The 113,349-nt window shown below is 61.6% G+C and carries 106 protein-coding genes and 7 pseudogenes (2 of these 113 running past the window's edge); 44 read left to right on the plus strand and 69 right to left on the minus strand.

The features are described from left to right. On the minus strand, positions 1-428 hold the 5' portion of the coding sequence (locus DLM46_RS13710; protein WP_115101308.1) for a sugar ABC transporter ATP-binding protein. It extends 1,093 nt beyond the left edge of the window; 428 of the gene's 1,521 nt are visible here — the first part of the coding sequence; its start codon is at positions 426-428; its stop codon lies beyond the left edge, outside the window. Then, positions 425-1,474 carry a sugar ABC transporter substrate-binding protein gene (locus DLM46_RS13715; protein ID WP_165847974.1) on the minus strand — a complete coding sequence of 350 codons (1,050 nt, stop codon included), beginning with the start codon at positions 1,472-1,474 and terminating at the stop codon, positions 425-427. The genes DLM46_RS13710 and DLM46_RS13715 overlap by 4 nt, the downstream gene beginning before the upstream one ends. 294 nt (positions 1,475-1,768) lie before the next feature. Here DLM46_RS13715 and DLM46_RS13720 point away from each other — a divergent pair, with 294 nt between their 5' ends. Continuing rightward, positions 1,769-2,551: an IclR family transcriptional regulator gene (locus DLM46_RS13720; protein WP_115101309.1), complete on the plus strand. Its 783-nt coding sequence runs from the start codon at positions 1,769-1,771 to the stop codon at positions 2,549-2,551. Between the two features lie 99 nt (positions 2,552-2,650). After that, positions 2,651-3,196, plus strand: a complete 546-nt coding sequence (locus DLM46_RS13725) for a hypothetical protein (protein ID WP_115101522.1) — start codon at positions 2,651-2,653, stop codon at positions 3,194-3,196. A gap of 32 nt (positions 3,197-3,228) precedes the next feature. On the opposite strand, the gene DLM46_RS13730 is transcribed toward DLM46_RS13725, so the two are convergent. The 8 genes and pseudogenes from DLM46_RS13730 to DLM46_RS13770 all read right to left on the minus strand — a co-directional run bounded on the left by DLM46_RS13730 (position 3,229) and on the right by DLM46_RS13770 (position 13,458). After that, positions 3,229-5,703, minus strand: a complete 2,475-nt coding sequence (locus tag DLM46_RS13730; protein ID WP_115101523.1) for a bifunctional acetate--CoA ligase family protein/GNAT family N-acetyltransferase — start codon at positions 5,701-5,703, stop codon at positions 3,229-3,231. A gap of 515 nt (positions 5,704-6,218) precedes the next feature. Continuing rightward, on the minus strand, positions 6,219-7,820 hold the full coding sequence (locus DLM46_RS13735) for a peptide chain release factor 3 (RefSeq protein ID WP_115101310.1): 1,602 nt from the start codon (positions 7,818-7,820) through the stop codon (positions 6,219-6,221). A 294-nt stretch (positions 7,821-8,114) separates the two neighbouring features. Beyond that, positions 8,115-8,440: pseudogene (locus DLM46_RS13740) on the minus strand (MFS transporter); the annotation flags it as partial. Between the two features lie 725 nt (positions 8,441-9,165). After that, entirely contained in the window at positions 9,166-9,459 is a 294-nt protein-coding gene (locus DLM46_RS13750; protein WP_115101312.1) for an H-NS histone family protein, read from the minus strand. Positions 9,460-9,577: 118 nt separating this feature from the next. Further along, entirely contained in the window at positions 9,578-10,777 is a 1,200-nt protein-coding gene (locus tag DLM46_RS13755; RefSeq protein ID WP_115101313.1) for a serine hydrolase domain-containing protein, read from the minus strand. Positions 10,778-10,907: 130 nt separating this feature from the next. After that, a complete protein-coding gene (locus DLM46_RS13760) occupies positions 10,908-11,111 on the minus strand; it encodes a hypothetical protein (protein ID WP_115101314.1) in 204 nt (67 codons plus the stop codon). Positions 11,112-11,650: 539 nt separating this feature from the next. Then, positions 11,651-11,911, minus strand: coding sequence for a hypothetical protein (locus DLM46_RS13765; protein WP_115101524.1), 261 nt, complete (start codon positions 11,909-11,911; stop codon positions 11,651-11,653). 53 nt (positions 11,912-11,964) lie between these two features. Then, positions 11,965-13,458, minus strand: coding sequence for a sigma-54 interaction domain-containing protein (locus DLM46_RS13770; protein WP_115101315.1), 1,494 nt, complete (start codon positions 13,456-13,458; stop codon positions 11,965-11,967). Between the two features lie 310 nt (positions 13,459-13,768). Here DLM46_RS13770 and DLM46_RS13775 point away from each other — a divergent pair, with 310 nt between their 5' ends. Continuing rightward, a complete protein-coding gene (locus DLM46_RS13775) occupies positions 13,769-15,169 on the plus strand; it encodes a GntP family permease (RefSeq protein WP_115101316.1) in 1,401 nt (466 codons plus the stop codon). Between the two features lie 241 nt (positions 15,170-15,410). Here DLM46_RS13775 and DLM46_RS13780 read toward each other — a convergent pair whose 3' ends face one another. The 4 genes from DLM46_RS13780 to DLM46_RS13800 all read right to left on the minus strand — a co-directional run bounded on the left by DLM46_RS13780 (position 15,411) and on the right by DLM46_RS13800 (position 17,713). Further along, the gene (locus DLM46_RS13780) at positions 15,411-15,683 is read right to left on the minus strand and encodes a hypothetical protein (RefSeq protein WP_012432609.1); all 273 of its coding nucleotides are present in this window, start codon (positions 15,681-15,683) and stop codon (positions 15,411-15,413) included. A 142-nt stretch (positions 15,684-15,825) separates the two neighbouring features. Further along, complete coding sequence (locus tag DLM46_RS13785) at positions 15,826-16,467, minus strand: DUF429 domain-containing protein (protein WP_115101317.1); 642 nt, start codon at positions 16,465-16,467, stop codon at positions 15,826-15,828. Positions 16,468-16,973: 506 nt separating this feature from the next. Next, the gene (locus tag DLM46_RS13795) at positions 16,974-17,240 is read right to left on the minus strand and encodes a DUF1488 family protein (protein WP_115101318.1); all 267 of its coding nucleotides are present in this window, start codon (positions 17,238-17,240) and stop codon (positions 16,974-16,976) included. A gap of 233 nt (positions 17,241-17,473) precedes the next feature. Continuing rightward, on the minus strand, positions 17,474-17,713 hold the full coding sequence (locus DLM46_RS13800) for a DUF2442 domain-containing protein (protein WP_115101319.1): 240 nt from the start codon (positions 17,711-17,713) through the stop codon (positions 17,474-17,476). A 1,636-nt stretch (positions 17,714-19,349) separates the two neighbouring features. Between DLM46_RS13800 and DLM46_RS13810 the strand changes: the two genes are divergently transcribed. Then, positions 19,350-20,048, plus strand: coding sequence for an SDR family NAD(P)-dependent oxidoreductase (locus tag DLM46_RS13810; protein WP_115101321.1), 699 nt, complete (start codon positions 19,350-19,352; stop codon positions 20,046-20,048). A gap of 97 nt (positions 20,049-20,145) precedes the next feature. Here DLM46_RS13810 and DLM46_RS13815 read toward each other — a convergent pair whose 3' ends face one another. After that, entirely contained in the window at positions 20,146-20,574 is a 429-nt protein-coding gene (locus tag DLM46_RS13815; RefSeq protein WP_115101322.1) for a VOC family protein, read from the minus strand. A 598-nt stretch (positions 20,575-21,172) separates the two neighbouring features. On the opposite strand from DLM46_RS13815, the gene DLM46_RS40270 reads away from it, so the two are divergent. Then, on the plus strand, positions 21,173-21,439 hold the full coding sequence (locus tag DLM46_RS40270) for a hypothetical protein (protein ID WP_115101525.1): 267 nt from the start codon (positions 21,173-21,175) through the stop codon (positions 21,437-21,439). A 463-nt stretch (positions 21,440-21,902) separates the two neighbouring features. Beyond that, positions 21,903-22,112 carry a hypothetical protein gene (locus DLM46_RS13825; protein ID WP_115101323.1) on the plus strand — a complete coding sequence of 70 codons (210 nt, stop codon included), beginning with the start codon at positions 21,903-21,905 and terminating at the stop codon, positions 22,110-22,112. A 212-nt stretch (positions 22,113-22,324) separates the two neighbouring features. Here the strand turns inward: DLM46_RS13825 and DLM46_RS13830 are convergent, their stop codons facing one another. After that, a complete protein-coding gene (locus tag DLM46_RS13830) occupies positions 22,325-22,978 on the minus strand; it encodes a hypothetical protein (RefSeq protein ID WP_133300334.1) in 654 nt (217 codons plus the stop codon). A gap of 1,157 nt (positions 22,979-24,135) precedes the next feature. Here DLM46_RS13830 and DLM46_RS13840 point away from each other — a divergent pair. Beyond that, a complete protein-coding gene (locus DLM46_RS13840; protein WP_115101526.1) occupies positions 24,136-24,420 on the plus strand; it encodes a hypothetical protein in 285 nt (94 codons plus the stop codon). Positions 24,421-24,698: 278 nt separating this feature from the next. On the opposite strand, the gene DLM46_RS13845 is transcribed toward DLM46_RS13840, so the two are convergent. The 3 genes from DLM46_RS13845 to ligD form a co-directional block, all read right to left on the minus strand. After that, positions 24,699-25,538, minus strand: a complete 840-nt coding sequence (locus DLM46_RS13845) for a tetratricopeptide repeat protein (protein ID WP_425273989.1) — start codon at positions 25,536-25,538, stop codon at positions 24,699-24,701. Then, positions 25,535-26,449, minus strand: a complete 915-nt coding sequence (ku, locus tag DLM46_RS13850; RefSeq protein WP_115101327.1) for a non-homologous end joining protein Ku — start codon at positions 26,447-26,449, stop codon at positions 25,535-25,537. Before ku ends, DLM46_RS13845 begins: the two co-directional genes overlap by 4 nt. 126 nt (positions 26,450-26,575) lie before the next feature. Next, positions 26,576-29,086, minus strand: a complete 2,511-nt coding sequence (gene ligD / locus DLM46_RS13855; protein WP_115101328.1) for a DNA ligase D — start codon at positions 29,084-29,086, stop codon at positions 26,576-26,578. A gap of 451 nt (positions 29,087-29,537) precedes the next feature. On the opposite strand from ligD, the gene phaP reads away from it, so the two are divergent. Next, a complete protein-coding gene (gene phaP / locus DLM46_RS13860; protein WP_115101527.1) occupies positions 29,538-30,110 on the plus strand; it encodes a TIGR01841 family phasin in 573 nt (190 codons plus the stop codon). 112 nt (positions 30,111-30,222) lie between these two features. Here phaP and DLM46_RS13865 read toward each other — a convergent pair whose 3' ends face one another. Next, positions 30,223-31,293 carry a porin gene (locus DLM46_RS13865; protein ID WP_115101329.1) on the minus strand — a complete coding sequence of 357 codons (1,071 nt, stop codon included), beginning with the start codon at positions 31,291-31,293 and terminating at the stop codon, positions 30,223-30,225. A gap of 213 nt (positions 31,294-31,506) precedes the next feature. Continuing rightward, positions 31,507-32,793: an MFS transporter gene (locus DLM46_RS13870; RefSeq protein WP_244306194.1), complete on the minus strand. Its 1,287-nt coding sequence runs from the start codon at positions 32,791-32,793 to the stop codon at positions 31,507-31,509. A gap of 411 nt (positions 32,794-33,204) precedes the next feature. Here DLM46_RS13870 and DLM46_RS13875 point away from each other — a divergent pair, with 411 nt between their 5' ends. Beyond that, the gene (locus tag DLM46_RS13875) at positions 33,205-33,684 is read left to right on the plus strand and encodes a MarR family winged helix-turn-helix transcriptional regulator (protein ID WP_115101331.1); all 480 of its coding nucleotides are present in this window, start codon (positions 33,205-33,207) and stop codon (positions 33,682-33,684) included. A 47-nt stretch (positions 33,685-33,731) separates the two neighbouring features. Here the strand turns inward: DLM46_RS13875 and DLM46_RS13880 are convergent, their stop codons facing one another. The 6 genes from DLM46_RS13880 to DLM46_RS13905 all read right to left on the minus strand — a co-directional run bounded on the left by DLM46_RS13880 (position 33,732) and on the right by DLM46_RS13905 (position 41,404). Beyond that, positions 33,732-35,894: an acetate--CoA ligase family protein gene (locus tag DLM46_RS13880; protein ID WP_165847980.1), complete on the minus strand. Its 2,163-nt coding sequence runs from the start codon at positions 35,892-35,894 to the stop codon at positions 33,732-33,734. Positions 35,895-35,918: 24 nt separating this feature from the next. Next, positions 35,919-36,755: a p-hydroxycinnamoyl CoA hydratase/lyase gene (locus tag DLM46_RS13885; RefSeq protein ID WP_115101333.1), complete on the minus strand. Its 837-nt coding sequence runs from the start codon at positions 36,753-36,755 to the stop codon at positions 35,919-35,921. A 68-nt stretch (positions 36,756-36,823) separates the two neighbouring features. Next, a complete protein-coding gene (locus tag DLM46_RS13890) occupies positions 36,824-38,296 on the minus strand; it encodes a benzaldehyde dehydrogenase (RefSeq protein WP_115101334.1) in 1,473 nt (490 codons plus the stop codon). A gap of 36 nt (positions 38,297-38,332) precedes the next feature. Beyond that, positions 38,333-39,100 (minus strand): coniferyl-alcohol dehydrogenase, encoded by a 768-nt coding sequence (locus DLM46_RS13895; RefSeq protein WP_115101335.1) that lies wholly within the window; start codon positions 39,098-39,100, stop codon positions 38,333-38,335. Positions 39,101-39,362: 262 nt separating this feature from the next. After that, positions 39,363-40,328 (minus strand): PDR/VanB family oxidoreductase, encoded by a 966-nt coding sequence (locus tag DLM46_RS13900; RefSeq protein ID WP_115101528.1) that lies wholly within the window; start codon positions 40,326-40,328, stop codon positions 39,363-39,365. Then, a complete protein-coding gene (locus DLM46_RS13905) occupies positions 40,325-41,404 on the minus strand; it encodes an aromatic ring-hydroxylating oxygenase subunit alpha (protein ID WP_115101336.1) in 1,080 nt (359 codons plus the stop codon). The genes DLM46_RS13900 and DLM46_RS13905 overlap by 4 nt, the downstream gene beginning before the upstream one ends. A 195-nt stretch (positions 41,405-41,599) precedes the next feature. Between DLM46_RS13905 and DLM46_RS13910 the strand changes: the two genes are divergently transcribed. Further along, positions 41,600-42,076 (plus strand): MarR family winged helix-turn-helix transcriptional regulator, encoded by a 477-nt coding sequence (locus DLM46_RS13910; RefSeq protein WP_115101337.1) that lies wholly within the window; start codon positions 41,600-41,602, stop codon positions 42,074-42,076. A 98-nt stretch (positions 42,077-42,174) separates the two neighbouring features. Here the strand turns inward: DLM46_RS13910 and DLM46_RS40275 are convergent. After that, a pseudogene (locus DLM46_RS40275) lies at positions 42,175-42,336 on the minus strand (IS6 family transposase); the annotation flags it as partial. Between DLM46_RS40275 and DLM46_RS13920 the strand changes: the two are divergent. Continuing rightward, positions 42,317-42,901, plus strand: a pseudogene (locus DLM46_RS13920) (outer membrane protein OmpK); the annotation flags it as partial. The pseudogenes DLM46_RS40275 and DLM46_RS13920 overlap by 20 nt on opposite strands. Before the next feature lie 92 nt (positions 42,902-42,993). Here DLM46_RS13920 and DLM46_RS13925 read toward each other — a convergent pair. The 4 genes from DLM46_RS13925 to DLM46_RS13940 all read right to left on the minus strand — a co-directional run bounded on the left by DLM46_RS13925 (position 42,994) and on the right by DLM46_RS13940 (position 46,791). Further along, positions 42,994-43,698, minus strand: coding sequence for a substrate-binding domain-containing protein (locus DLM46_RS13925; protein WP_115101338.1), 705 nt, complete (start codon positions 43,696-43,698; stop codon positions 42,994-42,996). Positions 43,699-43,709: 11 nt separating this feature from the next. Then, positions 43,710-44,393: a 4-carboxy-4-hydroxy-2-oxoadipate aldolase/oxaloacetate decarboxylase gene (ligK, locus tag DLM46_RS13930; protein WP_115101339.1), complete on the minus strand. Its 684-nt coding sequence runs from the start codon at positions 44,391-44,393 to the stop codon at positions 43,710-43,712. A 2-nt stretch (positions 44,394-44,395) separates the two neighbouring features. Continuing rightward, positions 44,396-45,421 carry an amidohydrolase family protein gene (locus DLM46_RS13935; protein WP_115101340.1) on the minus strand — a complete coding sequence of 342 codons (1,026 nt, stop codon included), beginning with the start codon at positions 45,419-45,421 and terminating at the stop codon, positions 44,396-44,398. 71 nt (positions 45,422-45,492) lie between these two features. Then, a complete protein-coding gene (locus tag DLM46_RS13940; RefSeq protein ID WP_115101341.1) occupies positions 45,493-46,791 on the minus strand; it encodes a gallate dioxygenase in 1,299 nt (432 codons plus the stop codon). A gap of 217 nt (positions 46,792-47,008) precedes the next feature. Between DLM46_RS13940 and DLM46_RS41250 the strand changes: the two genes are divergently transcribed. Together DLM46_RS41250 and DLM46_RS41255 are read left to right on the plus strand one after the other, a co-directional pair. Then, positions 47,009-47,359: a GNAT family N-acetyltransferase gene (locus DLM46_RS41250; protein WP_425273990.1), complete on the plus strand. Its 351-nt coding sequence runs from the start codon at positions 47,009-47,011 to the stop codon at positions 47,357-47,359. Next, a complete protein-coding gene (locus tag DLM46_RS41255) occupies positions 47,302-47,526 on the plus strand; it encodes a GNAT family N-acetyltransferase (protein WP_425273991.1) in 225 nt (74 codons plus the stop codon). The genes DLM46_RS41250 and DLM46_RS41255 overlap by 58 nt, the downstream gene beginning before the upstream one ends. Before the next feature lie 287 nt (positions 47,527-47,813). Here DLM46_RS41255 and DLM46_RS13950 read toward each other — a convergent pair whose 3' ends face one another. From DLM46_RS13950 to DLM46_RS13970, 5 genes are all read right to left on the minus strand, one after another. Further along, positions 47,814-49,565 (minus strand): methyl-accepting chemotaxis protein, encoded by a 1,752-nt coding sequence (locus tag DLM46_RS13950; RefSeq protein WP_115101342.1) that lies wholly within the window; start codon positions 49,563-49,565, stop codon positions 47,814-47,816. Positions 49,566-49,875: 310 nt separating this feature from the next. Further along, positions 49,876-50,901, minus strand: a complete 1,026-nt coding sequence (locus DLM46_RS13955; protein WP_115101343.1) for an Ldh family oxidoreductase — start codon at positions 50,899-50,901, stop codon at positions 49,876-49,878. Further along, positions 50,894-52,486, minus strand: a complete 1,593-nt coding sequence (locus DLM46_RS13960; protein WP_115101344.1) for an aldehyde dehydrogenase (NADP(+)) — start codon at positions 52,484-52,486, stop codon at positions 50,894-50,896. The genes DLM46_RS13955 and DLM46_RS13960 overlap by 8 nt, the downstream gene beginning before the upstream one ends. Positions 52,487-52,570: 84 nt before the next feature. Beyond that, the gene (locus tag DLM46_RS13965) at positions 52,571-54,196 is read right to left on the minus strand and encodes an APC family permease (RefSeq protein ID WP_115101345.1); all 1,626 of its coding nucleotides are present in this window, start codon (positions 54,194-54,196) and stop codon (positions 52,571-52,573) included. Between the two features lie 112 nt (positions 54,197-54,308). Continuing rightward, positions 54,309-55,229 carry a dihydrodipicolinate synthase family protein gene (locus tag DLM46_RS13970; protein ID WP_115101346.1) on the minus strand — a complete coding sequence of 307 codons (921 nt, stop codon included), beginning with the start codon at positions 55,227-55,229 and terminating at the stop codon, positions 54,309-54,311. Positions 55,230-55,367: 138 nt separating this feature from the next. On the opposite strand from DLM46_RS13970, the pseudogene DLM46_RS41260 reads away from it, so the two are divergent. After that, a pseudogene (locus tag DLM46_RS41260) lies at positions 55,368-55,547 on the plus strand (hypothetical protein); the annotation flags it as partial. On the opposite strand, the pseudogene DLM46_RS13975 reads toward DLM46_RS41260, so the two are convergent. Both DLM46_RS13975 and DLM46_RS13980 read right to left on the minus strand, forming a co-directional pair. Continuing rightward, positions 55,513-55,815: pseudogene (locus DLM46_RS13975) on the minus strand (diguanylate cyclase domain-containing protein); the annotation flags it as partial. The pseudogenes DLM46_RS41260 and DLM46_RS13975 overlap by 35 nt on opposite strands. A 72-nt stretch (positions 55,816-55,887) precedes the next feature. Next, entirely contained in the window at positions 55,888-56,169 is a 282-nt protein-coding gene (locus tag DLM46_RS13980; RefSeq protein WP_115101348.1) for a hypothetical protein, read from the minus strand. 160 nt (positions 56,170-56,329) lie between these two features. Here DLM46_RS13980 and DLM46_RS39040 point away from each other — a divergent pair, with 160 nt between their 5' ends. The 7 genes from DLM46_RS39040 to DLM46_RS14010 all read left to right on the plus strand — a co-directional run bounded on the left by DLM46_RS39040 (position 56,330) and on the right by DLM46_RS14010 (position 63,486). Next, positions 56,330-56,524: a hypothetical protein gene (locus DLM46_RS39040; RefSeq protein ID WP_133300335.1), complete on the plus strand. Its 195-nt coding sequence runs from the start codon at positions 56,330-56,332 to the stop codon at positions 56,522-56,524. A gap of 49 nt (positions 56,525-56,573) precedes the next feature. After that, on the plus strand, positions 56,574-56,975 hold the full coding sequence (locus tag DLM46_RS13985) for a RidA family protein (RefSeq protein WP_115101349.1): 402 nt from the start codon (positions 56,574-56,576) through the stop codon (positions 56,973-56,975). A 714-nt stretch (positions 56,976-57,689) separates the two neighbouring features. Further along, positions 57,690-58,229, plus strand: a complete 540-nt coding sequence (locus tag DLM46_RS13990; protein ID WP_425273992.1) for a DinB family protein — start codon at positions 57,690-57,692, stop codon at positions 58,227-58,229. A gap of 311 nt (positions 58,230-58,540) precedes the next feature. Beyond that, positions 58,541-58,792, plus strand: a complete 252-nt coding sequence (locus DLM46_RS13995) for a hypothetical protein (RefSeq protein WP_007178686.1) — start codon at positions 58,541-58,543, stop codon at positions 58,790-58,792. Positions 58,793-59,183: 391 nt separating this feature from the next. Then, the gene (locus DLM46_RS14000; RefSeq protein ID WP_115101351.1) at positions 59,184-60,176 is read left to right on the plus strand and encodes a DedA family protein/thiosulfate sulfurtransferase GlpE; all 993 of its coding nucleotides are present in this window, start codon (positions 59,184-59,186) and stop codon (positions 60,174-60,176) included. Positions 60,177-60,263: 87 nt separating this feature from the next. Beyond that, a complete protein-coding gene (locus DLM46_RS14005; protein WP_115101352.1) occupies positions 60,264-61,976 on the plus strand; it encodes an FAD-dependent oxidoreductase in 1,713 nt (570 codons plus the stop codon). Positions 61,977-62,262: 286 nt separating this feature from the next. Next, entirely contained in the window at positions 62,263-63,486 is a 1,224-nt protein-coding gene (locus tag DLM46_RS14010; protein ID WP_115101353.1) for a winged helix-turn-helix domain-containing protein, read from the plus strand. Between the two features lie 22 nt (positions 63,487-63,508). Here the strand turns inward: DLM46_RS14010 and DLM46_RS14015 are convergent, their stop codons facing one another. The 4 genes from DLM46_RS14015 to DLM46_RS14030 all read right to left on the minus strand — a co-directional run bounded on the left by DLM46_RS14015 (position 63,509) and on the right by DLM46_RS14030 (position 67,901). Then, entirely contained in the window at positions 63,509-64,108 is a 600-nt protein-coding gene (locus tag DLM46_RS14015) for a LysE family translocator (RefSeq protein ID WP_115101354.1), read from the minus strand. 135 nt (positions 64,109-64,243) lie between these two features. Next, the gene (locus DLM46_RS14020; protein WP_115101355.1) at positions 64,244-64,507 is read right to left on the minus strand and encodes a hypothetical protein; all 264 of its coding nucleotides are present in this window, start codon (positions 64,505-64,507) and stop codon (positions 64,244-64,246) included. 111 nt (positions 64,508-64,618) lie between these two features. Then, positions 64,619-66,802 carry an NHL repeat-containing protein gene (locus DLM46_RS14025; RefSeq protein WP_115101356.1) on the minus strand — a complete coding sequence of 728 codons (2,184 nt, stop codon included), beginning with the start codon at positions 66,800-66,802 and terminating at the stop codon, positions 64,619-64,621. A gap of 229 nt (positions 66,803-67,031) precedes the next feature. Then, positions 67,032-67,901: a LysR family transcriptional regulator gene (locus DLM46_RS14030; protein WP_115101529.1), complete on the minus strand. Its 870-nt coding sequence runs from the start codon at positions 67,899-67,901 to the stop codon at positions 67,032-67,034. Positions 67,902-68,026: 125 nt separating this feature from the next. Between DLM46_RS14030 and DLM46_RS14035 the strand changes: the two genes are divergently transcribed. Continuing rightward, entirely contained in the window at positions 68,027-69,442 is a 1,416-nt protein-coding gene (locus DLM46_RS14035) for an MFS transporter (RefSeq protein WP_115101357.1), read from the plus strand. Between the two features lie 11 nt (positions 69,443-69,453). On the opposite strand, the gene DLM46_RS14040 is transcribed toward DLM46_RS14035, so the two are convergent. Then, positions 69,454-70,353 carry a DMT family transporter gene (locus tag DLM46_RS14040; RefSeq protein ID WP_115101358.1) on the minus strand — a complete coding sequence of 300 codons (900 nt, stop codon included), beginning with the start codon at positions 70,351-70,353 and terminating at the stop codon, positions 69,454-69,456. Positions 70,354-70,542: 189 nt separating this feature from the next. Between DLM46_RS14040 and DLM46_RS14045 the strand changes: the two genes are divergently transcribed. Then, positions 70,543-71,436, plus strand: coding sequence for a helix-turn-helix domain-containing protein (locus DLM46_RS14045; protein WP_115101359.1), 894 nt, complete (start codon positions 70,543-70,545; stop codon positions 71,434-71,436). A gap of 134 nt (positions 71,437-71,570) precedes the next feature. Here the strand turns inward: DLM46_RS14045 and DLM46_RS14050 are convergent, their stop codons facing one another. The 5 genes from DLM46_RS14050 to DLM46_RS14070 all read right to left on the minus strand — a co-directional run bounded on the left by DLM46_RS14050 (position 71,571) and on the right by DLM46_RS14070 (position 74,578). Then, positions 71,571-72,485 (minus strand): patatin-like phospholipase family protein, encoded by a 915-nt coding sequence (locus DLM46_RS14050; protein ID WP_115101360.1) that lies wholly within the window; start codon positions 72,483-72,485, stop codon positions 71,571-71,573. A 196-nt stretch (positions 72,486-72,681) separates the two neighbouring features. Further along, the gene (locus tag DLM46_RS14055) at positions 72,682-72,975 is read right to left on the minus strand and encodes a hypothetical protein (RefSeq protein ID WP_115101361.1); all 294 of its coding nucleotides are present in this window, start codon (positions 72,973-72,975) and stop codon (positions 72,682-72,684) included. 290 nt (positions 72,976-73,265) lie between these two features. Continuing rightward, complete coding sequence (locus DLM46_RS14060; RefSeq protein WP_115101362.1) at positions 73,266-73,574, minus strand: type II toxin-antitoxin system RelE/ParE family toxin; 309 nt, start codon at positions 73,572-73,574, stop codon at positions 73,266-73,268. Continuing rightward, positions 73,571-73,852, minus strand: a complete 282-nt coding sequence (locus tag DLM46_RS14065; RefSeq protein WP_279635187.1) for a YlcI/YnfO family protein — start codon at positions 73,850-73,852, stop codon at positions 73,571-73,573. Before DLM46_RS14065 ends, DLM46_RS14060 begins: the two co-directional genes overlap by 4 nt. 87 nt (positions 73,853-73,939) lie before the next feature. Further along, positions 73,940-74,578 carry an HD domain-containing protein gene (locus DLM46_RS14070; RefSeq protein WP_115101363.1) on the minus strand — a complete coding sequence of 213 codons (639 nt, stop codon included), beginning with the start codon at positions 74,576-74,578 and terminating at the stop codon, positions 73,940-73,942. Positions 74,579-74,815: 237 nt separating this feature from the next. Here DLM46_RS14070 and DLM46_RS14075 point away from each other — a divergent pair, with 237 nt between their 5' ends. Continuing rightward, positions 74,816-75,775, plus strand: coding sequence for a GlxA family transcriptional regulator (locus DLM46_RS14075; RefSeq protein WP_115101531.1), 960 nt, complete (start codon positions 74,816-74,818; stop codon positions 75,773-75,775). 85 nt (positions 75,776-75,860) lie between these two features. Continuing rightward, entirely contained in the window at positions 75,861-76,619 is a 759-nt protein-coding gene (locus DLM46_RS14080) for an SDR family oxidoreductase (protein ID WP_115101364.1), read from the plus strand. A 514-nt stretch (positions 76,620-77,133) separates the two neighbouring features. On the opposite strand, the gene DLM46_RS14085 is transcribed toward DLM46_RS14080, so the two are convergent. The 6 genes from DLM46_RS14085 to DLM46_RS14110 all read right to left on the minus strand — a co-directional run bounded on the left by DLM46_RS14085 (position 77,134) and on the right by DLM46_RS14110 (position 83,344). Then, a complete protein-coding gene (locus tag DLM46_RS14085; protein ID WP_030102299.1) occupies positions 77,134-77,499 on the minus strand; it encodes a response regulator in 366 nt (121 codons plus the stop codon). Positions 77,500-77,520: 21 nt separating this feature from the next. Further along, the gene (locus DLM46_RS14090) at positions 77,521-78,492 is read right to left on the minus strand and encodes a chemotaxis protein CheX (protein WP_115101365.1); all 972 of its coding nucleotides are present in this window, start codon (positions 78,490-78,492) and stop codon (positions 77,521-77,523) included. A gap of 37 nt (positions 78,493-78,529) precedes the next feature. Further along, positions 78,530-79,069, minus strand: a complete 540-nt coding sequence (locus DLM46_RS14095) for a hypothetical protein (RefSeq protein WP_115101366.1) — start codon at positions 79,067-79,069, stop codon at positions 78,530-78,532. Beyond that, complete coding sequence (locus DLM46_RS40920; RefSeq protein ID WP_279635188.1) at positions 79,066-79,800, minus strand: methyl-accepting chemotaxis protein; 735 nt, start codon at positions 79,798-79,800, stop codon at positions 79,066-79,068. Before DLM46_RS40920 ends, DLM46_RS14095 begins: the two co-directional genes overlap by 4 nt. 30 nt (positions 79,801-79,830) lie before the next feature. Beyond that, complete coding sequence (locus DLM46_RS14105; RefSeq protein WP_115101368.1) at positions 79,831-82,218, minus strand: HAMP domain-containing protein; 2,388 nt, start codon at positions 82,216-82,218, stop codon at positions 79,831-79,833. A 427-nt stretch (positions 82,219-82,645) separates the two neighbouring features. Further along, positions 82,646-83,344, minus strand: a complete 699-nt coding sequence (locus DLM46_RS14110; RefSeq protein WP_115101369.1) for a DNA alkylation repair protein — start codon at positions 83,342-83,344, stop codon at positions 82,646-82,648. Positions 83,345-83,467: 123 nt separating this feature from the next. Here DLM46_RS14110 and DLM46_RS14115 point away from each other — a divergent pair. Then, a pseudogene (locus DLM46_RS14115) lies at positions 83,468-83,869 on the plus strand (sensor histidine kinase); the annotation flags it as partial. 6 nt (positions 83,870-83,875) lie between these two features. Here the strand turns inward: DLM46_RS14115 and DLM46_RS14120 are convergent. Continuing rightward, positions 83,876-84,058 carry a hypothetical protein gene (locus tag DLM46_RS14120; RefSeq protein ID WP_115101370.1) on the minus strand — a complete coding sequence of 61 codons (183 nt, stop codon included), beginning with the start codon at positions 84,056-84,058 and terminating at the stop codon, positions 83,876-83,878. Positions 84,059-84,295: 237 nt separating this feature from the next. Here DLM46_RS14120 and DLM46_RS39045 point away from each other — a divergent pair, with 237 nt between their 5' ends. Both DLM46_RS39045 and DLM46_RS14125 read left to right on the plus strand, forming a co-directional pair. Continuing rightward, positions 84,296-84,478, plus strand: a complete 183-nt coding sequence (locus DLM46_RS39045; RefSeq protein WP_133300336.1) for a hypothetical protein — start codon at positions 84,296-84,298, stop codon at positions 84,476-84,478. 370 nt (positions 84,479-84,848) lie between these two features. Further along, positions 84,849-85,652 (plus strand): YkgJ family cysteine cluster protein, encoded by an 804-nt coding sequence (locus tag DLM46_RS14125; RefSeq protein WP_115101371.1) that lies wholly within the window; start codon positions 84,849-84,851, stop codon positions 85,650-85,652. 87 nt (positions 85,653-85,739) lie between these two features. Here DLM46_RS14125 and DLM46_RS14130 read toward each other — a convergent pair whose 3' ends face one another. The 3 genes from DLM46_RS14130 to DLM46_RS14140 form a co-directional block, all read right to left on the minus strand. Then, complete coding sequence (locus tag DLM46_RS14130) at positions 85,740-86,258, minus strand: hypothetical protein (RefSeq protein ID WP_115101372.1); 519 nt, start codon at positions 86,256-86,258, stop codon at positions 85,740-85,742. A 214-nt stretch (positions 86,259-86,472) separates the two neighbouring features. Then, positions 86,473-86,952 carry a nuclear transport factor 2 family protein gene (locus DLM46_RS14135; protein ID WP_115101373.1) on the minus strand — a complete coding sequence of 160 codons (480 nt, stop codon included), beginning with the start codon at positions 86,950-86,952 and terminating at the stop codon, positions 86,473-86,475. Positions 86,953-86,965: 13 nt separating this feature from the next. Further along, positions 86,966-87,622, minus strand: coding sequence for a TetR/AcrR family transcriptional regulator (locus tag DLM46_RS14140; protein ID WP_115101374.1), 657 nt, complete (start codon positions 87,620-87,622; stop codon positions 86,966-86,968). A 120-nt stretch (positions 87,623-87,742) separates the two neighbouring features. Here DLM46_RS14140 and DLM46_RS14145 point away from each other — a divergent pair, with 120 nt between their 5' ends. Beyond that, complete coding sequence (locus tag DLM46_RS14145) at positions 87,743-88,393, plus strand: YceI family protein (protein ID WP_115101375.1); 651 nt, start codon at positions 87,743-87,745, stop codon at positions 88,391-88,393. Positions 88,394-88,462: 69 nt separating this feature from the next. On the opposite strand, the gene tdh is transcribed toward DLM46_RS14145, so the two are convergent. Both tdh and DLM46_RS14155 read right to left on the minus strand, forming a co-directional pair. After that, positions 88,463-89,494 carry an L-threonine 3-dehydrogenase gene (tdh, locus tag DLM46_RS14150; RefSeq protein ID WP_115101532.1) on the minus strand — a complete coding sequence of 344 codons (1,032 nt, stop codon included), beginning with the start codon at positions 89,492-89,494 and terminating at the stop codon, positions 88,463-88,465. A gap of 13 nt (positions 89,495-89,507) precedes the next feature. Continuing rightward, positions 89,508-90,707: a glycine C-acetyltransferase gene (locus DLM46_RS14155; protein WP_115101376.1), complete on the minus strand. Its 1,200-nt coding sequence runs from the start codon at positions 90,705-90,707 to the stop codon at positions 89,508-89,510. Positions 90,708-90,866: 159 nt separating this feature from the next. On the opposite strand from DLM46_RS14155, the gene DLM46_RS14160 reads away from it, so the two are divergent. From DLM46_RS14160 to DLM46_RS14170, 3 genes are all read left to right on the plus strand, one after another. Further along, complete coding sequence (locus tag DLM46_RS14160) at positions 90,867-91,505, plus strand: helix-turn-helix domain-containing protein (protein ID WP_115101377.1); 639 nt, start codon at positions 90,867-90,869, stop codon at positions 91,503-91,505. 105 nt (positions 91,506-91,610) lie between these two features. Beyond that, the gene (locus tag DLM46_RS14165) at positions 91,611-92,009 is read left to right on the plus strand and encodes a DUF2471 family protein (RefSeq protein WP_115101378.1); all 399 of its coding nucleotides are present in this window, start codon (positions 91,611-91,613) and stop codon (positions 92,007-92,009) included. 56 nt (positions 92,010-92,065) lie between these two features. Further along, entirely contained in the window at positions 92,066-93,148 is a 1,083-nt protein-coding gene (locus DLM46_RS14170) for a tyrosine-type recombinase/integrase (protein WP_115101379.1), read from the plus strand. A gap of 73 nt (positions 93,149-93,221) precedes the next feature. On the opposite strand, the gene DLM46_RS14175 is transcribed toward DLM46_RS14170, so the two are convergent. Then, the gene (locus tag DLM46_RS14175) at positions 93,222-94,427 is read right to left on the minus strand and encodes a DNA-binding protein (protein ID WP_115101380.1); all 1,206 of its coding nucleotides are present in this window, start codon (positions 94,425-94,427) and stop codon (positions 93,222-93,224) included. A gap of 2,155 nt (positions 94,428-96,582) precedes the next feature. Here DLM46_RS14175 and DLM46_RS14180 point away from each other — a divergent pair. Continuing rightward, positions 96,583-97,932, plus strand: a complete 1,350-nt coding sequence (locus DLM46_RS14180) for a replication initiation protein (RefSeq protein ID WP_115101381.1) — start codon at positions 96,583-96,585, stop codon at positions 97,930-97,932. 52 nt (positions 97,933-97,984) lie between these two features. Here the strand turns inward: DLM46_RS14180 and DLM46_RS14185 are convergent, their stop codons facing one another. Together DLM46_RS14185 and parA are read right to left on the minus strand one after the other, a co-directional pair. Then, positions 97,985-99,040: a ParB/RepB/Spo0J family partition protein gene (locus tag DLM46_RS14185; protein WP_115101382.1), complete on the minus strand. Its 1,056-nt coding sequence runs from the start codon at positions 99,038-99,040 to the stop codon at positions 97,985-97,987. A 24-nt stretch (positions 99,041-99,064) separates the two neighbouring features. Then, positions 99,065-99,727, minus strand: coding sequence for a ParA family partition ATPase (parA, locus tag DLM46_RS14190; protein WP_115101383.1), 663 nt, complete (start codon positions 99,725-99,727; stop codon positions 99,065-99,067). A gap of 175 nt (positions 99,728-99,902) precedes the next feature. On the opposite strand from parA, the gene DLM46_RS39050 reads away from it, so the two are divergent. Further along, positions 99,903-100,208 (plus strand): hypothetical protein, encoded by a 306-nt coding sequence (locus DLM46_RS39050; protein WP_133300337.1) that lies wholly within the window; start codon positions 99,903-99,905, stop codon positions 100,206-100,208. 775 nt (positions 100,209-100,983) lie between these two features. Then, positions 100,984-101,343 carry an arsenate reductase (glutaredoxin) gene (gene arsC / locus DLM46_RS14200; protein ID WP_115101385.1) on the plus strand — a complete coding sequence of 120 codons (360 nt, stop codon included), beginning with the start codon at positions 100,984-100,986 and terminating at the stop codon, positions 101,341-101,343. An 18-nt stretch (positions 101,344-101,361) separates the two neighbouring features. Here arsC and DLM46_RS14205 read toward each other — a convergent pair whose 3' ends face one another. Then, positions 101,362-102,345, minus strand: a complete 984-nt coding sequence (locus tag DLM46_RS14205; RefSeq protein WP_115101386.1) for a sulfonate ABC transporter substrate-binding protein — start codon at positions 102,343-102,345, stop codon at positions 101,362-101,364. 296 nt (positions 102,346-102,641) lie between these two features. Between DLM46_RS14205 and DLM46_RS14210 the strand changes: the two are divergent. Both DLM46_RS14210 and DLM46_RS14215 read left to right on the plus strand, forming a co-directional pair. After that, positions 102,642-102,888: pseudogene (locus DLM46_RS14210) on the plus strand (GntT/GntP/DsdX family permease); the annotation flags it as partial. A 165-nt stretch (positions 102,889-103,053) separates the two neighbouring features. After that, entirely contained in the window at positions 103,054-103,344 is a 291-nt protein-coding gene (locus DLM46_RS14215) for a DUF1272 domain-containing protein (protein WP_115101387.1), read from the plus strand. 58 nt (positions 103,345-103,402) lie between these two features. Here the strand turns inward: DLM46_RS14215 and DLM46_RS14220 are convergent, their stop codons facing one another. Beyond that, entirely contained in the window at positions 103,403-103,606 is a 204-nt protein-coding gene (locus tag DLM46_RS14220; RefSeq protein ID WP_115101388.1) for a zf-HC2 domain-containing protein, read from the minus strand. Then, positions 103,593-104,201, minus strand: coding sequence for an RNA polymerase factor sigma-70 (locus tag DLM46_RS14225; RefSeq protein ID WP_115101389.1), 609 nt, complete (start codon positions 104,199-104,201; stop codon positions 103,593-103,595). The genes DLM46_RS14220 and DLM46_RS14225 overlap by 14 nt, the downstream gene beginning before the upstream one ends. Positions 104,202-104,664: 463 nt before the next feature. Here DLM46_RS14225 and DLM46_RS40925 point away from each other — a divergent pair, with 463 nt between their 5' ends. Continuing rightward, on the plus strand, positions 104,665-104,796 hold the full coding sequence (locus DLM46_RS40925) for a hypothetical protein (protein WP_279635189.1): 132 nt from the start codon (positions 104,665-104,667) through the stop codon (positions 104,794-104,796). A 384-nt stretch (positions 104,797-105,180) separates the two neighbouring features. Further along, the gene (locus DLM46_RS14230) at positions 105,181-105,735 is read left to right on the plus strand and encodes an NADPH-dependent FMN reductase (RefSeq protein WP_115101533.1); all 555 of its coding nucleotides are present in this window, start codon (positions 105,181-105,183) and stop codon (positions 105,733-105,735) included. A gap of 87 nt (positions 105,736-105,822) precedes the next feature. On the opposite strand, the gene DLM46_RS14235 is transcribed toward DLM46_RS14230, so the two are convergent. Both DLM46_RS14235 and DLM46_RS14240 read right to left on the minus strand, forming a co-directional pair. Beyond that, positions 105,823-106,770 (minus strand): hypothetical protein, encoded by a 948-nt coding sequence (locus DLM46_RS14235; protein ID WP_115101390.1) that lies wholly within the window; start codon positions 106,768-106,770, stop codon positions 105,823-105,825. Between the two features lie 208 nt (positions 106,771-106,978). After that, positions 106,979-109,261 carry a hybrid sensor histidine kinase/response regulator gene (locus DLM46_RS14240; protein ID WP_115101391.1) on the minus strand — a complete coding sequence of 761 codons (2,283 nt, stop codon included), beginning with the start codon at positions 109,259-109,261 and terminating at the stop codon, positions 106,979-106,981. A 692-nt stretch (positions 109,262-109,953) separates the two neighbouring features. On the opposite strand from DLM46_RS14240, the gene DLM46_RS14245 reads away from it, so the two are divergent. The 5 genes from DLM46_RS14245 to hpnE all read left to right on the plus strand — a co-directional run. Continuing rightward, positions 109,954-110,322, plus strand: coding sequence for a response regulator (locus DLM46_RS14245; RefSeq protein WP_115101392.1), 369 nt, complete (start codon positions 109,954-109,956; stop codon positions 110,320-110,322). Further along, positions 110,315-110,938, plus strand: coding sequence for a chemotaxis protein CheC (locus tag DLM46_RS14250; protein ID WP_115101393.1), 624 nt, complete (start codon positions 110,315-110,317; stop codon positions 110,936-110,938). Before DLM46_RS14245 ends, DLM46_RS14250 begins: the two co-directional genes overlap by 8 nt. Continuing rightward, positions 110,935-111,873: a sensor domain-containing diguanylate cyclase gene (locus DLM46_RS14255; protein WP_115101394.1), complete on the plus strand. Its 939-nt coding sequence runs from the start codon at positions 110,935-110,937 to the stop codon at positions 111,871-111,873. Before DLM46_RS14250 ends, DLM46_RS14255 begins: the two co-directional genes overlap by 4 nt. 257 nt (positions 111,874-112,130) lie before the next feature. Beyond that, positions 112,131-112,979: a presqualene diphosphate synthase HpnD gene (gene hpnD / locus DLM46_RS14260; protein WP_115101395.1), complete on the plus strand. Its 849-nt coding sequence runs from the start codon at positions 112,131-112,133 to the stop codon at positions 112,977-112,979. A 4-nt stretch (positions 112,980-112,983) separates the two neighbouring features. Further along, positions 112,984-113,349, plus strand: partial view of a hydroxysqualene dehydroxylase HpnE gene (gene hpnE, locus DLM46_RS14265; protein WP_115101396.1) — the 5' end (the start) only. Its footprint extends 918 nt past the window's final position; 366 of the gene's 1,284 nt are visible here — the first part of the coding sequence; the start codon lies at positions 112,984-112,986; its stop codon lies off the right edge, out of view.

Raw genomic sequence — 113,349 nt, forward strand, 5'->3', positions numbered from 1 at the left:
CGGGCGTCTTCGCGCACGTCGATCTTCCAGTGGTCGAGCAAAGCGCGGGCGTCGCGGCGCATTGCGGGCCAATCGATCACACCGTGCCGCGACGGTTGCCGGTTGATGAACAGGTTCTCCGCGACGGTGAGATCGCGGATGATGGTCGAGTGCTGATAGACGCACGCAACGCGTTCGCGCCACGCGTCGCGGTCCGCGATCGACGGCGCAGCCGCGCCGCTGAACCGCACCTCGCCCGTGTCGGGCTTGCGCAGGCCGGTGAGGATCGACACCAGCGTCGATTTGCCCGCACCGTTGCGCCCGACGAGCGCGTGAGACTCGCCGGGCATCACGCGGATGCTCACGTCTTTCAGCGCGGCCGTGGAGCCGAAGCGTTTGGTAATCTCCAACGCTTCGACGACCGGCACGGATGGCGTGAGCTCGCTCATTTAACCGTGTTTCCCCACAACGCCTTATCGTCGACGTTCGACCTGGTCACGAGCGGCGCGGGCAGCTGGTCTTCGAGAACGCCCGGCGCCAACTGGATGATGTTGCTGCCGTGATCGGTCGGGCCCGGTTTGAAGGTTTGTCCGGCGAGCGCCGCCTTGATATAGAACAGGCCGTACTTTGCATACGAATCGGCGGGCTGCGAAACAGTGGCGTCGATATCGCCGCGGCGGATCGCATCGAACTCCTGCGGAATGCCGTCGTTGCTGACGATCACGACGTGTTTCGCGTCGCCGGCGGGAAACAGCATCTGTTTGCGGCGCAGCGTTTGCAGCGTCGGCGACAGATAGACGCCGCCCGCCTGCATGTAAATGCCCTTCACGTCCGGATTCGCTGTCAGCAGGCTGTCGAGCGCGGTGGCCGCCACGTCGCCCTTCCAGCTCGCCGGAATTTCCAGCAGCGCCAAACCCGGATAGCCCTTCAGACACGCGCGAAACGCTTCAGACCGGTCGCGCCCGTTCACCGACGCCAGATCGCCCATGATCTGCACGACCTTGCCGGACTTCACATGCTCGCCGATGTATTTGCACGCCTTCTCGCCATATGCGCGATTGTCGGCGCGCACCACCATCGCGACTTTGCCTTGCGTCGGCGCGACGTCGACCGCGACGACCGGCACGTTCCTGGCCGCCGCGCCTTCCAATGCACGGCTGATCGCTGCCGAATCCAGCGGGCCGACCACGATGCCCCTGGCGCCGAGATTCAGCAGGTTGTTCATGTCGGTAATCTGCTGGACCGGATCGCCGTTCGAATTGACCGGCGCAAGGATGTCGACGCCCATGTCCTTCGCGTACTTGGGCAGATAGTTGTTGTACGACTGCCAGAACGGCGACGTGAGGAGCGGCAGATCGAGGCCGATCTTGCCGGCCTCGGCGGCTTGCGCAGCGCTGCTGATGACCAAACCGGCGGCGCAAGCGCCCGCCGCTGCGGCAAATAAAGAACTCCGGAACCAACGGCGAGCCGTGAACGGCCTCTTGGCGAACGACATGGTTGTGTCTCCTGATATGCGTTGTTGAACTGCGTGATCCGGTCATGCTGAATGACGGGCACTGCGTCCTGCGCTTTCTTGTCGTGTCGGTTTATTGGTGTGCGCTAATTCACCAATGAACGTATTATTCATATACGGACTTTTTGAAGTCAAGGAATGTGTGCCGCGCTCACCGTCCGTGTTTTCCCTGGCTACGCGTGGCGACGCGTCCAGCCGTGTATTTGGGTTCGGGCGTTTTATTCGAACTACACTCACGCCCAGATAACGAAAACTGCACACGGAGCGACACTCACGATGGATGCGGAAGACAGAGACGACGACCGTTACCGCGCGCCCGCGCTCGACAAGGGCCTCGACATCCTCGAACTGCTCGCCGAGCAGAAAGGGGGACTGACGCGCGCCGAAATCACCAAGCTGCTGGGGCGCAACGCGAGCGAGATGTATCGGATGCTGGAGCGGCTGGTCGCGCGGCAGTATGTCGTGCGCTCGGAGGCGGGCGATCGTTATTCGCTGAGTCTCAAGCTGTATGCGCTCGCGCACCGGCATCCGCCGATGAACCGGCTGATTTCCGAAGCGTTGCCGCTGATGCAGCGCTTTGCCGACACTGCCGAGCAATCCTGTCACCTCGCGGTGTACGACCGCGGCAATTTGCTGGTGATCGCGCAAGTGGACGGACCGGGCACGTGGGGCATTTCGGTGCGGCTCGGCTCGCGCGTCGGCTTGATCGATACGGGTTCGGGGCGCGTGATGCTGGCCTTCCAGACCCCGGAGCAACGCGAACAGATGCTGGCCGAACACACCAAGGTGAAAGGCGAAGTCACCATCGATCGCGAGGCGCTGGAACAGGCCTGTGAACGGACTCGCGCGGCGGGGTTTTCGCAGAAGGACAGTCAGCAGACTGTTGGCGTGACGGACGTCACTTTCCCGATCCTCGGGCCCTCCGGCCAGGCGATTGCGGCGCTCACGTGCCCGTACCTGCGACGCATCGACGAATACGTCGCGCCGACGCTGGACGCGGCCACGAATCTGCTGAGCGAGACGGTGCAGGCGTTGTCGATGTTTCGGGAGGACCGCTGAAGCGCTTCGGAACAAAGCGGGCCGGCACATGGTTTAGAATGGCGACCCTCTCAAAAATGACGCCGCATGGGTTTCCTCATGCGCGCCCTCGATCAAGCCATGGCGAAACTTCTGACCGATTCCGAATTCCAGCGTTTTTCCGAACTCCAGCAGAAGCAGTCGAGCTTCACGATTACGCCCGAAGAAGCCGACGAACTGCGCGACATCGTCGCCCACGCGCAGAAACGGCGCGACGACCGCGCCGCGGCGATGCAAAGCATCGAATCTTTCATTCAGCAGTTCGACATCAGCCCGGACGAGCTGTTTTCGCCCGAGCAGATCGGCGAAGCCGCGCGCACCTACGGTCTGATTCCGGCGGCGAAGAAGGAACGCGTGCTGCCGCCGTCGTTCACGTTCAACGGCAAGCCGTATCAATGGACGACGCGCGCGCTGCCGGACGATATTCGCGTGCCGCTGTTCGACAAGTTCAAGGCGGGTGAGTCGGTGAAGTCGTTTATTGCGACGCCGAAGGATGCGAACCGTTGCGCGGCGACCATCGCGCGTCTGGAACGCGAGACCGGTGCCGTGTACGCCGATGCGTGGCTGGAAGAGCTGGCCGTGAGCCGCACGCAGGTCGACGAAGCCGCGGCGAAGCTGCCGGCTTGAGGCTCGTACTCGCCAGACCTTGACGAACCCGATCACCCCGGCGCGGGTTCGTCCAGCGCCATCCTGAAGCCGACCACGCCCGGATCTTCCGTCGGCGTCATCGTGAACCCGCTGGACCTGGCCAGCGCGATCATCGGACCGTTTTCGCGCAACGCCTCGCCAACCAGCCAATGAATGCCGCGCGCCCGCGCGTACCTGATGATCCGGTCCACCAGCAACTGTCCGAGCCGCCGGCCCTTCTGGTCCGAGCGCACCGCGACTGCAAATTCGGCCGTTTCGTTGTCGGGATCGGCCACCGCGCGCACCACGCCCAGCGTCCGCGTGAGCCCCTCGTCGCTCGCTACCGTCGCGATCAGCGCCATTTCGCGGTCGTAGTCGATCTGCGTCATGCGCGCGAGCTGCGAATGGTCGAAGTTGCCGACCGCGCCGAAGAACCGCAGGCGCAAATCCTCGGGCGTCATCGCCTCGACGAAATCGTGATGCGCGGCTTCGTCTTCCGGACGGATCGGCCGCACGGTGATGCGAATACCCTGCCAGTCGAGCGTCTCTTCGAAGCGACGCGGATACGGCACGATCGCGAGGCGGCTGCGCGTCGGCGCAACGCTCAGCGTTGGCTCGACCACCGCTACGTGGTCGCGGAATACCCGCAAAGTCAGCGACAGACCGACGATCTGCTTGACGTCGCAGACCGCTTGCGAGAGCGCCGTCAATGCGGCCAACGCCGGCTCTGGATCGATCAGCCGCGCGTAGCGCGAGTGCAAGACGATGTCGCGCGACAGCATCGGATTGAACGGCGGCAAGCCGTAGACGCGCAGCGGCTCGGACACGCCATCCGCCGACGGCGCAGTGAAGCAGAAAACGGGGCCAAAGTTGTCGTCGTCGTGAAGCTCGACGGCGATGTCGACGACGGGTTTCTGCGACTGCGCAGTGGCTTGTTCCGCGCAGTCCGCTGTTTGCGGTTCTGGTTGCGGTTCTGTTTGCGCTGCTGCGGATCGTTGCGTCGTTCCTTTCGCCGTTGCTGGCGTTTGCGTTGGTTCCTGCGTCTCGCCACGCAGCCCGAAGCGCTCAAGAAACGCCGCCGCCGCTTCGCCGGTTAGTTGGTGCTCACCTGCGGCTATCGCGGCGCACGCTTGCGCCTGGGCGGCGTCGATGGCTTCGGGAATCTGCGCCGGCAAACCCTCAGGCGTCTGCATCAGCAATTCGCGCCCCATCCGGTAATCGACCAGCCGGGCGAACGCGCGCGCAAGGCGCTGCGGCGTCGTATGAACCGGAATGCCTTGCGCATGCAGCGCGTCGCGCGTCGCCGCGTCCACACCGCCGAAGAAACACGCGAGCAAACCACGATGCGCGAAGCGCTGATTCGCGATCAACGCCTGCGCAACCTCGCCGACCGGCGCGCCATGCGTCGACGCGTGGACCACGAAGGCCGTGCCGGTACTTCGATGGCCGGCGAGCAGCTCCAGCGCGGTGCCGAAATGCTCCGGACGGGCATCGTCGCCGAGTTGCAGCGGGTTGCCGCCGACCGCGTGCGGCAAGGCTCGCTTTAAAGCATCGGCGGCTTCGGCGGGCCACGGCGCGAGCGTGCCGCCGGCCGCGGCGAACGCGTCGCAGGCCAGCGTCGCGAGGCCGCTGTCGCTGGTGATCAGCGTCGCCGTGGCGCCGGCTGCGACGCGGCCCACGCCGAGCGTTTCGATTTCGTCGAGCAGATCGTCGAGCGAATCCACGCGCACCATGCCCGCGCGACGGAACGCGGCGGTGTACAGCGCGTCGGCGGGATCGGCGCGGCCCGAGCGCAACGCCAGCACCGGCTTGTTGCGCGCCGCCGCGCGAGCCGCCGACATGAACTTGCGCGCCGCGCGCACCGTGTCCAGTTCGAGCAGGATGGCACGCGTGCCGGGGTCGCTCGCCAGGTAGTCGAGCACGTCGCCGGCGTCCACGTCGGCCTCGCCGCCCAGCGCCACCACGTGCGAAAAACCCAGTCCGCGCGCGTGCGCCCAGCCGAGCACGGCATTGGTCAGCGCATTCGACTGCGAGACCCACGCGACGCCGCCCGCCTTCACCGTGCATGACGGCGCGCCGAAATGCGCGCGCAGCGCCGGCGACACCACGCCCAGACTGCCAGGTCCGACGATCCGCAGCAGATGCGGCCGCGCCGCCGACAATGCATGCCGCAGCGCGAGCCGGTCGTCATCGGTACGCACTTCGCCGACGATGATCGCCGCGCGCGTGCCCAACCCGCCGAGCTTATGGATGATGCCAGGCCAGGTATCGGGCGGCGTGCAGATCAACGCGACGGTAGGCGCCTGCGGCAGATCGCCGGCATCGCCGGTCACCGCGCGGCCGCCGAGCGTGCCGTATTTTGGATTGACCGGCCAGATGGGGCCGTTGAAGCCGCCGTCCAGCACGCGCGCCCACACCATCGCGCCGGTGCTGCCCGGCCGCTCGGAAGCGCCGATCACGGCGACGGATTCGGGTCGGAACAAGGCGTCGAGATTGCGAACGGTCACGGGCGCTCCGCAGATTGAAGAAGGCGCGTCGGCGGTGAGGCACGCGTCTTCGTCAGGATAGGCGAAGTCGCGGGCTTGCGCGGCGCTTCTGAACGGGCCGCTTGACGCACACGACATTCCGCTTGATGAACGCCAACGCGCATCGGAATTTTTTTAGCGCATTCAGGCAAAATGTCGGACCGAAAGGCGACAATCCTGGAGATGCCACCGGCACGAACATAAATTCCGCGATCGAGGCACGACACCAGCCGGCCTGCAGCGGATGATCCAAAGAGACAGAAGGTGATTCTCGCGCAGCTTTCCAATATCGAGGTGGCCGGGCCTTCGGGTATTGGCTGGATATCCCGCAGCGGCATGTGGGACTCGAACATGTACAGGCGTTTGCGGAGTGGCTGCGGGGAGAGATTGTGAAGATGGGATGAAGTAGCGCCCTGCCGGGCGCACAACGAAAAAAGCCGCGTCATCGACGCGGCTGTTCTTTCACTTCGTCCTGCACGTCTCGCTCGAAACGCGACCTACATCACCCTCTTGAACGGCGCGCCCGAATGCTCGCGCAACTCATTGAAGACGATCTTCGGCCACGCCTTCTGCGCGACTTCGATTTCCGACACATGCGACGCCAGATACGTCGGCGCATCCGACGCGTCGAGCGCGATCCGCGCGGCATACGAATCGGTGAAACGGCGCAGTTCGGCCGCGTCGTCGCAAGTCACCCAGCGCGACATCCGGTAACGCGCCGGCGCCATCCGCACATCGACCTTGTATTCCGTCGACAAGCGGTGCGACACCACTTCGAACTGAAGTTGACCCACCGCGCCGAGAATCATCAAGCCGCCAACTTCCGGACGGAACACCTGGATCGCGCCTTCCTCGCCGAGCTGCTTGAGCGCTTCGCCGAGCTGCTTGGCGCGCATCGGATCGACCACTTCCACTGTCTGAAAGATTTCCGGCGCGAAGAACGGCAAGCCGACGAATTGCAATTGCTCGCCTTCGGTCAGCGTATCGCCGAGACTCAACGTACCGTGATTCGGAATACCGATGATGTCGCCCGGATACGCCTCGCTGACCGTCTCGCGACGCTGCGACAGGAACGTCACCACGTTATTGGCGCGGAACGTCTTGTTCGAGCGCGTCACCTTCACGGCCATGCCGCGCTCGAAACGACCCGAGCACACCCGGATGAACGCCACGCGGTCGCGGTGCGCCAGATCCATGTTCGCCTGCACCTTGAACACGACGCCGGTGAACTTCGGCTCGTCCGGCATCACCGGACGCTGCACCGTCATGCGCATCGACGGCGGCGGCGCCAGATCGACCAGCGCGTCGAGAATTTCCTTCACGCCGAAGTTGTTGATCGCCGAACCGAACAGCACCGGCGATTGCTGCCCCGCCAGGAATTGCTCGCGATCGAAATCGGGCGTCGCGCCGGTGATCAGATCGATCTCGTCCTTCGCGCGCACCCAGCTATGGCCGAAACGGCGTTCGCCTTCCTCGTCGCCGAGCGCCTGCAGCGTTTCGACCGCGCCGCCCGCCGTATCCTGCCCGGCGCGGAACACGCGCACCTGATCGCGCTGGATATCGTAGACGCCCTGAAATTCCTTGCCCATACCGATCGGCCACGTAAACGGCACAGCGGCGACGCCCAGATGCTGTTCGATTTCGTCGAGCAGTTCGAGCGGCTCGCGCACTTCTCGGTCAAGCTTGTTGATGAAGGTGACGATCGGCGTCTTGCGGCTGCGGCAGACTTCGAGCAGCTTCAGCGTTTGCGCTTCGACGCCGTTCGCGCCGTCGATCACCATCACTGCGGCGTCGACCGCGGTCAGCACGCGATAGGTATCTTCGGAGAAGTCTTCGTGGCCCGGCGTGTCGAGCAGATTGATCACGGCGTCGCCGTACTCGAACTGCATCACCGAGCTGGCCACCGAAATGCCGCGCTGCTTTTCGATCTCCATCCAGTCGGACGTCGCGTAGCGATTGCTCTTGCGGCCCTTGACGGTACCGGCGATCTGGATTGCGCCCGAAAACAGCAGCAGCTTTTCAGTGAGCGTGGTCTTGCCCGCGTCCGGGTGGGAAATGACCGCGAACGTGCGGCGGCGTTTGAGTTCGGAGACTGACATCGGGTCTGGCGGTCAAGGATAGGGGTTCGGGCGGTCTGCGGCGGCTTGTGGCTACCGGTCTGCCACGCCTTGCGCGGCAGCGTCGAGCTGCGGAAGTTGGGCCGGGACCCGCGTCACATGGCAACCTCGCCGCGTCGGAAACGGGTCACGAACGAGCGTTCGACAATACGGGAATCGCCAGCGCAGAACAGCGCAAGGTGCGAATGATACACGTCATGGGGACGACCCGCCGGAAAAGGCGGCGGGCCGGGTCATGGGTAGAAGGGGGCAAACTACGCGCCGCTAGCCTGGTTGCATACCGAGCACGTTAGCCGCCACATAACCGACGGTCCACACTCGCTGAACGACCCCAGCAGTGTCCCGCGATGTTTGCGCGGCGAAAATTCCACGAGGATCGCATGCCCGACCGCAAAATCGCCGCCCATGCCGAAGCCGATCAACACCCGCAGCAGACACAGCTCGAACGGCGAACTCACGTAGAACTGTGCAAACGCCGCCGCGGTGATAATCAGGAAGCTCAGCAGAAAGATCTTCTGTCGTCCCAGGCGATCCGACAGCCAGCCAAATACGAGGCTGCCGACAAAGATGCCCATCAGCGCGGAGCTGCCGATCATGCCCAGTCGATCAGCACGGTCGGCTCATAGAACGTGCCGCCGAGTGCGTGCGGTTTGCCGCCCGTCAAAACCCTTCGCCGATAAAAAGTTGTTTGTCCGTCGATACGCTCATGGTCTTTCCGTCGGGGTTGAGTGGATGACCGATTGTGCTGTTCGGCGTCCGCGACCATGAATCGATGATTTTTGATGCGGGGTATGAGGCGAACTCAACTCCGGGTCTGTCCCGAGCGGTTCGATCCGAGCGCACGGAAGAAGGCGAACGACGTAAAGGTGAGAGTTTTCGGGAACCGCGATCGTCGACCTCGAATCGCGGCGAAAGGTGATCGCGCCAGACGTTGCTCACGCACCGGGAGTGCGCAAGTCAAACCGATCGCGCATGTCATGGAAGATGCGCCGCAAGAAGTCGTAGCCGGCGCGCGAGATTCTTCGCAGGGCCCGGAAATGCCCGCCAGCAAAGGCTGACGCGGCTTACGCGGAAGGTTTAGGAGGCGCTGCCACCGGCGTGGTCGAGTGCTTGCGTCGAGTGTGAAAAACGCCGACGCCAGGCTCACCGAACAAACCAGGCCCGACGCAAGGGGCAAGGCAAAACCGTGCGTCGCGACCGAGGCTCACGCGAAAGGTGAGCGTTTTCGGGACTACTGTTGCGGTGCGAAAAAAAGTACGCGCAGATTCACTTTGGCAAACAACCGTGTTGCGAGCGAACGCGCCATGCCGCCATGCGATGGGGGACCTCAGGACGCTTCGATCAGGAAGCGCTCGCGATTCTTGCCCGCCAGCCAGCTGGGCGAGCGGCCACGACCGCTCCATGTCTCGCCGGTTTTGGGATTGCGATACTTGGCCACCGCGGCCGGTTTGCGCCCCGCCGCGCGCTTGCTCGAAAAGCCCAGTTCTTCCGCGGTCAGGTCGTATTCGGCGACTTTTTGCTTGATGTCGGCGATCGCCTGTGCGACTTCCTTTTCACGTGCCAGCGCGACTTCTTTGTGGAGTTTTTCGAGCTGGGCAGTCAACTGCTTGTACGAGGCCATGACGGTGCTCCAATCGGTTTGACTAACTGCAGTGTGACCCTATCAGACGAAAAAAGCACCGGATAGGGACCCGCTGCCCCCACCCATCAAGGCCGCGAACTGGGTGGAACCGGCACACTCAGTCGTCAATTGCATCGTAAGCGCGGCGTTCGAAATCGACCGACATCGGGAACGGTTCAACTGCGCGGCGCTGGATCAGCATCAGGCCGATCAGGTTCTCCACCGGATCGGCGAACCAACTGGTGCCAAACGCGCCCGGCCAGCCGAACGAACCCATCGAGCGATAGCCGAGCGGCAACTGCTGCGCCGGATCGTCGACGACGGACAATCCGAGCCCAAAGCCCTGGCCGGCCCATAGAACCTGCCCGAAGGCCGGCACGCGGCGCTGGTCGCGGCTGAGAAAATTCGAGCGCATCAAATCGACCGAGCGATGCGACAGCAAACGCGTCGCGCCGACGCGTCCGCGCCCGAGCAGCAGTTGGGCGAACTGCAAATAGTCTTGCGCCGTCGATACGAGCCCGCCGCCGCCGCTCTGAAACCGTGCGGGATTCGCCCAACGGCTCGCCGCCGGATGATCCTCGACCACGCGCCGCCGCGTGCCCTGCTCGACGCCGTACGCCGTGGCGAGCCTCGCGAGCTGCGCGTCAGGCACCCAGAAGGCCGTATCGCGCATGCCGAGCGGTTCGAAGATCCGCGTCCGGAAGAACTCGCCGAGCGGCATCCCGCTCACGCGCTCGATCAATACGCCGAGCACGTCGGTGGCGATGCCGTAATGCCAGCGCGAGCCAGGCTGGAACATCAGCGGCAAGCCGGCGGCGCGAGCCAGCCAGGCGTTGGCGTCCGCACGTGCTTCAAGACCGTTGAAAGCCGCCGCGTACGCGTCGGCAAGCGGCCCGGTAGCGGTGAAGTGATAAGCGAAACCGGCGCGATGCGTGAGCAGATCGAGCACGGTCAGCGGCGCTCGGACGGCATCCGTTTCGTCGAGCGGGCCGGCGGGGTCGCGCAGCACGCGCGGCGCGGCTAGCTCAGGCAACCATAGTGAGATAGGCGTGTCGAGCGCGAGTCGGTCCTCTTCGACCAACATCAGGATCGCTGCACTGGTGACCGGCTTGGTCATCGACGCGATGCGAAACAATGTGTCGCGCTCCATCGGCAACTGTCCGGCTTCGTCGCGCCAGCCGAGCGGCTCGAGGTAGCCGATTTCACCGCGGCGCCAGACCAGGGAAACGACACCCGCCACTTCGCCCCGTTCCACATAGCCTTGCATGGCCTTCGTAAGCGCCGTCAGGCGGGCCGCTGAAAGTCCAGCTGGTTGCATGATCGTCCCGAATCGATGGATGCGCGTTCGCCCAGCTCGCCGGGTTTGCCCCGGCGCGCCACGTCCCGTCAACTTGCGACGAACGTTACCAGATTGGAGGACACCGGCGTCATCCGCCCGCCGCGCGCGGTCAGGCCTTCTGCCTTGCCTCCAGCGCCAGAAGCGCGGCATTGAGCCTTTTGACGCGGCTAGCCTGCGCCGGCACCAGCGCCGCGCCGGACACAGAGTCGATCCGGTTGCGCCAATAGGACAACGGAATACGGTCCTCTGCGGAAATGTGCGAGATTATGTGTTCAAGATGTTCAATATCTTTTTCGAGTTGGTGGTGATCCATTTCTATCCCCGGAATTTCTATATCAAATCAATCGCTTAGCATAAAGCGCGCCGCAATCGAGCCGCTTCATTGTTAAAGATGGAACATCTTCAACAACCATCCATTCCAACCACCACAAAATCGGTAGAACACGCGTGCCGCGTTAATCTGCCAGTCGCCGAGACGAGGATACTGCGACTAATATTCACGTTCCGTTGGGTGCCGCACCGACTCGGCGTGTCTGCAAAACCGAATGCCCTTGAGCGCCTTCTATTCGGGCTGGGCGGCGAAAGAAATAATGCGGCGGCGAGGTCCATTAAAAATCCGTTGCGCATCATGGACCATCCGCGAATGCACATTACATACAGATCTTTATGACGGTATTGTGCTTACCAGTAAGCACTGGCTAGCTGAATAGCCCAGACCAGGCAGAAATCCGCGCACAAATGGCTGCAATGGCTGGAATGACTTGAATGGCGGCGTCCGCCGTCGTGGCCATTCGGCGGACTCAATAGAGGAAGGTGTAAAACAGGCCGCGCCGGCCGAAGGCTAGCGCGTCGTCATTTCGCCCGGCAGGCGTAGATCAGGCTGAGCGTGCCGTTGCTGGTGGACTGGCGCACCACGTCGAAAGCGCCGCCGCAACTGGCGCGCGCCTGTTGCACGCAGGAGTCGGAGCCATTTGGGCATTGCACCAGCGTGGTGATGCGGCCGTCCGACAGGAACAGCGGCGCGCTGCTGCTGCAACCGCTCAGCACGGCGATTCCGGCTGCGCCCAGCGCCACACAAGCCCGGCGTGCAAAAGAGGAAAGACTGCGTTTCATTGAAACCCCGATCGCTTCTTGTTTTTCGATCACGCGATTGTGCCACGCTCGAATTACGCTGCGTCAGTCGATGTCTTCACCTCGATGCCGTAGGCCGCGATCTTTTTGTAGAGCGTCGCGCGGCCCATGCCGATCTGCGCTGCCGTCTCGATCACGCGTCCGCCGTTGGCCTGCAACGCGTCGCTCAGGAAGCGTTTCTCGAACGCCGCCATCGCGTCGCTCCACAACGGCCGCTCGGGCGCGGCGGCGGTTTCAGCCGAGGCGCGTGCGTGCGCCGTCGGATCGGGCTCGTGCGGATGATGCAAACCCCCATGAGTCGGACCGATGAACGGCGCCAACGCCCGCGCATCGATGCGCTCGCTATCGGACAGCATCACGGCACGCTCCAGCGTATTGCGCAACTCCCGCACATTGCCGGGCCACCCGTACGAACATAGCAGCCGCAACGCGTCGTCCTGCAATTCGAAGTGACTGCCTCCGCGCGCTTGCGTCGACAGATCCTCGAGCATCGCGTAGGCCAACGCCTCGATATCGGACAGACGCTCGCGAAGCGCCGGCGCCTGGATCGTCAGCACGTTCAGGCGATAGAACAGGTCCGCGCGAAAGCGGCCGGCCGCAACCAGCGCAGGCAAATCGGCCGAGGTCGCCGCAATGATCCGCACGTCCGCGCGCACGATCCGGTTCGAGCCGAGCGGCTCGAACTCCTTGTCCTGCAGCACGCGCAGCAGCTTGCCTTGCAAGGGCAGCGGCATGTCGCCGATTTCGTCGAGAAACAGCGTGCCGCCGTTCGCAAGCTCGAACTTGCCGACGCGGCCCTTGCGGTCTGCGCCGGTGTACGCGCCGGCCGCCGCGCCGAAGAATTCGACTTCGAGCAACGGGTCCGGAATGGCCGCGACGTTGACAGTGACGAGCGGCTGATTCGCCCGCGCCGACCCGGCGTGGATCGCGTGCGCCAGCAGTTCCTTGCCGGTGCCGGTTTCGCCGAGCAGCAGCACCGGCGAATCGACCTGCGCCGCCCGGCGCGCCTGGCGCTTCACTTCGAGACTGGCCGCACAGGTGCCGACGAAACTGCCGAACGTGTATTTCGCCCGCCGCGCCTGCGCCAGCGACTGGCGCGTCGCGATCAGTTCCTCCTGTACCCGCGAGTAGTGGGAAAAGAGTGGGGTCAGCGCTTTCAGTTCATCGAACAATGCGAAGCCGACTGCGCCGACCGTTTCGCCCGCATCGTCTTTCAGCGGCAGTCGCGTGACGACGAGCGGTTCGCGGTCCGTTTCGAGAATGTCGAGCAAAATCGGTTTGCCGGTTTTCACCACCTCGCGCATCAGGCTGTTGGGAATCACCGCTTCGCAGTCGCGGCCGATGGCCTGCTGCGGATCCGAAAAGCCGAAACGCGCCGCATAGCGCTTGTTGATCCACACGACGCGCGCGTCGGCATCGACGATAAAAGTGCCTTCGCTGAAATTTTCGAAAGTACGGAAAAGCGAATCCATCGCTCGGCGCAGCACGTCGCCGTAAGTGGCGGGAAGGCCCGCCCAGTCGTTCATCATGGTGTCGCTGTCTCCCGCTATCGTCTTTTTTATGTTTGTCTCGTTTGGTAGACAAGTTTATCTCAACGGAGAGATCGCCAGCAATCCCGTCACATAAGGGATTTACCTGGCGCAGCCTATGTTCAGCTGATTTCACGTCCCGATTTCGAGACGTTTGGGTACAATCAGCCGCACCACGTTTCGAGCGGCGGACTGCCAGATCCATCGGCGGGCCGCCGCGGCGCGTGTGGCACGGAACCTGCATCTGCGGCGCCGGGCCGCCGCGCCGTCGGGACGGCGTACACGTAGAACAACCAAGCATGGAGACGCAATGTCCTTTGTCATCGTCCTCGCCGCACTGGCGTTTCTGATGTTTGCCGCGTATCGCGGCTACAGTGTCATTCTGTTCGCACCGATCGCCGCTCTCGGCGCGGTGCTGCTGACCGAACCGGCCGCCGTCGCGCCGGTGTTCTCCGGCATCTTCATGGAGAAGATGGTCGGCTTTGTGAAGCTCTACTTCCCGGTATTTCTGTTGGGCGCCGTGTTCGGCAAGGTGATCGAACTGTCCGGTTTCTCGGAATCGATCGTGGCCGCCGCGATTCGCTATATCGGCCGTTCGCGCGCCAATGCGGTGATCGTCGCGGTGTGCGCGCTGCTTACCTACGGTGGGGTGTCGCTGTTCGTGGTGGTGTTCGCGGTGTATCCGTTCGCCGCCGAACTGTATCGCCAGAGCAATATTCCGAAGCGCCTGATGCCGGGCGCGATCGCGCTAGGCGCGTTCTCGTTCACGATGGATTCGCTGCCGGGCACGCCGCAGATCCAGAACATCATCCCGACCACGTTCTTCAAGACGACCTCATGGGCCGCGCCGGCGCTCGGCGTGATCGGCTCGCTGTTCATCATCGCGGTTGGGCTGACGTATCTGGAATGGCGCCGCCGCACGGCAATGGCGACCGGCGAGGGCTACGGCACGGAACTCGTCAACGAACCGGAGCGCGTCGAATCCGAGCAACTGCCCCATCCGCTGCTGGCGGTCGCGCCGCTGGTTCTGGTCGGCGTGGCGAACTTCCTGCTGACACGCTGGATTCCCAATTGGTACGGCGCGTCGTACACCGTCGCACCGGACATCCTGCCGGGCGTCCATGCGCCGGTCACGGCGACGATCAAAAGCGTGGTGGCGATCTGGGCCGTCGAAGGGTCGCTGCTGCTCGGCATCATCCTCGTCGTGCTGACGGCATTCGGCCGCGTGAGCGATCGCTTCGCGATCGGCACCAAGGCCGCGGTGGCGGGCGCGCTGCTGGCTTCGTTGAACACTGCGTCGGAATATGGTTTCGGCGGTGTGATCGCGGCACTGCCGGGCTTTCTGGTGGTCAGCGACGCGTTGAAGAGCATCCCGAATCCGCTCGTCAACGCTGCCGTCTCGGTGAGCTCGCTGGCGGGCATCACGGGTTCGGCATCGGGCGGCATGAGCATCGCGCTCGCGGCGATGTCCGACGTGTTCATCAAGGGCGCGGAAGCCGCGCATATCCCGATGGAAGTGCTGCATCGGGTCGTCTCGATGGCGAGCGGCGGCATGGATACGCTGCCGCACAACGGCGCGGTGATTACGCTGCTGGCGGTGACGGGGTTGACGCACCGTCAGTCGTATCGCGACATTTTCGCGGTGACGGTCATCAAGACACTCGCGGTGTTCTTTGTGATCACGGTTTATTACGCGACGGGGCTGGTTTAACTTCGCGCAGCACGTCATGGTTTGAGAGTGCGACCATAGATTTCAAAAAATCGGTTTTTATGGTCGCCAATTCGCAGTAGCTCTACTCAGAGTCGGAAATCGCCTTGATTGCGCCGCGGCACAATAAAATTCAAGGCGAGGAATCTCTGCGACGGGGCGTCGCAAGGTAGACCATTCGAGGTAAGCGCATCATTAGTGCCCACGCCATCAAAAACGAACAACGAATCGATGTCTTTCGCGGTTAGTCCCCAAACGGGTTGCCGGTGTCTTTCACTTCGGTATTGAGGTTGTATTCCGCACGCACGGCCTTGAGCACGCCCTCGATGTCGCGCTCGAAGCCGACCGCGTTGCCGAAGTGAGTCATGTTCCAGTTGCAACCTGTCTTGTCAGGCTCTTGCAACTGCGGCCGCGGCACACGAATCTTCACGCCATCCTCGACGATTTCCTGCAGTCGATGGATTCGCCGGTTGACCTCCTGCTGTAGCTGCGAAGCATTGAGCGTCTTGCGTATCATCCAGGTCTCCTTACCGCGATTAAATTGCGGTCGTTTGTTAGCGAACTCCAAATTTGTGCCCTTCGTACTCAAGCGACACTCGGCGGCTATTCCGCATCAGGCGTGCCAGTTCAATCGCGAGAAAGGTCTGACTTGACTTCTTCTACTTTGACCGCACGAAGCGAGGGACCACAATGTATCCCCCTGGCTCATCGCCATACACATCGACTCTTCCCTCAAGAAGATAATTTGCCGTCAACGCGCACAGCGCCGCATCAACGTCGTCGATAGACCTTAGTGACGTTATTTCAATTTTCTCACGTTGGAGGATTTCCCGGCGCTGAGTTCCCTTGTTCTTCGCAGATGCGAATTCCTTCCCAAAGAAAGCACAGGTTATTGCGTGGGGAAACGTCTCAAAGCACAGCCGGCCCCCAATTTCTCCACCATTTTTGAAAACAGGAAAGTGTGGGCTGAATGCGTCATATACCCGCTCGCCGTTGAACATCCATCCGTAGAATCCACTTTTACTCGCCATGGCCAGTTCACGAGTCGGGGTGGCAAACGAAAAGATTCGTTGCCGTGCAAGCGCTTTCTCAGCTTGCCTTCCGGCCTCGCCAATCCGCCACCGACAGGGGGCATCAATACCTACCGCGGCCACCTCAAATTGGAGGCACTGTTCGAGCATGTACTCCGGCGCCTCCTGGCTGAGTTTGCACACAATCTGGGTGCCGCGCAGGATAACCAGATGATTTCCTTTCTGGTCACCTCCAATATCGATTCCAGCTACCGCTCGTCCGGAGCTCATAGTGCAATTGCCCTTTTACCGCAGGGGAGGAACGCAGAATAGACCGGTGCGCTGTCGTCGTTGAACAGCATGATCACCGTCAGGCGATTTTCTCCGCGCCGTACCCATCGTGGGGTCCTTCCGATTTGGTGAAATCCAAGCGTGAAGGCACTCGCGCCCTTTCGAGATTGCGCAAGCGTTGCGTCAATGCTGACCGGCGTTAAGCAGCATCCAAATCTGCCGCGTCGGCGGCCCAGCGAGAATTCGCCCAAACACCCCGCGTCACCGAACGCAGCTGTAGTGCTCTTCTGCTCGCGCGTCTTTCACCGCGCCGGCAGCGTTAAGCGTGAGGTCCTGGTGCGGAAGCTCTGCCGCCGAATTACCGTACAGGTCTGCGCATCGCGCGCAAGGTTGAATCCAAAGGTCCATTCGTCGGTTGCCGATAATTGGCAGACAATTTCGGTTGCGCGAGGAGCGATGCCGCTCGATCTACCCACCTTAACCACGCCGACACTTGTCCGGACGCGCTATTTCCTCGGGTCGAAGTCGTCGACGGTCAGCACGATACGCTCGCCTGGTCGAGCGCGGGCCTTACGTTCCGCCAAAGCCACGATGCGCCTGCGACCTTCGGAGAAGGCCTTGAGAACGCGCGCATCGGTTGCTCCGGGTTGCACCCAGAAATGCTGCTCGAGTGTCTCGCGCGTGACGATGCACGCGACGTCGCGACCACAGAGTGATAACGCAAAAACGACACCGTCTGTTGAAACACTGGGTTCAAGTTCAAGGGCTTCCACGATAGGTGCTCGAAAGAATGTTTCCACATGTCGCCTTATAGTACGGGCGAGATGGCAGAAATTTCAACAAAACCTGAACGGCGCTCGTCGCGCTTGCCCAATATCGAGCGTTGCGGTAGCGAGGTGGGATGCAGACATCGCCCTGCCGGAAAACACAAACCGGCAAGTCGAGAACGGAGAAATCGCGGCGCCGTGTTTGACGGATAACGTCGGATACTCTGCAGGTAAGGCCGCTAGTGTTGCGTGCTGTCTCGCGAGGACTGAAACAAAGCGGTGATGTTCATCTCTTCGTCCAGTTCCGGCCAGTACAACTGCTGGCGGTCCAAAGAGATTGCAAAATGCCCGCGCTCCGCTGTTGTAGCTGCCCGCAGGACAGGGAACCGGTCCAGTGGAAACTGGACAGCCCGACCATCAGCCAGGTCGAGAAACAGGTGCCTGCTGTCGAAATGCACACTTACCACCCCGCAGTCCATGGCCGTCTCCTGAATGAGAGCAACTTAAAGATAGGCCCCCGCAGGGCGCCATACAAGAAAGAATGCTGGGAAGCAGGACTGCGTCCGGGTCGAGAGTGAGGTGATGCGTCTCTTGATTTTCAACGCGATGTCTCCGGTCAGCGGTTTGCCAGGTCTGAGCGTCGAAGTTACGGCAAGGAACTTGCCTTTCGGATAGCCGCGGGCGACGTGCGATAGCAATTGCCGACCGTTTGCCGCCTGACGCGTTCGGGCGAGCTTGTAACGGTCGGCTACCCCGGAATCTCTCACCCCCTGTCTTTATTGCCCGCCATACTGCTGGTTTATCTTGTCGAGTTCACCCGACTGGCGCGCGCGCAGATATTCCTGACTGACCTGGGCCCGGGTTTTGCCCATTGACATGCCTGACTCGCTGGTCGTGGCAGGGGCACCTCCAACAGACTCTGTCGAGGACACAGCGGGACTGGTGGCCGGCGTTGCAGGCGACATATCCTGAGCCTGAACGTACCCGAATGCGAGGGCGGCGACACTAACTGCTGCGAATCTGAGTGGTTTCATATCTATGTACTCCATGTAATGTGGTTCGTTCTCTCGAACCAGGCAAGAGCGGCCGTTCCAGATAATGTCGACGCGACCTCGCGGACGACCCATACGTGCGGGTCCAATTAGTTACCTTGGTAAATATCGCAGGATAGTCCAACCGTATACGGCGTCCCGTTTAGGCGAGCGAATCCAAAGCCAGTTTCTGGCACGCGCTGTGCAAGATACCGAACTTATAAAATGGCTATGTGGGCAATAACGCGAGGCTGGTACCGGGCGGAGCAGAACGGTGCGCAATAAGTGCGCTGGTGACTGGACGTCGTGAATCCGCTAGCCAATGAAGACCATGCTGCAGTTCTGTTATAGGCCGCTGAGGCAGTGATTAACAGGACAATCGCGAAGCGGCAAATCCAGAGCGGCGCACGGCCTCATAAAAGAACACCACAATTTTCATTGCGCGAAAGCCGCGCATTGCCCGCGCCCATGACAGCTGTTGAGCCATCTCATGAAGCGTCTTCTCCGCGATCACAAGATAGTGAGGTTACCCCGCCGATGTATTGAATTCGGCGGATGGGACCACACGAACAAAACCCTGACACCAATCAAGCTTGCCGAACCGCTAACAAGACCTCATACCCGTACTTTGTCATGGATGATGGACAGCCTGGCGGCAGCGGCTGAAGCCGGCACACTAGACGTAGACCGATACCTCCAGCAACTGTTTGCAGGCAACGATGATGTACGCGCCTTCCGAATCATCTTGCGAGATGCGGGTCAGGACAGGTGGTTGCAGGACCGCCATTTCAATGCCCTCAAAAAACTTGGCTGCTCAGAAATGGAGCGGTCACTTACGCTGGAACCACTACTTTCTTCGACCCTGCGGAGTGAGTATGTCGAGTTCGCAGTAGCCCGATTCGCCGGCCGAACCAAGAATGCAGGCGAGCCCTCGTGGCCGCCTCAAACACTCCGATAACAGAAATCAGCCAACACCAACGCGGTTTGCGACGACCGCCTACAATCATCGAGGTGTAGAGCGTGAATGGGGACACACGGCACAGCATAGGCCGCCGCGCCGGTCCCCGCTGAATCCGGAGGAAGCATGAGTCGAACTGAGACTGCCCTGATTGTGGGTGCGGGAAAGGGATTGAGTGCCTCCCTTGCGCGGCTGTTTGCAGCAGAGGGTATGCAGGTTGCGCTCGCTGCCCGCGACACCAGCAAGCTCGCGGACCTCGTCGACGAGACGGGCGCTCTGGCGTTAAGTTGCAACGCCAGTCAAGCGGACGAGGTCGACGCACTCTTTGAAAAGGTAGAGCAAGCGTTCGGCGCTCCCGACCTCGTTGTCTACAACGCGAGTGGCCGCTATCGCGCTGCGGTCGAAGACATCGACGCAGAGAAACTTGAGGATGCGCTTAAAGTGACCGCCGTCGGTGGCTTTCTCGTAGCCCAGGCCGCAGCCGTTCGAATGCTGGCGCGCGGCAACGGCACCATCCTCCTGACCGGCGCTACAGCGAGTGTGAAGGGGCTACCTGGTTCGACGCCATTTGCGATGGGCAAATTCGCGTTGCGAGGGATGGCCCAATGTATGGCGCGAGAACTCGCCCCAAGGAATATTCACGTTGCCCACTTTGTCATCGACGGTGGTATCGCCAGTAGTTGGGCGCAACCGGACGATGGGAGCACTGACGATAAATGGTTGGACCCTGACGCGATAGCACAGGAGTATCTCCATATTCATCGTCAGCAGCGCAGCGCCTGGACATGGGAGGTCGAACTTCGCCCTTGGGTTGAAAAATTTTGATGAGCATGTCGACCGAACAATAAGGTGATGAGACTTATGGGTTGGTGCCATCGTCGCCGTCAAGAGGTACTCCACTCAACCGGGCAGACGGTTGACGTTAATTTGCTGCTCGCATCGAAGGCGTGAAGGTGATACCGACCAGGAATCCTTCCGGTGAGATGAAACGACTGACCGTCTGGCCCCAAGGTTCTTTCCTGCTCTTGACGAGCATCCGATATCCTTGCAATTCAAGTTCCGCCGTTGCCTGCTCGACACTATCAACATCGAACTCAAGCCAGGCTTGTGGAACAGGAATGTCGTCGGGCCAGGAGTCTTTGCCAAAACACGACTGGGCCGCCTGCGAGAGTGGCCACAGGGCAAAACTTCTGGCGCCGTCCAGCGCCTCCGTATGAAGGTAACCGCCGCTTTCCTCTTTGAAGGGAATGCCGAGGTTCTCCCTGTAAAGCTTGTGGCTTGCCTCAGCATCACGGACGATTGGACCAAAGCCCGCGATGAACAGAATTCTGATGTTGCCGATTCGTTCCATGACCTTTCCCCTTCCAACAATGCACACCGTTCCGGACAAACGTTAACTCATCTTTCCTCTGTCCGCACGCGGGTCACGTAACGATTGAACTCAACACGACCTCGCTCATCACCGCCGCTGACGAGGGGCTATCGGTGACGAACCAATTGTTTGTTGGAATCGAGAACTGAAAAAACGGCGATTGCACTCTAAACGCAGTCAGTGCATTCACTGGTACGTTCTCGTCGTCAACGGAGGCCTCCAGCGTTGGAGTTCAACGAACATTCAATGCAGCGTCTGGACGCAGTGCAGCGGTGACCGGCTCTGCCACATTTGCGCTGCAGCGAACGGTTATCGATGTTTCGCACGCCTGGCGACACAGGCGAATTGCAGGTGTTGGCTTTGCGACGGCAACCATGATTCATGGTGTTAGCCGGGACCCAACACTGCGCCATTCCTGCCACGCTCCGCCTACCGGGTCCCGCCGGTGCAACGCAATGAAGCCCTTGTGCCACAAGCGAGACGAGCGAGCGGTGATTGAATGGGCATACTCATTGCTCAATAGCCTCAGCCCGCTTCTTGCGCAGCGCTCTGACTGCATATTTCAATGGAGGCAAACGTGCTGGCGACGAAACCATGTACTGCAACCTGCGTTATTGACGGCATCGCCGTCACGCTCACATTCTTCCCTGACACGGGTGTCTTGCGAATTACCGACACCACTGGTGTACGCCTAAGGGAGACAAGGTGGGCCGCCTCATGGCATAGCCTTGTCGTGACATTCCGCGAACTCAGCGAAACACCAGTAGATGACCCTGAGTCCCTCTTCCGTTGTCAGGACCGCGGCTCCGGGCGCATCGAAGAATCGATGGCCGCGTTTTGCTGAATGTGGGACAGTACGCAGCACCGAGCCGCGCCTCTCCCTCGCCATCCTTGTACTTCGATGTAGGCGACGCATTCTTCGGGTGTCGAGATGGCGAACCGGATGGCGTTGCCCATGTGGCGAGCAGAGTGACGGAAAGCGCCAGAGCGCCGGTGCGCAAGGCCCATGCAATTAAAGTTGCGACCAAATCGGCATTCTCCAGCGACCTGCAAAGTCCTACGAGCTTGTCGACAGCAGACCGCACACATCGCTCACCAGCGGTAACTCTTTACCCTGCGATTCTCACGGAAAGCGGACTAGGCGACTTGGGTGTGTCCCGTGCAGAGCCAGTGAACGTCGGGATTGAAGACGGCGGCGACCTTCGGGTGCCTAACGGGTCCCTCCGGCGACACAGGACGGCCACAGGGAAAGCGGTGAGCCAGGTCCGTGCGCATGAGCCGTATCGGCTGAAGATAGGAATTCCAACATGAAACTTGACGACGCCACTTTCCGGCAACTGCGCCGTCTCGCTCCGGTCGTCGACGACTTGCTCAGCACAGGAGAGGTAGAACATGCGGACCAGGCCGTAAATCTTGCGGCACTGGCGCAACTCTGCTCGCACCTGTTTGACGCGTATCAGCGTCACTACCCAGATGAGACGGCGCAGGCGCGCCTCGACGCTATCGGGTCGCAGTAGCGCAAGCCGTCCTGGTCGTAAGGTCCGTTCGTTAATCGACACCGGAATCAGCAGACGCGCTACTTTTGCCCCTGAGCACCAGGCAGCCTGCGCGGCACGATAAACGAAAGTCAAGTACCTCTTTTTTGCCAGCCAGCCCGACCACCCTTCAACCTGAGCTGGGGCAGTGCAAGGATTCAGACTGGCGCAAGGATTCACGACGCGCTCACCAATCACTCGTGCGCGCTGCGAATAGACATGCTGCCAACCACAGACCGGGACGAATCATTGCTGCAGCTTATGCGAAAGCAGGCGGAGTCTCCGGCCGGTCCCAATTTGAATCCAGCCGCCGGTACCGGTATCACATCGGCCGCAATGGTGAACGTCACGGTATCGACCCCGAAGAAGGCGCCTCTACCGTCGTGAATCTGGACCGTGGCAATCGGGTTGCCCGAGGAGGTGACGGACACCAACGTATTAACGGCATTGGCGGGCGCAATCGCCTGCCCAACCAGGGCACCCGAAGCGTCATAGGCGTAGATGCCGACATTGACTCCGACGCCCTCCGAGAGGTAGGCCGACACAGATTGAACGTTGCCAGTGATGGCGGGGTTCAAGGTGAACGTCATCAGGCCAAGTGGCGAGTAGACGATGTTCGGCGGGGTGTTGGCAGGCCAAGGGTTAGCTGCGGCAGCTAAAGCTGCGGCAGCAAAAGCGGTCGCGCCGGAAACCAGCACCCCAAGATTCTCGTACTGGTTTGTAACAGCGGTTCCCGTTTGAAACTCATCGAAAGTCAGCGTGATTGTCGTAGCCAGCGCGCTCGACGCTGCACCCAGCCCCATCAAAAGCGACAGCGCACCCAGTAGGGAAAAAAGAGCTCTGCGCACGGCAGTACTCCTGCGTGGAAAATGGTTTCGGCGGGGTAACAACCGGCTTAGCACGGCGTGCCGTGTCACCCGCCTCTCCCGATGGACCAAAGGACAAGCAAACGCACAGGCGTGCTGCCTCTGCGCTTCGGGAGCCGTAGAGACAAGCGCAAGCGTACGCCGGAGATGGCGCGCTGCAGGGCGCTACTGACGGGGTATCGAGAGTGTGTGCTGGAAGCAAGTGTCCATAATCGCCGCTTAGTCTTAGTTCACTACACCGCCCCCGGACACAGCAAGGCCCACGACGAAGTGAGCAGTAATCCTATTTATCCGTCAATAAACGATAGCCAGGCATTTGAAGGATTTCAATCTGCTACTGGGAAACCACTATGCTTAAATTGGCAACGAAAATGTGGCTGAAATTTCATACGATTTAAGGAAGCCGTGGCGTCCCGTTTACTTCGTTTGAGCCATGGTAGGTCGGAGTGTGCGTTGCGTTTCATTAGAATATTAAGGCTCATAACGCGCCCGTGCTTATCTCTCGGTGGACCGCAATGCCGAACGTTATTCGCCGATATCTGCTCGCGTCGAGCTTGTTACTGGTCTTCAGTGTACCGCTTTCGCTGGCGAGCAGCCGTTTAACCAGGCCCGGTTCGACAGACTGAACGCCGACAGGAAGCCAAGCATAGCCTCCCCAACGGGCTCCGATACCGCAGAACATTCGGGCTTCCGTTGCGCCATCGCAATATCGCTTCGTTTTCGCCAGCATGTCCCATCCAATAGCCTGTGTCTTCCGTATATGCGTTCAGGGAAGTGCAATCGCGTGCTGCGTTTTCATGAAACCCGCGAGGAAACGCACGACGATTTTTGCGACTACTGCGTTGCCGTTGGCAGTATCCAATGCCTTCGTCGCCGTTGAGACCGTGACGGTAGGTGGTCGCGATGTAAGCGAATGCGACTTCAGCAAGACCAGGAGCACACACCCAGTGCCGACGCTGTCATTTTCCACACTCAACCACGACAAAACCACATGAGTGGGTGCGGATACCACGCAGGTCCGGCATCCGCCGGCCCAGCCAGCTGGATGCGCTCTGCCGCAGCGCGACCAGGCTGTCATCAGCGGCTTATATAAGCTCGCAGCGACCCCAATTCCTGCCGAGCTCGCAAGGAGAAATGTCATGCGCAAGCCGACGCTAAAACTCATGCTTGGTTGTACCGCTGCTATTTCAGTCGTTGTGTGTAGTACGACGTTCGCACAAGGTGGAGGAAATGGACAGGGCGGAATCGGTGCGGGCAATGCCCACGGGGCCGCAACGGCAGGGATGACCTACCACGGGGACCCCGTTACGAGTCCGCTGGATACGATGCAGGGAAAAGCAACGAAAAAAATGGCCCCGCACGAAACCAATGTGCACTCGATGCCACCCGATGACGCCATGAGTCCGGCGAAAACCGGGCAGTGAGGGCGCTCGCGCTTCGCGTCAGGGGTTACTCGACCTGATGAAGCGCGAGTAGCGAATCACACTTATGTCACGCACCTTATGTTCGATTTCCGGCTCTGGACCGTCGCTGTCAGGCCCTGTTCCCCCGCAGAACGGGGTCTTTTCTCATCGGCGGAGCAAGATCGCGCCGTTTGCCGGTGTCGGGTTGTACGTTTCGAAGTCTGCCGGTTTTCGCATGACGGGGCGCTTTTCAACAGCCTGCCAGGCGCACAAGAATGTGCGTGGCAACGACTCGTCATTCAGGTCGTCAGCCGACGATAAGCACTCAGATGGCGCACCAGGCCTTGCTTGTCGCCACGCGTCTCAAGAAGTATCGCCAAGTTGTGATGTGCGTCAGCGTAGGCGGGATTAAGTTCGAGACACCGTTCGTAGCTGCGCTCAGCTTCGTCGAATCGACCCAGCCCCTCGAGCGCGACCGCTCGGTTGAAATGCAGCACTGCGTCTTCCGGAAAATGGGATAGCGCGTCGTCAAACACACGCAGCGCGTCCTCGCAACGCTTCTCGTCCTCACACAGTAAAGCGCCCAAGTCAACATAGGCGGCGTAGAACGGTTCGGGCGAGAACTCTATTGCTTGCCGGTATGCCCGCTCCGCGCCTTTTACATCTGACTTCCTAAACTGCTCGCCAAGGTCGTACCATTCCTCGGCTTGGATAGCAGCATCCTTCCGCCATGGTGATGTGTCGAGGACAACGACATTTCCCTTTATTTCCGCAACCTCAAAGTCAAGCAGGAGCTGCCCCGTGGCAGCGTCCCACTGCGACGGCCCGGTTTTCACGACGACCTCGTTTCCGACCGCTGAGACGCGAATACCTGAGAGTGGCAATTCGTCCGGCAGCTCATCCCGCAGTCGCGAGAGGGCTTGGACAATCTTGCGCGGAGGTATTTTCGCGGAGCGTAGCTGCAATGCGGTTCGCAGCAGAACGACATGCTGGAAGGTGAATCGGAGTTCGTTGCGCGGCCCGCGCGACGGCGTCACGAACCCCGCGGCAATCAGACCGGAGACAACGCGCCGGGACACGCCCAGCATTGCCTGCAGCTTGGTTAGCGTAATTTCTTGCGCGGTGCCTGGTGGCGTCACTTGCGAGCTCGGACCTTTGCCGTGGTCTCGGTGGACGCCTTGGGCGCACGAGCCGCAGGCTTCCGAACTTTCGGCACTGCGGCACTTTCCGCGACGGTCTCTGCGCGCTTGGGCGCGGCCGTGGCTTTCGCCTTTGCGCCCCCCTTAAGACTGGCACGCAAGGCCTCCATGAGGTCAATAACCTCGCCGCTTGACGCCACCTCTTCCGACTCGGCCGAGACGACTTCCTTGCCTTCAATCTTTCTGTCGATGGCCGCAAGGATGCGCTTTTTCTCTTCGTCCTCGTAGGCGGACGGGTCGTAGCTATCCTCAGCACCCTGCTCGATGATTTGCAACGCCAGCTTGAGTTCAGCAGCCGACACTTGAACATGTTCGACGTTCAAGTCCTTCAGTGACCGCACCTCGTCCGCAAAAAGCAACTGTTGAAAAACCAGCCCGTCTTCGTTCGGCCGCACCTGAACGATTCGTGTCTTGCCCTTGAAAGCCCACTTGGCTAGTGCGCATCGACCGCTTTCGGCCAGCGCCTGCTGGAGCAGACTGTACGGCTTTCCGCCTCGTTTGTCGGGTGCAATGTAGTACGCCTTCTCGTAGTAGACCGGGTCAACCGCTTTCTCTGGTATGAAAGCCAGTATCTCGACTACATGAGTAGCGGCTTCTTCGAGCGCCTTGAGTTCGTCACCGGTGAATACGACGTATTTGTCCTTCTCGAACTCGTAGCCCTTCTTCATCGAAGAGCGCTCGACAACCGCGCCTGTCGACTCCGAGATGTACTGCTGTTTCACGCGGGAGCCATCGGGAGCAAGCAGGTTGAATTTGACATCGGAGGCACTTTCCGTCGCAGGATAAAGCTTGACTGGGATGGAAACGAGCCCAAAGGACAGGGATAACGAGGCGATGGAACGAGCGGGCATGGACTTCTCCTCGCGGAAGGCCGGTTTCAGCTAGCCGGCCAATCAATGCATGTGCCCCCATCGGGGCGTCGGGTTTCCAGCTGGCAATCGGAACGTCCCGCATTCCTACGCTGGCCACCAGTCGAATCATTGTAGACGCTTCATAGCTGATGCCAACGACTGCCTCGTTGACCAGTAATCCGCCCACGGGTCTTGGGTCTGGAAGCTCAGGTACTCGCGCGCCGTCAGCACGGTCCACTGCGCTCCACTCTTCATGGCGGAAAGCTGGTCCCACGACACCGGCATCGAGACCCCCATGCCCGGCCGAGCGCGGGCGGAAAAGGCTGCGACAGTTGTCTGGCCCATTCCATTGCGCAGGTAGTCGACAAATACCTTGCCGACGCGATGGGAAGGCCCCGGTGTTGCCGAAAATCGCTCGGGAATGGTCTTGGCGAGATGTCGGACAAATGCGCGCGAGAACCCCTTCACGGCGTCGTAATCTTGCTTGGGCATCAGGGGCACAGCGATGTGTAACCCTTTGCCGCCGCTCGTCTTGAGCCACGCCTTGAGCCCCAGCTCGGATAGGAGCGTGTGCACCAGGAGCGCTGCTTCCTGCATCTGCCCCCATTTCAGTTCTTCGCCAGGGTCCAGGTCGAAGATGACCCGGTCGGGCCTATCGAGACTTTGCACCGTCGAGTTCCAGGTGTGAAACTCGACAACATTCATCTGTGCCGCCGACAGGAGTGCATCAAGCGTGTCGACTGTCAGCAAGGTCCGGTGCCCCGCCCACAGATTCGGGTCGTGCTCCTTCAGACCTGGCATCCTCGTCGTCTCCGCATGCTTCTGGAAGAACATTTCCTGGTTGATGCCGGCGGGAGCGCGCAGCATCGCCAACGGACGGTCCTTCAAGTGGGGCAGCAACCACTGCGCGACACTCTCGTAATAGCGGACCAGGTCAAGCTTGGTGACGCCGGTCGTTGGGTCAATCACTCTGTCCGGGTGGGTGACCTTGATTTGTGGCGCAGGCATGGACACTACCGTCGTGGCGGCTTCGCGGGTGATGTCGCCAGGAGGCTTGTCGAAGCGCAACCCTTTGAAGGAAGCCTGTCGCACATGACCGTGAGGGGTCCACTCGGCGAAGGCAACCTCCACGACCAGCACCGGCTGCACCCAATGCTCGCTGCCCGACGCGCGTCTAGACCACCGCCGCCGCTCGGCCGGATCGACCTCAAAAGGCGCAGAAGGTACTTCAAGGGAACTCAGGCGGGTCCACAGCTCCCGGGCGGTCCTGGCATCCCATCCGGTGCCTACGCTGCCCGCATCGCAGAGCTGCCCTGCATCGCGGTATCCCAGGAGTAGGCTACCGACCTCCTCGGACGCACCACCGCGACTCGTAAAGCCGCATATCACGAACTCCTGGCGCAACCTGCATTTGGCCTTGAACCATGTCTGCGTTCTTCCGGAAACGTACAGCGCGTCGCGTCGTTTGAACACGAGACCTTCAAGCCCCAATTCTCCGGCTGCTTTGAATAGCTCCGCCGGCGGTGCGTCAAAATCCTCGCTATAGCGTATTCGCTCGCCCGCATCTTCGATGAGCTGCGCAAGCCGCGCGCGCCGGGACCACAACGGCACCTTGCGCAGGTCCTGCCCGTCCAGGTAAATCACGTCGAACACAAAGTAGACGATGCTTTCGCCGAGACTTCCATCGATAGCACTCTGCAATGCGTTGAAGTCAGGGATTCCGTCCCTGAGCACAACGATTTCGCCATCGAGCCACGCACTCGCGAGGTCGAGTTTTTCGACCTCCGCAACGAGATTCTTCAGTTTTTTCGTCCAGTCATGTCCCCCACTGGTGAAAAGTCGCACGCACCCCTTGTCGAAACGCGCGAGTATTCGGTAGCCGTCAAACTTGGTCTCGACTATCCAGTCGCCCCCTGTCGGCAGGGATGTTGCCAAAGTGGCGAGTTGCGGCTTGATGTGCTCCGGGATGGGGGCCGCCGTGGCGTACGTGAGGTCGATTTTCGAATCAGCGCCCCGCGACAGTTGGGAGGTTTTGGGTTCGCGCTCCTCCACGGGTCCCAAGGGTTTCTTCATGACGCTGTCAGGGAGCGCCTTGATTACATCGTAGTGTGCAAGCGGTTGCGCCCACGCGTCACGCTTCTTAAAGAGCATCCACTGGTCCTGCCTGTCCTCCAGATTTGCAATGCGCACGAGTTCCCACATGCCGGCGAGCTTTTCGCCGTGGAGTCGAAAAACGAGTTTGCCGGCCTTCATTCCCTCGCGCGGGTCGCCGACCGGGTCCCAGGTTCCACGGTCCCACACGAGAACAGTACCGGCGCCGTACTGCTTGGGCGGGATAGTGCCTTCAAAGCTCGCATAATCGAGCGGATGGTCCTCCACGTGAATCGCTAATCTTTTTTCCTTGGGGTCGTAGCTTGGTCCCTTTGGAACGGCCCACGACAGCAAGACTCCGTCGAGTTCGAGCCGAAAGTCATAGTGCAGCCGGCCGGACCAATGTTTTTGCACAACAAAGACCCGGCCCTGCTCGTCAGTTGACGAGTCACCTGCCGATGGCGCGGGTTCAGGTGTGACGTGAAAATCACGTTTTTTTCGGTAGCGGGACAGCGGTGGCGGTGTCCGGTCAGGGGCGGAGGGCATGGCATCAGTTTAGGACTATCTGCCGCGCTCTTGCGTTGCACTGCCCCTCCTGGGTTTGGGGCTCGCCGGACTCACAATGAACGCAAGCGAGCCGCCGGAACCGCGCTCAAGCGAGAGGATGCCCACGATACCAATTGAATGGTATCGCGCACCTGCTTAAAAGCAGGTTATTCGACAACAGTTGCACAATAGACGACCGAAGGAGCGAGCGAGTCCCGTGTCATGTCAATGTCAAACTTTGGTTGTCTCAGCACGCTCGCGACGTTGGAATCAGCCGAAACACGCTCTAGCCACCTGCGACGTTACCTGCTCGGGTCTATGTAGGCGCTCCGGAAAATGGACCGATGCGAAGCTGTCCGCCGAGACAGCTTCTTCCTGACGACGCGTTTCATCAATTGGTCACTGTCGACGAACATGCTAAGCGCTGGACATGTGTCTTCAGGAGATGAACATGAGCGAATTTCAAGGACAAGTTTTCGCGGCCCAGCAAGCAAACCTCCACTTCTGTTTCGGTGTGGCCAGCAAGATGCTTGAAGGCGGAGAAAGTCTCATCCGACTGAACCTGGATGCGGCAAAATCGACGTTGTCCGACTGGCACCAACGCGTGCAAGACGGGTTGACGAAAACGGATGGAGAGAACGCTTCATATTTACAAAATGCGGTGGCGCTGCCTCCAACGGAAAAAGTCTTGAAGTACGAGCGTCAGATTGCCGAGATTGCATCGACCACGCAAACGCAATTGGCAGAGGTTATCGATACCCAGTACCAGGAGATCAGTCGCGAGTTTCAGCGCTTCGTCGAGAAAGTGACGCAGAACGCCCCGGTCAGTTCCGAGGCAGCAATCGCATTTCTGAAGCAGATTATTTCGCTCGCCAATATCGCCCATGACAGCGTACGCAAAGCCGCGAAGCAGACGGTTGATTTTGCGCAGAGTAGCGTGAACGCCGCAACGGCAACGGCAACGGAGATAGCTGAACCGGCTGACGACGAAGTCGAAGGTGCCGCGAAGGCAGCGAAGCATTGACTCGCCGAAGCGCCGCCCGGAGTTGCCGGACGGCGCGGCGTTAGTGCGCGCCTGAGCAACAGGGAAATTCGCATACGATCTCTCCGTTAGCCGATCGATGAATTCACCGGGTTCAGAATCGCGTCTGCAACCCGACCCGGCCAATGGCCTGCGATGCACCGCTCGACGCCTCCATCACGTCATTAATCTGCGCCGTGGCGCCATGATTCGCTCGCTGGTAGACACCAGCCACGTAGACACTGGTTCGTTTCGAAAGGATGTAGGTGAGCATCGCGGTGACCTGGTGCGCGTGGTTGTTGTCGACGACCTGGTTACCTTTCATGTACATGTACGCCCCGCTTAGCGCCAAATCAGGCGCCATCGCCCACAAACCGCCCAGTTCTGCCTGCCAGACGGACGCGCCGTTGAGCTCGTTACGCACCGCCGTGTACAGCGCGGTCACCGTGACGGAGTCCATCCGGTAGTGCGCGCCCAAACCCCAGTTGCGCACGCTGTCCTGCACACCCGATGCAGTCGTCTTCACCTGCGTATAGGCTGCGTTCGCACCGAAGGCACCGTTCGCATAGTTGATGCCCGCGCTCATGCTGCTATTAGAGCCGAACGATCCGGCTACACCGCCAAAACCATACATCGCGCCTGCGGAGAAACCGCCGAAATCTGCGCTCTTGTACTTAACCGAATTGTTGAGGCTCACGCCCGCCATGCGGTCCCAATCAAACGCGCCGGTCGGATTGTTCGGCAGCGCGAGTTTCGCGAACGGTCCGTTCCGGAAATCGTAGATGCCTTGAGCAGAGATCGCAGCATCGTTGAAAAACAACGAGTCAAACATGAAGTCGTACTGATTGCCGAGGGTCAGCTGGCCGAGGCGGCTGTCGTCGAGGCCCACGAAAGCCTCGCGGCTAAAGAGACTTCCGCCAGGCATGAACGAGCCCGAGTTCAACTGGAACTGATTGGTGAGCTTGAACAGTGCGCGTGTCCCTCCCCCAAGGTCCTCCTTGCCGCTGAACATCAGCAGGTTCGGCACGGCGATGCCGTCGTCGAATTTGAGCACGTGGCTGCCGGCCTGGTTGCTTACGTAAGACACGCCCGCATCCAGCAGACCGCTGATGGTGACACTGCTTTGCGCGTCGGCGTGGCATGCAAACAGCAGAATTGGGGTGACGCAGAGGGCGCTGGACTTCATTGACTGTCTCCTGATGTGATATGGGTTCGCGACATGACGTCGCCGCCGGTTTGTGTGCGTGATGACAAATGGCTCGTGGATTGCGGGGCACGCGCTGGCAGCATGGCTGCTGCAGGTGGTGCGAAATCGAATCCGCTCAGATCCGTGCGCATCAGTACGGCTGCTGCGTGACGCCCTACTCAATCCAATGGAATGGACCGACGTTGAACGGTGTCAGGCAATATCCCGCGGCACGTTGATCGTGGGCACCGATGCTGGCGCGACACGTCTGCGCGGTGAGGTTTCGACCAGGAACAGCGACACCACGCCGCCCGCAATGAGCCCGCCGAGCGCAAAATTCAGCGTGGATGGCAGGCCAAAATGCTGGGCCACGAAACCGGCGATCGCCGGCGCAAGGCCGCCACCAAAGATCTCGCCCGCGCCCGAGACAAAGCCGACCGACGACGCGATCAGACCGGCGGGCGCCGCTTCTGTCGCGATTGGGCCGCTGAGCAGGCCGAGCAGGCCCAGCGCGAACACCGAAACCCCGAACAGCAGGATGAACAGCAACTGAGGTTCGGCTCCTGTCTGGGCAAACAGGTACAGAAGCACGGCCGCGCCGACAAATGCGATGAGCGCCGCGTTACGCCGCCCAATGAAATCCGACACGCCCGCCACGCCGAACGAACCGACGAAGCCACCGAAGCCGATCGCCGAAACAACGAAACCCATCTTTTGCGTGTCGAGATGCAGCACCTCGACGAGATAGGTCGGCACCATCGCGCTAACAACGAAGATGCCAGCCATCGCGCACAGGATCGCGAGCGTCGCAACCCATACGTTGCGACTGCCGAAAAGCGCAGTCCAGCGTGGGCGTGCCGTGCCCGCTTTGGGCTCAGGCATCTCGCTGCGCGGCCTGTCCCGCAGCGTGCGCGCGATCAGCACGGCGACTATAAGGCCAGGCACCGAGGAGATCATGAATACCCAGTGCCAGGACGGCACGACTCGCAGCAACTGGGTCGCGAGGATCGGCGCGAAGCCAAGGCCTAACAGTGAGAACATGCTGAGCTGCAGCCCCTGGTTGAAACCGCGCCGCGACGGCAGCGACGCCTCACCGGTGGCCGCAACGCTGGCGGGCGTGAACGCGCCTTCGGCCACGCCCATCACCGCGCGGATCAGCATCAAGCTCGCGAAGCCGGTGGCGAGACCCGAGAGGCTCGACAGCAGCGAGAACGCAACCATCGTGACGACGAGGATCTTCTTGCGACCGATGCGGTCCGATACCGGCCCCATTGCCATCGCCCAGATTCCCCATGCAACACTCAGGATGCCGATAAGACTGCCGAGCTGCTGAAAGTTCAGGTTCAGCTCGCGCATCATGTGCGGAAACAACGGTGCGACGATCCAGCGGTCCAGTCCGACCAGGCCGAAGCCGAGCCCAAGCAGAACGAGTGTTTTTATTTCGTATACCGAATCATGATTCCGACTATTTTCCATGTCGGTGCGTAACGGGGAATGCATGAAGTGTCTCCTGTCGATGTGCGCTGATTATTGGTTATCAGACATATTTGTTATATATGATAAATATAATTTCGGAAAACGCAAGAATCCCGATTTAGGGGAAAACGCTGAATCGCCAGGACAAGCCGCCACGCGACGCAGCGTATCCGCAGGCGACAGCGCGCGAAAGTTACGCGACTTGCAACGAGCGGTCGTGACTGCAGGCACCGCGCGATATACTGCAGCCCGCTAACCGGCCACAACGCCCCTGCCGCATGGAATACGCACGCCAGCCCTCTGCTGCCCTTGTCGTCGCGCTGATCACGGCTCTGGCTCTGTTGATCGAAAGCTGGCCAATTTTGTTTGGGGCAGGATTTCCTTACCCGCGTGTTATGATCCGCGGTGCTCGTTTACACGTATCGGCTCACTGCCATGGCGACTAGATCCGTTTCCAATAACACCAATCTCAACGGTGATCTCTCCGATCAGGTCGACCAGTCCGAACTGCTGAATCTTCTCGGGTACAACGTCAGGCGCGCCTATCTCGTCGTCCAGGCGCATTTCGACGAGCAAATGGAAAAACTCGGGCTGCGCCAGGCCGATTTCGCAGTGATCTCCACGCTGCGGCATAACCCAGGAATCAATCAGAAGGCGTTGGCCGAAGCGCTAGCCATCGCGCCGCCCAACCTGGCGACGTTGCTGGACCGGCTCGAATCGTCCGGACTGCTGACGCGGCAACGCAGCGCCGATGACAAGCGCATCCAGCAGGTTTCGTTGACGCAGCAAGGCACGAAGCTCCATGCACAAGCATCAAAGGCTGCCCAAAAGGCAGACGATGCGGCCGTTTCCAAGCTCACCGTCGAAGAACGGAAACAGTTGAAGTCGCATCTGTCGAAAATCTTCGCGGATTGAGCGAGCCGACGACTGGGGCGGTAATACACCCCAGCCGGACCCGAACATCAGCGGTCTGTTCGATGATTCGTCTCGAGCAGCATCAGCGCGTCGAGTGCGAGCACGCCCTGCCCTTGAGGGTAGACAACGACAGGATTCAGATCGACCTCCCGAATGCCCGGCTCGGCTTGCAGCAATGCCCCCAGCCGCACTACCACATTCGCGAGCGCCCCGATGTCCAGCGCAGGCGCGCCGCGATAACCGTGCAGTAACGGTGCGCTCTTGAGTCGGTCGATCTCGCGCATCACCGCCTCCTTCGGCAGGTCGTGCGGCAACAGCCGGACGTCGCGCGTCAACTCGGCTGTCACCCCGCCAAAGCCGACCAGGATGACTGGACCCCACTGCAGATCGTGGCGTGCGCCGACAATCATCTCGACTCCGCGCTCACCCATCGCCTCGACCAATACACCTTCGAGCGCGGCGCACGGAGCATGCCGCTTTACATTGTCGTGCAGTCGTACCCACGCCGCTTCGAGCGCCCGCGCCTCGCTCACGCCAAGCACTACGCCGCCGACGTCGCTCTTGTGGCTCAACTCAGCCGCCTGAATCTTCAGCGCGACCGGATAGCCGATTCGTTCCGCGATCTTCCTTGCAGCACCGAGGCTGGTCGCAAGCTCGCCGAGTGCGAACGGAATACCGAGCGGCGCGAGGATCTGTTTCGCACGGTATTCAGGCACGACGCAGGATTGTCGCGGCACGTCGACAGCGATCGGCTCGAATGCGGCTTTGGCGAAATCTCGGGTGCCGAGCTCGCTGAGCCGCGCGACAGCCCGAAAGGCACGTTCCGTGCTCGGGAAATACGGGATGCCCAATTCGCGCATCTGATCGATGTACTCGGATGGCACGACGGCGCCCTCGTCCAGCCCCGCACAGATCACCGGTTTGTGCGGACGCAGTTCGCGCACTGCGCGCAATACCGAGGGCATCTTGATCGCGCAGGTCACCGGGTCCGTCTGGATCAGGCCAATCACCACAGCCGAGAAGCGATCATCGTCGAATAACGCTGACAAGGTGCGGTAATAGAGTTCAGGATCCACCAACCCCTGAGCGGTCAGATCGAGTGGATTGCTGACCGCCACGAACGGCGGCATCGCCGCGCGCAGCGCCGGCGAATCGTCGCCATCGATGACTGGCAGTTCGAGACCGAGGTCCTCACAGATATCCAGGCATAACGCCTTGAATGCACCCGACTCGCCAAGCACCGCGGCGCCGCGTGTAGGCAGACGCGCGCAGCGCAAACCAATCTCCGCGATATCGCCCAGTTCCTCGAGCGTCTGCGCGATCACGATGCCCGCGCGTTCGACCTTGGTCCGCATGAGCGAATAGTCGCCCGCCATCGCCCCCGTATGCGTGGCCGCCGACGCGCGCGCCGCAGCGCTCCTGCCTGGATGCAGCAGGACCAGCAACTTGCCAGCCCGGCGGGCATTGCAGGCGAACTCGAGCAAGCGGCCCGGCTGCCGGAACTGCTCGGCGATGATAGCGATGACACGCGTGCCGGGATCGTCCAGCAGGAACTGCAGGTAATCCTCGAGGTGACTCGCTGCCTCGTTACCAGTCGAGACCGCATACGACAACGGAAGATCGCGGCTCGCCAGCGTCGTATTGAGCACCGCCATCATCGCTCCGCTCTGGGACAGAATCCCGATCGCGGGCTGGCTACGGTTGCGGCTCGCCTGCTCCGCACTAACGTCAGTTTCGATAAACGTCAGCGGCACGCGTTCGAGATAGTTGATGCAGCCCAGACAATTGGGCCCTTCAACGAGCATGCCCGATTGCGCGGCGATCCTCGCGATCTCCTGCTGCTGCGCGATCCCCTCCGGGCCCGCTTCGGCAAAGCCAGCCGAAAAGACCACGACTGCCCCTACGTTGCGCGCGGCGAGCTGACGTACCGCGTCCAGCACTGCTGCCTGCGGAATGGCCAGCACGGCGACATCAATGCCGTCGGGCAACTGTTCGATCGATTTCACGCACGGCCGGCCGTTAATCTCGTCGCGCTTCGGATTGACCAGGAAAATCTGGCCCGGATAGTCGTTGCGCTCGAGGTTGGCCAGCACCGATGCGCCGAGCGCGCCCTGCGTCGGCGAAGCGCCGACGATGGCAATCGACGCCGGCCGCAGCAGGCGCGCTACGGCCTGGCCGGTCGCCGCGGGCCGCGCTTCGGATTGGGTCATATTCATGTCGGCTGGTTCCTGGGTTCAGCTGCGCTGCCGCGTCAGATCATAAGTGCCGAGACCGGGCTTGTAAGCCTTGTCGTCGAGGAACTGCCTGAGCCCCTCCTTGCGGCCGTCATCGTCGAAGCTGTTGGCCGCTTCCTGCGCACGCACAAGAAAATCCTCGGCGTTGTCGTAAGTCATCTCGCGGACCCGGCGGACCGCGTCCTTGGTCGCCTTCAAGGCAACCGGATTCTTCTTCAGCAGCGCCTGCGCAACTTCGACCACGCGCGCGCGTAGTTGCCCGGCAGGCACCGCCTCGTTGACGAGGCCCCATTGCTCGGCCTTGCGGCCGTCGATGTTCTCGCCCAGCATCGCGTGATACATCGCGCGGCGGAACGACAGCAGTTCGACGGCGACCTTCGATGCGCCTCCGCCTGGCAGAATGCCCCAGTTGATTTCTGAAAGGCCGAAGCGTGCTTCCTCGGCGCAAAATGCCAGATCACACGCGAACAGCGGACCGTAGCCGCCGCCGAAACACCAGCCGTTGATCATCGCGATCGTGGGCTTCTGATACCAGCGCAGACGCCGCCACCAGCCGTAACTTTCGCGCTGGGCCTTGCGCGTTCCACCCAGACCGTGGGTTTCCGTGTCACGGAAGTACTCCTGAAGATCCATGCCGGCCGTCCAGGCCGCGCCTTCGCCGGTCAGCACAAGCACGCCCACGTCCGGATGAAATTCCAGTTCGTCGAGCACCTGCATCATGCGCCGGTTCAGCGCCGGACTCATCGCATTACGCTTTTCAGGGCGGTTGAACTTCACCCATGCCACGCCATCCTCAATGCTGAAGACGACCGTTTGTTCCTCCGCTTGACTGCTCATTGCGACACCTTGATAAAAGAATAAAGATTGGCCGGAGCGCCCGCGCATGGGCGCTCCGCTGTGGACTCTTAGAACGGATACTGCGGCACGGCGTCCTTGACCGTTACCCATTGCCAGTGCGTGTACTGCTCCCAGTCGGCGGGACCGCCCACGCTGGTGCCGTTGCCCGAGGCGCCGGTACCGCCGAACGGGTTAATGACCTCGTCGGCGACGGTCTGGTCGTTGATATGCAACAGGCCCGTATGCAGCCGCTCGCCGATCGCCATGGCGCGCCCGACCGACGCCGAAATCACGCCTGCCGATAAGCCGTATTCGGTACGGTTGGCTAGTTCTGCCGCCTCCTCGTCGGTATCGAATGGAATCACGCTGGCCACAGGCCCGAAAATCTCTTCGTCGAAGGCGCGCATGCCCGGCGCGACGTTGGACAATACCGTCGGCGCATAGAACAGACCCTCATGCGTGCCGCCGGCCTCGACCACCGCGCCGGCCGCAACCGACGCATTGACGATGTCGACGACATTCTGCAACTGCCTCTGATCGATGATCGGACCGAGCGCCACCTGCGCGACAGCCGGATCACCCACCGGCAAGTGGCGCGCCTTGTCAGCAAGACGCCGAGTCAGTTCACCCGCGATACTGCGGTGCGCCAGCACGCGGCCGGTTGCCATGCAGATCTGCCCTTGGTGAAACCAAGCGCCGAATGCAATCGCCGAAGCGGCCTTGTCGAGATCGGCGTCGCCCAGGACGATCAGCGAATTCTTGCCGCCCAGTTCCAGCGAAACCTTCTTCAAGTGGCGGCCCGCCAGTTCGCCGATCTTGCGACCGGCAGCCGTCGAGCCGGTGAACGCGAGCATCGGCACGCCAGGCGCCTCAACCAGCGCCTGCCCAACATCCGCGCCGCCGGGCAGCACGTGCAGCAAGCCCTTCGGCAGGCCCGCAGCGGCCAGCACTTCGGCGATCACGAAGCCCCCGGCATAGGGCGTACGCGGATCCGGCTTGAGAATCGCGGCGTTGCCGACCGCGAGTGCTGGCGCGACCGAGCGCAGCGACAGCACCAGCGGGAAATTGAAAGGCGAGATCACACCGATCACGCCCAGTGGCAGCTGGCGTGCGATGCTGAGCCGGCCCGGCGTGCCTGGCAGGACCCGGCCGTTGGCCTCCAGCGGCATCGCCGCGGCACGCTGCAGCAGCACGATCGCTTCCCGTACCTCGTGCTCGCCCTTGGCCAGGATGCCGCCGGTTTCACGGGCGATCAGCGCGGCTGCAGCCGGCGCCTGCTCCTGTAGAAGCGCGGCCGCACGATGAAATACCGCGGCGCGCTCGCGCGGCGGCGTAGCGGCCCATGCGCGCTGCGCCGCACGCGCCGCGCGCACGGCGACCGCGACGTCCTCCGGCGTAGCCTTGCCGACCTGATGCAGCAGCTGGCCCGAAGCTGGCTCGACGACTTCCAGCACGCCGGGCACCTCTACCCAGTCGCCGTTGAAGATCGTGCCTCGCCACGTATCGGCACAGGCAAGGGTAAAAGCGGACGGATTGCTCATGACGGATGTCTCCCGAAGTTATTGGATGAAGCGTGTTCAAATTGCCGTGGAGGCCAGCCCGCCGTCGACGGGCAAATTGACTCCGTTGATCCAGCGCGCGGAGTCGGACGCCAGAAACACGATGGCCTCGGCTACCTCGTCGGCATACGCGGGGCGCTTCATTTTCGCGGCATCGGCCTCGACGCGTTCGGGTCCGAGCATCGTGACGAAATCGCCAAGAATCGGTGTGAAGACCGGACCGGGAGCGACGCTGTTGACTCGCACCGAGTGCCGCGCGAACCAGTCTTGCGAACGGCGCGCGCTCCATACGATCAATGCCTCCTTGAAATACTGGTAGCAGGTGGCCTGAGGCACGGGATGCTCGCCGAGCCACCGCGACCCGGCCTCGAAACCAGCGGTATCGGCCAGTTCGCGGTGCAGGGCCAGCCGCTGCGGCCACTCCGCGCCAAGAATCGACGCGACATTGATCACGCTACCGCCCGGCGCGATGCGTGGCAGCAAGGCTTCGCTGAGATGGCGCAAGCCCAGGTAGTTGACGCGCGCGACGGTATCCACGGGCGCCGTGCCCGGAACGCCAGCAATATTGGCCAGCGCATCGATATGCGCGGGCAATTGGGCGGCAAGCGCATCAATGGCGGCTGGATCGCCGAGATCGGCCTGGTGGAACGCATCGAGTGTCATGTTGACAGGCTGTCGATCCACGCCGATCACGCGCGCGCCGTGAAACCTCGCTAGCCTGGCTGTCTCCGCGCCAATACCGGACGCCACGCCGGTGACGATCAGGGTTTTGCCGTACAGGTTCATTGAAGTTGTCTCCTTCGTTCTGGTCGAATGCCGATTATTGTTGTACACCATAATAGTTACATACCATAACTATTTTTTCAACCGACGTTGTTCCGTGAGATGCGGACGCTGGATCATCCCGGTCGAGCGGCAACAGTTGCGGGGCAGCGGCGCGGACGGACGGCAAAGCCAGCCTGTCTCGTGAAACGATCGGCTCGGCGACGACGCGAGGGTCGTGCCATGAAAAGTGCGCGCGCCGTGACAGCGCGCTGTCCGCGAGGTCCTATAGGTCGAGCACCAGGAGAGTGGATTTGGAGCGTGAGCAGCATGGCAGGAAATACTCGCCGTGCGCCTTCTCCTCGACGGTCAAGTAGCTATCCCGATGATCGGGCTGCCCTTCGAGCACACGCGTCATGCATGTGCCGCAGACGCCCTGCTCGCAAGATGTCAGTACTTCGACGCCGTGCCTGGCGAGTGCTTCGACGACTGTGCATCCCGGCGGCACGTCGATCGACGCACCGCTGCTCGCGATCCGCACCTGGAATGCCTGCTCCTCTGCGGCATTCGAAACTGTGCCGGAGAAAAACTCGTAGTGCAGACGGTGCTCGACCCAGCCTTGCGCGCGCGCCTCGGCCAGCACCGCCTCCATGAAGCCGCGAGGGCCGCATACGTAGAGATGCGTATCCGCCACCGCCGCGGCGATCACCCCGGCGAGATCGAATGCCTGATCGATGCCGGCGTCATCGAAATGGAACTGCACGCGGTCGCAAAACGTGGAGCCGGCCAGCCGTTCGGCGAACGCGGTGCGATCGCGCGAGCGCGTGCAGTAGTGCATGTCGAACGCCGCACCAGCCGAAGACAGGTGCTCGGCCATGGACAGGATCGGCGTCACGCCGATTCCGCCCGCCAGCAGCAGGTGCCGGGGCGCTTGCGAATCGACCGGAAAATGGTTGCGCGGAACGCCGATGCGAATCAGGTCGCCCTCATGTACGCGGTCGTGGATCGACATCGATCCTCCGCGCCCGTTCTCGTCACGCAGCACCGCGATTTCATACCGATCGTCCCGTTCCGGGCTGCCGCACAACGAATATTGACGCACGAGTCCGCCGGGAAGATGCACGTCGATATGGGCGCCAGCGCTGAACCTGGGCAGCGGCGCACGGTCCGGAAGCATCAATTCAAAGCCACAGATGCCGCGCGCCTCGTTCCATTTGCGCACGACCTCGACCGTCAATGTCGCATCGCTCACGAGGCCTCCTTCGCGCACACGATCGGCACGACCGGACGTCCGGCCAGCTTCGCGCGCTCCTCAGCCAGCAGACGGTCGATGACCTTGCGGGACAACACGCCGCCCGCATCGATGTTGAGCTTCAGCAGTTGGCGATCAGGCCACGCCAGCAGGTTCTGCTGCTGCCGCTCCAGCATCTCGAGGTCTTCGGCGAAGATCTTCCCTTGACCTTCACGGATCCGAGCGGTCAGATCCGCGTCGTCCGGCCGGAAATTGCGCGCCATCCCCCAGAAATACCAGATCGACGTCTCCGTCTCCGGGGTAATGAAATCGACGACAATCGACGACGCCTTACGCTCGGCAGGCGCGTCGTAACCTCCATGCCCGGCATGCGCAACGCCAACTTCGATCATGACGTGGCTCGGCGGCGTGAATCGGCAGATCTGCCAGCGATCAACCGGCACGTCGTCGGCGAGCCCGTTGCCGCGCAGCGCCATCTTCCAGAACGGTGGGGCACCTACGTCGTGCATGAAACGGCTCGTGACGACTTCGTCGCCCCGGCCGACGGTCTTGGGAGGTGCCTCGTCGATTTCCTTCTGGCCGATACTGCTCGCATGAACGTACGTTTCGTGCGTGAGGTCCATCAGGTTGTCGATCATGAGCCGGTAGTCACAGCGGATGTGATACAGCCCGCCGCCATACGCCCAAGCCGGGTCCTCCGCCCACGGCAGATGATGGAGCTTTGCCGGATCCGCCGTCGACGCGTCGCCGGGCCATACCCATATGAACCCGTACCGTTCGAGGACCGCATAACGCCTGACCTGTGGGAAACCGGCAACCCGCTGTCCCGGCATCCCCGACGTCTTCCCGTCGCAACCCATCTCCAGCCCGTGATAGCCGCACACAAGCTGTCCGTCACGGACAAACCCGAGCGAGAGCGGTGCGCCGCGGTGCGGACAGAAATCCTCGAGAGCGACAACCGCGCCGCCTTCTCCGCGATAGAACACGATTGACTCGCCGCAAATCTTGCGCCCGAGCGGCCTGGTCTCGATCTCATCGGGAGTGCAAGCCACGTACCACGCATCTTTCAAATACATTCCCCTCGCCTCCTTCTCCTGGTGTTCCCTCGGTTTCAAGTGATCGGAATACGATCACTATATTCAGCATACTGAATGAGATTCAGTGTACTTATAGACCATGAAGCCCACAAGCAGAGCGGTATACTGGTTTTCCCTCAACGGGTCGCCCCGACATTCAAAAAACTGATCAGACGAACACCGTTCACCCACGCCATGAAAAATCGGAATGCCGCCGGCACACCTCGTCCACGCCTCGATCTCTACGAAGAGCCCGGCCACCTGATTCGCCGCGCGCACCAGATCGCGGTCGCAATGTTTTACGAGACGCTGGGGCGCGACGTCACCCCTGTGCAATACGCCGTGCTGCGCATGCTCGACGAATGCCCTGGACTGGACCAGGTCACGCTCGCGCAAAAGGTCGCGCTCGACACCTCTACCACCGCCGACATCGCTGCGCGCCTGGAAAGCAAAGGATGGATCGTGCGGGAGATGTTGCCGAGGCGGCAGCGGCGTCTCGCCCTCACGCCCGAGGGTAAAGCATTGCTCGGCAAGCTCACGCCGTTGGTGAGCGATCTACGCGACAGTCTCTTCGAGGGGATGGGCGAGAAGGACGCCCTCGATCTGATGCGCCTGCTAAGCAAATTTGTTCATCTCAACAATGAGCAAAGTCGGGCGCCGCTCAAGGCGTAATGCGTTCGTACCGGGTGTGGTGCAAATACTTCGACGATCGCAATGTCGTGTCCGCGGGCAGGCACTGGTCCGCTTTCATTTCGCGCGCCGCCCGGTGAGATAGTAGTCTGCGCCAGCGACAGCCAGCGCTCGGCCATTATTTCAACGAGGTCTCGAAGGCTGAGCTTGTCACGCGGCTACCAACGCACACACAGGACGATGACTTCGCGGTCAAAGTGGCGGCCGTCGAACAGCCTGTCGATGTCTGCCCGCTTACTCACAGCCTGCTCGCGCTCGTCAATACCTGAGCTTGGCGGCGCAACGCGCCGTGGCGCGCTTGTGACCTGGATCGGGATTGTGCTGTCGGTCAGCCAGTTGGTCGCACAACCGGCCTGGGCCGATGGATCCACTGACACGACGCTCGCGGAAAGCGGCACTGTCGTGACTAATCCGACGCCGCAAACGGCCGCGTCTCCTCATCTGTCGAGCTGGTTTGACCAGAGTTTGGGCGTGATTGGCTCGAAAGACATCCGGTTCGGTCCGTATCAGACCAACGACGTGTACCTGGAGTACGAATACTTTGGCCGAAAGGGTCCGTTCGACCTGTATGGTTACATCGATGCGCCGAAGGTCCTTGGCGTGGGCAGTACGCATGACAGCGGCGTTTGGGATAGAGGATCGCCCCTCTTCAGCGAGCAGGAACCGCGCGTGTCGATCGACAACCTCGTCGGCAAGCATCTTGGCTTTGGCCCATTCAAGGAATGGTATCTGGCATTCGACTGGATCTACGACCAGGGCTACAACATCAGTGGCCGCCAGAACACACTCTATAGCGGCATCGGCACGGATATCGACATGTATCGGCGACGCCACGTTAACCGGCACCCGTCTCGCAGACGCAGTCGAATATCCTGGTGCCTCTCAGCACCTGTCGAGCGTCAGACCGGCTCCATGCCGTGCTCGATTTTGACCGCGTCGGCCGCGGGCGCGGACAGGCGTTCAAGGAACGCTTTTGCAGCGTCCCGTCTGCTCGTTGTCATGCAGATGGCGGCGGAGAAGACCGTGGCAGCCTGAATGGCGGGAGGAAGCATTCCAATCACGGTAATTCCGGGCTGATGGACAAGCTCGCTCAGCTGCTGAAAGCCGATCTCCACCTTTCCCTCGGCAACGAGACTCCCAACCGGCACGCCAGGTGGGGCCTCTACGATTCGCGGTGCAAGGGTGTCGAGAATGCCCCATCGACGAAACAGCCCAAGAAGATGAGCCCCGCTGGGGCCCGTCGAATAGCCAATGCTACGAGCCCGCAGGATGGTGTCGCGGACTGCCGGTTCAGAACTGATGTCACGATGCGGCTCGCCAAGCTTCACGGCGACCGCAACACGCGAGCAAGCGACGTCACGCCGGCTTCCGAGGTCGATATGGCCACTTCGACCAAGCCGCTCAAGCGCATCCGAAGCGAGAACAACGATATCAAAACGGTCGCCTTCCTGAACGCGGCGAGCCGCCTCGACCCCGCCCACCGACACTACCGAGACAGGTTGCCCGGACTCGCGTTCATAAGCATCGGCAAGCTGCGTCAAAACATGACGCGTGGCCATGGACGAAATTACTGTCAGAGGACGGTTCAGAGTATCAGTCGGCATGCGGATATCAGTCAGTCGATGTAGCGCAGTCCAGCCTGTTTTAGAGGCTCTCGCATGTTGTACATATCAAGCCCCAGCACGCCAGAGGCCAGCTTCGCACGCTTCTCAGCCTCGTTCGCCTCACGTGCGCTGGCTTTGTCGAGCACCGCATGGGCTATAGAAGCAGGGACGGCCACGACACCATCGAAATCGGCGACGATGACGTCCCCCGGGGAGACGAGCTCACCTGCGCAGACAACCGGGATGTTGACCGACCCCAAGGTCGCCTTGATCGTGCCCTTCGAAGAAATCGCTTTGCTCCAGACGGGGAAGCCCATCTCTTCGAGCACCTTCGCATCTCGTACACCGGCATCGATGATGAGCCCCGTCGCGCCCCGCGCCTTGAAGCTGGTCGCCAGAAGGTCACCGAAATAGCCATCCGTGCAGTCCGCGGTGATTGCTGCTACAACGATGTCGCCCGGCTGAATCTGTTCCGCGGCCACATGCATCATCCAGTTGTCACCAGGGTGAAGCAGAACGGTGACTGCCGTACCAAATGCCTGTGCGTGAGGATAGATAGGACGCATGTACGGCTTCAGTAGACCGCTTCGACCCATTGCCTCGTGGACCGTGGCCGAGCCGAGTGCGCCCAGCTTGCCGGCCACATCCTTGTCGGCGCGCCTGATGTTCCGGTAGACGACTCCCATTTCATACATGGTCAGACTCCCTTCGCTTTCAGTACTGCATTCAGGCGCGGATAGACACGCCGCGCATTGCCCTCGAAAATCTTTTGCCTTGCTTCAGGATCGATGGCTGCTGCCTCTATGTAGCGTTTTGTGTCATCGAAGTTGTGACCCGTCTCGGGGTCGATGCCACGAACCGCGCCAATCATTTCACTCGCAAAGAGAATGTTGTCGACTGGTATGACGCCCGTCAGGAGGTCGATACCCGGCTGATGGTAAACGCAGGTATCAAAGAACACGTTGTTCAGTAAATGGTCTTTGAGAAGGGGCTTCTTCAGTTCCTGGGCGAGCCCACGGAAGCGCCCCCAGTGATAGGGGACGGCACCACCTCCGTGTGGAATCACGAACCGCAGCGTCGGGAAGTCGTCGAACAGGTTCGAGGTCAGGCACTGCACGAACGCGGTCGTATCGGCATTCAGATAGTGCGTGCCCGTCGTATGGAAGCACGCATTGCAGCTCGTGCTCACATGAATCATCGCGGGGATGTCGTACTCGACCATCTTCTCGTAGATGGGGTACCAGTACTTATCCGACAGCGGAGGGCTCGTCCAGTGACCGCCCGACGGGTCGGGATTCAGATTGATGGCTACATTCCCATACTGCTCGACGCACTTCACCAGCTCGGGGATACAAGTCCTGACATCGACGCCGGGACTTTGCGGGAGCATCGCCGCGGGTATGAAGCGGTCCGGAAAAAGCTGACTGACCCGATAGCACAGCTCATTGCAAAGAGCTGCCCACGTGCTCGAGATCTCAAAGTCGCCGATGTGATGCGCCATGAAGCTTGCGCGCGGACTGAAAATGGTCAAGTCGAGTCCGCGCTCACGCATCAGTCGAAGCTGGTTGTTCTCGATGGACTCGCGCAAATCTTCGTCGCTAATCTGAAGTTCTGAGACGCGAGGCATCTCTGCCGGATTTGAGATGCCAGCGATCTGGCGGTTGCGCCATACCTCCAACGCCTTGGGCGCGGTCGTGTAGTGGCCGTGAATGTCGATAATCATCTTGGATATTTGCCTGGGGTTCTGAGCTGAGCAGTTCAATCGCCGTTGAGGGTTCGGCTGCGCGTGGCTTCTTACTTTGTTGGCGCAGTCTTGTCCCACGAAACGTTTTGTCCATCTTTCCCTGCCACCGAGTAAAGCGCTCCGGGCGCGTTGCGCGTCTTCTGGAAAGCTTCCAGCGTCTCGCCGCGCATCGCTGCATAGATGTGCAGGTTTGACACGCCCGTCACTGCGCCAAGCTTTTCGAGCATGAAGAAGATGACGCCGTAGTGGAGAAGACCCCGCCAGTCACGGCGGCGGATTAAATCCCGCTCCTGTTCGGTCAACCCGGCTGCCTGGAAGCTGGCTTCCTCATCGCGCTTGAACGCTTCGCGGTGCTCGGGTTCGACCATGCGATGCAGATAGTCGTTGATTCGATATGCGCGTACCGCCATCTCGATCGAGAACGGATACGTGCCCTCGAGCTTGTCGACACCGGCCAGTTGAATCGCCATCTTCTGGCGGTGACGCTCGACGATGGCAGGCATGGTTTCGCTGTTCTCGCCTTCGTAGATGGCGGTCGCGATGCCAGCCATCGACGGCAGGTAGTAGCTGCGATGCTTGCAGACAACGTTTGACGAAAGCGCACCGCGCATGGTGAGCCACATGATGACTTCGGCGCCCTCATAGCCACCGAGTTCGGCAAACTCGGCGATGGTCATGTTCGCCAGTTGCTCCGGGTCGCGCTCGAATAAATCGAGGAAGCGCTGGTCCCATTCGGTGTTGTTGAAACCCGACCGCTCGCCGTGCACTTGATGTGAAAGGCCGCCCGTCGCAAGGATTGCAACCTCGAGATCCTCCGGATAGCTCTCGATGGCGCGGCGCAACGCCTGGCCGAGCTTGTAGAAGCGCCGCGCGCTTGGCACCGGTAGTTGCAAAACACCCATCTGCAGCGGTATCAGCTTGATTGGCCACTCGGGCTTGTGCGGGCACAGCATTGAGAGCGGCGAGAAGCACCCATGGTCGAGCGGCTTGTTCTGGAAGAACGACATGTCGAACTCGTCAGTCATCAGTGACCTGCCGATGTGCGCCGCAAATTCCGGATGACCCTGCACGGGTGGTAGGTCGCGCGCGCCTCCGCCTTCGTCCGCGACATGCCATTCTTGCCCGACTCCGAGCGCGAAGGCCGAATAGTGGTCGAAGAAGAAGGAGGTGACGTGGTCGTTATAAATGGTCAGTACCACGTCAGGACGCTTCTCATCGAGCCATGCGGCCAGCGGGGCGAAATTTTCAAATATCGGCGCCCAGACGGGGTCGTCGCGCTTGTTCTTGTCGAATGCAAAGCCGATTGTCGGTGTATGGGAAGCGGCAAGTCCGCCGATGATTTTTGCCATGACTTGATGTCCAGAGAGATGCGTTGCATCGCCAGACAGGACGTCAGCGAAGCGCATTCAGCCTCGAATAAGCGTATGAGATAACTCCCAGCCAAGGCATGTCAACTGTGTGCCAGCGGGAGAAAATCGACTGATTTGCGCGTGCAACGAAGACAGAGCTCGGCCGCCGCAGTGTTCCGCAGCCTGCAGAACATCCGCATTCCGATAATTAAATTCGATGGCCTATGCGCTCGAAAGCAAGGATGCAAAGTGGTTACCCTGGTTGCGGGCACCGATCCAGCGGATGGTTGCCGGACCGCAAAGAGGCATAACAGACCAGCGGGACGTGATCCGGCTCGCCCCATCCGATTCGCCCGAGATGCTTGACCTCGCGCAGAGGGCCAAACCCGGTCCCTTCGGGAAGCGAACGCACGAGATGGGCCACTACATCGGCATTCGTAACGGTGGACGTCTGATTGCGATGGCGGGTGAGCGGATGTCCATCGACGGATACGTCGAGATCAGCGCCGTATGCGTGGACGAGGAGTGGCGCGGCCGCGGTCTCGCTGGCCGGCTGGCCGGCTGGTGAAAATATTGTGGGACGAAATCGGGCGACGCGGCGAGACGCCGTTCCTTCACGTCTTCAGTTACAACACAGCCGCGATCAGCCTATATCAGCATCTTGGCTTCGTTTTGCGCTGCTCTTTCGTACTGACCCAGGTCAGCCGTATTGCGGGGACGGCTGCCGACGGCTAACGGTTCGGAAGGGGCACGTCAACCCTCGCGATCGTGACGCTACCGTGTCTTGCCGGACACAGTCAGCATGTGGGATCGATTGGCCGCTTGTTGGCCGGACCCGGTCCGACGAAGAACTTCCACAGGTGCACCGAAAGCGATGTTCGCGGTCGGACGAAAAATCAGGGATTCTCCGCCCAGCGCCGCCGCCCCTGGGCAAGCGCGCGGTAAATCTCGCGCGCATGGCGGCCCGGACCTTTTCGATCGTTTCCACGGCTAACTCAGTTAGACATCTCGCTCAGCCGGACTCAGAACGTGTCCCAGCCCTCACCATTGCCTGCCGTCGCTGCGGCCCCTGCAAGGGAAGCTGTCGCCGAGACCGGCTTTGCAGTTGCTGCGGATTTGCGGGCCGCCGGCCGGACCGGCTGTGCGCGGGATGCCGGGAGATTCACCTGAGAAGCAGATCCACCCGTCGTGTGCCCGTTGGCTGCGGAATCCAGACGGAAAAAGGAAATAGCCTGATTCAACTGCCGGCCTTGGTCTTCGAGTGATTTCGACGCGGCCGCAGCTTCTTCCACCAGCGCGGCGTTCTGTTGCGTGACTTCGTCCATCTGCGTGATCGCCTGATTGACCTGCTCGATCCCCCGGCTCTGCTCGGTCGACGCGGCGGCGATTTCGCCCATGATGTCGGACACACGGGCCACCGCCTGCGTAACCTCCGACATCGTCTTTCCCGCCGCATTCACGAGCGACGAACCATGCTGGATCGTCTGCACGGATGCGTTGATCACATCCTTGATTTCCTTTGCAGCACTGGACGAGCGCTGGGCAAGGCTGCGCACTTCGCTTGCGACCACCGCGAACCCGCGTCCCTGCTCACCCGCGCGGGCCGCCTCCACCGCCGCGTTCAGCGCGAGAATATTGGTCTGGAAGGCAATCCCTTCGATGATTCCCGTGATATCCGCGATTTTGGAGGAGCTCGCGCTAATCTCGCCCATCGTACCGACGACCTGACTGACCACCTCACTCCCTTTGAGCGCCACCTCGGATGCATTGGCCGAGAGCGAACTCGCCTGCTGTGCATTCTCGGCGTTCTGCTTCACGGTCGACGTCAGCTCCTCCATGCTGGAAGCGGTTTCCTGCAGTGAGGCTGCCTGCTGCTCCGTGCGCGAAGAAAGATCAACGTTGCCTGACGCGATCTGGCTGGACCCGGTGGCAATACTGTCCGCGGAACTGCGGACCTGAGCAATCAGTCGGACCAGGCTCGCCTGCATCTCGCCCATCGATGCGAGCACGCTCCCGGCAGGCGCATTCTTCGCACCCGGGACTGGGCTCAAATCGCCAGCGGCCACACGCTGCGTCACTTCGCCCAGCGCGGCCGGTTCGGCGCCGAGGGCGCGCATCAGGCCACGCGTGATGATCACCCCGGCGACTACCGCCATTGCGACGGCAGCCAGACAGATAGCGATCAGCAGGTTCCGTTGACTCACGAATTGATCCGCGGACTGCTGAACCATTTGTGCCGCACGTTCATGGGTAAAGTCAACGTAGCCGTTGGACGCTTTGATCAAGGCAGAAAGCAATGGCCTGCATTTGGTATCGATTTCCGCGATGGCTGCGTCGCGCTGGTTGTTCGCGGCAAGCTTGTAAATTTCCAACGCCACCGGGCGATAAAGCGTTTCGATTCGCGATATTTCGGCCGCGAGGCTACGTGCCTTGTCACTCATGTCGGTAGCGTTGGCCACCATCGCATTGAATTTTTCCAGATGGGTCTGGACCCTGTCCTCAGCATCGCTGACAGCAGCCTTTTCGATCTCGATGTCGGCGGGCGTGGTGACCAGCACCAGGTTACGCACCGCAATGGCTCGATCAGCGGCAGCGGCACGAATAGACTGGGCCATTTCGGCTCGTGCGTTGATACCGGCGACATAGCCAGCAAAGCGGCTGTTGGCATCGTCCAGTTCCTTCAGCGATATGCCTGACAGGATTAGTACGATGGCCGCCAGCACGCCAAACGCGACAGAGAGCTTTACCTTCACTGTCAGGTTTTTGAAATTCATGTTCCGACTCCAATTGGCACTCTTCTCTTCGTATGGGAAGAAGGTATTTGAGGCGTTGCCTAGGCCAGGAGACACGCTCGAGGACCGGTCGGCGGACTTGGCATATGCATCCGGCATGACGGCCTGGACACGTTATCGCTGAAGAGTGGCAAACCCTTACCGCCGATCCGCAAACGTTTTCGCTTGATTGGATTTTCCTATTGCGCATGAGATACATTAGCCTTACTAACAAAGGGCGCGAACAACTATTGTCTGACGATTTGCCAGGATTGACGGTGCGAGCGGAGTGGTCAATCCGCTGCGGTCGGCATCACGTATCGAATAACTCGAGCACGTCACGATAGAGCGCCGCTGAAATTCGCACCCCGTCTCGCATGCTGCGCGCTCGGGCTTCGAAACGCCGTTGAGAAGGAAGACGCGCCCCCTGCTCAACCACTGCGGCAAAAAGCCCTTCCGCGCGGGCCTGCCCGGCAGCGTACCCGCCACCGAGAAAACGTTGTGGATCAATCGCGATGACGAGCTCACCGTGACATGGACTCGCGCCCGCACCATCGTCGAAGGCCTGCGATTCCATGCTGGTGAGATCGCCGATCAGCGCGCCTGCGAGCAGTTCCACCATCGCCGCGAGCGCCGAGCCCTTGTGGCCGCCGAACGTCTGCATCGCACCTTCGAGCGCCGCGCGCGCATCCGTGGTCGGCCGGCCGTCGGGGCCGATCGCCCAGTGCGGCGGAATGGGCCTGCCCTCGCGCGCGTGCAGTTCAATGTCGCCGCGTGCAATTGCGCTCGTCGCGAAGTCGAAAACGAACGGGTGTCCTGCAGCGCGCGGCCACGCGAACGCGATTGGATTGGTGCCGAACACACCGCGCGTGCCGCCCGCTGGCGCGACCCAGCTATGGCTCGGATTCATCGCCAGTCCGACGAGCCCCTGCGCCGCGATCGCCTCGACTTCAGGCCACAGCGCCGAGAAGTGAAAGCAGCGGTTGATCGCCATAGCGGCCAGCCCCTGCGAGCGCGCTTTTTCCGCTAGCATCGGCAAGCCCATTTCAAACGCGAGCAACGAAAAGCCGTGGTGCGCGTCCACCGCAAGCACGCCGGGCGCGACGTCCCGCACGGTCGGCTCCGCACGCGGATCCACCTTGCCGCTTTGCACCGACCGCACACAGCCGAGCAAGCGGTAGATGCCATGCGAATGACACTCATCGCGCTCGCCTTGCGTAATGACGCGCGCGATGGCGTCCGCATGGCGGTCCGACACGCCATGATGCATAAGCGCTTTGCGGACAAGCGAGTACAGCTCGTCGAGCGAGAGCGATATAACGTCCTGTTGTTCAGCCATCGTGGCTACCTCTCTGCTTCACCTCTCCGTTCACGCGTCGCACCAGCGCGAGCGGATTCCCGTAGCGAAGTGCCTCCGGCAATAGCTCGTCCGGCAGGTCTTGGTACGAGACAGGTCGAAGAAAGCGCTCGATTGCGCGGCTGCCAACAGAAGTACTGCGCGAGTCGGAAGTTGCCGGGAAGGGTCCTCCATGCACCATAGCGTGGCCCACTTCTACCCCCGTGCCAAACCCATTCGCCAGTATGCGGCCCGCCTTGCGTTCGAGCGTCGGCAACAGCGCTCGGCATGCGTCCCGATCGTTCGTGTCGAGATGCACAGCAACCGTCAACTGACCTTCGAGCGCCTTTAGCACCGTGTGCATCTCGGAGACATCCGAACACCGCACGATGAGTGACGCCGGTCCAAAAATTTCCTCGCGCAAGACAGGCTGCGCGAGGAAGTTCCGCGCATGCGTAGCGAACAGCGCCGCCTGCCCGTCAAAGCGGCCACCCACGAGGCCGCTCGCGAGCCGCGCCACTCCCTGCTGTGCAGCCAACCGCTCAATCCCCCTCGCATAGTTCGTGTGAATGCCTGGCGTCAGCATCGTCGATGCTTGCGCCTGCGCAAGCGCCGCGGCGGCAGCTTGCTCGAATGCGCGCAAGGCGGCACCGTCCACGGCCAGCACGAGGCCCGGATTCGTGCAGAACTGTCCAGCGCCCAAGGTAAGCGAAGCGGCAAACTGCTGTGCGATCGCGTCGCCGCGGGCGGTCAACGCCCCCGGCATCAACAGCACCGGATTGATCGAACTCATTTCCGCGTAGACGGGCACCGGTTCGTCGCGCCCATTTGCGATCGTCATGAGCGCGAGTCCGCCCGCGCGCGAACCCGTGAAACCCACTGCCTTGATGCACGGATTGGCGACGAGCGCCTGGCCAAGCTCGCGACCGCTGTCGAACAGCACGGAGAACACGCCTTCGGGTAGACCGCATTGACGAACGGCACACGCAATTGCACGGCCCACCAGCTCGGACGTACCCGGATGCGCACTATGCGCCTTCACGACCACGGGGCAACCCGCCGCGAGCGCCGAAGCCGTATCTCCACCTGCCACCGAAAACGCGAGTGGGAAATTCGAAGCGCCGAACACTGCCACCGGCCCAATCGCAATGTTTCGCAGACGCAAGTCCACGCGCGGCAGCGGCTTGCGTTCGGGCTGCGCGAGATCGATGCGCGCATCGACGAAGTCCCCGTTGCGTAACACCGACGCGAACAATCTGAGCTGTCCGATCGTGCGCGCTCGTTCGCCCTCCAGACGCGCGCGCGGCAAGCCGGTTTCGACCATACAGCGGACAATCAGCGCGTCACCGAGCGCCTCGATCTGCTCTCCTATCGTTTCCAGAAAGACCGCGCGCGCCTCGAGCGCGGTTTCGCGATATGCGTCGAACGCCGCTTCGGCGAGCGCACAAGCGCGTTCGAGATCCTCCAGCGTTGCACCGCCGAACGATGGATCGAGCAGCTCACCCGTGCGCGCGTCGATGCCATGAAACACGCCGTTTGCGCCCCTCACCCTCTGCGCACCGATCAGCAACTGGCCGGTAATGGTCATAGTCTTCCCTAAAAAATAGCCGGGCCGGCTGGCCCGGCCTTCAACCGTGTTTGATTCGCCATGCGCCCTGCCGCGCGCATATCGTCACTGATCGTCAGCATCGAGCTGCAGCTTGTCGCCGGCTACGCCCGTATGCGCGCCCCAGTAGTAGATGCCGAGACCCGTGAGCCCGACCACGAGCGTGTCGTACGGATGCGCGAGCGCGCCCGTGCCGCCGAAGCTGCCCTGCCACGACAGGACGACCATCACCGCGTAGAACGCGATCAGCCATGCTGACGAACGCACTTGCTCGCGCAGGCTCAGTTGGCGCGTCGGCACGAACCGGCCCGCCGCGAGATAGATCACGAACATGAAGATCTGCAGGCCGAGCAGCCACGACACCGTGCTCCAGCCGGACCAGTACACGATCAGCGCGGCGATCACGAACGACACCGGCCCAACGATCCCGAAGCACCCCACACGAAACGGCCGCGCGAGGTCGGGCGCGCTGCGGCGCAGCGCAGCGACCGAGATCGGCGCGACCGCGTAGCTGAGCACGAGCGCCGCCGACACCACGTTGATGAGCGCCTCCCACGACGGGAACGGCAGCGTCCAGAACACGGCGAGCGCGAACGTGAGCCACAGGCCGGGGCGCGGAATACCCGAGGCCGCGTCGACGCGCGTGAACACGCGGAAGAACGTGCCCGTCTTCGCCCATGCATAGACGACGCGCGGCGTCGCGTTCATGTAGATGTTGCCGCAACCGCTCGGCGAGATCGCCGCGTCAGCGACCACCATGTAGGCGAGCCAGCCCACGCCGAGCGCGAGCGCGATGTCGCGGTACGGCAGCGAGAACGCCTTGCTCACGCCTTCCCAGCCGTTCTTGAGAGTCTCGGCAGGAATACCTCCGATAAACGCGAGCTGCAACAGTACGTAGATCAGCGTCGAGAGCAGCACCGAGAGAATCAGCGCGACCGGAATCGTGCGCTGCGGATTGCGCACCTCGCTGGCCACCGAGATGATCGGCGTCAGGCCGAGATACGCGAAGATGATGCCGCCCGCCGACACCGCCATTTCGATGCCCGACATCCCAAACGGCGCGAAGCCGTGTACGGTCAGATTGGCTGGCTTGAAGAACGTGAACAGCGCGCCGATCACCGCGAGCGGCACGATAAACTTGAAGATGCTGATGAGGTTGTTGGCGCGCGCGAACGTCTTCACGCTCGAATAATTAAGCCGGAAAAACAGACCCAGCAGCGCCAGCTGCACGCACCAGCCGAGCACGGTCGGATTGCCGGAGCCCGGCTGGCTCAACGCCGGGAACCACGCGGCCGCGTATTGGCGCGCGGCTACGACTTCGATAGCGATCAGGCTCGAAAACGCAATCAGCGTGACGAAACCCATCAGATAGCCGAGCAACGGTCCGTGCGAAAACACCGGATAGCGCACCACGCCGCCCGCGCGCGGCAGCGCCGCGCCGAGCTCGCAATAGACGATGCCGAGCAGCAGTACCGCGAAGCCGCCGATCAGCCAGGAGACGATGCCCGCCGGTCCCGCGATCGCCGAAACGTGGCTCGCGGCGAAGAGCCACCCCGAGCCGAAGATGGCCCCGAGGCCGATAAAGGTGAGATCCGTGAGCGAAAGCTGCTTCTTGAAACGACCCTCGCCCGTCGGCTCAAAAACCGCGTCGCTCACTGGCAACGGGCTGTGCAAATTGCCTTGACTGGACATAGCCCTGTCTCCTCGTATTGGAATATCGTCGGGCGCCCGCCTGGCTCACGAGGGCGCCCGGGTGCCCGCGCAGCCATGCGCGCGCGAGCATGGGATGTGTCGGCGTCGACGCTTAGAGTCCGACGTCCGGCAGTGGCGGACGCGTCGCGAGTGCCTGTGCCATCACTGCCTTCACGTGCGCGAGCGCATCGCCTTCGAGCGCGAGGCGCGGGGGACGCGTGCGCGCGCTGCCGCGCTCCACGAGCTCTTCACAGAGCTTGATGCACTGCACGAGATCAGGGCGTGCATCGAGGTGCAGGAGGGGCATGAACCAGCGATAAAGTGCGAGCGCCTCTTCGAAGCGCTTTTGCTTCGCGAGACGGAACAGCGTCTCGCCTTCCTTCGGGAATACGTTCGACATGCCCGAGACCCAGCCCTGGGCGCCGACGGCCACGCTTTCGACCACCACGTCGTCGAGGCCAGCGAACAGCACGAAGCGATCGCCTACGGCGTTGCGCAGATCGATGAAGCGACGCGTGTCGCCCGACGAATCCTTGAAGCAGACGATGTTTTCGCAGTCCTGCAACGCGATCAGCACTTCGGGCGTGACGTCGTTCTTGTAGATGGGCGGATTGTTGTAGACCATCACCGGCAGGTCAGTGGCCGACGCCACCGCGCGAAAGTGCGTGGCCGTCTCGTGCGGTTTCGCAGAGTACACGAGCGCGGGCATCACCATCACGCCGTCCACGCCCACGCGCTGCGCCTCACGCACGGTCTGGCGCGCGAACTCGGTGGTGAATTCCGCCACGCCCGCGATCACGGGCACTTTACCGCCCGCTGCGTCGCGAGCGGCCTCGATCACGGCCATCTTCTCGCTAGTGTTGAGCGAGGTGTTCTCGCCCACCGTGCCGCAGACCACGAGGCCCGAGACGCCGTCCTTCACAAGGTTGCTTACCACGCGATGCGTGACCTCGACATCGACCGAGAAGTCCGGCTTGAATTGGGTGCTGACGGCGGGAAACACACCGCTCCATTGGATCGCTTTACGGCTCATTGTGACTATCTCCTTCGTGATACGAAACGTGCCAACCGACTTGGCGACGCGAAGGAGTATCGCTATCCATAATGCGTTAGGCTTGGGGGCTTTCACAGCCCAGGGAGACGAAATCGGCACAGTCGCTCGGATCGGCGCATGCGTGCCCCGGATGCGAACGCGGGCACGTCTGCATCTCACCTCAAGTGCCCGCGGGATTCGCCTGGCCGGTTTCGGCATAGCCTGACTCTGAAGCCGACGGTCGAAGCCGATTCAGTTCGGGCCGATAGAACTGGTATCCGTTCCGCCCGTGCGATTTTGCGAGATACATCGCCGCGTCAGCGTTGCGAATCAACGTGTCGGCATCATGGCCATCCTGCGGGTACGTGGCGACGCCAATGCTGGCCTCCACATACAGCTCCCTCTCGCCGGCATCGAACGGTTCGGTCATCGCGCCAATTACCAGGTCGAGCATAGGTATCAACTGCTCATCGCCTGAGCGCGCGGCAACGATGATGAACTCGTCTCCGCCGTAACGTGCCACCAGGTCATTGGACCGGACCAATCGCTGCAATCGCCTGGCCGTCCCGATGGTGCCTGCCGTCAAACAGGCAAGCGAGCCGCGGACAAGCGCTGTTCACGCCGTGCAAGCTTTAATGACGCCGGTGCCAGACAGTGGTCAACGCAGCACGCCTTTCAGGCGTCCGAGTTCTGCTGGTCTCGTGTATGACCGATAAAGTTCGCCAACTGTGCCGAATGCCAAGGCCGGTTTGAGCGTCGCACCGGGAAGTGCGTCGGTAATCCAATCAAAAGCATTCATTTCACGTAGAGCAGCATGCACTGCGGCAGTCAGGACAGTGAGGGCTCGCTCGGCGGAGTGTCCGCCAAGGTCGACGAAGCAATCCTCAAATGGATGCTTCGTTGCGGTTTCGACGTGTAACGCTGACTTTCGAACGTCCAAATCAATCTCCTTCGAGGATTGCCCATCCTGTATATCAACTCAATGTGACAATGCATCGCGTTGTCCCGCCAAAGATGCGACTCGGCTCGCTCGCCCCAACGATTGCAACTGCACATGATGTGCTGAAGTCGCACCGCCCTGTCGAAGGTGAGGCGAAATATTGGGTTCCAGAACACGACCTCCCTACCGCATCGAGGTCGAAAGCTGGCAAGCAGAGACCATGCGCGCCGCAGTACCAGCCATCCAGGAGAACGGCGCCCTGGCCTGTTATGGCGACAACCGTGCTTCCCTGCCGCGGCTGATGGCGCCCGAGTGGGCCGAAAACACCACGCGCCTTTCGCGTCCGGCGTTTTGATCGGTTAACTTAGCGCTTCGAAAACCGAAACAAGCCCACCGGATACCCCATGAGATCAAGCCCTGTCTTCTGGATGATCCCGACGGCCCCGACACCGGTCGGGCCGTTCTCCCATGCCACCGAAGCTGACGGCTGGGTGTTCCTGACCGGCCAGATGCCGACCTCGCCCACCGACGATGCCGCGCCGTTACCCGACGGCGTCGTCGCTCAGACGCAGCGCGTGATGGACAATCTCGTGCTTGTCTTGCAAGGCGTCGGCCTGGGCCTGCAGCACGTGGTCGCCGTGCGCATTTTCCTGACCGAATTCAAGCGCGACTACGCGGCGATGAACGACACCTACCGCGCTTACTTCCCGGCGGATGCGTTGCCTGCCAGAACCTGCATCGGCGTCACCGCGCTGGCGCGCGACGCGCTGGTCGAGATCGACTTCATCGCGAAGCGGCCAGGCTGATCCATCCGGGTGGGATCAGCATCGACAACGCGACGTTCGCGAGGTACAGGCGCTGTTGTGAAGGCGTGTCGAAACGCATCCGGCACCCGTGCCAACGGCGACTCGGCGCACCTGAACAAGAGCGAGAAGTGGCGCGCGACGTTGCACATGTTGCACATGCCATGACACGCGATATCGAACCGGAAGAAATGACTTTGATCTGATAGATCGGCGTTACTCCCACCTCGACAGCCAGGTATTGACGCATCAGGATGGAGACCGTCAGCGCCCGGTTGTATGTGTGGGCTGGCTGACCCGAGTAACAACGGCGTTTAGCAGCCCGTCCCTTTGCGGACGGGCTATTTTTTGCCGATGGTTTTCCGGTTGTTCTCCGGCGGAGATCGTCGAAGCGCTGATCTTCGAGGCCGTGCTCGTTGCCCGGCGTCGGCGTCGCTGTCCGCCTTGCCGTAAGCAGGACCCGCCGCGGGGCCGCCGAGCGAAAGATGGGGAAATACCGGAGCGGTCGGCCCGCAACCGGCACGCGACGGCACCCCGGCATGGTCCAACGCGGCACCCATGGCGCGCCACGCCCCAAGCGATGCTACGCTAAGCGAACTGCGCCTGCGTTCGCCTCGCCTCGCCTCGCGCAAGCAACACGATCCACCATCATCGGAGACTGACGTGACCGCTTCCGACGCGCCGCACATCAACCCGCTCTCTTCGCACTACACCGCCATGGCGCGCAACAACGCTTGGTCGAATCTGCGCCTGTACCGCGCGTGCCTTACCTTGACCGACGAGGCCTTCGCCGAGCGAAGGGTGAGCTTCTTTCCGTCGTTGCAGCTCACGTTGAATCACATTCTCCTGGTCGACCGGTATTACTTCGACGCGCTGGTCGACGGCGGCAAAGGGCTCACCATCTTCGACGACGAATTGCCCTATCCGCGCGCGGCAGACCTGTGGGATGCACAAGCAGAGAGCGACCGGCAACTGCTGGCCTTCTGCGAATCCCTGACCGACGATGCCTTGCAACGCGACGTACGGATCGACCGCGGCCCGGCTGTCGGCGTGCAGCATGAAAACATCGGCAGCGTATTGCCGCATGTTTTCGTGCATCAGATCCATCATCGCGGCCAGGCGCACGCGATGTTGAGCGGCACCGCCACCGCGCCGCCTCAGCTCGACGAGTTTTTCCTCGCCGCCGACGCGCCGCTGCGCGAACTCGACCTGCATGAGCTGGCTAACCTTCGGCGGCCATCCGGATTGACGCGATAAGCCAAAACGGCGCCGCAGGGTTCTTAGCCGAAGCACACGTCAACAACATGACAGCCGGGAGTAAGGATTGCACCGCAGCGGGGCACGAAAAATGCATCCGTCGTCGCGGAGAGTCGCGTTAAACTGGCTGTCATAGTCGTGCGGCGCAGCGCGCACGCCGCGGCTCGGCAGCGCGAGGCACCGGGCAAGACGGCATGCAGCAGGCATATGAATGACCGGGCGGATCCCCAGATGTGAGCGCGGCGCGACAGACGGCGGCTCCATCCTGCCCGTACAATGGTTTGATCAACAACGGAACAAGGACAACTTCGATGCGCACTACCGGGTCCTCCGGGTCAATGGCCCTGCTCACCGAATACGACGACGCAACGGCGCGCGAACTTCGCTCGCTGCGCCTCGAATCGACAGAAGACGGCAAAGGCATTCTTCTGATCGAAGTCGACGAGCGCAAGCCAGGCATTCATCGCGAAGTGCGCTATGAAATCACGCCTGCGGAACTGATAGCGGCGATTCGCGCGCACGGGGCGGAATTGCCTGGCGAACAGCACAATCATCGTCAATAAGGCGCGAGCGCCCGGCATTGCGTTCTCTCGCGAATGCCGGGTGAAGCGTGTCGTGTTCACCGTCCAGCGGCCCTGTGCCGCTGCACATTTCAATTCAATCGATCCATTCCGGGCGCGCTTTTATTGAGTTTTGGCGACAGGCTTTCGGTGCCGCCCTGCATGCGTTTGGTTTAAACCTTGACTCAAGTTATTCGCCTTTTAAATACCTTCTGATTTACGGCGTCCGGCCGAACGGACGGTTAATCCGCGAACCCTGACGGCGCTTCACATAGCTGAATAGCGGGCATCCTGACTGGGCGTTTGCACGTAGTAAAAATGCGTCCATAATCCTTGCATTCTCTTCCGATTCCCCCATCTACTCCGTTCCTGAAAAGGCCACGGATGTAAGCCGATGCTACATGATCTCGTCGAGCAATACGGGCCGGCGCTCATTTTCGCCAATGTGCTGGCTGCCTCCCTTGGGCTGCCGGTACCGGCATTGCCATCGCTCGTTCTGTTCGGCGCGATGGCAGCCATGCACCCCGGCTCGGTGGGCACGCAATTGGTGCCAGTCATGGTGCTGTCGATATTCGCCACGCTGATCGGCGACAGCGCGTGGTATCTCGCCGGGCGTCTGTACGGCGGCAACACGCTGAAGACGATCTGCCGCCTTTCGTTGTCGCGCGATACTTGCGTGAAGAAGACCGAGCGCTTTTTCGGACGTTGGGGCGTGCGCGTGCTGGCGGTGGCCAAGTTTGTCCCGGGCCTGTCGATCGTGTCGATCCCGATGGCCGGCGCAATGGGTACGCGCTACCGCACGTTCCTCACGTACGACAGCATCGGCGCCGCTTTGTGGTCCGGCACGGGCCTGATCATCGGTGCGCTGTTCGCGCGGCAGATCGACATGGTGTTCGCCGCCGCCGGACGCCTCGGGCGCACGGCCGCGCTGGTAGCCGTCGGATTGCTGCTGCTGTACGCCGGTTATCGCTGGCTACGCCGCCGCCAGCTGATTTCGACGCTCGCGGCCGCACGGATCGAAGTCGACGAGTTGGCAAAACTGGTCGCAACCGGCGATACGCCGGTGCTGTTCGATATCCGTTCGCAGGAAAAGCGCAAGCTCGATCCGTTTGTGATTCCGGGCTCGCAATTCGCCGACGAGCGGCAACTCGACGAGATCGTCGCGAAGTATCCGCGCGATCAGAAGTTAGTGATTTACTGTTCGTGCCCGAATGAGATTTCCGCGGCGTGGATGGCCAAGCAGTTGAACGAAGCCGGCTTTTCCGACGTGCTGCCGCTGCGCGGCGGCATGGAAGCCTGGCGCGACTCGGGCAGAACGGTGGAAGCGCTGCCCGGCATGATGCCGCCGGAAGCGGCGGTCGACCATATCGCGCCGAAGGCCGTGTAGCGCAGCGCGCACCCGCATCCGCGCCATCGTGCGCCCGCGCCCGCTTCGCCGTCGAACAATCAGGATGAAGACAGAAGGAGCGGTTCAATGCTTTCGACTCAAGAAGCTGAAGGACAACAAGCAGTAGTTGCCGATGCGCCGTTTTCGTCGCTCTCGACGCGTCGTCACCAGATGTTCCCCGAACTCACGTCTGAGGAGATCAAGCGTCTGCGCCGGTTCGGCGAGGAGCACCATTTTGAAGCCGGCGATCTGCTGTTCGAGACCGGCCACACCGGCCCCGGCATGTTCGTATTGCTGGACGGCCGCGTGAAGGTCTATCAGCGCGACGGCATCGGCCGCGAAGTCGTGATCGCCGAACATGGCGCGGGGCAATTTCTTGCCGAAGTCGGTCAACTGTCGGGACGGCCCGCGCTGGTCAATGGCCTCGCGATCAGTCCGATCGACGCGCTGCTGTTCCCGCCGGTCAAGCTGCGCGCGCTGATCGTCGCCGAAGCGGAACTCGGCGAGCGCATCATGCGGGCGCTGATCCTGCGGCGCGTGGCGCTGATCGAAAAGGGCGCGGGCGGCCCGATTCTGGTCGGCAACAGCAGCGACGCGCGGCTCGTTACGTTGCAAGGCTTCCTGTCGCGCAACGGCCATCCTCATTCGGTGATCGACGAGCGCGACGAAGACGCGCTGCGTCTGATCGAACAATTCGCCGCGCAGAAAGAAGACCTGCCGCTGGTGATCTGCCCGGACGGCACGGTGCTGCGTCACCCGAGCATGCCGGAACTCGCCACCTGTCTCGGCTTGCTGCCCGATCTCGACGATTCGGTGGTGTACGACGTGGCGATCGTCGGCGCCGGTCCGGCAGGCCTCGCCACCGCGGTGTATGCGGCGTCCGAAGGACTGTCGGTGATCGTGCTCGACAGCCGCGCGCCCGGTGGCCAGGCGGGCGCGAGTTCGCGGATCGAAAACTATCTCGGCTTTCCGACCGGTATCTCCGGGCAGGCGCTGGCGGGCCGCGCGTTCGTGCAGGCGCAGAAATTCGGTGCCCATGTCGCGATTCCGGTCCACGTGAAGGCGCTGCAATGCGCGGAATCGCCGTATCGGCTGGAACTCAAGTGCGGCGGCCATATCAGCGCCCGCACGATCGTGATCGCCAGCGGCGCGGTGTACCGGCGCCCCGCACTCGAAGGCCTCGAGCGTCTCGACGGACGCGGCGTCTATTACTGGGCGTCGCCGGTCGAAGCCAAGCTGTGCAAGCGCGCGGAGATCGTGCTGGTGGGCGGCGGCAATTCGGCCGGCCAGGCAATCGTCTATCTGGCGACGCATGCGGCCAAAGTCCATGTGCTGATCCGCAGGAGCGGCTTTGAAGCCACCATGTCGCGCTACCTGATCGACCGCATCCGTTCGCTGCCGAATGTGTTCGTGCATCCGAACTCCGAGATCGGCCGGCTCGACGCGGACGAAAGCGGCCTCGCGTCGGTCGCGTTGAAAAACCCGCTGCCGGACGGCACCGATCATTTCGACACGCGGCACCTGTTCCTCTTCACCGGCGCGGACCCGAATACCGATTGGCTGCGCACGTGCGGTGTGGAACTGGACGCCAAGGGCTTCGTGCTGACCGGCACCAGTGCCGACGGCACGTCGACCTGCGACCTCGGCACCACCGTCACAGGCGTGTACGCGATCGGCGACGCGCGCGCCGGGTCGACCAAACGGGTCGCGGCAGCGGTCGGGGAAGGCGCGGCGGTGGTCTCGCAGATCCATCAACATCTGGCGGAATTGGCGGGCGAAGCGGTCGCTTTGGGCGCCTGAACCGTCTTGCGGGGTTCGGCTCGGTTTTTCGCCTCACTTCCCCGCTTGCGTTCCTAATCCGCCGGCCGGCTCATCACCGGCCGGCGGGTCATCTGAGGGAGCGTTGCAAGGTCCAGTTTCAAAGTCCGTTTCAAAGTCCCTTCACGCGCCGCCCATCTACGCCCTTGCCGGCGCCGTACCGTGCGCCGATTCATCTGCCGTATTCACGCTAAAGTAGCGACTGCCGATCCCTACACCGGGCCTCGCGTCCGCTTCCCAACGCAGTCACTCACTGAACGACGCTCGCGTGAAGACTCTCCCGCTATCCGCGGCCCGCACCCTGCATCTGGCCGCGCAAGGTTTGCTGACGCCGCCGCGCCGCAAGGCCGTCAAGTCCGACGTGCTCGACGCGATTCGCCGGATGGCGCAATTGCAGATCGACACGATCCACGTCGTCGCCCGCAGCCCGTACCTCGTACTGTTCAGCCGGATCGGCACGTATCCGCAGCAATGGCTCGACGAGTATCTCGCCGAAGGCAAGCTGTTCGAGTACTGGTCGCACGAGGCCTGTTTCGTGCCGACCGAAGATTACGCTCTGCTGCGTCACCGCATGCTCGATCCGAGCGGCATGGGCTGGAAATACGCGGCCGAGTGGCACAAGAAGCATCGCAAGGACATCGAGCGCCTGCTCGCGCATATTCGCGAGACTGGCCCGGTGCGTTCAGCCGATTTCGCTCGCGAGGCCGGTAAGGGCAACGGCTGGTGGGACTGGAAGCCGGAGAAGCGCCACCTGGAAGTGCTGTTCGCCATTGGGCAATTGATGGTGGCGGAGCGGCGCAATTTTCATCGCGTCTACGATCTGACCGAGCGTGTGCTGCCGGACTGGGACGACGCGCGCGATCTGCCGCCGCCGGAAACCGTCACCCGGGAGGTGTTGCGCCGCAGCTGCCGCGCGCTCGGCGTCGCGCGCGCCGATTGGGTCGCCGATTACTACCGGCTGCCGCGCCGTCCCTATCGCGACGAACTGCATGCGCTCGCCGATCAGGGCGAGCTGATTCCGGTGCAAGTGGAAGGCTGGAAGCAGGACAGCTACGTCCACCGCGAATTCGCGTCGATGATCGACGACGCGGCCAACGGCAAACTCGCCTCGAGCGTCACCACGGTGCTGTCGCCGTTCGATCCTGTGGTGTGGGACCGCAGGCGCGCCGCCGCGCTATTCGACTTCGACTACGCGATCGAATGCTACACGCCGGCGGCGAAACGCAAATACGGTTACTTCGTTCTGCCGCTGTTGAGCCGCGGCCGTCTGGTCGGCCGCGTGGATGCCAAGGCGCATCGGACCAGCGGCGTGTTCGAACTGAAGTCGCTGCACATCGAACCCGGCGTGCGCCTGAGTGCGCGTCTTGCGGGCGATCTGCGCCGCGCGCTGCAGCGTTGCGCGGACTGGCACGGCACGCCGCAACTGGAAATCGCCTCCGCGCCGCCGGAGTGGCTCGAAGCGTTGAGCGTCGACAGCAGCGTGGCAGCGTGAACGCGCTGCACGAAACGCGCGCTCAATGAAACGCCGCCCACGCGAGCGACAAGGAAAACACGCCCAGCACGATCGACGCGGCGCGCTGCAGCTTCACCGGGTTCAGCCAAGCGAGTTTGCCGCTGCCGAGCGCGGCGCCGAACGCGATCCACGCGAGCGCAAGCGGCGCCAGCAGGCACGCGAACATCAGCATCGCAAAGGCGTATGCCGAAGCCTGGGTAAAGGCGATCGCGGGAAAGATCGTGCCGGCGAACAGCAAGCCCTTCGGATTGAGCAGCGTCGCGACGAATAGCGTGCGCAAGCCGCTCGCGCGCTGCGCCGACACAGGTAACGCCACGGCAGCGCGCCACATATCGACGGCGAGATACGCGATGTACACGCCGCTCGCCACGCGCAGCAGCGACGGCAACCACGGCAGCGCATGCGCCGCTTGCGCGAGAAAACGTCCCCACACGGAAATCGACACGAGATAGCCGGCCAGTTCGGCGGCGATCAACGGCAACGAGCGTCGCACGCCCTGGCGCAAACCCGCCGCGGCAAGCAGCGTGTTGGTGGGACCCGGCGTAATCAGCACGACGACAATGCCGACGGCCAGCAACGCGATAGCGGACGTGGAGAACATAAAAAAAGGTGCGCTGTTGGAAACAGTGCACCTTTTTATCATAGAGAACCGAGCCGCCGAAATGCGACCGCCAATGCAGGGTCCGCACCGACGCGCGAACCGATGCAAACCACGCCGCCCACAGGCGGCGAGCCGCTACTTGGAGTGCTCGAGCCTCGCTCGCAATTCGCGAGCAGTCTCCAGCAGCCCTTCGTAGCCCGAACGCGCATGCGCCGGTAGATCGGGATCGCCGACGAGCGCACCGAGCGTTTCGATCAGGCTGTACAGAATGCCCTTCGCAGCACCCGAAGCGATGCTGCCCGACGACACTTGCTGATCGACATGCGTGAGCGCTGCATCGAGGTGTTCCAGATCCGGCTTATCGTCTGTTGACGGCTTAGGCGTTTCGTCTTGCGTCATGATGAAACATCTCTCCTGGTGAAGCACCGGTGAACAAGCCATCCTTTCACGTTGGTTATATACCGATCGTGTGCCGCCGTCCATTCGTGAAGTGACCCAGCGCGATCCACGTTAAGGCGTCCACCGATACATCAGGATTTTCGCGCGCGCGTCGTCTTCCAGCAGCACGACGTATTCGCCATTGGCGCGCTGCACCGCGCTGATGCCGAGGTACACATCGACCCAGCCGGTGGTGTTGCCGACACTCGCGCCCGGCGTCATATAGCCGACCGCCTGCCCAGTGCGCGCGTCGTACACGTCCACCTTCGCGGTGTACAACTCCGCCACGAAGACGTAATTGCCTGCCACTGCGACACCCACCGTTGTGGTCTGCGGACTGCTCTGCGTGTTCCACGGCAGCGAGATCGCGTACTGCTGCGTCGGCGTACCGGAGCTCCAGTTGTCGTAGCGCGCGAGCACCGGGCCGGCTTCTTTCCAGTGCGTCGAATCCCATGGAATGGCGCTCGTGAAACCGGATATGTACATCGTGTCGGTCGCCGCCATGTAGACGATCCGCGCGATCCGCGTGAACGGTTGCGGCATCGCGAACATCTTCGAACTCGCGTAGGTGTAGATCGGATTGCCGACGGCATCGAGGCCTTGCAACGGCATCTCGCGGATGCCGCTCGTCGGCGTGGAGAGCCACACGTTGCCTGGCGTATCGACCCACCAGAAGCCGTTGCCGACCGTGCTTCCGGTAGACGGATTGCCGGTGATCTCGCTGGCGTCGACGGTGCCGTTGCCATTGCTGTCGCGCCACAGCCACTCGCCATACGTGGGTTGCCCGCTCGGCCAGGTGCCGGGAATCGGATTCTGCGCCAGCAAGCCGGACGGAATCGCGATTTCGCCATGCGCCGCGTCGAAGCGATACACGTTCAGATAGTGCGCGCCCGGATCGAGCGTGTAGAGGTACTGCTGACCGTTGATTCGCCGCACCATCGGCTCGCCGCGCACGCCGCGCGGCTGGTGAAAGGCCGGGTCGTCGGGATAATCGAAACGGTCGAGCGTGAAGGCCGCGTACGACCACTCGTGCCCGACCGGCTGACTGTAATCGAGCGTGAAGCGCTTCGAGCCGGTGTAGACCGAATTCGGCGACGCGGGATCAAACGCGGCGCTATCGACAAAGCTGAGCCCGCACAGGCGCCAGTTGAAAGCATGCGTGCTGAAGACGTAGCTCTCGAGCACCGCACCTTGACCGACCGAGGCCGAGCCGAGCGGCCGCGGACCTTCGCCGTTTTGCGCGACATACAGCTTGCCGGCCGGATCGACGCCGATGCCCGTGATGCCATTGAAACGCCAGTTGCCCGGCACGCCTTGGGTCACGTGGAAAATACCGTTGCGCGTGCCGATCGGCGCGGCGGCTTGCGGCTGACCGCTGGCGTCCTTGTTGAAGACGAGAATCTGCTGCGTCGGTCCATTGTGGGCGACAAGGATTTGCCCTGACGGCGTGACCGCGATGTCGGTCGGCACCGTGCCGGCGGGCAAAGCCAACGTGCCGGAAAGCGCGGTGCCGTTGGCGGCGTAGTGCAGGATGCTCAGGCTGCCCGACGAGACGCCGCTCATCACCCACAGCGTCGAATCGGTATCCACCGCGATGCGTCCCGGCGACGGCACGTTCCACGAGCGCAAGCGCTGCATCGAGGCTGCGTCGAAGACGAGGATCCGGCTGTTGTACGTATCCGCGACATACACTTCGCTATCGGTGGCGGCCATGCCGCGAACGCCCGCATCGTTGCCGGTCGTTACGGCGTTGAGCAGCAGAAAACTGTTCTTCGTCGCATTCGCGCTGTTGCCGATGCCGCCGCTGAACGGCGCGCCGGTTGCGAGATTGGCGAGCGTGCGGCGCGTGATGCCGAACCACGTCTGATTGGCCGGCGGATAGTCCGCGCCGACCAGTCCGTTGCTCTCGTTGCCGATCGACATCGCCGCGTACAGGTAGGTATGGTTCGTCGCGACCGCATCGCCTCCGGTGTTGCCCCAGCCGTGCGTCGAGCCGGCCACGGCAAGCTTGTCGCCCGCGCGATACGCGGCAATCTCGCTGCCGCTTTCGTCCCAGGGCGCATTGGTGTAGACGGTGCCGTCCGCACCCACACTGATTGCCTGGATGTCCTGCTGCATCCATTTGCCGTCGCCAAAGCCGAAACTGTTGCCGATCCAGGACGTGGTGTAGTTCAGTTGAGCCTGGGCGAGTGCGCCGACCGGGATGAGGCTATGGAAGAGAAGAACAGCTGCGCCAAAGCGAGAAGAGAATTTCACGACGGTCTGTTTCCTTGCGAGGTGCGAAGCGCGCACGGCCGGCGTGTCCGGCGCGCTTCAGCGTGTATACGGATCGATGACTATCGCGCATACATGAACGTTGGCGTTTGATCCTCGCATAGAAAAGGCCGAAATTTATTCGTAAAAAATTACCTGCAGGCTTGCGTGAGTTTTAAATAATTCGATATGCATAAGTTTGCGCGGCCATGCATTGACCATTAATTGACCATTAACGCGCGTCCGCGAATGCTTCCGCCACTGCCGCAATCAGCACCTGCATCCGCGCAGTCTTGTATAGATCCGCGTGCGCGACCAGCCACACGTCGAATAGCTCCGCTCGATCCGGCATGACACGCACCAGTTCAGGCTCGTAATCCGCACGGAAGCACGGCAGCTCGGCGACACCGAAACCAGCAAGGGCCGCCTCGAACAGCATCGCGGTCGATTGCGTCTGGAAAACGAGACGTCCGCGCGACGTCGGCTCGCCACACAGCGGCGCCCATAGCGACGGCGAAACCGGCTGCTGATACATCACCAGGTCGTGACCGTCGAACGCCTCGCCGTCGCGCGGCTCGCCACGTGCCGCCACATACTCGCGCGACGCGTAAATGCCGAGCTCCAGCTGCGCCAGCTTGCGCGCAATCAGATCGGGCGCATCGGGCCGCAGCGTGCGGATCGCCACGTCGGCTTCGCGCCTCGTCAGATTGGTGATCTGCGCGGACGTCACGCAGACAATCTCGATGCCCGGATGCGCGCGCCGCACCTTGGCGATGGCCGGCACCACAAAGCCTTTGCCGAGCGAATCGGTGGTAGCGACGCGGATCGTGCCGGCCAACTGATCGTCGAGCCCGGCAATCCGCCGTTCGATCGACAACGCCGCCTGCTCCATCGTCTCGGCCGGCCCAAGCAGCGCTTCGCCCGCGGGCGTCAGTACATACATGGCCGGCGTGCGCAGAAACAGCGTGGCCGAGAGCGTTTCTTCCAGCGCGGCGATCCGCCGGCCGACCGTCGCCTGATCGACGTCGAGGCGCATCGCCGCGCCGCGCAAGGTGCCGGCGCGCGCCACGGCGAGAAAAAATCGGGCGTTGTCCCAGTTCATCATCGGTCGATTCCTCCGTGATGCAATTCTGCATCAGACAGATGCGAAATCACTGCTTTATTGCAGGCGCTTGCGTGACTAGACTTCGCCGATCTATCGATTGCGGATTGAACCAGAGGAACCTGATGACCGAATGCACCGTTGCACAGCCACCGGTGGCGCAGGCCGACGAGACGCGGTCCGCGAAGCGGCCGCGTCTGACGCTGGCGCTGGTGGCAAGCGGCATGTTCATGGCCGTGCTCGACACCACTATCGTCAACGTGGCCTTGCCGGCGATGCACGCTACCCTGGGCGCATCCGTGGGCGGCCTTGCGTGGATCGTCGACGCGTACACGCTGAGCTTCGCCGCGCTGATCCTCGCGGGCGGCATCGCGTCCGACCGTTTCGGCGCGAAGGCGGTGTATTTGTGGGGACTGGCGTTGTTCGTGGCAGCCTCGGCGGCTTGCGGGCTGGCGCCGAACGTCGGCGCGCTGGTGGCCGCGCGCTTCGTGCAAGGCAGCGGCGCAGCGCTATTCCTGCCGGCGTCGCTGGCGATCGTGCGCAGCACCTTCGACGACCCCGTTGAACGTGGTCGCGCCATCGCGGCGTGGGCGGGGATTGCGTCGGTGGCAGCGGCGGTCGGGCCGGTGTTCGGCGGCATGCTCGTGGAAGGGTTCGGCTGGCGCAGCGCGTTTCTGATCAACGTGCCGACCGGCCTGATTGCATTCGCGGGTGCGGCAATCATCGTGCGTCATTCGTTGCGCAGCGTCGGACGCCGCTTCGATTGGGGCGGGCAGTTGGCGAGCATCGTCGCGCTCGCGGCCCTCTGCTTCGCGGCGATCGAACTGCCGTCGCGCGGTATCGCCGCGCGAGAAGTGTGGGGCGCCGCGCTGCTTGCCGTACTCGCCACGTTCGTGCTGGTCGCCGTCGAGCGCCGCGCCCATGATCCGATAGTGCCGGTTGCATGGTTCAGCAACCGCCTGTTCGTCGCGATGAACGTGATGGGCACGCTTGTCTACGTCGGCTACTTCGGTTTGCTGTTCATGCTGAGCCTCTATCTGCACGGCGAGTTCGGCTTCAACGCGCGGCAGATCGGTCTCACGCTGTTGCCGCTCGCCGGCAGCCTGTCGCTCGGCAACGTGCTGGTGGGCAAGCTGCATGGCCGTTTCACTGCCACGCAGTTCATGACAACCGGACTCGCACTCGCTGCCGTTGCCGTGCCGGCGATGGCAACGAGTCTGGAATGGCGCGCGCCGTGGGCCGTCACGTATGCGGCCATGGCGGTGTTCGGCGGCGGCACGGCCTTGTCGGTTCCGCCGATGATCTCGACGGTGCTGGAACAGGTGCCCGGCGAATTGGCCGGCGTGGCCTCGGGTGTGTTGAACGCGTTGCGACAGGCAGGCGGTCTGCTCGGCGTGGCGATGGCGGGCGCGGCGACGATTTTGGCGCCGCAGGTGTCGATTGCGCTGTGGGTTGTCGCGGGATTGGGGTTGGCGACGTATGCGATCGCGGCGGCTCTGGCGACGTTTGCGGCCTTCGCTCCCGGAAAAGCTCACCGGTGATTTCTTCAAGCTCAGGAAGTGCGCACCCGCCGCACGAAAATACGCCGCGTCAAATCGAACGCCACCAGATTCCCGGCCAGCACCAGCAACAGTCCCACCACGGACAGTGCCGACCATTGATAGCCTTCGAATACCGTCGACGCCGCCAGCGCCACGATCGGAAACAGCACGGTGCAGTACGCCGCGCGTTCCGGCCCGATGCGCCCCACCAGCATCAGGTACGCGGTAAAACCAATCACCGAGCCGAATATCGCGAGGTAAGCGAGCGCGCCGAGATAGCGCGCGGACGGCTCGATGGTGAAGGAAAAGCCCGCCAACGCGCTACCGGCCGTCAATACGCCGGCGCCGATCAGCATCGCCCAGCTATTGGTGGCGAACGGGTGCAAGCCCATCGATTGCATCCGGCTCGACAGCAGATTACCCGCCGAGAAACACACGGTTCCGAGGAAGGCGATTGCGAGACCCAGCCATGCAGCGTGATCGCCCAGGTGTCCCGCCATCTGCTGGACAAACAGGCACACGATACCGACCAGACCGAGCAACGCGCCCGCAATCGCCGAAGGCTGCAGCGGACGGCCCATGAAGAGCCGGCCGTTGATCGAGTTCAACAGCGGCGCGGTCGAAAAGACCACCGCTACCAGTCCGCTCGGCACGACCTGCTCGGCGTAGTAAAAGCACAAGAAATTGACGCAAAAGAGCGCTAACCCCTGCGCGGCCAGAAAGCGCCATGCTGCGCGTGGTGGCCAGATCGGGCGGCGCATCAGGCGCAGCAACGCGAACAGCACCAGCGCGGCGATCCAGAAGCGCCAGGCGATGGAGACCGGCGGCGGCACGGCTCCCAATTGCCACTTGATCGCAATCCAGGTGGTGCCCCAGATCAGAACGGTGACGGCGTAGAGCGACAAATTCATGGAAAGCCTGCTGCATTAAAGTGGAACGGAAGCTCAACTATGCGGCGGCACGCGCGAGCGCACTTGTCCAGGATTGCGCACTTTTTCGTGGCGGCAAACCACGGTGCATGCTTCACCCTATACTGACGCTCACCCGCTCCTCAGACCCATCCCGCCCGTTCCGTGAACGCCAATCCGCCCGCCGCCGCAATGGACTCCTCCGAAACGCCGTTCGGCCTTCACTCGGTGTGTCGCACGCTGCGCGATGCCAACGCGAATCTCGACAGGTTCGCGTGGCTCGGCGATAACCTGGCTATCGCGGTGTGGACGCGTGACACCGAGGAAGCCGAGACCGTCTACGAGCGGCCCGGCCATCACACGCTGTCGTGCTATCTGGATGGCGGCTATCGAACCGAAAGACAGAAAATGCCCGGCCGCTACGGCGCGCCGGCGCGGCTTTGCGCGTTGCCCGGCGATCATGAATCGCGCTGGTGGGTACGCGGCCACATGCATTTCATGCATCTGTACTTCCTGCCGGAACACTTCACGCAACGCGCCGTGCAGGAACTCGACCGCGAGCCGCGCGAGCTGACGCTCGCCGATCGCACCTATTTCGAAGACCCGCGCATCGCCACGCTGTGCCGATCGCTTGCCAATGAAAACTGGCAGGATCCCGACGGTCTGCTGCGCACCAATGAAACCGCGCACCAGGTGCTGAGTCTTCTATTGCGCGCGCAAGGCGTGCGCCGCACCGACACGTCGCTCAAAGGCGGTTTGTCGGTCGCCACGCGACGGCGCTTGCGTGATTACATCGAGAACCACCTTGCGCAAACGCTGACGCTCGGCGAACTGGCCGGCGTCGCGTCGTTATCGGAATTTCATCTGGCGCGTATGTTCCGCACGTCGTTCGGGTTGCCGCCTGCGGCGTGGATCGCGCAGCAGCGACTCGAACGCGCGCGAACGCTGCTGCGCACCACCTCGCTGCCGCTCACGCAAGTCGCCGAGCGCTGCGGGTATGCGAACGCCAGCCATTTCAGCCACCGATTCCGCGAAAGCGTCGGCGTCGCGCCGACGGTATATCGTCAGGCCATCGGCGAGTTATAGCGAAGTCTCGCCGCAGTCCGGCCGCTCGAACACGATCTCGATTTGCAGGAGATAGCGGCGTTGCATGGGCGGGGGTGACGCGGCTGCATTCCTCTCGACACACGACGAGGCCTCCCGCTGTGAGAACGCATACGCTAATACACCATGTCATGTTCATGCTCACGCAGTTCGCCCGGAATAAACGCCTTCTCGAGCCCCCCTTCGTTCAACCATGTTCGCGTTGCTTCAGCCGCCCGGTCGATCAGCCGATCGCATTGGGTGTAGTCGTACGGTGAAACATCCAGCGGACACAACGGCGGCACGACGAAGATCTCCGCGCGGGCCGAATAGAACTCGAGGTCGCGCACGAGTTGCCGCGCGATGACGAGCGTCAGCGCATGCATCGCCTGGGCAATCGCGCTGGAAGGCGGCGTGCGCAGCGCGCAAGCAAAGCCGGCCGGCAGCACGATCACGCGCGTCGCGCCGAGCCCGACCGCCACGGAGATGGGCGTGTTGTTCGCCACGCCGCCGTCGACCAGATCGAGTCCGCCGATCCGCACGGGCGGGAACACGCCAGGAATCGCCGCGCTCGCCAGCACCGCGTCCACCACGGGCCCGGACGACAGGATGATTTCGTTGCCGGTCAGCATGTCGGTGGCCACGATATGCAGCGGTATCGCTGCCTGCTCCACGCGCGTGTACGACAAGTTTTTTTCCAGCAGCACACGCAACGCAGTCGCCTCGAAGAGGTGCGGCCGACGCCGCAGCACCATGTCGAGAAACCCGCGCATCGTCAGCGGCATGATGTCCCGCCGACGGATACGGCGCCACATTGCTTCGAGCGTCGCCACACCGTCGTCGTCCGGCTGGCCCGCGAAATAAGCGGCGTTGATTGCGCCGGCGGATGCGCCGACCACCATACCCGGGCGTTCGCCCCGCTGGAGCAGTTCGCGCAACATGCCGACCTCGATCGCGCCCAGACTGCCGCCGCCTGCGAACACAAACGCGCTCAGCCCTGTGCGGGGCACCGCAGCCGATAAATCGGATAACGCGCAATGATGGAAGGACATGTTGGTCGCTCCTGCCGGACAACGCGGAATTCGCAGGCCGATACTGCTTGATGCAGCGTCGCACGAAACGGCAGACGGCTCAATGCGGATCATGCCTGGCGGGTTCCGCCTGCTCGAACCGCGGCGGGCTGACGAAGCTGCGCCCACCCAGACGCCGGAACGCTCGCCAGGCGGTCTCCGTCAGCCACGGCCCCCCTCAACGCCCCTTGAACAGATCGAGCAACTGGTTCTGCATCGCCATCATCTCGTGCGAATGCTTCATTTCCATCTGCGCCATCGTGTCCTGATACTCCATTTCCATCTGCATCATCTTCTGTTGAATGCCGATGGCCTGCGTGCGCTGTTCGGGCGTGAGCTTGTCCATCATCATGCTGTAGTTCGGCGGCATGACGTAGGTGCCGGCGCGCCCGATTCCCTGCGCCTGCACGGAGCCCGCTGCGAGCGCCAACGGCAGCAGTCCGCACAGAATGATGGTTCGAATCGATTTCATGTCATCTCCAGTTTTACGTGAGCGGCGGGCCGCCGAGGCGCGCCGGGTAAGCGACGTTCAAGCACTCAGAATGGCTGGCTGCGGAGGGATCCGCCGCACACGCCGACTCTGGGAACACAACACCCGGACCGGCGCTCAAGAAGGCCGGCCGGATGTTTCATGGACTTAGTCGCAAACGCTGACTGGAAATGACAGGCGGGTTGAAAATAGCCTTGGCGGTCTTTCGTGTACCTAATGACACGCATCATTGCGATGCGTCCTTCCGACGGACGGGGCGCCGGAAGTCTCTATCAGTGGTAGTCATCCTCTAGCTGATGCCGCACCGCTAGAACGCTGACTGTCTGACTATCCTCGATTTCGAAGAGGGCGACGTATCCCGTCCGGCCAAAGGGGATGAGCAATTCGCGCAGGAACGGAACATCTCGCTGGGCCTTACGGCACGTGAAAGGTGACGTACGAAGGGTCGCGATGCCGTCGCGGATGGCTTGCAGTGCACGATCGGCGAGCAGGAAATCCGCTTCGTCGCGTTCAAGGATGAAATCGTAGAGTCGCTCAAGATCACCGGCAGCAGCGTACGTGAAACGAACCTGATACGTCATCGTTTCTTCTTCGCCTGCGCTTTCGCCGTGTCAAGCCGCATTTCCAGACGAGCGACGACTTCATCAGCTGAGACGTAGTCGCCGCGCTGCTTCGCGTCGTCGCGGGATGCAAGCCCTCGCGCGACGAATTCACGATGGTGCAATCGCCGCGCAATGTTGTCACGGATAGCCTGCTCCACGAAACTGGAAATGCTCTCGCCGTCTTTCAGCACATCCTCAGCGGCAGCTCGCAATTCCGGCTCTACACGCACCGACGGAAAATTAGCGCTTTTCATCATTCACTCCATGCATCGCATTTGCAATGCATTATCGCGCTATGTCGCCTTCTACGCAAGCAGGGGGTGTAGCGATCGTCGAAGCTGCGCTTAATCCTTCCACGCCGAACCAAGAATCATCGTGCAGAAATTCTCGCGATGATAATGCGGGTCCTTCAGCGCCAGCACGTCCGCCTTCACGTTGCCGAAGGTCGTCTCCGGTTTGTGAATCGTGCCGTGCGCAAACGCGTCGATGATGCCTTCCTTGAAATGCGCGCCGCGCGGATGCGCATGGATCACCTCATGCCGCTGTTGCTCGGTGAATTCGTCGTAGGCGAGGCCGAGTACGTCCATTTCGACGCCTGCCGTGACCAGCGCGACCACCGGCTTCATATGCTGTGGAATGCCCGGCGTGGTGTGCAGTGCGATCGAATTCCACACCTGCTCGATATCGTCCTCACCGATGCCGTGGCGCCGCAGGAAATCGCGCGCGGCATTCGCGCCGTCCACTTCGAAGCGATCATGCTCGCTGCTATACGGCGCGACGAGTCCCATGTCATGAAACATCGCGCCGATGTACAGCAACTCGGCATCGTATTGGAGCTTCTTACGGGCACCGGCCAGCGAACCGAACAGGAACACACGCCGCGAATGATGGTAGAGCAACTCGGTTTCGGTATCGCGCACGAGTTGCGTGGCTTCACGCGCCATCATGCTGTCGGGAATCTGGATGCCTGCGATCGTGGCCATGTGATGTGCTCCTTGAATGACGCAGTAAAGAAGGCGCGCGGTCCTGGTGAGTTGAAAGCGCGTTTGGTATGCTGGTTCGCGGCGCTCCTTTTGCTGTTCAAGCCGCGTGCCGATGAGATTCAGTATTGGCTAACGCGTTATCACGGGCAATCGCCGCGGACCGCTGAACACTGCCAAACGCACCGCGTCGACTGCCGCGGCTTGCGGATCCGGTTCGTCGTCAAAGGAAGTCATTCGATGCCTACTGTCGCGATCGCGATCTTTCCTGGCGTGCAGGCGCTCGACGTCGCCGGTCCCGTCGATGTCTTTTCCGAAGCCAATCGGTTCGTCGCCCCGCAAGACCGCTATGAAGTGACGCTGCTGAGCGCGGAGCCGGGGCCGCTGCGCGCATCCAATGGCATGACGCTGACCGCCGACGCTACTTTCGAACAGGCGCGCCGCCCCTTCAACCTCGCGCTGGTCGCGGGCGGCCCCGCGCTGCCGGACGGCGCACCCGATGCACGGCTGCTGGAATGGCTGACGAACGTCGCCACGCAGTGCGACCGTTACGGCTCGATCTGCACCGGGGCTTTCGCGCTCGGCCACGCCGGATTGCTCGACGCGCGCAACGTCACGACGCATTGGCAGCACGCGGCGCAACTGGCGGCACAGTTTCCGCGGGCGCACGTCGATTTCGATCGCATTTATCTACGCGACCGGCAGCTCGTGACGTCGGCCGGCGTCACGGCGGGCATCGACCTGTCGCTTGCGCTGGTGGCGGAGGACCACGGGCCGCACACGGCGCTGGCAGTCGCCAAGCGGCTGGTGGTGTTCGCGCAGCGGCAAGGCGGCCAGTCGCAGTTCAGCCCCTACCTCACTGCACCGGCCGATGACACTTCGCCGGTCGCCAAAGTGCAGGCGCATGTGATGGAGCGTATTCGCGAGCGTTTCACGGTAAAGCAACTGGCCGACGTCGCGGGCATGAGCGCGCGAAACTTCGCGCGCGTGTTCGTGCAGGAGACCAGCGTGACGCCACATGAGTTCGTCGAACGCGCTCGCGTGGATGCGGCGCGCAAGTTGCTGGAAAGCAGCGGTGCGGCGCTCAAGACGATTGCCTACGACTGCGGTTTCGGCACCGCGGACCGGATGCGCATTGTCTTCACGAGACGAATCGGCGTGACGCCGATGCAGTATCGGGAACGCTTTCGCTCTGCCTGAAGAAGGCCCGCTGACCGGCGCCGCTGCAAGCATGCAATGCTGCATGAGAAAATGACGGCTCTTCCAAGCCACCCATCTCGACGACATGACCACCTCTTCTCCCGTCCGCGCGATCGTCACCGGCCATGCTCGCGGCCTCGGTGCTGCGCTTGCAGAACAACTGCTCGCGCGCAACGTCGCGGTGCTGGGCTTGTCCCGCTCGCGTCACGCCACGCTTGCGCAGCGCTTCCCGGCGCTGCTCGAAGAGATCGAGCTGGAACTGGCCGACCCCGTGCGCGTCGCGCAGTGGCTGGCAGGCGACGCACTGCGCGGCTTTGTCAGCGGCGCGCAAAGCGTGCTGCTTATCAACAACGCGGGCATGGTGCAGCCGATGGGTCCGATCGAAGCGCAAGACGCGGCGGCCATTGCGAGCGCGGTGAGCCTGAACGTCGCGACGCCGCTGATGCTGGCGAGCGCCGTCGCGGCGGCCAGCGTCAACGCGGACGATCGGCGCATCGTGCATATTTCGAGCGGCGCGGCACGCAACGCGTACGCCGGCTGGAGCATCTACTGCTCGACCAAAGCCGCGCTCGACCATCACGCACGCGCCGTCGCGCTCGATGCAAATCGCGCACTGCGTATTTGCAGTCTCGCGCCGGGCGTCATCGATACGAACATGCAGGCACAGATTCGCGACACCGGCTCCGAGCAATTTCCGATGCGCGAAAAATTCGAAGACCTCAAACGCAACGGGCTGCTTTCGACGCCTGAACAATGCGCCACCCAATTGCGTGACTACGCCTTCAGCGACGCGTTCGGACAAACGCCCGTGGCCGACATTCGCGAGATCGCGAAGCAAGCCTGAGGCGCAGTTTCTCTGCTCCCGAAAAATCTCACCTTTGGCACGAAGCGGTCCGGGAAAGACGCGAGGTGTGCATCGGCCGGCCCCCGAAAAAGCTCACCTCAAGCGCTTGCGTGCGGGCTGCAAAGGCATGCTGGCCGGGGCACCCGTGGTTCCTGACCGGCCACTCCCGCAAACCCTCACCTTTGAGTGTGTTTGAGGTAATTTGCATACCCAGGTAAGAGGCGGTGCGCCGGGCAGACTTTCATCGGCCGGGTGAACGCGGATCGAGCTTGCCGCTCACCGAATTCAGTCCAGAACCCGCTACGGTTGATGGCCATGCGCACGGCTCCCGAATATTCTCACCTTTGCTCCGGTGATCGCATCTGGGAGCCGCTTGCAGCCACTCGCGGCCTCGACGAGCACAATGTGTGAAGGACGCCGACGAGCACCCTTGCCTGATGTTGTGCGCGCGGCTCCCGAAAATTCTCACCTTTGGCCGGAACCGCGGCGCTCGTGCTGCCGCGCCCCGTACCGCTCAGCCCGCCAGCTTGCGGAACGTTTCCAGCACCGCGTCGCCCTTGAACGGCTTGACGATCCAGCCTTTGACGCCGGCCGCCTTGCCGCGCTCCTTCATCGCCGGGCTGCTTTCGGTGGTCAGCATGATGACGTTGACGGTCGTGTTCGCGAGTTCGCCGCGAATCTTTTCGACCATCGTCAGACCGTCCATGTTCGGCATGTTGACGTCGCTGATCACCAGTTTGATGCCGGGGCTGGCCTTCAGCTTGGCGAGACCGTCTTTACCGTCCACTGCTGTGTCGACGTCCAGGCCGTTCTTCTTCAGAAAGCCGGCCACTTCATCGCGCACCGTGCTCGAGTCGTCTACCACGAGAATTTTCGACATGATTTTTTCCTATGACAACAATCAGAACAGCTCGAGTTCGCCCGCATCGACCATCGCGCCGACGTCTTCCTCGACTTCCTTGAAATCCTCGGGCGACCAGCTCAGGCTGAACACAAAACGTTGATGCAGCTTCACCGACCGGCCCGACTGCGGGTCCGTCAGCCGATACATGAAGCACAGCTGCGGATTGCCGCTGCCGAATGAGATGTACTTGTGCTTGTGATTCACCAGCAGCGGCACCTGCACCTGGCTGCGCAGCCATGCGTCCGCATCGCCGACATAGCGGTTGCGGAAGGAGCCCCAAATCAGGTTGGTCACTTCGCCCAGTACGCCGTTCAGATCGCGAAAGTCGGCCTCGCCGTCACGCGCGCCATGGGTCATCTGGAAGCGATCCAGCAATTCGAGAATCGGCGCCTCCTCGGCCTGCATCATCATGTAGCCGCGGCACCATGCGCTCTCCAGCGGAATCAGGCTGAACACCTCACCGAAGATGATCCGGTCGCGCACGATGTAGGGCGTCTCGCAGGCGACGGCCAGGTCCTTGAAGACGTCGCCGAGGATCGCCTGCGTCATCTCCGCAATGCCGCGCACCAGCGCGTTCGGGTAATCCAGGCTGAAGATGTATTCGTCGATGACCTTGCGCAGCGGCGCCATGTCGTGTCCGACGTAGGTAGCGCAGACCACCCTGCGTAGACTCTCCGGCAGACCGTCCAAAGTTGGATCGGATTCGCGGCGCATGATGATCGGCAGTTCAGGCCGCACGGCATTGATCCTGATCGCGATCTCTGCGCTCGCTTCGGCCGAACCGCCGTATCCTTCGCCAAACAGGATCGCGCCCAGATCGATATTCGAGCGCAACACCGAAGGCAGACGGCTCTTGCTGACCTTTACGCCGACCAGATTGTTCTCGTCGCAGAAGCGTTTTAGTGCGTCTTTATGTACCGGGCAGTCATCCAGCACCAGTACCTTGCTGACCGGCTTGTTCACGTTCATTTCGGGTTCCTGCTCATTGCCGATATCGACATAGCGTTCAAAACATCTCCAGCTCGCCGCTGGTCTCTTCGACGGCGCTCGTATCCGCCACGAAGTCGACCGGCGCATCTGCGCAGACGCAAATCGTCGCGGCAAGCTGTACCGAACCCTCGATCGCGATCGAATACGAAGACAGAAAATCCGGTTTCAGTTCCTGCAAATATGACAGGCAGCGAGCGCTCAGCACGTAAGGCGTCGACATGCCGAGGTCCGGGAAATAGCGCAACAGTTCTTGATTCATCGCGCCGCAGCACAGGTTGCAGATTTCCAGAAACGCTTCCTGGAAAGACCGGTCCGCCGTGTCTTTCAGGAAGTAGCTGCGGAGGCTGTCGTTTTCATCGAACTGAAGGATCAGCAGCAGTCTGAACACCATCGACGAGATGGTCAGTACGACCACCTGGGTGTCGCTCGTCGCGCCCATGCCGGCTTGCGCGAGCGGCACGATCTCGCACGTATCGCTCGATTGCAGCGGCAAGCGCGCTTGTGCAGCCCTGCGGAAAATACGTTCGAAGCTTTCCTTTGCGTGGCCGGTGATCACGTCGACACCTGGCTAAGCTTCGCCTGGAACTGATTGGCCAGCGACTCGACGCTGCTCAGTGACGCAGCGATCATCTTGCCGCCCGCCTGGATGTCCTGAAACGTCGAGGTCGTGGTCAGGTCGTTGCGGTGCAGGCTGTCGCGATAGCTCTTCGAGAGGTCTTCGGAGCGCGCCGCAAGCGAGCGAACCTCGCTCGCCACCACCGCGAAGCCGCGCCCGGCCGCGCCCGCTCGTGCGGCTTCGATCGAAGCGTTCAGCGAAACGATCACCACGTGCCGGACAATCGACGAAAGCTCCTGATTTTTCGCGTGCATGTCGTGGTTTTGCGTCATCAGCGAAATCATCTGATCGTGCCAACGCTCGAACGTCGCGCCGAGGCTCTTCAGCCGCGCGGCTTCGCTCGCGATCTGTTGCGCGTGATGTGCCCACTGGTCTTTGTCGTCGGTGGCGGCTTGCAACGCCGTGCGCAGATCTTCAGATGCCGCCGATTGCCGCGCCAGTTCCTCGCGCAGCTGTGCGAGCGACGCCTCCAGATCCTGCGCGAACTGCTCGCGCTCACGGAGCGTTTCGACATGACCCGCATGCTCGGACAGCAGCGTGTCGATTCGCGCTTCGCTTTCAGCGCGCAACCGTGCGATGGTCTTGCCGTTTTGCAACTTGTGCACGGCGAACGCCAGCAACGCAGTGATTGCGCCGCCTGCCACCGCTGCCATCAGATACTGTGGAATCACGACCGATCCTTCCGAAAATCCGTGCCCGGCTCACGCCATTGCGTCGAGTCGCAGTTCGCCGGCATCGCCGCGTGCCTGCACACCTAACGTATCGACCGCGACGCTGTCCGGCAGACAGACGATCGTCTGGAACTGGCGGAACGATGCGCCCTTGTGATCGTCGGTGAAACGCAGCTCGATGCTGCCGTTCTCACGCTTGAGAAAATCGCGCACGGCATCCATACCGACACCGCGACCCGACACTTCCGTGACCGTTTCCGCCGTCGAGAAGCCCGGCCGGAAAATGAAATCGGCGATGGCTTCGTCGCTCAGCGCGTCGTCCCGACCGATCCAGCCGCGCTCGACGGCGATACCGCGAATCCGTTCGAGCGCGAGACCGCGGCCGTCGTCGCTGAGCGTGATCTGCAGCGCGCCGCTGTCCACGCCGACTTCGATATCGATCGTGCCGGCCGGCGTCTTGCCTTGCGCGGTGCGCGCCTCGGCGGTTTCGATGCCGTGATCCATCGAATTGCGCAGCAGATGCATGAACACATTGTTCAGCGTGCCGCCTGCCTGGCCGCGCAGACGATAGCCGTTGTCATCGATGCGCACGTTCGGCGCCTGCTTGCCCAGTTCATGCGCGAGCGACGGCAGCGAGTCGAGCACACCAGACAGTGCGTCGCGCACGCTTTCGCTGCCCAGAGCCCGCAAGGTTTGGCGCACGGCGTCGCGCATCGACTGCAACTCGTTGAGCTCGCTTGCGTTCGCCGTCTCCAGCAGGCGCAGGGTCTGCTGGATGTGTTCCTTCTCGACCATCACGTAGCGGCCCGCGTTGCCGGCGTCGTTCACGCGGCCCTTGCCCTTGCGACCGAGACTGTGTTCGTTGATCTTCGCGTAGCTCTCAATGGCTTCGCGCACGCGCGTCAGCTCCTGCATCAGATGTTCCTGATCCCACGGACGGTCCGCGTCCGGCTGGCGCAATTCGTCATAGCTCTGCTCGGTTTCGTGGACGACGTTGGTCAGATGCTGGAGGTTATAGGTTCGCGCGTTGCCCTTGATGGTGTGCATGTTGCGGAACAGCTCGGCGATCGCCGCGTGGTCCGCTTCGGAATGCTTGCGAATGATCCGCTCGTTTTCGCTGACGAACCCGGCGGAGCTTTCGATGAAATGATGGAACTTCTCTTCGCTGACAGCGAGAATCTCGCCGATCATGTCGAGGCGGCGGCGCTGTTCGCTGGCTTCGGCTGCGAGCTTGCGCAGCTCGGTGACGTCGCGCACGCACAGCATCAGGCGCACGATGACGTCGTTTTCGTCGGTGATCGCCGACCAGCTCAGGTCGAGAATCTTTACGCGGCCGTCGGGCATGCGCTTCGAAATCTCGCCCACCAGCAGATGCTGATTGAAAGCGAAGTTGATGCAGTCTTCGCCGAGGCACGCGTGCGTCGCCGCATCGACTTGCGAGAGGACGTCCGAACCGAGATCGGTTTCCGAAAACACCAGGTCCATCAGACTGCGGCCGGCGATATCCTTCGTTTCGAAGATGTCTTCCAGATAGGCCGAGTATTCCGCGTGAACCACGGCGCCATCGATCACCGTCAGAATGCCCTGCTGCATGTTCTGCAGCATCGCCTGAATGTCGGCGGTCTTCTGTTTGAGTTGCGCCGAGCTTTCCTGGATCTTTTCGATCATCCCGTTGAAGGCGACGATCGAATGGCCGATCTCGTCGAGGCGGCCCACCGGCACGCGGCGCGTAAAGTCCTGGCTCGAGGCGATCTCGCTCATCATCGCCTGCATGCGGCTGAGCGGGCGCGTGATCTGGCGATAGAGCAGCGAGCCGATCGAGGTCAGCAGAATGATGGCGATGCCGGTGACGATCGCGATGGCCGTCGTGGTGGTGGCGAGCGTGGCGTTCAGCGTAGTGATCGCTTCGTCTTTCTCGCGGTTCTTTTCGACGCGCAGGGTTTCGACGATGCCTTCGAGTTCGTCGCGATACTGCGCGACGTTGGCGAACAGATAGGCCTGCGCGAGTTCGTTCTTGCCGACCGCCTTCATCTTCGCCGTTTCGGCGATTGCGGAGAAGTAGTTTTCCAGGCTGTCCGTGGCTTGCGACACCAAACCTTTTTGCGCGTGGCTCGCGGCATCTTTCGCTTGCAGCGCGAGGGCCTGTTGCAGCGAGGCCTTTTTCTTCTTCAGTTCGTCCTGTGCCTGGGCGACCATGTTGTCGTCCGGTGCGTAGACGAGCGTCATTGTGGCGATCTGGACGTCTTTGACTTGCGACACGAGGTCGGCGGACGCGAGCGCGCTGGGCACGACACCCTCGGTCACCTGCCGCACTTCGGCCGCGCTGCCGCGGGTCTGATAGACGGCGTAGCCGCCGATCGCCGATAGAGCGACGAACATCAAGACAACCAATAACGTGATGCGATGACGGATAGTCATTTGAACCCCCGAGGGTGTGGCCTTTTGCGTCGGCCCTCTGGTGGGGCGCGCGCTTTTTCGCGGAATCTGGTGATGCTGCAACGCAGGGGATTATTCCGGGCGCATGTTACCGAGCGATGACTAATTGCTAATAAAAATAGGGGTTTAGACGGCCCGGCGTGTTAATTTTTTTCTAAAGTTTTTCTCGGTAATGCCGTTATACAAAGCCCATTTAAATTTGGCTTTAATGTGGGAAATGGAGGCGCCTCTGCTGGTTTTCCTGCGCGGCGCTTGCTGTCTGTGTGCCGGTAGCGTCGCGCGCTTTGGCACCGTTTTGCGCATCCGTCTTGCGCATCTTTTGGTAGCCGGGGGTGAAGCATCTTTCGCAGTATTTTTGTCACTCTCAAACCGAAAAAAGCAAGAAAAGACCAAAGCCATAAAAGCACACTCATCGGCGAATCGCCGAAAGATGCTTCGCCGCCTCGCGCAATGTGAGCGGCGAGATCACGTCGCGCGTAGCGGACAGAAAGTCGCTCACTGCGTGAGGCGCATGCCACGCGTAGTCACGCAAAGCCCAACCGATGGCCTTGCGGATAAAGAAGTCCGTTTCCGCGGCCAGTGAGCGGGCATAACCGAATAGACGCTCCTCGTCGGTATGATCGCGCCAGCCGAGTTGGTGAATCATTGCGATGCGGCGAATCCACAGCGACTCATGCTCGAGCGCGGCGTCCATGCAGATCTGCGCGTTCGGGACTTGCTCCCGCGCGGATTTCAGAACGTCGCCGACCACGCCCGCCAGCGGATCGACCGAATCCCACCACGCGCTACGTTGCGCTATCGAAAGCAGATGCTCGATGTCCGCGAGACCGAGGACCTTCCACTTGCGCGCCAGCAGATCGGTGGCGGCGTATTGATACTCACGTTGCGGCATGGACCACAAGACGCGTGCGTACGCGAGGAGAAGCTCCGCGTTCTCGACCGGGAGCCGCTTGAAGACCGGCAATGTCGCTTGCCGCCGCAGCGGCGTCGGCACGCCGATGAACTCGAACTGATTCCGCATATAAGCGCGCATCGCGAGTGCGCGCTGGGCGTCGGCGTGTTGTGCGAGCGCCGCCTCGATCTCGTCGCGGAAAGCGTTGGGTGTCATCCCGAATATCCTCACCTTTGAGTTTGAAGTGCGGCGACAGGTAGCGTTGTTCTCACCGCGAGTGCTCCCGAATCTTCTCACCTTTCGGCGGTTCGCTTCACTCCCGTGATTCGCCTGGCACCTCGCCGGCATTACGGCGACAGTCTCGCTGACGATGCACTCGTGCGCCTCGATCTGCAAGCCGGCGACGGTTTCGGCCTGCCGCTCGTCGATCTCGACCGGATTCTTACCAATCTGATCGAGAACGCGCTCACGTATGGCGACCCGCCAGTGGATATCTCCACGTACAGGCGCAACGGTCAATACACGCTCGAGGTCCGCGATCACGGCGGCGGCATTCCCTGCGATCAACTCGATCGCGCGCTGCAGCCGTTCGTGCGGCTCGACGAGGCGCGCAGTGGCGATGCTCACTGCGGACTGGGCCTCGCAATCGTGCGGCGCCTCGTGCGGTATAACGGCGGCGTTTTTCAGGCCGGTAACGCAAGCGATGGCGGTTTCGTCGTGGCGCTTACGTTTCCGGGTTAGCCTCGGTTAGCCTTGCGCAGCGTTGTTAGGAACGACGATGGCGCCATGCGGCCCACCGCCAGGACCACCGCCGCCGGGGCCGCCACCACCTGGACCGCCCCCGCCCCAACCCGGGCCCGGCCCCCACCAGCATCCGCTCAAGGTTGCGGTCAGGGCGGCCAGCGCCGCAATTGCCAACAGCTTTTTCATACCTTCTCCTTCGATGGATCAATGATCACGCAGCGTCGCCGCTCAGGTAGCGGCGCGGCGCGTTATCCGCAACTTATCAACCCGCAAAGAATCATGTTTTACGAAGCCGTTACAACCACGACAAAGCCTGGCCTCCAGGGTGGTGCCGGGCTGCCGTCTGCGTGCCCGCGAATGTAGCGCTCGCGGGATTCGCGGCATCTCGTCGCGCAAGATGAAGCACTCACGCTTTGTTTATAGATGGAAGCAGAAGTAAGGAGATCGGCGGATTCTTCCGGCCTTGCTTTGCTCGAGGGTGAGATTTCGAACGCTCGATGCGTCACCGTCAGTGGGTATGAGGCGGACTTCCTGGAAATCCTCACCTTATTGCGTCGTCGCGGTGTCGTCGCGCTTGAAGTGGATATCCCTCGCCTCCTGGAATGACTCACCTTTGCGAGCCATCTCCTGGAACTCCTCACCTTGACGTGTCTTTTCGCCTTTCAAGGGTGATGTTCAGCTCCTGGAACGACTCACTTCTCGACGATACAGCGTCGTCTCCTGGAATTCCTCACCATCCTGGAACGGCTCACCTCTCGCTGATATCGCACCGTCTCCTGGAATTCCTCACCATCCCTCTTTCGCGAACGTCCTATCCACCGCCAGAAAAATTAATCTCCTAACCCAGTGTAAGAATCGCGCCTCTGCTCCGACTAAGTCGAACGCTGTGTCTGATGGCGATAGCTCAACAATCTCCAGGCTATCGCCACAAAAGCAGACACAACCGGATGGCCCAAAAGGCAAAGGAGCTTGACGAATGAATATCGACTTCGGCTGCACCATGTGCGGCAAATGTTGTCACGACCTTCGACTACCGTTGACGGTAGCTGAAGCTATCACCTGGCTAAAGCGCGGTCACCAGGTTCAGTTATTCCTCGAGGCTATCCCGTGGCCCGAAGAGCCCGCCCACGATAACCTGATCGCGACACACAAACGGCGGCGCTCGTTTCCCGCCTTAAGCGGTTCTCTGCCTATCCGGGTCGTGGCGGTGATTGTCGCCGCGTTTGATGGCCCGTGTCCGAACCTCGGAGAAGATATGCAGTGCAGCGCTTACGAAAGCCGCCCGCTGGTATGCCGCGTCTATCCGGCGGAGATTAACCCATTCATTCCTTTGAGCCCGGACCAGAAGGCGTGTCCGCCCGAAGCGTGGATGCACGGCACCTCACCGCTACTTAGACAGGGACAAATCGTCGATGCGCAAATCGCAGCGTTGATCGCAGAGTCACGCAACACCGATGCTGCCGAAGTCGATGTAAAGGCCGCTCTCTGCGAGACACTCGGAATCGCCACCGCGGCGCTTGGCAACGAAGGCTTTGTCGTGCACTCGCCAGACGCATCCGCTCTGTTGAGCGCTCTCGAATCGGCCCGGGCGACTGTCGCGCCAATGCGCTCAGCGTCATGGCGATTCGTGTCGAATAGAAGCGCGACCGTCGACGCGCTACGTTCTGTCGATGCGGTCGCGTCGGAGACGTCGGCGTGGGAAACGGAATCGGCCGAATTCCTGGGCTTTTTTGCAGACGACTTGATGGGAAGCGCCGGGCATGTCAGTTTGCCGAACTGAAGACCCAGATGGAAAGTCGCCACTTTTTTGTCACAAAAACTGTCGTTTGAAAAAGTCGCGGCCTATTTGTGAATTGAGAACAGCCACCTAAAACTTCACCTTCGCTTGAAACCCGATCGTGAACGGAAGATGGTCCGAAGGAATCGGCGGAATCACGATGAAGTTCGCCCCAACGCGTTTGTATTCGACCATCACGATCGGCGCAACCACGGGTCCGATCGTATGATCGCGACCCAGGCCCCAGTTGCCGTAGTTGTAGCCCGAGATGATCCCGCCGATCGCCGCAATCCGGACGATGCCCCAGCGCGCGAAGTCCGGCGACCAGACGCCGCCGCCATAGTACGAAGGCCGCCGCAGCGAATTGCGAAAGCCGCCGGCGGTCAGCGCCCATCGGTTGTTGAGCCAGCATTCGACGCCAAGCCCTGGATTGAACGCTTCGAAATGGGTGTTCGGGTCGGGGTTGATGTGATACGAACCGAGCATCAGGTCGCCCCATATGCCGCCCTCGCACCAGTTGCCCCCATGCGCTGCGGACACCGCCGCAAAACTCGCGACGAGCGCCACGGCGGTGCGCCGGACATTCCTCTTTATCTGCCGAAATTGCATGTGTTCTCCGTCACCGGTCGAGCGCCGGTGTCATCCGCGTTCTGGGTATTCTTTTGCTTGCCGTCCGTCGCGCACTGTACCTCAACCCGCTTACGCGAAGTGGAGGACACGCTCGGGCGCCCGGGCACGGCACGTGCCCCGCGGCGCAAACACAACAATAACGGAGAACCGATGGCAGAGCGGTGAACGCACGGCCCGCGTTCACCTCGCGGGTTCAGAGCCCGAGGTCGGAGAGGCCGGGATGATCGTCGGGACGGCGGCCCAGGGGCCAGTGATACAAACGGTCGGATGCGCGGATCGGCAAATCGTTGATGCTCGCATGACGGCGCGCCATCAGCCCATGTTCGTCGAATTCCCAGTTTTCGTTGCCGTAAGAACGGAACCAGTTGTTCGAATCGTCATGCCATTCGTACGCGAAGCGCACCGCTATGCGGTTATCGGTAAACGCCCATAGCTCCTTGATCAACCGATAGTCGAGCTCCTTCGCCCATTTTCGGCGCAGCAGTCCGACGATCTCCGCGCGGCCGTGCGTGAACTCGGCGCGGTTGCGCCACACGCTGTCGGGCGTGTAGGCGAGCGACACGCGCTCGGGGTCGCGGGTATTCCAGCCGTCTTCCGCGGCGCGTACTTTCTGGATCGCACTTTCGCGCGTGAACGGTGGCAGCGGCGGGCGGGTTTCGATCGGGTCGGCCATGACGGCTCCTCAGTCAGGTTGCGGTTCGCCGGGATGGCGAGCGGTTGTTGGCAGATCTGCCAGCGGGTTCGATGTCGAGCAACGCTTCGGCTGCGGCGCGCGCGTCGAGCGCGGCGTCGGACTCGCCGCTCACCAGCGCGACGGCAATCGCGCCATCAAGCAAGACCAGCCATTGGCGCGACAGTCGCGCGGCGCGGCGACCGTCAATGCCGGACTCCAACGCGTATTCATCGCACTGCGTTCGCACGAAGGCCAACAGGCGTTCCTTGTGCTCACGCGCGACGATCCGGATCGGATCGTCCGCGGAGGCGATCTCGCCGGCCGCGTTCAGAAACGCACAGCCGTGAAAATCCTCCGACGCGAACCATTCGCGCAGCACGTCGAACATGCCGAGCAGGCGTTTGCGCGCGGTCTTGCCATGCCGCTGCGTGCCCGCGATGAACCAGTTCATCCAGCGTTCGTCACGCCGTTCCAGCGCTGCGGCGACGAGTGCATCTTTCGATTCGAAATGCGTGTAGAAGCTTTTGCGCGCGGTGCCGGACTGCTTGACGATCGCGTCCACGCCGGTTGCATGAATGCCGCCCGCGTAAATCAATGCTTCGGCAGCATCGAGCAGCCGTTCGCGCGCACTGCCCGGCAGCAGGGATTCAGTTTCAGTTTGCGTAGCCATGCACGGATGGTAGAACGATCATTCTCCTACGTCAAGTTTCCACGTGCGTTTGCGCGCTTTTTGCGGTCTGAGTACGCTAACTGCTATCGTGATGACGATTGGCTAACCGGGACGAACCTCATGAACAGCTCCACTGTCCGCGCAACATTGATGCGCGCGTTGCTCAGCGCAACACTGCTGGCACCGATGGCCTGTACGCCGCTGCAAGTGCTCACGCACACGGTCAGCCAGAGCGAGGCGCGGGTGCCGGCTGGCCGCTACGAACTCGATCGGGACCATTGCAGCATTACCTTCGACGTCGATCACCTAAAGTATTCGCGCTTCACGATGCGTTTCGATCGCAGGCAGGGTCAACTCGACTGGAATGAAGGCGGTCTGGACAAAAGTGCGGTAACCGTGACGATCGACGCGGCGAGCGTCGACACGAATGTGCCGGTGCTCGACAAGATGGTGACAAGCGCCAGCATGCTCGACGTGGCGCGCTTTCCGCAGTTGCGTTTTGTCAGCACGCACTTCGAGCGTACCGGCGAATCGCGCGGCACGCTGACCGGCAATCTGACGATTCGCGACGTCACGCAACCGGTCACGCTGGACGTGACCTTCAACGGTTTCGCGCCCGATCCGCTAACGAAAAAAGACACGCTCGGTTTTTCCGCAGACGGCCATTTCAGCCGCGCGAAGTTCGGTCTGTCGACGTGGTATCCGGCCGTCGGCGACGATATCCATGTGCGCATTCAGGCCGAGTTCGGTAAAACGCCCGCAGGCGCATGAGCGCGGTGCGGGCGTTTCATCTGGACTGCTGCGGTTGGGCGGCGTCGTTGTTTTAGCTTAGGTGGCAGTTCACGCAGCGGTCCAGTCGAGAATCACCTTGCCGCTCTCTCCCGAGAGCATCGTGGCGAACGCCTGTTGATAATCGTCGACCTTGAAATGGTGCGTGAGGATCGGCGACAGGTCCAGCCCGCTTTGCAGCATCGCCACCATCTTGTACCAGGTTTCAAACATCTCGCGGCCATAAATGCCCTTGATTTCGAGACCTTTGAAGATCACCTGGGTCCAGTCGATCGCGGTTTGCGCCGGCGGAATGCCGAGCAACGCGATCTTGCCACCGTGGTTCATCACTTCGAGCATGCTGGTAAAGGCGCTTGGCACCCCTGACATTTCCAGCCCCACGTCAAAACCTTCGGTCATGTGCAAATCGGCCATCACGTCGCGCAGCGATTCGCGCGATACGTTCACCGCACGCGTGGCACCCATTTTGCGCGCGAGGTCGAGCCGGTAGTCGTTGACGTCGGTAATCACAACGTTGCGCGCGCCCACGTGTTTTGCGATCGCCACCGCCATGATGCCGATCGGCCCCGCGCCGGTAATCAGCACGTCTTCGCCCACCAGGTTGAATGACAGCGCCGTATGCGTGGCGTTGCCGAATGGATCGAAGATCGCGGCGAGGTCGTCGGAAATCTCAGGCGGAATCTTGAACGCGTTGAAGGCGGGAATCACCAGATACTCGGCGAACGCGCCTTCCCGATTCACGCCGACGCCCACCGTGTTGCGGCATAGATGCCGGCGCCCCGCGCGACAGTTACGACAGAACCCGCAGGTGATATGTCCTTCACCCGACACACGGTCGCCGATCGCAAAGCCGCGCACTTCCTGGCCCATTTCGACAATTTCGCCGACGTATTCATGGCCGACGTGCATCGGTACCGGAATCGTTTTTTGCGCCCAGTCGTCCCATTTCCAGATGTGGATATCGGTGCCGCAAATCGCGGTGCGTGTGATGCGGATCATCACGTCGTTGTGGCCAACTTCGGGTTTCTCGACGTCCGTGAGCGTGAGGCCCGGTGCGCGTTCGAGTTTTGCCAATGCTTTCATGTGCGCCTCCGCTTCAGATAATGCCGAGTTGACGGCCGACGCGCGCGAATGCATCCACGGCGCGGTCGATCTGTTCGGGTGTGTGCGCGGCGCTCATCTGCGTGCGGATGCGCGCGCGGCCTTTCGGCACCACCGGAAACGAGAAGCCGATCACGTAGACACCTTCCTTCAACAACGCATCGGCCATGTTCGACGCGAGTTGCGCGTCACCGAGCATGACCGGAATGATCGGATGTTCGCCCGGTACGAGCGTGAAACCGAGCGCGCTCATCGCGCGGCGAAAATGTGCGCCGTTGTCGCGCACGCGTGCTCGCAGTTGCGCGCCTTCGTCGCTCGCCAGCAATTCGAGTACTTTCAGCGATGCGGCGGCGATGCTCGGCGTCAGCGTGTTCGAGAACAGATAGGGACGCGAGCGTTGGCGCAGCAAATCGACAACTTCCTGGCGTGCGGCGACATAGCCGCCCGATGCGCCGCCCAGCGCTTTGCCGAGCGTACCGGTAATGATGTCGACACGCGCAAGCACGCCGCAATGTTCCGGCGTACCGCGCCCGTGTTCGCCGACAAAGCCGACTGCGTGCGAGTCGTCGACCATGACCAGCGCGCCGTAGCGGTCGGCGAGATCGCAGATACCCGCGAGGTCGGCGATGATGCCGTCCATCGAAAACACGCCGTCGGTCGCGATCAGCTTGAAGCGGGCACCGGCGGCGTCGGCTTCCTGCAGTTTTGCTTCGAGATCGGCGAGATTGTTGTTCTTGTAGCGAAAGCGCTTCGCTTTGGAGAGCCGCACGCCGTCGATAATGCTGGCGTGATTCAACTCGTCGCTGATGATCGCGTCGGATTCGTCGAGCAGCGTTTCGAACAGGCCGCCATTCGCATCGAAACAACTCGAATAGAGGATGCAGTCGTCAGTTTGCAGGAACGCCGCGAGCGCTTTTTCGAGTTCCTTGTGCACGGTCTGCGTGCCGCAAATGAAGCGCACCGACGCCATGCCGAAGCCGTCTTTGTCCAACCCCTCTTTGGCGGCCTCGATCAGGCGTTCGTCATTGGCGAGGCCCAGATAGTTGTTCGCGCAGAAATTCAGCACGTCGGCGCCATTCGCGAGACGGACGTCGGCCGACTGCGGACTCGCGATCACGCGCTCGCTCTTGTAAAAACCGTCTGCGCGGATCTGCTCGAGGGTGCCGCGCAGATGGGCGAGGTAAAGGTCACGCATGAAGCAGGCTCCTGAAAGGGTGGTAGCGCCCGCGGCGAGCATCTCCGGCACTTGCGGCCACGGACGGCCTGTTATAGTCGGTGTCAGTTTTATCGGATATTTTCGTTTTTTCGAACTAAAATCCGGTATACCGAACAACTCTAAACGATAGGTCAGTAAATGGCAAGCTCGGGGACCCGCCGCGCCGCAGTCAAGCCCGCACCCAGCGCGACACCCACTTCAGGCTCGGCCTCGGTCGCGGCGATCGCAGCGCCGCCGCGCGTCGGCGAGCAGATTCAGCGTTTGCGCGCCGAACGGCGCATGACGCTCGACGACTTGTCGCGCGCGGCCGGCGTGTCGAAATCGATGCTATCGGAAATCGAGCGCGACAAGGCGAATCCGACGATTGCGGTCGCCTGGCGCCTGACTAACGCACTCGGTGTCAGTCTCGATTCACTGTTCGCGCCGCAAAAGACGCCGGAGGGGATCGCCGTGTCCGGCCCGCATGACATTCCCACTTTGAGCGGGCACGACGCAAAGTATCAGCTGCGCGTGTGGGGGCCGATCGAGTTGGCCGGCAAATTCGAGTGGTACGAGCTGACGCTGCAGGCGGGCGGGGCGCTGGTGTCGAACGCGCACGAACCGGGTACGCGCGAGCATCTGACCGTGCTGCAGGGATCGATCGAAATCGAGGCGGCCGGCGCGACGAAACGGCTGAAGGCGGCGGACACGGCGCGCTACGTCGCCGACGAGCCGCACGCGATTCGCAACGCCGGCAAAGGCGAGGCGAAAGCGCTGCTAGTGGTGATCCACGGCTGAGCGCCGGGCGCACCATTGCTGGCGGTTGGCGGAATTGGCCATTCGGTCGAGGTTGCGCGCGACACTGTATATTTGTACAGTGTAGGGCATCGATTGGAGCCGATAATGAACGACCTCACCACCGGCCATGCCGACCATGATCTGGCAGCGCTGCGCTTTCAAACTGCGGCGCGCGACCTCGAACATATCGTGCGCAATATTGCCGCGCGCTACATCGTGCAGCAGGTGCCGCTCACGTGGCGGTTGCTGCACGCGATCGAAGCTGAGGCGTTGGCGGATCTCGGCTTTGCCAGCCGCCATGACGCATTGATGCTGGGCTTGTTTCAACGGCCGTCCGACTTGCCGTATCCCGAGACGGACGAGGCGGTGGACTTCGGTATGTCGACTGCATTGCCGGCGGTGTTTGCGTTTGCGGTGTCGGCATATGAAGAGGCGTCACGGCGCGCCGCAGAAGCGGTTTCCGACGGTTCTTCGTCCAAACGGGCAAGGGCGTGGGGCGGCTGAACTGTATTTTCATCAGTTGCGACCTACAATGTGCGCAACTAACGGAAAGATAGCCTATGTCGCCTCCTCATCTGTCCGACCCAGCCGAGCGCCCGTTGCCATCTACTGATCTCTTCGATCAGGAACGCGAAGACTGGCGCCGCGACCCGCAAATAGCCTTTGACGCCTGGCTCGCCAAACAGCATTTCAGGCGTTCGTCCGCGGAAGTCTATCAAGCGCAATGGGGGTCGTTCCTCGATTGGCTTGCGCTTCGCCACAAGAGCCTCGTCACAGTCGACACGCAGACGATCGCCGAGTTCGTTGCCGGGCTGGCGATAAAAAAAACACAACGGGTCAGGTATTTACGCCTTATTGAACGGGTGCTGGACCACGTTCGCGAGGTCGAGTCCGCGTCGACCAATCCTGCACGCTTCATCGCTCAAGACGGTGAAGCCGCGTGGCGAAATGCGCGCGATAACGAGCCAACCGGTTTTCTCAGCCATCCTGAACGTGCCGCACTGATCGCGCATCTGTTTTCGCCTTTGACCGCTTTGTCCGCTGCACAACGCTGGAGAGAGCGGCGCGATCGTGCGTTGATTGCGGTATTTCTCGGTGGCGGATTGAAGACGGGCGAAGCCGCTGCATTAACGATTAGTTGCGTGAGTGCGGGTTCGCCGTGGGTCACGATCGAGTCGGCGAATCCGACGCTGACGCGCCGTACCCGGCTTGCGCCGTTCGCGGTTGCAATCCTCGACGCATGGCTCGCTGAGCGGCGGCTCTCTGACCTGGCCGGCAACCTGGTTTTTCCCGCTTCACCTTCAGGACGGCCGATGCATAAGGCAACAATGTTGCGCGCAGTCGACGCGCTGATCGACGCCGCCGGAATCGCCGCGTCCAGAACATCGCGCGCGAGTCCGCAAACGTTGCGCAATACCTTCGCTGCGGATCTGTTCGAAAGCGGTGTCGAAGCTGAGTTGGTCGGGCAATGGCTGGGATTTGTACAGGCGGTGTCTGCGAACCGGTTGTATCGCGCTTGGCAGACATGGGCGGATCAGCAGGATCCACCCGTCACCGACGCGCCGGATCCTGCCGCGCCGCCACTATCCGCACCTAGGCAGGACGGGCGTTCGACGAGGAAAGCAGGAGCAGGTGAGTCCTGAAAATCCTCACGTCCGAGGTCCCGAATTTCCTCACCTTTGGCAATTTATCCACTATTGCACCCGCGTCGAACCGTCACGGCGACGCGGCTATCGATCCTTTCGACAAAAACCGGCTAACCGCCTCCAGACGGGACCCGCGGGGCCCGGACGAGTGGTCGCACTCCGGACACTGCAATTCGTAGCGGTGATCCGCTTGCGATAGCTCGGGCTCACCCTCTTCGCATTTCGGGCATCGCAGCGGCAGCGTGACATGACCGTCGGCCGCCGTGCCGATCACCGCCAACTCGTCAGTTGTAAGCCGGCCGGCTTCGACGAGCGAGCACAGCAGGCCGGCGACTGCGGGATCCATGCCTTGCTGGCCGCGCAAGTCGGCGATTTCTTTCGTCAAAGCATCCAGTTCGTCGGACTGCTCGCGCAATTGCGCGTCCAATCGATCGCCACGTGCCTTGGCTGCGGCGATTTGCTGGATGAAATCGAATTCCTTGCGACTTGCGTCGCGTACTCCCGACTGGTAAGTCGCCGCCATGCTGCGCAAGGAATCCAGTTCGACCAGCATCGGCTTGACGCGCCGCTCTGCCTCGGTGACCGCGTCTTTGATCTGTTGTGCATAGTGTTCGGTGCTTTGGCGCAATTCGACATGTAACGCATCGATCCGGTCGCGAAGCGTCGCGCTGGTTGACTGCTCGCTGTCCAGACGCTGGCGAAGCGCTTCATTTTCACGCTCGAGTCGTTGCACAGCTGCCTGTAAGCCGTCGTGATGGGCAACGCCGTGCGTGGCGGCGCTGGACAGCTCGGCTTCAAGCGCCCGAACTCGCTCCCACGCCACATCGGCTCGCAGTTCGCCACGTTGGACCGCTTCTTCCGACGCGTCGCGGCGAATCTCCGCTTCTCGTGTGCGCTGGTCGGCAGCGGCAATTTGTGCACGAATTTCCTCACGCTCCTCGTCGAGGGTCGATCGGGCATGGGCGATAGCTTCTTCGAAGAGGGCTCCCAACAGTTCGCCTGCCCTGTCTTCCAGTGCTTTGGGAATAGCACCGGCGCCGACTTTTACGCGCGACACATTTCTGATGCGCTCCCAAAAGCTATCTATGTCTTTGGGAATGTCGCTCGCACTGCCTGTTTGCGTCAGGTCGCGGACGGCAGCCATCGACGGACGAATTCCAAGATCAAAAAAAAGTCGCTTGCAGGCATGAAGCGATAGTTCCTGGCGCCGAGCGCCGCTTACCCGCATTGCTTCAAGCTCGTCACGTATAGCTCGACGTTCTTCGTCCAGATTCATTTATTTACACCTCGATGTCGCTCGAATCGGATGAATCATAACAATTTACGTATTGTTTGATACATATTTGTGCATGTCGGCTAAGTCCGAGTGAAACGAGGTGCTTTACCAGCGCGGATAGGTCAACGGATCGGGGCAGGGCTTCTTTTTTCGTGAAACAAAACTAAGAGTAGCCAATAAGCTATTGTAAAGAAAGAAGTTTCAGGGCTTCTTCAATGATCGCGCACTGTTTCACGGCCGCTAGCGGATGGCTTGATGGTGGGAAGGGCCTTGTCCGAAGGACACGCGGGGAAAATCTAGAGAGTAATAAAAGTAAACACCCTTGAACCCATGTTAAAAACGTTAACGCCACCGCAAAGCCTTACCTGGCATGGCTTCCAGCCTGTAAAGGTGAAGCTTTGCGGGAGTGGTGGTGAGGTTCTGCGGGAGTGTTGAGTGATGGGGTTCGGGGACGTCGGTGAGCGGGTCCGGGACAGGACGTGAGCGGGTTCAGGAGCCGCTACAAAAGTGGAGTTCAGCCAAAGGTGAGGTTTTGCGGGACCTGACGGGCGCAGATCACCCGGCAGCGCTCGAAAGTGTGTCTGAGGTGCGGCTGTGCTCGAGGTGAGAGCGTTCGGGACCACTCTGAACCCTATTTTTAAGCCTTATTTGGACCCTTCGAATCCCATTGGTGAGCCAAGACGGGACAAAACGCGAACCGCAGGTGAGATTTTTCGGGAGCACGGGGGCGTTTTTGCCTCAAATCTGAGCACGCGGGCGGCTAAGGTGAGTGTTTGCGGGAGGCTTGCTGCGTTTTGGGCGGAAATCGGCCGGCGCCGTTGGTGGAATCGACAGTGACCTTTTGGCAAAGGTGAGCGAATTCGGGAGACAAGGGTTGGGGCGATCAGGGTGTCAAAAATTAGCCGGTTTTGCGTCAAAGGTGAGGTTTTTCAGGAGCACTTTTAGGTGCTTGTGATTGTTAAGGTGAGGAAATACGGGACCAAAATCGACGTCCCTGCCCGGAAATGCGCTACAGGCGTTGTCGGACGCGGTTGGGTTTTGCCGCTGCTGAATTCGAATGGTGAGGTTTTTCAGGACCGTTCAGGCAGCACTCAGTGGCAGCGGGATTCATGGAAAAACTGCGGAAGGTGAGGAAATTCGGGAGTGGATGATTGCATCGCTGGCCGAGTGACGTGGCTAAGTGGCTGAATATATGGATAAATTTCTCCTCATCGGGCAATGGTGAGGGTTTTCGGGAGGTGCGTGGCGTGTCGCGGATCAACCGGAGTTGCACCCAATGGTGAGGTTTTTCGGGAGCATCTAACGCTGCTTATGCCGGCTGCCAGGCCCGAGGGCCGCGCCAATTCGAGCGTTGAACAGGCTGAAAGGTGAGCTTTTTCGGGTGAACCTGTCTTGCACTCCCTCTCGAGCATCGATAAGGGGGAACGCTTGCCGGTTACTTCATCGCCCTTTGCCCGGTTACGCATGTTGCGGTGCGTGCCGCGGAGACTCGCCGTGCCGTCGACGGTCTATGCGACGACGATGTTCGCTCGTGCGCCGCGTTCTTTATTTGGAGAGGTACGGTACGCAGCGGTCGATTGAGTAGACGCCGGCACCGGCGTCAGCCACAGCTGCGCCAAAGTGGCGCGGGACCGGGGAGCACGGGTCTTTCAGTGGGGGCGTATGCCATCCAGTTCTCCAGTTCACTTCGACCCGTACGCGACGGTAGTCCAAACCACTGGCATCGCTCGTGACAAAGCTGAGTGTCGCCGTCGACTCCTGGGCTGATGCCAAACGTGTGCCTTGGCTCTTCCCTGCACTGCCCCGCAATGCGAGGACGAGGCACAAAACTTCCGTTGCGTTAATTCGACGCGAACTCACCCCACACGCAACGTGCCGACAGTCAAAATTCCTGAGATTTTTTTAAGGTGAGCAGATACGGGATCGAAAGCTTCCCGTTCGCGGCAGGTCCAGAATGGGTCGATATTTCCAGATGCCGCGACCTGCAAGGATGCCCCGAACCTGGTGCGAAACGCTTGAGGTGAGGGTTTTCGGGAGTTGCTCGAGGTGAGTTGCGGTTCGTAAGCTCACTTCACCAGGAACGGTGAGACTCACGCTATAGACGTGTATCACCGCAGCCGGTATGCTCTCGCCAAATCCCTCCTCGACCCGACGCATGGCCACGAAGCGCGCGAAGAAGACTGACGTAGTGAGCCCGAGTTCGGCCGAGTTGCGAAAGGCCGTCGAGGCGATCGCCATTCAGCCCAAGAGCGGCAAAATCACGCTCCTCACCCGTAAGCTGTTCAACGTGCTCCTCGCCGTCGCTCAGCAGGCGGATGAGTCCGGCGATACTTATCGGGCCTTGCTGTCCGACATCGTCGCCAATTCGGCGTTCGACTCAAATGACACCGCGCTCGTGAAGGAGCACTTGCGGCGCATGGTGTCGGTGCAGGTCGAATGGAGTACCGGCACGTCAAGTCAGAAGCCGGGCCGAAAATGGGGTATCTCCACGCTGATCGCCGACGCCGAAATTCTCGAAGACCCCACCACACGCCGCGTGTGGGTCGAGTTTTCGTTTGCGCCGAAGATCAAGAAGAAGCTGCTCGACCCGGTTCAGTACGCACGCTTGAGTCTGCAATTCCAGAGCCAGTTGCGCAGCAGCGCGGGCCTTGCGCTCTACGAAATCTGCGTGCGCTACCTGACGAACCCGAGCCATCTGACGATGCGCGAATCGTGGGATTGGTGGCGCCCGATCCTCTCCGGCACACCGGACACGGAAGCCGGCGACGAAGCGAAACGCGAGTACAAGTATTTCAAACGCGATTACCTGCGTCCGGCAATCGCCGAAGTGAACGCGGTCACCAACATCTTTGTCGAGTTGATCGAACACCGCGAAGGGCGGCGGGTCGCCGAGATCCAGTTCCGCGTGACGGAGCGCAAGCAGCCGATGCTTGCGCTCGACGAACATCCGAACGTGTTCGACAGCACGCTGGTCGACCGGATGGTGAAGATCGGTATCCCGCTGAAGGAAGCGCAAACGCTATACGCCGATAGCGAGGAAAATCGTATTCGCTCAGCTTTGCAAATGACTGAGCAACGCATGCGCAGCACGTCGTTGCCGCCGGTGCGCAGCGCGCCGGCGCTGTTCAAGGATGCGTTGAAGAAAGGCTATGCGCCGCCGGTCGAGGCGTTGCCGTCCGTCGGCGGGGGCAAGGCGGTGGTGGCTGCGCCGGCAGACGATCTGAAAGCCCGTCTGCTTGGCGAGTACTCGGCGTATCGCCGAAAGGAAGCGCGCGAGCTGTACGACGAACAAGGTGAGTCCGAGCGGCAGATCGCGCGGCAGTCGTTTGAAGAAGATGAATTGCCGGGGCTCGGCACGCATATGCGAGACGACTGGCGTCGGCGCGGACTGGATTCGAAGATTGTCGACACCGCGTTCTTCGACTGGCTGGCTCGCAAGACGTGGGGCGAGCCCACCGACGGCGATCTGCTCGCCTTCACGCTGAGCCAATCGCGCGCGGCGTAATCCTCCGGAGGACGGCGGCAATGCTTCAACGCCGCCGTAACCTGCTCTTCTTTTATTTCAGCATCTGTTCAATCTGACGAAGGATGTCGTCGCGCTTTTCGCGTGAAAGACCCTTGAGGCGCAGTTCGATTCGATCGTCGCCATACGATTTCAGATCGCCGACCGAAACACCCCCGAGCTTGATTTCCAGACGCTGCGCATAGCGCTGCCGGCCCGCCGGTTTCGCGCTTTCCTGCGCGCTTGCTCTGCCCTTCACGATATCGGCGACTTGCCGCGTGCTCAGATCGTCCGAGAGGATTTTGTTGATCAGACGCAGCGTCGCGTCGGCACCGCGGGCGGTGTGATAGCGGCCCACCTGGTAGGCCATGTTCGAGCCGAACCGGTCTGGCCTCGCGACCATCTCGTGCATCACGACCTCAGGCAGCTTCGCAATCGACAGGGCAACGGCAACGGTCGACTCATCGAGTCCAAGGTGTTCTGCGAGTTCTTTCTGGCTCTGGAAATGCCGATCTTCCAGAAAGCGTTTCCAGACGACAGCGTTGTCGAATACCGTCTGCGAATCGCGTTGGACATTGAGGTCGTAGCCGAGTTTGTAGCTTTGAATGCCGATCGGCAGATCAATGACGATCGCCTTCACCGATTCCTTGTTCGCTTCCTTCAACGCCCGGACGCGCCGGCCGCCATCGCTGACAAAGTACGTGCCGGGATTGTCGTAATCAGGAATGACATGAATGGCCTGTTGCTGTCCCTGCTTGGCGAGATTGACGGCGAGTTCGGCAATCGACGATTTCAGATAGAAATGCCGGGGATTGAACGGACTCGGCTTGATCGCCTTGAGCGGGAGATCGATGACCTGGCCCGGCAGGTAGCCGTGTTCGATGCGCCACGCGCGGTAGGCCGCTGACTCATTTGAGGTATCAAGCGAATCGGCTTCCGCGACGACCTGAGGCATCACGGGCGGGTTCACGCGGCTCGGGACATTGTTGCTGTTGGGGCCATTCTTAACCAGACCGTCGATCGCATTCAGGCGGTCGAGGGCGGTTCGCTTTTCGCTGCTGGTCGTATCAGGACGTGCTTGAAAGCCTTTGGCGAATTGGGAGGGTTTCATTCAGGGTCCTTTATGCGCATAAATTCACGGAAGCAAGGCGGCGATTTCGTTGGCACACGCCCGTATTTCGATGCCGGCGAGCTTGGCGCCGCGATCGTTCATCTGAAGCACGGTCTGCCCTAACGCCATCGCCTGCTTGTACGCTTCGCGGGTCGGGATTTGGGTTTTGAGTAGCGGGAATCCCAACTCTTCCAACGCGCGCTTCAGTTCACGCGTTAGCATCCGCTTCTCTTCGGTCTTATTGAGCAGGAAGACTGCGCGCAGGTCCTCGTTCATCACCTGGGCTTGCTGGACGAGTTTGACCAGGCCGACGCTCGACCAATAGTCAGCAGGCGACGACGAGGTCGGGATAACCGCGACGCTCGCTGCGAGCAATACAACACCGGATACTTTCTCGGTAATGGACGGCGGGCAGTCGACCACGATGATGTCGTAGTCACTGACGAACTTCTTGATCTCGCGATGGATTTGGCTTCCCGCTTCGGAGAGATTGACGACAGGAAACGGGATGCCGGATTCGCCATCGGATGAGGCACTCGCCCAATGGATCAGGGTGTTTTGACCATCTGCGTCGACGACGAGGACGCGTTTGCCTTTCTCATGGAATGCAGCGCCGAGGTGCATCGCGATTGTGCTCTTCCCGACCCCGCCCTTTTGCTGAGTTACCGCGATGATTTCTGCAGCCAATCTTCACCTCCTCTTTTTAGACGCAGATGGATTTTACCTGGATGAATTCGCATTTCAATCGTTTTTGTGTAAACACACGAAGGATTAGCCATCCGGGATAGGTTTATGCGCATAAAGGATGGCGGCGTCGAAGTAGTCGTGTGAACACTGTGAGGAGAGGTGGATGAGATGAGCCGTGCTCACTCTCCTGGAATACTCCGGAGGTGTCCGTTTTTTGCGTTTGTTTGACTCTGCACGTAGCTGGAATGTCCGTGACGTTTTTGGGTCAGCGATTCGATCGGACGACGGGCAGATCTTTATGCGCATAAAGGTACCTTCCGAAACCACCTTGGACGGCAATGTATTGCGCACGACCGCCCGATGTATCGTCTCGGTGACGATGCCACACATCGATGATGTGCTGATGGAGGCAGCAGAGTCGCTGTTCGCCCATGCCGAGCAGGCCAGATTCCCCGGCCTGAGAGATACCGGCGGCACGTAAGATAGGGCACGCGCCAATTAAGAGACTCGCGCGAAAAGTCCACGCTTTATGCGCATAAAGCCGATGCACTTCCCCGCAGCGCAAGCAGGCGTTTCTACACCACCTCTCATGCACTGTGCCTCACCTTCACCCTGTCATCGGACGCGGGAAGCGGGCATCGGTTTGTGTCCCTGTCACGTGCTCGCGTTGAGCAAGACAATCCGTCTCCCATTGGCACCATCGGCAAGTTGCAGGCAATGCGAAGCGTCGCCGATAGGTCTGACGCGCGCATTGTCCTGACCTCAAGCCCGGCGCGGCATTCTCGACCAGGGGGTAATTGCAAAGTGCAATCTGCCCTTTTAATAGTTCACTGCCGCCCGGTTTTCCCGCGCCGTGTCGCTAACCGCTTTCCGGCAACTTCACGTACCGAGCCCTGAGCCCCGGGCACCGGGCACCGAGAATTGAAACCCCCACTGCTGTCGACCCGCACACCGTTCCCGACGCGACTCATCAAGTCGTCATCAAAACGCAGCCATTCGCACTGGATGAAGAGAAATAAATCGAACAGAAAATATAGCGTCAAGGTGACCGGGGGCGATCCGCATTTGTCACGGGCGTAAAGACTGGCGCCACAGAAAGCGCTGCACGTTTTCGACCCGGAGATCACCTCCACCCGCGATCAATTGCGCACGAGCGCATCGACTACCTGAGCTCCACTAAAGACCAACCCGCCGCTCACAGCCGCTAAAATTCACCACGAAAAAATACCCAGCAACCGCGACCAGCAAACACGACCATGATCACCATCTATCACAACCCCCGCTGTTCAAAATCGCGCGCCGCTTGCGACCTGATCGCAAGTACTTGCAACACTACAAACGAACCAACGGAAATCATCGAGTATCTGAAACAGCCGCTCACGATTGCCGAACTGAAGCAACTCAACACACAACTAGGTTGTACGGTCCGCGAGATGATCCGGGATACAGAAGCGGAATACAAAGAACTTCAGCTCTCCGATCTCACCCTCAGCGACGCTCAGCTATACGAAGCAGTGGAAAAGCACCCGATCCTTTTGCAACGACCCATCGTCGTGCGAAACGGGCGGGCCGTGATTGGCCGCCCGCCGGAAAATGTCAAAGCGCTGTTTGTCTGACTGGCCAAAGGCAATGATCTAGGCCTTAGCAGCCAGCACCGCGTCCTTCGTTACGATTTTCGCCGGGATGATGCGCAGCTCGTTGAACGTGTCGGCGATACGCTGCTGTGCGGCGAGCACGTGCGCGTCGACAGGTTTGTAGATATGTGCGTAGTGGCGCAATCCGGCCTCGATCACACCCGCATCGAGGCCCTGAATCGGCGCCAGCTGCGCGGCTGCCTCGCTGTAATGGCCGCGCACCCATGCGCCTTCTTTTCCGACTTCATCTATGACGATCGCGAGCACGTCGCCGTTTTGCTCAGCGAACGGCCGTGCGCTCAGGAAGAACTGGTGGTGGTTCACGATGCCTTCGGCATCGGTGAGCAAGCGCGCGTTCGATTGCCGTTTCGCCGCTTCGAGGAACGGGTCCCAGATGGCCCATGCGTCGATCGCGCCGCGTTCGAAGGCCGCGCGCGCGTCGGCGGGAGGCAGATAGACTGGTTGGATCTCGCTGTACTTCACGCCTGCCTTTTCCAGCGCCGCGACCAGGAACCAGTGAACGTCCGAACCCTTGTTGAAGGCGATTTTCTTGCCCTTCAGATCGGCGGGCGTTTTGATCGGCGCGTCCCGATGCACGAGGATGCCTTCAGCATGCGGAGTCGGGACTTCGTACGCGGTGTAGACGAAGTTGGCGCCGGCCGCTTGCGCGAAGACCGGCGGCGCTTCGCCGACATAACCGAAGTCGATGGCGCCGACATTCAAGCCTTCGAGCAACTGCGGCCCGGCTGGGAACTCGGTCCATTTGACCGTGATGCCGAGCGGCGCAAGCCGCTTTTCGAGCGTGCCGTGCGCCTTGAGCAACACCAGCGTGTTGGCGGCCTTCTGGTAGCCGATGCGAAATTCCTTCGCATGCGCATCGGCCGCGAAGACTGTGGTGGAGGCGAGAGGCAGGGCCGCGGCGGCGAGCGAAGCGCCCACACTGGCGATAAACGCGCGGCGCGTCAACAACGGATGACGGGACATAAAAGTGCTCGTTGAAAAGACGGACGCAAAACGGACCGATTGCCACCGACGATAAGCCGTCCGCAAACCTGGACGAACCGATAAATTCGCATAAGCAAATCACGCCGGAGATGTTCCTCATCGCGGCTTCATGACCACTCCCGCTGCCTGCACGCTTCGCTGCGCCGGGTTCTGCCGTGGTCGCAACAATCGGTGGCATCCGCGTTGCCGTGGCTGCGTCAATAGACCGATAGGGACATCGTGTATCAGGCGACAACACTTGCGTCGTGGTCATCCCACGACACACTTCGCAGTAGCCGATTCTGCGGATTGCGATTGCGGCGTTGGCGGGGCGTGACCACGCTGCACGCGTTGCTGCCGCAGCATCCGGATCCGTTGGTCGCGGTGAGTGCGCTGCATGCTGATCTCGGATTGACGCAGGGCCTCGGTGTGATCGTCGCGCTTCCTGCAGTGATTCTCGCTGGACCGCTCAACGGCAACTGGCTGTCGAAGCGAATGCACGTTAGCGAGCCGGAAGAAATCGGCAAGCTATTCACCGCCCGGTAAGACACTAACGAACCGCAGGGCGCGCTTCGGGCGCGATTGGCGGCGAGCCGGCGTGGTGGCAGGAATTGACGCGCAGTTGTCGATTCTGCATCGCGCTCGCCGCTTAAAGTTCGTCATCCGGCAAGTCCGCCCGCTTTCCCCTCCCAATACGGAGCCAGACCCATGCTTGAACTGAGACCATCCTGCGAAGGATGTGGCAAATCACTGCCGCCGAACGCGCCCGATGCGATGATCTGCACGTACGAATGCACGTTCTGCGAAGTGTGCGCGCTCAGCACGCTACGCAACGTGTGTCCGAACTGCGGCGGCAATTTCCAACATCGGCCGATCCGTACGCGGGCGCAACTTGCCAAACATCCTGCGCGCACCGAACCGCATCCCGTCGCTATCGACGAAGCGTCGCACGCGCGTTTCTTTGAGCGCTACCGCAACACGCCGCCGGGAGAACGCTAAGCGAGGCGCCCGGCCAATGCGCCGCCAACGGGCAGATGCTGCCTGAGCATGAATCGCATCACTCATCGGCGCCGGCCGCGCCCGGCACTTCGATCCCGCTCGCCGCGCGCGCTGCCACGCGCAGCAGGCGGATCTGTTTGCGATAGTTGCGGCAGCCGCTGCAGGTCGGCAGATGCAGCCGGATCGCGACCCATTCGCTGGTCGTCAACCGGCGGTCGAGGGCGTCGGACAGCAGACGCGTGATGTGCTTACACTTCCCCATTCGCATCCTCTCTGGATAGGCCCTTTTCGCTCAGGCAGGCGCGCAAGCGTAGCCGCGCCCGGTAGATCAGCACGCTGCAGTGATTGGCGGTCATCTTCAATTCGGCACAGATGGCCTCGGTATCGAGATCGAGGAATTCGCGCATCATGAACACGCGCCCGATGTGTTCGGGCAGATGTTCGAGGCACATTTCGAACAAGGTCCAGAACTGCTGCTGACGCAACGCGGTTTCAGGCGTCGGCCACGGTTGCGGCTTGCTCTCGCGCGACCAGTGGCCGTTGTCCTTGAACAGTTCCCGATCGAGCAGCGCCTCGCCGTCGAGTTCGGATTCGAGCGCCGAAAGGTTCACCGTGCGCTGCCGCGCGCGCAAGGTATCGACGAGCTTGTGCCGCAGGATGCCGAACACCCACGTCTTGTGTTCCGATTGGGCAGCGAACCGGTCAGCTTGCGTCCATGCGGCGGCCAGTGCCTCCTGCACGGCGTCTTCAGCGGCTGCGGCATCGCGCAGTTGCAGACGGGCGAAGCGCAACAGGTCGCGCCGCAACTGCGTCAGATAGACGGGATCGTCGAGCGCCGGTCCGCTTATCTGCACCATGACGCGCTCCGTCGTCGCGCCGACCGTTGCCGCACGCCTTCTATTGAATCGTTGTTGTTCATGAGCGGGTGAGGTTCCTTGCGCTATTTTTGGACTCGTGCGCCATTCTCGCGCACGTTCCTGCACAAGCGAATTGGTATTGAACATGTGCCCGCCGGAAAGCGATGACCCGATGACCTTAGTCGGACCGGTAAGGCGTTTATGACAGCGAAAAACATTATTGCGCAAATTGAAAGCAAGGCACCGGGTCAGCCGCTCAACCCTGAACAGACGTCGGCTCCGCTTCGCCTGAAGCTCAGGCGGGCCTCATAGCCGTGCTCATGCTCACGTGGCGCTGCAATTATCTCAACTTTCGAGAAAATGTCTTTTTCACTTCGGTGTTTTTAGGCAAACGCTGAATCGCTATTCTTCACTTCATCGATCGCACCAGATCGCGAACCAAACGCTGAAGAGGAGTAGCACCATGAAACGCATTCTTTCCGCCCTGATCGCTTCCGTCGCCCTGTTTGCCGCCGCTTCGGGTGTGGCCCAAGCCGCTTCGCCGGCTCAATGCAACGGTCCTGCATCGTACTGCAACGTGTTCTTCGGTAACTGATCGGCGGGCGGCGCGGCCGGAAAAATATCCGGCGCTGGGTCCGCCAACGAAACCGACTCGCGAAGTTCAAAAAAAGGGCGCCGATAGCGCCCTTTTTGCGTTTATGGCAAATGCACTTGCCCATTTGCCTCAAATCGTCCTATGCCGAAAGCATGCTTGATTGACAAGGCAAAAGTACCACTTATCCACACGGTTATTCAGTGAATCTGTGGATAACTTTAGGCGCTTCAGGGTTATCCACCGTTTGCAATCCGCATGGTTTGCTGCCGTCTTTCCGATCGCCGATGGATTTGCCCTCACCGCCATCAATCCGGCGGGTCCTTGCCTATGATTGACATTTCGTACCCTTACGCGCGTCGAGCGCCTCAACTCAAGGAACGAAACATGGCTCATCACATTGCAGTCGTCGTCGGCAGCCTGCGCCGCGAGTCTTTCAACCGTCAGTTGGCCCACGCCGTGGTTTCGCTCGCGCCCGCCGACTTCAGCTTCGAATTTATCGACATCGGCTCTTTGCCGCTCTACAGCCAGGAATACGACGCGGACTATCCCGAAGTCGCGAAACAGTTGAAGCAGCGCATCGAAGCAGCCGATGGCCTGCTGTTCGTCACACCCGAATACAACCGCTCCATGCCTGGCGTGCTGAAGAACGCGATCGACTGGGGCTCGCGTCCGTGGGGGACGAATTCGTTTGCCAACAAGCCAGGCGCGGTGATCGGCACGTCGCTCGGCGCGACCGGTACGGCGCTCGCGCAACAGCATCTGCGTAACGTGCTGGCGTATCTCGACGTCGCCACGCTCGGCCAGCCCGAAGTGTTCATCAAGCATGACGCGGCGGTCATCAACGAGAAAGGCGAGATCCTGCACGACCGCATGCGCAAGCTTTTGCAGACGTTCGTCGACCGCTACGTCGCATGGGTCAAACTGCATATCGCTGCCTGACGGTATGTCCGCGCAAGCGATCGGGCGAATGAAAAACGCCGGCGTTGCCGCCACCTGGCGGTACGCCGGCGCTGTCATTTCCTCTGCTTATACGTGGTGATGTCCCGTCACGCGTTCCCAGCCGTGACGCACGGCGAGCTTGAAACGTTCCCATGTGCTTTCCGGCGAGGTGCTTTCCCAGTGACGCCGGGCTTCCGGCTCGACGTCGTCCCACGGCTTGTCGCGATAACGCGCGTCACGGCCGATCTCCGCGCCGTACCGATAGGCCGGCACGTAGTCTTCGTAACGCGAACTGTCGGCAGCGTACTGCTCGTCGTAGTGGCTGCGGAAATCTTCTTCGTATTCCAGATACTCGTTCGGAACCTGCTCGCCGATACCCGCGTGCGGCTGGCCCGTTTCGGGGACAACTTCTGACGGTTGCATGACGGCACCCGAACCCGGCATGCTGCCGGCGGCAATCGCGGTGCGTCCCGCATCGCCGACCAGCGGATCGGATACGGGCTCGTTCAGCGGATCGGTGGCCGGCCGCTCAGCCGGCGGCGGCGGTGTATAGGGCGGACCGGCCTTCGTCGCGGGCCGACTGGTTGCGCTCGACATATGAGGCGTGCCGGGCGTCACTGCGCCGATACCCAGTTCGTCGAGGATGGAATGGTCGCGGCTCAGCGGCGCGTCCCAGTCGGGCGAGCGCTCGCCGACGTCGGTAGCGCCCAGTCTCCTCAAGGTATTGCGAGCGAGTTCCGCATGCGATTCGCTCGCCGCGTTGACGCACACCAGCACGGCGCCACGGCGCACGGCCTCGGCATAGCGGGCCGCTTCGGACGGGCGCGGGCCGCTGGCAAACAGGCTGGCAAGAAAACGTTCGATGTTGGCCAGCACGCCCGAGCCGGTGACTTCCTCGGTTGCCGAGTCGACGGAGGGTTCCGGGTTCGCCTGCAACTCGATCGTTTCGAATGCAAAACCGGTTTGCACGAGCGTGTCGCGGGCGATCTCCGCTTGGGAATAGGTGTCGAATAAACCAATCACGGCGTGTCGCATGGTTGCCTCCCGGTAATGAGCGGAGTAGGCAGCGAGAGAACGCGCTCCTCTCCTTCGTTAACCGTGCTGCAACGTTCGTGCCGGAATGGGGCAGCGCCTGTGCGCGCCGTTCGGAAGGCAAAAAACCCGCCGTGGCGGTGATTGCGGGCACCGCGTTTTTACGCGTTTTTACAATTGCCGGTAAATCGCGGCGGTCCCCGGCGCGTTCTTAATCTGCGGGGTGAGCCGCGGAATGCGTGCCCGTCTGCGTCAGATCGCGCTGGATGGTTTGCAGGAGCTTGTCGAGCAACGCGATATCGAAGGGTTTGGATAGCACGCGCACGTCCACATGCCGCGCCCGGTCGAGTTCTTCCGCGTAGCCGGTGACCAGAATGACCGGCAGCCTGGTATCGAACGCCTGCACCGCTTCTGCGAGATCGATGCCGTTCATCGTGCCGGGCATGTGAATGTCGGACAGCACCAGATCGAACGGTAGCGGCTCGCCTGTGCGGGCCTGCCTGGCGTGGGCATCGTCGAACAGGCGCAGCGCGGTGTCGGCGTTGAAGACCCAGGTGACCTGGTGCCCCATCATCTGCAACAAGGCTTCGGTGCCGGCGGCGACTTCGTCGTTGTCCTCGACCAGCAGAATGCGCAGACCGTGCGGCGTGCCGGCTTCCTCGACGCCCGGTTCAGCCGGCCGTTCAGCTTCAGGCGCCGCAGCGGCGCGCGGCAGATACAGGCGCACCGACGTGCCCGCGCCGATCGCGCTGTCGATCGCCGCAAGGCCGCCCGAGCGCTCGCAGAAGGCGAATACCTGCGGCAGCCCGAGACCCGTGCCCATGCCTTTCGGCTTGGTCGTGAAAAGCGGTTCGAAGGCGCGCGCCAGCACGTCGGGCGGCATGCCGCCGCCGGTGTCTTCAAGCGACAACTGCACGAAATCGCCGACCAGCGGAAAGCCATCCTCGTGACGGAACGTGATGTTGGTGGCCCGCACGGTAAAACGGCCGCCGTTGCGCATCGCGTCGCGCGCGTTCACGGCGATGTTGATCAGCGCCAGTTCGAGTTCGGCGACGTCGACACGCATCGGCCAGATTTCGACGCCGATATCCATCACCAGCGAAATCTTCGCGCCGAGCGACGCGCGCAGCAATTCGCGGCATGCCGGCAGCCAGCGCTCGAGGGCAAGCGTCTCGTTCCTCAACGGCTGCTTGCGCGCGACGCCGAGCAATTGCCGCGTGAGCGACTGGCCGCTCTTGAGCGCCCGCTCGATCGCCGACATCTCGCGGTCGAGCCCCGCTGCGCCGCGCCGTCGCGCGATCTGCACGTTGGCCGACACGATCATCAGCAGATTGTTGAAGTCGTGCGCGACGCTGCCGACCAGATTGCCGAGCGCCTCCATCTTGCGCGACTGGCGATACGCAGATTCGATCGAGCGGCGCATCGACGCCTCGGCCTGCCAGCGCTCCCACGCCTCCTCTTCGGCGCCGAGACGCCGCAGCGACAGCCAGATCACGCACCACAGCACGATCGACGGCGTGAACATCGACAGGATCAGAACGCTGAGATGCCGGTACCAGCCGCCCCAGATCGCCGAAGCGCGGTAGCCGCACGACACGTACACCGGATACGCGCCGACGCGCCGGTAGGCAAGGATCAGATCGTCGCCGTCGAGGTCCGAACGCATTCGCACCACGCCGGCCCGCCGCACCTGCGCCAGCGCCTGGGCGAGCGGCGACTGCGGCGATACCGCCACCGGCTCGTGCGGGCCGCGCGGATAGTGCGCGAGGATTGCGCCGTCGGTGCGGATCAGGCTCATGATCATCGGCGTGTCGTCGCTGCCGCCCAGCAGTTCGCGGTAGAACGCGCTGAAATAGCTCGGCCGCAACGCGACCGACACGACCCCGGCGAACGCGCCGTCGGCGGCGAGCCGCGCGACGCCCATGTTGAACACCTGTTCGCCGGCGACGTGTCCCACCATCACCTTCGACACGTGCTCGATATCCTTGCCGTCGCGAATCCCGGTGAAGTCTTCGCGGCCGGCAATCGACATCGACGGTGCCGGAGAGAAACGGCTGCTGGCGAGCAAGTCGCCGTCGCGGCCGAAGATCGACACGGCGGCCACCTGCGGATAACCGCCGCCCATCGTGCGAAGTTTGTCGTGAATAACGGATTCGCCGGCGCGAATGCCGTCATCGTCGAGTCCTTGTGTGAGATCGACGATGCGCGAGTCGAGCGTCTCATTCATGTCGAACACTTTCAGCGCGTGTTCTTCGGCGACCCGCACCGTGCGCAGCGTCATGTCAGTGGCGTCGGCCTCGCGCGCGCGCAGATCGCTGAACGCCATCGCCGCCACATACGCGCACGGCAAGACGATCGCTGCGATCAGCAGCGCGATCAGCGTCATGCGCCGCACGTGGAAATTCTGTTCCGGCACGGCCGGGAACAGCGCCTCGTCCCGCGGGCCAGCGGAATGGCGGCTCGCTTGAGGCGGGTCGAACCGGTCGGGTGTCATTTTCGATTTACGCTACGGTCGTTCAAGACGAAAAAACCGGAAGCCGGCATCATCATACGAGATACGAGAAGCATAGACTCGTGGCGGCGCGAGTCGTTGCTGCGGCAAATGGCGGTACAGATTTGTCTGCCTTTTGAATCAGCGACGAATCGGCAAGCGCAAACGTACACAAAAGTATAAAGGCAAAAGAAAGACATCGAGACGTAAGAAAATATTTTCAAAAATAGCATTTAATGGGGAAATCTTATTAGTGTAGGCCAAATTGGCGAGTTGCCTTTCCGCGCATTTGCTTCGAAAATCGGCGCCACGAATAAATAATGCGTCCGCCATGCTCGGCCGCAACTGCCGCGAGGGCCGCCAGACAACGCGCACAACGCGTGACGGACGGTGTTTGCGGAAACACGCGCGCGGCAACGGGACCAGCCTGATCCATGAAGCCGCTCAGATTCATCTACGGGGTAGGCTTCCAACATGCCGGTCACAGCCGTCGTCCACCGTGCGCGCACGCCATCATACGTGCCCGGCGGTTTCACCATCTGCGCCTCGCCGCGTGCGCTCCCCGTCCGTTCGCGATCTGAATTTCCGCCACGATTCGCCATGCTTGCCGCCGGTCGACAGACGGCGCGCTAAAGAATCCGACGCTATCCGCCGTTAACGCGCCAGAACTAATCCCGCTTTTCCCGACCCGCCCCATGCCTTTGCCTATTGTGATCGCCGATGATTCGCTGCTTGCCCGCAAGGTGCTCACCAAGGCATTGCCGCCGGACTGGGATGTCGATGTGTCCTACGCAACGAACGGGCGCGAGGCGCTCGCTCTGTATCGCGAAGGCCGAGCGTCGGTGATGTTCCTCGACCTGACGATGCCGGACATGACCGGCTATCAGGTGCTGGAAGCCTTGCAGCATGAGGACCTGAACACTTTCGTCATCGTCGTCTCCGCCGATGTTCAGCCGATGGCCCAGGCGCGCGTGCGCGCGCTCGGCGCCGCCGCGTTCATCGCCAAGCCCGTCACGCCCGAGGCGTTACTGCTCATCCTCCAGGAGTACGGGTTGTATGTCTGAGCCAGTCCTCAACGAAGACCGGCGCGACGCGCTGCAGGAGGTCGCCAATCTGGCGATGGGCCAGGCCGCGACGCGCCTCGCGCGGCTGCTCGACGCGTTCATCGAATTGTCGGTGCCGCGTGTGAAGGTGGTGGCGGTGAGCGAGGCCGCGCAGGCGCTGCGCGAGATGACCGGGATCCAGGACACGGTCAGCGCGGTGCGCCAGGGCTTTCGCTCCGATATCAAGGGCGAGGCGCTGGTGATCTGCCGCAGCGACAGCATCGAGCAGCTGTGTTCGCTCGTGAACGACCCGTACGCGCGCTCCACCTATGAGACGGTGAGCCAGAACGAACTCGTGTTCGACGTCGCCAACGTGCTGACGGGCGCGTGCGTCTCGTGCATTCTCGACCAGCTCGGGCGCACACCGGTTTTTTCGGCGCCCGGTCTGCTCGGCGAAGCGATGACGCTTGACGAGGTGTTCCAGCCCGGCGTGCTGCAATGGGAAGTCGCGTTGCTGGTCGAAGTGAATTTCGCGCTCGAAGACCAGAGCTTCCGTGCGCATCTCGTGATGCTGATGGCCGAAGACTCGATCCGCCACATGAACGATGCGCTCGACGCCCTCCTGTCCAGTTTATGAACGTACCCGCTGATTCGTTGAGCGATCTGGTAGTCGAACGTGTCGGCTTCGGCATTTTCGTGCTCGATCGCGAGATGAACGTGTTGATGTGGAATCGGTTCATGCAGGATCACAGCGGTTTGTTGCCGGAACAAGTTGTCGGCAAATCGATCTTCGCGCATTTTCCCGAGTTGCCGCGCGTGTGGCTGTCGCGCAAAATCGAAAGCGTATTCCAGCTCGGCAGTTTCGCGTTCAGTTCGTGGGAACAGCGCCCGTATCTGTTCAAGTTCGATCACGACCGGCCGATTACCGGCGGCGTCGATTTCATGCAGCAGGACTGCACCTTCATGCCGCTGACGCGCGATCGCGAAGTGGTGGCCGTGTGCGTCACGATCTCGGACGTCACACATGTCAGCATCGTGCAACGCGAGCGCGAGGAGGCGGTCGCCAAGCTGCAGGAGTTCGCGGACCGCGACGGTCTGACGGGTATCGCCAATCGCCGTTTCTTCGAAACGCGCCTGCGCGACGAATACACGCGCTGGCAGCGTTACGGCGGCGACATGTCCGTGCTGCTGTTCGATCTCGATCACTTCAAGAAAATCAACGACCAGTTCGGCCACGGCGTCGGCGATACGGTGCTGCGCGTGATGGCGCAGCGGGTCGCCGAGGTGGTGCGGGCGCAGGACACCTTCGGGCGGTTCGGCGGCGAGGAGTTCGCCTTGCTGCTGCCGTGCACGCCGCTAGAGGACGCGATGCGGGTGGCCGAAAAGATTCGCCTGACGATCAGCGAGACGCCGGTCGAAGTGCAGGGCACGAGCGTGCCGGTGACGGCGAGCGTGGGCGGCGCGACGGCTCGCGTGGGCGTGCCGGCGTACGACGTGCTGATCAACGAAGCCGATGCGGCGCTTTACAGCGCGAAGCGGCAGGGGCGCAACCGGTCGGTCGCGTTTATCTGAATCCGAATCGGGCGCCGGCGATTCCCGCCCGCGCCGCGTACCGGCGTTGGATGCCTCGCCGCCGGTGCATAGGGCTCGCTTCAGGCCCCTTATTCGTCCCCAAAACTGCGGCATCTCACAAAGATTGTTATACTTTTCGCCGTTTCCGGCATACCTGCCGCGTGTTTCGCGCGTGTCCGCGCGTGCGTGCCGCTTACCCTGCGGGTAGGCATGACTTCTTGAACGCCTTTCAGCGGGCGCCTCCAGCGGAGATCGTCTTGGCTGTTTCCAATCTTGTCGTGGACGATACAGAAATCGACGCCGCTGCCGCCACGTCCGGCAGCTCGTTCTATCTCGCCATGCGCATTCTGCCGGCCGCGCAGCGCGACGCGATGTATCAGGTCTACGCTTTCTGCCGCGCTGTCGACGATATCGCCGACAGCGACATGCCGCGCGCCGAACGCGCCGCCGCGCTCGAGCGCTGGCGGGCCGACATCGACGCGTGCTACGCCGGCGCGCCGCGCGCTTCACTGCGCGCGCTGACGCGGCACATTCATACGTTTCATCTGCAACGCGAAGATTTTCACGCGATGATCGACGGCATGGCGATGGACGCCGCCGCCGACATCTGCGCGCCCGACGAAGGCACGCTCGACCTGTATTGCGATCGTGTCGCGAGCGCGGCGGGCCGTCTATCGGTGAGGATATTCGGGATGCAGGACGAGCCGGGCCGTTTGCTGTCGCACCACTTGGGCCGCGCGCTGCAACTGACCAACATCCTGCGCGATATCGACGAAGACGCCGGTATCAATCGCTGTTACCTGCCGCTCGAATTGCTGGCGCGCGAGGGCATCGCGGTGACGAGCCCGGCGCAGATCGCCGACGATCCGTCGCTGCCGCGCGTGTGCGCGACGCTCGCCGAGCGCGCCAAAGAACACTTCGCCGCCTCCGACGCGATCATGGATCGCGAGCCGCGCAGCCACGTGCGCGCGCCGCGCATCATGTCGGGTGTCTATCGCGTGCTGCTCGAGCGCACGCTCGAGCGCGGCTTCGATATTCCGCGCACGAAGGTCAGCAAGCCGCGCATGCGCATGCTGTGGATCGTCGCGCGTTACGCGCTCTTCTGAGCTGATGCAAAAGCTCGTCCATGTGATCGGCGCTGGCCTCGCTGGCCTGGCCGCCGCGGTGCAATTGCAGCGGCGCGGCGCGCAAGTCGTGCTGCATGAAGCGGCGGCCCAGGCGGGCGGCCGTTGCCGTTCGTATTACGACAGCACGCTGGGCGCGACGATCGACAGCGGCAATCACATGGTGTTGTCAGGCAATTTCGCGACGTTCAACTACTTGCGCGCGATCGGCGCCGCCGACGAGCTGATCGGTCCGGCTCAGCCCGACTATCCGTTCGTGGATCTGGCGACGCGGGCGCGCTGGACGGTGCGCCTGTCGCCGGGAAAGCTGCCGTGGTGGGTCTTCGACCCCAACGCACGTGTGCCGAACACC

Source organism: Paraburkholderia lacunae, assembly GCF_003353175.1.
Classification (GTDB): domain Bacteria; phylum Pseudomonadota; class Gammaproteobacteria; order Burkholderiales; family Burkholderiaceae; genus Paraburkholderia; species Paraburkholderia lacunae.

Excerpts from the sequence above, each read along its gene's own strand:
- DLM46_RS13780 (WP_012432609.1), bottom strand. The coding sequence starts at position 15,683 with ATGATACGCAAGACGCTCAATGCTTCGCAGCTACAGCAGGAGGTCAAC.
- DLM46_RS14005 (WP_115101352.1), top strand. The coding sequence starts at position 60,264 with ATGCTTTCGACTCAAGAAGCTGAAGGACAACAAGCAGTAGTTGCCGAT.
- DLM46_RS14075 (WP_115101531.1), top strand. The coding sequence starts at position 74,816 with ATGCCTACTGTCGCGATCGCGATCTTTCCTGGCGTGCAGGCGCTCGAC.
- DLM46_RS13880 (WP_165847980.1), bottom strand. The coding sequence starts at position 35,894 with ATGACCCAATCCGAAGCGCGGCCCGCGGCGACCGGCCAGGCCGTAGCG.
- DLM46_RS13720 (WP_115101309.1), top strand. The coding sequence starts at position 1,769 with ATGGATGCGGAAGACAGAGACGACGACCGTTACCGCGCGCCCGCGCTC.
- DLM46_RS13760 (WP_115101314.1), bottom strand. The coding sequence starts at position 11,111 with ATGGATCACCACCAACTCGAAAAAGATATTGAACATCTTGAACACATA.
- DLM46_RS40925 (WP_279635189.1), top strand. The coding sequence starts at position 104,665 with ATGAAACGCATTCTTTCCGCCCTGATCGCTTCCGTCGCCCTGTTTGCC.
- ligD (WP_115101328.1), bottom strand. The coding sequence starts at position 29,086 with ATGCCCTCCGCCCCTGACCGGACACCGCCACCGCTGTCCCGCTACCGA.
- phaP (WP_115101527.1), top strand. The coding sequence starts at position 29,538 with ATGAGCGAATTTCAAGGACAAGTTTTCGCGGCCCAGCAAGCAAACCTC.
- DLM46_RS13940 (WP_115101341.1), bottom strand. The coding sequence starts at position 46,791 with ATGGCAAAAATCATCGGCGGACTTGCCGCTTCCCATACACCGACAATC.
- DLM46_RS14225 (WP_115101389.1), bottom strand. The coding sequence starts at position 104,201 with ATGGTGCAGATAAGCGGACCGGCGCTCGACGATCCCGTCTATCTGACG.
- DLM46_RS13715 (WP_165847974.1), bottom strand. The coding sequence starts at position 1,474 with ATGTCGTTCGCCAAGAGGCCGTTCACGGCTCGCCGTTGGTTCCGGAGT.
- DLM46_RS14050 (WP_115101360.1), bottom strand. The coding sequence starts at position 72,485 with ATGTCCTTCCATCATTGCGCGTTATCCGATTTATCGGCTGCGGTGCCC.
- DLM46_RS41255 (WP_425273991.1), top strand. The coding sequence starts at position 47,302 with ATGCGTGGACGAGGAGTGGCGCGGCCGCGGTCTCGCTGGCCGGCTGGC.
- DLM46_RS14120 (WP_115101370.1), bottom strand. The coding sequence starts at position 84,058 with ATGAAAAAGCTGTTGGCAATTGCGGCGCTGGCCGCCCTGACCGCAACC.
- arsC (WP_115101385.1), top strand. The coding sequence starts at position 100,984 with ATGATCACCATCTATCACAACCCCCGCTGTTCAAAATCGCGCGCCGCT.
- DLM46_RS13825 (WP_115101323.1), top strand. The coding sequence starts at position 21,903 with ATGAAACTTGACGACGCCACTTTCCGGCAACTGCGCCGTCTCGCTCCG.
- DLM46_RS13800 (WP_115101319.1), bottom strand. The coding sequence starts at position 17,713 with ATGGACTGCGGGGTGGTAAGTGTGCATTTCGACAGCAGGCACCTGTTT.
- DLM46_RS13910 (WP_115101337.1), top strand. The coding sequence starts at position 41,600 with ATGAAAAATCGGAATGCCGCCGGCACACCTCGTCCACGCCTCGATCTC.
- DLM46_RS14080 (WP_115101364.1), top strand. The coding sequence starts at position 75,861 with ATGACCACCTCTTCTCCCGTCCGCGCGATCGTCACCGGCCATGCTCGC.
- DLM46_RS14170 (WP_115101379.1), top strand. The coding sequence starts at position 92,066 with ATGTCGCCTCCTCATCTGTCCGACCCAGCCGAGCGCCCGTTGCCATCT.
- ligK (WP_115101339.1), bottom strand. The coding sequence starts at position 44,393 with ATGTATGAAATGGGAGTCGTCTACCGGAACATCAGGCGCGCCGACAAG.
- DLM46_RS14160 (WP_115101377.1), top strand. The coding sequence starts at position 90,867 with ATGGCAAGCTCGGGGACCCGCCGCGCCGCAGTCAAGCCCGCACCCAGC.
- DLM46_RS13965 (WP_115101345.1), bottom strand. The coding sequence starts at position 54,196 with ATGTCCAGTCAAGGCAATTTGCACAGCCCGTTGCCAGTGAGCGACGCG.
- DLM46_RS14000 (WP_115101351.1), top strand. The coding sequence starts at position 59,184 with ATGCTACATGATCTCGTCGAGCAATACGGGCCGGCGCTCATTTTCGCC.
- DLM46_RS13865 (WP_115101329.1), bottom strand. The coding sequence starts at position 31,293 with ATGAAGTCCAGCGCCCTCTGCGTCACCCCAATTCTGCTGTTTGCATGC.
- DLM46_RS14215 (WP_115101387.1), top strand. The coding sequence starts at position 103,054 with ATGCTTGAACTGAGACCATCCTGCGAAGGATGTGGCAAATCACTGCCG.
- DLM46_RS13755 (WP_115101313.1), bottom strand. The coding sequence starts at position 10,777 with ATGCAACCAGCTGGACTTTCAGCGGCCCGCCTGACGGCGCTTACGAAG.
- DLM46_RS14020 (WP_115101355.1), bottom strand. The coding sequence starts at position 64,507 with ATGACGCAAGACGAAACGCCTAAGCCGTCAACAGACGATAAGCCGGAT.
- DLM46_RS14205 (WP_115101386.1), bottom strand. The coding sequence starts at position 102,345 with ATGTCCCGTCATCCGTTGTTGACGCGCCGCGCGTTTATCGCCAGTGTG.
- DLM46_RS13810 (WP_115101321.1), top strand. The coding sequence starts at position 19,350 with ATGAGTCGAACTGAGACTGCCCTGATTGTGGGTGCGGGAAAGGGATTG.
- DLM46_RS14145 (WP_115101375.1), top strand. The coding sequence starts at position 87,743 with ATGAACAGCTCCACTGTCCGCGCAACATTGATGCGCGCGTTGCTCAGC.
- DLM46_RS13905 (WP_115101336.1), bottom strand. The coding sequence starts at position 41,404 with ATGTATTTGAAAGATGCGTGGTACGTGGCTTGCACTCCCGATGAGATC.
- DLM46_RS13885 (WP_115101333.1), bottom strand. The coding sequence starts at position 36,755 with ATGAGCAGTCAAGCGGAGGAACAAACGGTCGTCTTCAGCATTGAGGAT.
- DLM46_RS13870 (WP_244306194.1), bottom strand. The coding sequence starts at position 32,793 with ATGCATTCCCCGTTACGCACCGACATGGAAAATAGTCGGAATCATGAT.
- DLM46_RS41250 (WP_425273990.1), top strand. The coding sequence starts at position 47,009 with ATGGCCTATGCGCTCGAAAGCAAGGATGCAAAGTGGTTACCCTGGTTG.
- DLM46_RS14030 (WP_115101529.1), bottom strand. The coding sequence starts at position 67,901 with ATGAACTGGGACAACGCCCGATTTTTTCTCGCCGTGGCGCGCGCCGGC.
- DLM46_RS13815 (WP_115101322.1), bottom strand. The coding sequence starts at position 20,574 with ATGGAACGAATCGGCAACATCAGAATTCTGTTCATCGCGGGCTTTGGT.
- DLM46_RS14165 (WP_115101378.1), top strand. The coding sequence starts at position 91,611 with ATGAACGACCTCACCACCGGCCATGCCGACCATGATCTGGCAGCGCTG.
- DLM46_RS13970 (WP_115101346.1), bottom strand. The coding sequence starts at position 55,229 with ATGAGCCGTAAAGCGATCCAATGGAGCGGTGTGTTTCCCGCCGTCAGC.
- DLM46_RS13770 (WP_115101315.1), bottom strand. The coding sequence starts at position 13,458 with ATGATGAACGACTGGGCGGGCCTTCCCGCCACTTACGGCGACGTGCTG.
- DLM46_RS14130 (WP_115101372.1), bottom strand. The coding sequence starts at position 86,258 with ATGCAATTTCGGCAGATAAAGAGGAATGTCCGGCGCACCGCCGTGGCG.
- DLM46_RS13785 (WP_115101317.1), bottom strand. The coding sequence starts at position 16,467 with ATGAGCTCCGGACGAGCGGTAGCTGGAATCGATATTGGAGGTGACCAG.
- DLM46_RS14240 (WP_115101391.1), bottom strand. The coding sequence starts at position 109,261 with ATGACACCCGACCGGTTCGACCCGCCTCAAGCGAGCCGCCATTCCGCT.
- DLM46_RS13955 (WP_115101343.1), bottom strand. The coding sequence starts at position 50,901 with ATGGCTGAACAACAGGACGTTATATCGCTCTCGCTCGACGAGCTGTAC.
- DLM46_RS14180 (WP_115101381.1), top strand. The coding sequence starts at position 96,583 with ATGGCCACGAAGCGCGCGAAGAAGACTGACGTAGTGAGCCCGAGTTCG.
- DLM46_RS14045 (WP_115101359.1), top strand. The coding sequence starts at position 70,543 with ATGGACTCCTCCGAAACGCCGTTCGGCCTTCACTCGGTGTGTCGCACG.
- DLM46_RS13840 (WP_115101526.1), top strand. The coding sequence starts at position 24,136 with ATGCGCAAGCCGACGCTAAAACTCATGCTTGGTTGTACCGCTGCTATT.
- DLM46_RS14065 (WP_279635187.1), bottom strand. The coding sequence starts at position 73,852 with ATGATGAAAAGCGCTAATTTTCCGTCGGTGCGTGTAGAGCCGGAATTG.
- DLM46_RS14110 (WP_115101369.1), bottom strand. The coding sequence starts at position 83,344 with ATGACACCCAACGCTTTCCGCGACGAGATCGAGGCGGCGCTCGCACAA.
- DLM46_RS13890 (WP_115101334.1), bottom strand. The coding sequence starts at position 38,296 with ATGAGCAATCCGTCCGCTTTTACCCTTGCCTGTGCCGATACGTGGCGA.
- DLM46_RS14105 (WP_115101368.1), bottom strand. The coding sequence starts at position 82,218 with ATGACTATCCGTCATCGCATCACGTTATTGGTTGTCTTGATGTTCGTC.
- DLM46_RS13875 (WP_115101331.1), top strand. The coding sequence starts at position 33,205 with ATGGCGACTAGATCCGTTTCCAATAACACCAATCTCAACGGTGATCTC.
- DLM46_RS13995 (WP_007178686.1), top strand. The coding sequence starts at position 58,541 with ATGCGCACTACCGGGTCCTCCGGGTCAATGGCCCTGCTCACCGAATAC.
- DLM46_RS13895 (WP_115101335.1), bottom strand. The coding sequence starts at position 39,100 with ATGAACCTGTACGGCAAAACCCTGATCGTCACCGGCGTGGCGTCCGGT.
- DLM46_RS14175 (WP_115101380.1), bottom strand. The coding sequence starts at position 94,427 with ATGAATCTGGACGAAGAACGTCGAGCTATACGTGACGAGCTTGAAGCA.
- DLM46_RS14230 (WP_115101533.1), top strand. The coding sequence starts at position 105,181 with ATGGCTCATCACATTGCAGTCGTCGTCGGCAGCCTGCGCCGCGAGTCT.
- DLM46_RS13750 (WP_115101312.1), bottom strand. The coding sequence starts at position 9,459 with ATGGCCTCGTACAAGCAGTTGACTGCCCAGCTCGAAAAACTCCACAAA.
- DLM46_RS14155 (WP_115101376.1), bottom strand. The coding sequence starts at position 90,707 with ATGCGTGACCTTTACCTCGCCCATCTGCGCGGCACCCTCGAGCAGATC.
- DLM46_RS13985 (WP_115101349.1), top strand. The coding sequence starts at position 56,574 with ATGAGATCAAGCCCTGTCTTCTGGATGATCCCGACGGCCCCGACACCG.
- DLM46_RS13775 (WP_115101316.1), top strand. The coding sequence starts at position 13,769 with ATGTCCTTTGTCATCGTCCTCGCCGCACTGGCGTTTCTGATGTTTGCC.
- DLM46_RS13960 (WP_115101344.1), bottom strand. The coding sequence starts at position 52,486 with ATGACCATTACCGGCCAGTTGCTGATCGGTGCGCAGAGGGTGAGGGGC.
- DLM46_RS14070 (WP_115101363.1), bottom strand. The coding sequence starts at position 74,578 with ATGGCCACGATCGCAGGCATCCAGATTCCCGACAGCATGATGGCGCGT.
- DLM46_RS14035 (WP_115101357.1), top strand. The coding sequence starts at position 68,027 with ATGACCGAATGCACCGTTGCACAGCCACCGGTGGCGCAGGCCGACGAG.
- DLM46_RS14140 (WP_115101374.1), bottom strand. The coding sequence starts at position 87,622 with ATGGCTACGCAAACTGAAACTGAATCCCTGCTGCCGGGCAGTGCGCGC.
- DLM46_RS13950 (WP_115101342.1), bottom strand. The coding sequence starts at position 49,565 with ATGAATTTCAAAAACCTGACAGTGAAGGTAAAGCTCTCTGTCGCGTTT.
- DLM46_RS13735 (WP_115101310.1), bottom strand. The coding sequence starts at position 7,820 with ATGTCAGTCTCCGAACTCAAACGCCGCCGCACGTTCGCGGTCATTTCC.
- DLM46_RS14245 (WP_115101392.1), top strand. The coding sequence starts at position 109,954 with ATGCCTTTGCCTATTGTGATCGCCGATGATTCGCTGCTTGCCCGCAAG.
- ku (WP_115101327.1), bottom strand. The coding sequence starts at position 26,449 with ATGCCCGCTCGTTCCATCGCCTCGTTATCCCTGTCCTTTGGGCTCGTT.
- DLM46_RS13765 (WP_115101524.1), bottom strand. The coding sequence starts at position 11,911 with ATGAAACGCAGTCTTTCCTCTTTTGCACGCCGGGCTTGTGTGGCGCTG.
- DLM46_RS14235 (WP_115101390.1), bottom strand. The coding sequence starts at position 106,770 with ATGCGACACGCCGTGATTGGTTTATTCGACACCTATTCCCAAGCGGAG.
- DLM46_RS13935 (WP_115101340.1), bottom strand. The coding sequence starts at position 45,421 with ATGATTATCGACATTCACGGCCACTACACGACCGCGCCCAAGGCGTTG.
- DLM46_RS39045 (WP_133300336.1), top strand. The coding sequence starts at position 84,296 with ATGGAAGCAGAAGTAAGGAGATCGGCGGATTCTTCCGGCCTTGCTTTG.
- DLM46_RS13925 (WP_115101338.1), bottom strand. The coding sequence starts at position 43,698 with ATGCCGACTGATACTCTGAACCGTCCTCTGACAGTAATTTCGTCCATG.
- DLM46_RS14060 (WP_115101362.1), bottom strand. The coding sequence starts at position 73,574 with ATGACGTATCAGGTTCGTTTCACGTACGCTGCTGCCGGTGATCTTGAG.
- DLM46_RS14085 (WP_030102299.1), bottom strand. The coding sequence starts at position 77,499 with ATGTCGAAAATTCTCGTGGTAGACGACTCGAGCACGGTGCGCGATGAA.
- DLM46_RS14015 (WP_115101354.1), bottom strand. The coding sequence starts at position 64,108 with ATGTTCTCCACGTCCGCTATCGCGTTGCTGGCCGTCGGCATTGTCGTC.
- DLM46_RS14135 (WP_115101373.1), bottom strand. The coding sequence starts at position 86,952 with ATGGCCGACCCGATCGAAACCCGCCCGCCGCTGCCACCGTTCACGCGC.
- DLM46_RS14250 (WP_115101393.1), top strand. The coding sequence starts at position 110,315 with ATGTCTGAGCCAGTCCTCAACGAAGACCGGCGCGACGCGCTGCAGGAG.
- DLM46_RS14125 (WP_115101371.1), top strand. The coding sequence starts at position 84,849 with ATGAATATCGACTTCGGCTGCACCATGTGCGGCAAATGTTGTCACGAC.
- DLM46_RS13725 (WP_115101522.1), top strand. The coding sequence starts at position 2,651 with ATGGCGAAACTTCTGACCGATTCCGAATTCCAGCGTTTTTCCGAACTC.
- DLM46_RS14040 (WP_115101358.1), bottom strand. The coding sequence starts at position 70,353 with ATGAATTTGTCGCTCTACGCCGTCACCGTTCTGATCTGGGGCACCACC.
- DLM46_RS14055 (WP_115101361.1), bottom strand. The coding sequence starts at position 72,975 with ATGAAATCGATTCGAACCATCATTCTGTGCGGACTGCTGCCGTTGGCG.
- DLM46_RS14220 (WP_115101388.1), bottom strand. The coding sequence starts at position 103,606 with ATGGGGAAGTGTAAGCACATCACGCGTCTGCTGTCCGACGCCCTCGAC.
- DLM46_RS13990 (WP_425273992.1), top strand. The coding sequence starts at position 57,690 with ATGGCGCGCAACAACGCTTGGTCGAATCTGCGCCTGTACCGCGCGTGC.
- DLM46_RS14255 (WP_115101394.1), top strand. The coding sequence starts at position 110,935 with ATGAACGTACCCGCTGATTCGTTGAGCGATCTGGTAGTCGAACGTGTC.
- tdh (WP_115101532.1), bottom strand. The coding sequence starts at position 89,494 with ATGAAAGCATTGGCAAAACTCGAACGCGCACCGGGCCTCACGCTCACG.
- DLM46_RS14090 (WP_115101365.1), bottom strand. The coding sequence starts at position 78,492 with ATGAACGTGAACAAGCCGGTCAGCAAGGTACTGGTGCTGGATGACTGC.
- DLM46_RS14185 (WP_115101382.1), bottom strand. The coding sequence starts at position 99,040 with ATGAAACCCTCCCAATTCGCCAAAGGCTTTCAAGCACGTCCTGATACG.